111 protein-coding genes (2 of these 111 only partly in view) are annotated in these 115,343 nt (G+C 42.9%); 9 read left to right on the forward strand and 102 right to left on the reverse strand.

The window, feature by feature from the left end:
- The 3 genes from QYB97_RS02500 to QYB97_RS02510 form a co-directional block, all read right to left on the reverse strand.
- Positions 1-186: the beginning of a response regulator transcription factor gene (locus QYB97_RS02500; RefSeq protein WP_301164369.1), read on the reverse strand. The gene continues 498 nt to the left of window position 1, outside the view; only the first 186 of its 684 coding nucleotides appear in the window; the start codon lies at positions 184-186; its stop codon lies off the left edge, out of view.
- 9 nt (positions 187-195) lie between these two features.
- The gene (locus QYB97_RS02505) at positions 196-753 is read right to left on the reverse strand and encodes a class I SAM-dependent methyltransferase (RefSeq protein WP_301164370.1); all 558 of its coding nucleotides are present in this window, start codon (positions 751-753) and stop codon (positions 196-198) included.
- A gap of 113 nt (positions 754-866) precedes the next feature.
- Entirely contained in the window at positions 867-1,517 is a 651-nt protein-coding gene (locus QYB97_RS02510; protein ID WP_301164371.1) for a TVP38/TMEM64 family protein, read from the reverse strand.
- A gap of 489 nt (positions 1,518-2,006) precedes the next feature.
- On the opposite strand from QYB97_RS02510, the gene QYB97_RS02515 reads away from it, so the two are divergent.
- Complete coding sequence (locus tag QYB97_RS02515; protein ID WP_301164372.1) at positions 2,007-3,245, forward strand: cation:proton antiporter; 1,239 nt, start codon at positions 2,007-2,009, stop codon at positions 3,243-3,245.
- A 37-nt stretch (positions 3,246-3,282) separates the two neighbouring features.
- On the opposite strand, the gene QYB97_RS02520 is transcribed toward QYB97_RS02515, so the two are convergent.
- From QYB97_RS02520 to QYB97_RS02535, 4 genes are all read right to left on the reverse strand, one after another.
- Entirely contained in the window at positions 3,283-4,632 is a 1,350-nt protein-coding gene (locus QYB97_RS02520; protein WP_356948157.1) for a TrkH family potassium uptake protein, read from the reverse strand.
- Positions 4,633-5,681: 1,049 nt separating this feature from the next.
- Complete coding sequence (locus tag QYB97_RS02525) at positions 5,682-6,995, reverse strand: sensor histidine kinase (RefSeq protein WP_301164373.1); 1,314 nt, start codon at positions 6,993-6,995, stop codon at positions 5,682-5,684.
- Positions 6,982-7,668, reverse strand: coding sequence for a response regulator transcription factor (locus tag QYB97_RS02530; protein WP_301164374.1), 687 nt, complete (start codon positions 7,666-7,668; stop codon positions 6,982-6,984). The genes QYB97_RS02525 and QYB97_RS02530 overlap by 14 nt, the downstream gene beginning before the upstream one ends.
- 81 nt (positions 7,669-7,749) lie before the next feature.
- Positions 7,750-8,271 carry a hypothetical protein gene (locus QYB97_RS02535; RefSeq protein ID WP_301164375.1) on the reverse strand — a complete coding sequence of 174 codons (522 nt, stop codon included), beginning with the start codon at positions 8,269-8,271 and terminating at the stop codon, positions 7,750-7,752.
- Between the two features lie 163 nt (positions 8,272-8,434).
- Here QYB97_RS02535 and lgt (QYB97_RS02540) point away from each other — a divergent pair, with 163 nt between their 5' ends.
- From lgt (QYB97_RS02540) to QYB97_RS02555, 4 genes are all read left to right on the forward strand, one after another.
- Positions 8,435-9,247 carry a prolipoprotein diacylglyceryl transferase gene (lgt, locus tag QYB97_RS02540; RefSeq protein WP_301164376.1) on the forward strand — a complete coding sequence of 271 codons (813 nt, stop codon included), beginning with the start codon at positions 8,435-8,437 and terminating at the stop codon, positions 9,245-9,247.
- A 9-nt stretch (positions 9,248-9,256) separates the two neighbouring features.
- Entirely contained in the window at positions 9,257-9,637 is a 381-nt protein-coding gene (locus tag QYB97_RS02545) for a YidH family protein (RefSeq protein ID WP_301164377.1), read from the forward strand.
- A gap of 76 nt (positions 9,638-9,713) precedes the next feature.
- Positions 9,714-10,523 (forward strand): prolipoprotein diacylglyceryl transferase, encoded by an 810-nt coding sequence (gene lgt / locus QYB97_RS02550; protein WP_301164378.1) that lies wholly within the window; start codon positions 9,714-9,716, stop codon positions 10,521-10,523.
- A gap of 86 nt (positions 10,524-10,609) precedes the next feature.
- Complete coding sequence (locus QYB97_RS02555) at positions 10,610-11,074, forward strand: hypothetical protein (RefSeq protein ID WP_301164379.1); 465 nt, start codon at positions 10,610-10,612, stop codon at positions 11,072-11,074.
- Between the two features lie 62 nt (positions 11,075-11,136).
- On the opposite strand, the gene QYB97_RS02560 is transcribed toward QYB97_RS02555, so the two are convergent.
- The 18 genes from QYB97_RS02560 to QYB97_RS02645 form a co-directional block, all read right to left on the reverse strand.
- The gene (locus QYB97_RS02560) at positions 11,137-11,934 is read right to left on the reverse strand and encodes a c-type cytochrome (RefSeq protein WP_301164380.1); all 798 of its coding nucleotides are present in this window, start codon (positions 11,932-11,934) and stop codon (positions 11,137-11,139) included.
- A 93-nt stretch (positions 11,935-12,027) separates the two neighbouring features.
- Complete coding sequence (locus QYB97_RS02565) at positions 12,028-13,425, reverse strand: rhodanese-like domain-containing protein (RefSeq protein WP_301164381.1); 1,398 nt, start codon at positions 13,423-13,425, stop codon at positions 12,028-12,030.
- A gap of 32 nt (positions 13,426-13,457) precedes the next feature.
- Positions 13,458-14,654 (reverse strand): FAD/NAD(P)-binding oxidoreductase, encoded by a 1,197-nt coding sequence (locus QYB97_RS02570; protein WP_301164903.1) that lies wholly within the window; start codon positions 14,652-14,654, stop codon positions 13,458-13,460.
- 72 nt (positions 14,655-14,726) lie between these two features.
- On the reverse strand, positions 14,727-15,110 hold the full coding sequence (locus QYB97_RS02575; RefSeq protein ID WP_301164382.1) for a DUF302 domain-containing protein: 384 nt from the start codon (positions 15,108-15,110) through the stop codon (positions 14,727-14,729).
- A gap of 38 nt (positions 15,111-15,148) precedes the next feature.
- Entirely contained in the window at positions 15,149-16,186 is a 1,038-nt protein-coding gene (locus QYB97_RS02580) for a sensor histidine kinase (protein ID WP_301164383.1), read from the reverse strand.
- Between the two features lie 40 nt (positions 16,187-16,226).
- Entirely contained in the window at positions 16,227-16,913 is a 687-nt protein-coding gene (locus QYB97_RS02585) for a response regulator transcription factor (RefSeq protein ID WP_301164384.1), read from the reverse strand.
- 18 nt (positions 16,914-16,931) lie between these two features.
- Positions 16,932-17,531, reverse strand: a complete 600-nt coding sequence (locus QYB97_RS02590) for a redoxin domain-containing protein (RefSeq protein ID WP_301164385.1) — start codon at positions 17,529-17,531, stop codon at positions 16,932-16,934.
- Between the two features lie 21 nt (positions 17,532-17,552).
- Entirely contained in the window at positions 17,553-18,272 is a 720-nt protein-coding gene (locus tag QYB97_RS02595; protein ID WP_356948158.1) for a cytochrome c biogenesis CcdA family protein, read from the reverse strand.
- A gap of 31 nt (positions 18,273-18,303) precedes the next feature.
- Positions 18,304-18,951, reverse strand: coding sequence for a hypothetical protein (locus QYB97_RS02600; protein ID WP_301164386.1), 648 nt, complete (start codon positions 18,949-18,951; stop codon positions 18,304-18,306).
- An 84-nt stretch (positions 18,952-19,035) separates the two neighbouring features.
- Entirely contained in the window at positions 19,036-19,392 is a 357-nt protein-coding gene (locus QYB97_RS02605; RefSeq protein ID WP_301164387.1) for a rhodanese-like domain-containing protein, read from the reverse strand.
- A 21-nt stretch (positions 19,393-19,413) separates the two neighbouring features.
- Positions 19,414-19,818, reverse strand: coding sequence for an OsmC family protein (locus QYB97_RS02610; protein WP_301164388.1), 405 nt, complete (start codon positions 19,816-19,818; stop codon positions 19,414-19,416).
- Between the two features lie 63 nt (positions 19,819-19,881).
- A complete protein-coding gene (locus QYB97_RS02615; protein WP_301164389.1) occupies positions 19,882-20,661 on the reverse strand; it encodes a sulfite exporter TauE/SafE family protein in 780 nt (259 codons plus the stop codon).
- 97 nt (positions 20,662-20,758) lie between these two features.
- The gene (locus QYB97_RS02620) at positions 20,759-20,986 is read right to left on the reverse strand and encodes a sulfurtransferase TusA family protein (RefSeq protein WP_301164390.1); all 228 of its coding nucleotides are present in this window, start codon (positions 20,984-20,986) and stop codon (positions 20,759-20,761) included.
- Positions 20,987-21,006: 20 nt separating this feature from the next.
- On the reverse strand, positions 21,007-22,134 hold the full coding sequence (locus QYB97_RS02625; RefSeq protein WP_301164391.1) for an MBL fold metallo-hydrolase: 1,128 nt from the start codon (positions 22,132-22,134) through the stop codon (positions 21,007-21,009).
- An 18-nt stretch (positions 22,135-22,152) separates the two neighbouring features.
- Entirely contained in the window at positions 22,153-22,548 is a 396-nt protein-coding gene (locus QYB97_RS02630; protein ID WP_301164392.1) for a DsrE/DsrF/DrsH-like family protein, read from the reverse strand.
- Entirely contained in the window at positions 22,548-23,129 is a 582-nt protein-coding gene (locus tag QYB97_RS02635) for a sulfurtransferase TusA family protein (protein WP_301164393.1), read from the reverse strand. Before QYB97_RS02635 ends, QYB97_RS02630 begins: the two co-directional genes overlap by 1 nt.
- A gap of 12 nt (positions 23,130-23,141) precedes the next feature.
- A complete protein-coding gene (locus QYB97_RS02640; RefSeq protein WP_301164394.1) occupies positions 23,142-23,441 on the reverse strand; it encodes a rhodanese-like domain-containing protein in 300 nt (99 codons plus the stop codon).
- Positions 23,442-23,689: 248 nt separating this feature from the next.
- The gene (locus tag QYB97_RS02645; RefSeq protein ID WP_301164395.1) at positions 23,690-23,953 is read right to left on the reverse strand and encodes a metal-sensitive transcriptional regulator; all 264 of its coding nucleotides are present in this window, start codon (positions 23,951-23,953) and stop codon (positions 23,690-23,692) included.
- Positions 23,954-24,412: 459 nt separating this feature from the next.
- Here QYB97_RS02645 and QYB97_RS02650 point away from each other — a divergent pair, with 459 nt between their 5' ends.
- Positions 24,413-25,162: a sulfite exporter TauE/SafE family protein gene (locus tag QYB97_RS02650; protein WP_301164396.1), complete on the forward strand. Its 750-nt coding sequence runs from the start codon at positions 24,413-24,415 to the stop codon at positions 25,160-25,162.
- A gap of 1,232 nt (positions 25,163-26,394) precedes the next feature.
- On the opposite strand, the gene QYB97_RS02655 is transcribed toward QYB97_RS02650, so the two are convergent.
- The 16 genes from QYB97_RS02655 to spoVK form a co-directional block, all read right to left on the reverse strand.
- Complete coding sequence (locus QYB97_RS02655; protein ID WP_301164397.1) at positions 26,395-27,102, reverse strand: ABC transporter ATP-binding protein; 708 nt, start codon at positions 27,100-27,102, stop codon at positions 26,395-26,397.
- Positions 27,083-27,640: a hypothetical protein gene (locus QYB97_RS02660; protein WP_301164398.1), complete on the reverse strand. Its 558-nt coding sequence runs from the start codon at positions 27,638-27,640 to the stop codon at positions 27,083-27,085. Before QYB97_RS02660 ends, QYB97_RS02655 begins: the two co-directional genes overlap by 20 nt.
- Positions 27,641-27,655: 15 nt before the next feature.
- Positions 27,656-28,915, reverse strand: coding sequence for an ABC transporter permease (locus QYB97_RS02665; RefSeq protein ID WP_301164399.1), 1,260 nt, complete (start codon positions 28,913-28,915; stop codon positions 27,656-27,658).
- On the reverse strand, positions 28,912-30,045 hold the full coding sequence (locus QYB97_RS02670; protein WP_301164400.1) for an efflux RND transporter periplasmic adaptor subunit: 1,134 nt from the start codon (positions 30,043-30,045) through the stop codon (positions 28,912-28,914). Before QYB97_RS02670 ends, QYB97_RS02665 begins: the two co-directional genes overlap by 4 nt.
- Positions 30,046-30,180: 135 nt before the next feature.
- Positions 30,181-31,635, reverse strand: coding sequence for a sensor histidine kinase (locus QYB97_RS02675; RefSeq protein WP_301164401.1), 1,455 nt, complete (start codon positions 31,633-31,635; stop codon positions 30,181-30,183).
- Positions 31,636-31,658: 23 nt separating this feature from the next.
- Positions 31,659-32,339 carry a response regulator transcription factor gene (locus QYB97_RS02680; protein ID WP_301164402.1) on the reverse strand — a complete coding sequence of 227 codons (681 nt, stop codon included), beginning with the start codon at positions 32,337-32,339 and terminating at the stop codon, positions 31,659-31,661.
- Between the two features lie 22 nt (positions 32,340-32,361).
- Positions 32,362-32,577, reverse strand: coding sequence for a hypothetical protein (locus QYB97_RS25165; RefSeq protein ID WP_356948164.1), 216 nt, complete (start codon positions 32,575-32,577; stop codon positions 32,362-32,364).
- A 189-nt stretch (positions 32,578-32,766) separates the two neighbouring features.
- Entirely contained in the window at positions 32,767-32,958 is a 192-nt protein-coding gene (locus QYB97_RS02685; RefSeq protein ID WP_301164403.1) for a PTS glucose transporter subunit IIA, read from the reverse strand.
- A gap of 359 nt (positions 32,959-33,317) precedes the next feature.
- On the reverse strand, positions 33,318-34,775 hold the full coding sequence (locus QYB97_RS02690; protein ID WP_301164404.1) for a YfcC family protein: 1,458 nt from the start codon (positions 34,773-34,775) through the stop codon (positions 33,318-33,320).
- A gap of 136 nt (positions 34,776-34,911) precedes the next feature.
- Positions 34,912-35,991 carry an NAD/NADP-dependent octopine/nopaline dehydrogenase family protein gene (locus tag QYB97_RS02695; RefSeq protein WP_301164405.1) on the reverse strand — a complete coding sequence of 360 codons (1,080 nt, stop codon included), beginning with the start codon at positions 35,989-35,991 and terminating at the stop codon, positions 34,912-34,914.
- A gap of 256 nt (positions 35,992-36,247) precedes the next feature.
- Positions 36,248-36,967, reverse strand: a complete 720-nt coding sequence (locus QYB97_RS02700) for a FadR/GntR family transcriptional regulator (RefSeq protein ID WP_301164406.1) — start codon at positions 36,965-36,967, stop codon at positions 36,248-36,250.
- A 636-nt stretch (positions 36,968-37,603) separates the two neighbouring features.
- Entirely contained in the window at positions 37,604-38,938 is a 1,335-nt protein-coding gene (gene glnA, locus QYB97_RS02705; RefSeq protein ID WP_301164407.1) for a type I glutamate--ammonia ligase, read from the reverse strand.
- Between the two features lie 45 nt (positions 38,939-38,983).
- Entirely contained in the window at positions 38,984-39,376 is a 393-nt protein-coding gene (locus tag QYB97_RS02710; RefSeq protein WP_301164905.1) for a MerR family transcriptional regulator, read from the reverse strand.
- Between the two features lie 110 nt (positions 39,377-39,486).
- Complete coding sequence (locus QYB97_RS02715) at positions 39,487-40,752, reverse strand: methionine gamma-lyase family protein (RefSeq protein ID WP_301164408.1); 1,266 nt, start codon at positions 40,750-40,752, stop codon at positions 39,487-39,489.
- 12 nt (positions 40,753-40,764) lie between these two features.
- A complete protein-coding gene (gene hflX, locus QYB97_RS02720) occupies positions 40,765-41,997 on the reverse strand; it encodes a GTPase HflX (RefSeq protein ID WP_425589763.1) in 1,233 nt (410 codons plus the stop codon).
- Positions 41,998-42,047: 50 nt separating this feature from the next.
- The gene (gene spoVK, locus QYB97_RS02725) at positions 42,048-43,001 is read right to left on the reverse strand and encodes a stage V sporulation protein K (protein ID WP_301164410.1); all 954 of its coding nucleotides are present in this window, start codon (positions 42,999-43,001) and stop codon (positions 42,048-42,050) included.
- A gap of 313 nt (positions 43,002-43,314) precedes the next feature.
- On the opposite strand from spoVK, the gene QYB97_RS02730 reads away from it, so the two are divergent.
- The gene (locus QYB97_RS02730; RefSeq protein WP_301164411.1) at positions 43,315-43,926 is read left to right on the forward strand and encodes a YitT family protein; all 612 of its coding nucleotides are present in this window, start codon (positions 43,315-43,317) and stop codon (positions 43,924-43,926) included.
- A gap of 82 nt (positions 43,927-44,008) precedes the next feature.
- Here QYB97_RS02730 and QYB97_RS02735 read toward each other — a convergent pair whose 3' ends face one another.
- Positions 44,009-44,584 carry a YhcN/YlaJ family sporulation lipoprotein gene (locus QYB97_RS02735; RefSeq protein ID WP_301164412.1) on the reverse strand — a complete coding sequence of 192 codons (576 nt, stop codon included), beginning with the start codon at positions 44,582-44,584 and terminating at the stop codon, positions 44,009-44,011.
- A gap of 129 nt (positions 44,585-44,713) precedes the next feature.
- Between QYB97_RS02735 and QYB97_RS02740 the strand changes: the two genes are divergently transcribed.
- Positions 44,714-45,691 carry a tyrosine-type recombinase/integrase gene (locus tag QYB97_RS02740; RefSeq protein WP_301164413.1) on the forward strand — a complete coding sequence of 326 codons (978 nt, stop codon included), beginning with the start codon at positions 44,714-44,716 and terminating at the stop codon, positions 45,689-45,691.
- A gap of 57 nt (positions 45,692-45,748) precedes the next feature.
- Here the strand turns inward: QYB97_RS02740 and hfq are convergent, their stop codons facing one another.
- From hfq to miaB, 7 genes are all read right to left on the reverse strand, one after another.
- Entirely contained in the window at positions 45,749-45,976 is a 228-nt protein-coding gene (hfq, locus tag QYB97_RS02745) for an RNA chaperone Hfq (RefSeq protein WP_061969616.1), read from the reverse strand.
- A 14-nt stretch (positions 45,977-45,990) separates the two neighbouring features.
- Entirely contained in the window at positions 45,991-46,968 is a 978-nt protein-coding gene (miaA, locus tag QYB97_RS02750) for a tRNA (adenosine(37)-N6)-dimethylallyltransferase MiaA (RefSeq protein ID WP_301164906.1), read from the reverse strand.
- Positions 46,969-47,080: 112 nt separating this feature from the next.
- Positions 47,081-48,970: a DNA mismatch repair endonuclease MutL gene (gene mutL / locus QYB97_RS02755; protein ID WP_301164414.1), complete on the reverse strand. Its 1,890-nt coding sequence runs from the start codon at positions 48,968-48,970 to the stop codon at positions 47,081-47,083.
- Between the two features lie 13 nt (positions 48,971-48,983).
- A complete protein-coding gene (gene mutS, locus QYB97_RS02760; protein ID WP_301164415.1) occupies positions 48,984-51,563 on the reverse strand; it encodes a DNA mismatch repair protein MutS in 2,580 nt (859 codons plus the stop codon).
- A 129-nt stretch (positions 51,564-51,692) separates the two neighbouring features.
- Positions 51,693-52,265 carry an outer spore coat protein CotE gene (gene cotE / locus QYB97_RS02765; RefSeq protein ID WP_301164416.1) on the reverse strand — a complete coding sequence of 191 codons (573 nt, stop codon included), beginning with the start codon at positions 52,263-52,265 and terminating at the stop codon, positions 51,693-51,695.
- Positions 52,266-52,482: 217 nt separating this feature from the next.
- Complete coding sequence (locus tag QYB97_RS02770) at positions 52,483-52,914, reverse strand: YlbF/YmcA family competence regulator (protein ID WP_301164417.1); 432 nt, start codon at positions 52,912-52,914, stop codon at positions 52,483-52,485.
- A 2-nt stretch (positions 52,915-52,916) separates the two neighbouring features.
- A complete protein-coding gene (miaB, locus tag QYB97_RS02775; RefSeq protein WP_301164418.1) occupies positions 52,917-54,434 on the reverse strand; it encodes a tRNA (N6-isopentenyl adenosine(37)-C2)-methylthiotransferase MiaB in 1,518 nt (505 codons plus the stop codon).
- A gap of 184 nt (positions 54,435-54,618) precedes the next feature.
- Here miaB and QYB97_RS02780 point away from each other — a divergent pair, with 184 nt between their 5' ends.
- Positions 54,619-55,812, forward strand: a complete 1,194-nt coding sequence (locus QYB97_RS02780) for an MFS transporter (RefSeq protein WP_301164419.1) — start codon at positions 54,619-54,621, stop codon at positions 55,810-55,812.
- Between the two features lie 27 nt (positions 55,813-55,839).
- Here QYB97_RS02780 and QYB97_RS02785 read toward each other — a convergent pair whose 3' ends face one another.
- The 53 genes from QYB97_RS02785 to codY form a co-directional block, all read right to left on the reverse strand.
- Entirely contained in the window at positions 55,840-56,706 is an 867-nt protein-coding gene (locus QYB97_RS02785; RefSeq protein ID WP_301164420.1) for a 2-oxoacid:ferredoxin oxidoreductase subunit beta, read from the reverse strand.
- On the reverse strand, positions 56,707-58,443 hold the full coding sequence (locus tag QYB97_RS02790) for a 2-oxoacid:acceptor oxidoreductase subunit alpha (protein WP_301164421.1): 1,737 nt from the start codon (positions 58,441-58,443) through the stop codon (positions 56,707-56,709). It abuts the gene before it with no gap.
- 305 nt (positions 58,444-58,748) lie between these two features.
- The gene (gene spoVS / locus QYB97_RS02795) at positions 58,749-59,009 is read right to left on the reverse strand and encodes a stage V sporulation protein SpoVS (protein ID WP_010193268.1); all 261 of its coding nucleotides are present in this window, start codon (positions 59,007-59,009) and stop codon (positions 58,749-58,751) included.
- Positions 59,010-59,144: 135 nt separating this feature from the next.
- The gene (locus tag QYB97_RS02800) at positions 59,145-59,939 is read right to left on the reverse strand and encodes a TIGR00282 family metallophosphoesterase (RefSeq protein ID WP_301164422.1); all 795 of its coding nucleotides are present in this window, start codon (positions 59,937-59,939) and stop codon (positions 59,145-59,147) included.
- A gap of 60 nt (positions 59,940-59,999) precedes the next feature.
- Complete coding sequence (rny, locus tag QYB97_RS02805; RefSeq protein ID WP_301164423.1) at positions 60,000-61,568, reverse strand: ribonuclease Y; 1,569 nt, start codon at positions 61,566-61,568, stop codon at positions 60,000-60,002.
- Between the two features lie 308 nt (positions 61,569-61,876).
- Complete coding sequence (recA, locus tag QYB97_RS02810) at positions 61,877-62,926, reverse strand: recombinase RecA (protein WP_301164424.1); 1,050 nt, start codon at positions 62,924-62,926, stop codon at positions 61,877-61,879.
- Positions 62,927-63,050: 124 nt separating this feature from the next.
- Positions 63,051-64,292 (reverse strand): competence/damage-inducible protein A, encoded by a 1,242-nt coding sequence (locus QYB97_RS02815; protein ID WP_301164425.1) that lies wholly within the window; start codon positions 64,290-64,292, stop codon positions 63,051-63,053.
- A gap of 85 nt (positions 64,293-64,377) precedes the next feature.
- Positions 64,378-64,956: a CDP-diacylglycerol--glycerol-3-phosphate 3-phosphatidyltransferase gene (gene pgsA, locus QYB97_RS02820; protein ID WP_301164426.1), complete on the reverse strand. Its 579-nt coding sequence runs from the start codon at positions 64,954-64,956 to the stop codon at positions 64,378-64,380.
- A 48-nt stretch (positions 64,957-65,004) separates the two neighbouring features.
- Complete coding sequence (locus QYB97_RS02825; RefSeq protein WP_301164427.1) at positions 65,005-65,892, reverse strand: helix-turn-helix domain-containing protein; 888 nt, start codon at positions 65,890-65,892, stop codon at positions 65,005-65,007.
- Positions 65,893-65,917: 25 nt separating this feature from the next.
- Entirely contained in the window at positions 65,918-66,691 is a 774-nt protein-coding gene (locus QYB97_RS02830; RefSeq protein ID WP_301164428.1) for a DUF3388 domain-containing protein, read from the reverse strand.
- A gap of 124 nt (positions 66,692-66,815) precedes the next feature.
- Positions 66,816-67,067 (reverse strand): DUF3243 domain-containing protein, encoded by a 252-nt coding sequence (locus QYB97_RS02835; RefSeq protein ID WP_301164429.1) that lies wholly within the window; start codon positions 67,065-67,067, stop codon positions 66,816-66,818.
- A 78-nt stretch (positions 67,068-67,145) separates the two neighbouring features.
- Positions 67,146-67,874, reverse strand: coding sequence for an elongation factor P 5-aminopentanone reductase (gene ymfI, locus QYB97_RS02840; RefSeq protein WP_301164430.1), 729 nt, complete (start codon positions 67,872-67,874; stop codon positions 67,146-67,148).
- A 61-nt stretch (positions 67,875-67,935) separates the two neighbouring features.
- The gene (gene yfmH, locus QYB97_RS02845; RefSeq protein ID WP_301164907.1) at positions 67,936-69,225 is read right to left on the reverse strand and encodes an EF-P 5-aminopentanol modification-associated protein YfmH; all 1,290 of its coding nucleotides are present in this window, start codon (positions 69,223-69,225) and stop codon (positions 67,936-67,938) included.
- Positions 69,225-70,505, reverse strand: a complete 1,281-nt coding sequence (gene yfmF, locus QYB97_RS02850; RefSeq protein ID WP_301164431.1) for an EF-P 5-aminopentanol modification-associated protein YfmF — start codon at positions 70,503-70,505, stop codon at positions 69,225-69,227. The genes yfmH and yfmF overlap by 1 nt, the downstream gene beginning before the upstream one ends.
- 126 nt (positions 70,506-70,631) lie before the next feature.
- Positions 70,632-71,594: an ABC transporter permease gene (locus QYB97_RS02855; protein ID WP_301164432.1), complete on the reverse strand. Its 963-nt coding sequence runs from the start codon at positions 71,592-71,594 to the stop codon at positions 70,632-70,634.
- The gene (locus tag QYB97_RS02860; RefSeq protein ID WP_301164908.1) at positions 71,594-72,655 is read right to left on the reverse strand and encodes an ABC transporter permease; all 1,062 of its coding nucleotides are present in this window, start codon (positions 72,653-72,655) and stop codon (positions 71,594-71,596) included. The genes QYB97_RS02855 and QYB97_RS02860 overlap by 1 nt, the downstream gene beginning before the upstream one ends.
- Entirely contained in the window at positions 72,636-74,174 is a 1,539-nt protein-coding gene (locus tag QYB97_RS02865) for an ABC transporter ATP-binding protein (protein WP_301164433.1), read from the reverse strand. The genes QYB97_RS02860 and QYB97_RS02865 overlap by 20 nt, the downstream gene beginning before the upstream one ends.
- Positions 74,175-74,287: 113 nt before the next feature.
- Positions 74,288-75,358 carry a BMP family lipoprotein gene (locus tag QYB97_RS02870; RefSeq protein ID WP_301164434.1) on the reverse strand — a complete coding sequence of 357 codons (1,071 nt, stop codon included), beginning with the start codon at positions 75,356-75,358 and terminating at the stop codon, positions 74,288-74,290.
- A gap of 91 nt (positions 75,359-75,449) precedes the next feature.
- The gene (locus tag QYB97_RS02875) at positions 75,450-76,175 is read right to left on the reverse strand and encodes a GntR family transcriptional regulator (RefSeq protein ID WP_301164435.1); all 726 of its coding nucleotides are present in this window, start codon (positions 76,173-76,175) and stop codon (positions 75,450-75,452) included.
- A 220-nt stretch (positions 76,176-76,395) separates the two neighbouring features.
- Positions 76,396-78,750 (reverse strand): FtsK/SpoIIIE family DNA translocase, encoded by a 2,355-nt coding sequence (locus QYB97_RS02880; protein ID WP_301164436.1) that lies wholly within the window; start codon positions 78,748-78,750, stop codon positions 76,396-76,398.
- A gap of 91 nt (positions 78,751-78,841) precedes the next feature.
- Complete coding sequence (locus tag QYB97_RS02885; RefSeq protein ID WP_301164437.1) at positions 78,842-79,075, reverse strand: YlzJ-like family protein; 234 nt, start codon at positions 79,073-79,075, stop codon at positions 78,842-78,844.
- Positions 79,072-79,839: a ClpP family protease gene (locus QYB97_RS02890; protein WP_301164438.1), complete on the reverse strand. Its 768-nt coding sequence runs from the start codon at positions 79,837-79,839 to the stop codon at positions 79,072-79,074. The genes QYB97_RS02885 and QYB97_RS02890 overlap by 4 nt, the downstream gene beginning before the upstream one ends.
- Before the next feature lie 93 nt (positions 79,840-79,932).
- Positions 79,933-81,606, reverse strand: coding sequence for a ribonuclease J (locus QYB97_RS02895; RefSeq protein ID WP_301164439.1), 1,674 nt, complete (start codon positions 81,604-81,606; stop codon positions 79,933-79,935).
- A 147-nt stretch (positions 81,607-81,753) separates the two neighbouring features.
- The gene (dapA, locus tag QYB97_RS02900) at positions 81,754-82,623 is read right to left on the reverse strand and encodes a 4-hydroxy-tetrahydrodipicolinate synthase (RefSeq protein WP_301164440.1); all 870 of its coding nucleotides are present in this window, start codon (positions 82,621-82,623) and stop codon (positions 81,754-81,756) included.
- 46 nt (positions 82,624-82,669) lie between these two features.
- Positions 82,670-83,914 (reverse strand): aspartate kinase, encoded by a 1,245-nt coding sequence (dapG, locus tag QYB97_RS02905; RefSeq protein WP_301164441.1) that lies wholly within the window; start codon positions 83,912-83,914, stop codon positions 82,670-82,672.
- 20 nt (positions 83,915-83,934) lie between these two features.
- Positions 83,935-84,981 (reverse strand): aspartate-semialdehyde dehydrogenase, encoded by a 1,047-nt coding sequence (gene asd, locus QYB97_RS02910; protein WP_301164442.1) that lies wholly within the window; start codon positions 84,979-84,981, stop codon positions 83,935-83,937.
- A gap of 187 nt (positions 84,982-85,168) precedes the next feature.
- Complete coding sequence (gene dpaB / locus QYB97_RS02915; protein ID WP_301164443.1) at positions 85,169-85,762, reverse strand: dipicolinate synthase subunit B; 594 nt, start codon at positions 85,760-85,762, stop codon at positions 85,169-85,171.
- On the reverse strand, positions 85,762-86,661 hold the full coding sequence (gene dpaA, locus QYB97_RS02920) for a dipicolinic acid synthetase subunit A (protein WP_301164444.1): 900 nt from the start codon (positions 86,659-86,661) through the stop codon (positions 85,762-85,764). Before dpaA ends, dpaB begins: the two co-directional genes overlap by 1 nt.
- Positions 86,662-86,946: 285 nt before the next feature.
- Positions 86,947-88,185, reverse strand: coding sequence for a M16 family metallopeptidase (locus tag QYB97_RS02925; RefSeq protein ID WP_301164445.1), 1,239 nt, complete (start codon positions 88,183-88,185; stop codon positions 86,947-86,949).
- A 72-nt stretch (positions 88,186-88,257) separates the two neighbouring features.
- On the reverse strand, positions 88,258-89,247 hold the full coding sequence (locus QYB97_RS02930) for a polysaccharide deacetylase family protein (RefSeq protein WP_301164446.1): 990 nt from the start codon (positions 89,245-89,247) through the stop codon (positions 88,258-88,260).
- 167 nt (positions 89,248-89,414) lie between these two features.
- Entirely contained in the window at positions 89,415-91,538 is a 2,124-nt protein-coding gene (pnp, locus tag QYB97_RS02935) for a polyribonucleotide nucleotidyltransferase (protein ID WP_301164447.1), read from the reverse strand.
- A 445-nt stretch (positions 91,539-91,983) separates the two neighbouring features.
- Entirely contained in the window at positions 91,984-92,253 is a 270-nt protein-coding gene (rpsO, locus tag QYB97_RS02940) for a 30S ribosomal protein S15 (RefSeq protein ID WP_061969515.1), read from the reverse strand.
- A 137-nt stretch (positions 92,254-92,390) separates the two neighbouring features.
- Positions 92,391-93,329 (reverse strand): bifunctional riboflavin kinase/FAD synthetase, encoded by a 939-nt coding sequence (gene ribF, locus QYB97_RS02945; protein ID WP_301164448.1) that lies wholly within the window; start codon positions 93,327-93,329, stop codon positions 92,391-92,393.
- Between the two features lie 25 nt (positions 93,330-93,354).
- Positions 93,355-94,278: a tRNA pseudouridine(55) synthase TruB gene (gene truB, locus QYB97_RS02950; protein WP_301164449.1), complete on the reverse strand. Its 924-nt coding sequence runs from the start codon at positions 94,276-94,278 to the stop codon at positions 93,355-93,357.
- A gap of 59 nt (positions 94,279-94,337) precedes the next feature.
- Positions 94,338-94,709, reverse strand: coding sequence for a 30S ribosome-binding factor RbfA (rbfA, locus tag QYB97_RS02955; RefSeq protein ID WP_301164450.1), 372 nt, complete (start codon positions 94,707-94,709; stop codon positions 94,338-94,340).
- 27 nt (positions 94,710-94,736) lie between these two features.
- The gene (locus QYB97_RS02960) at positions 94,737-95,015 is read right to left on the reverse strand and encodes a DUF503 domain-containing protein (protein WP_301164451.1); all 279 of its coding nucleotides are present in this window, start codon (positions 95,013-95,015) and stop codon (positions 94,737-94,739) included.
- Positions 95,012-97,300 carry a translation initiation factor IF-2 gene (gene infB, locus QYB97_RS02965; protein WP_301164452.1) on the reverse strand — a complete coding sequence of 763 codons (2,289 nt, stop codon included), beginning with the start codon at positions 97,298-97,300 and terminating at the stop codon, positions 95,012-95,014. The genes QYB97_RS02960 and infB overlap by 4 nt, the downstream gene beginning before the upstream one ends.
- A gap of 19 nt (positions 97,301-97,319) precedes the next feature.
- Positions 97,320-97,622 (reverse strand): YlxQ family RNA-binding protein, encoded by a 303-nt coding sequence (locus tag QYB97_RS02970; protein WP_301164453.1) that lies wholly within the window; start codon positions 97,620-97,622, stop codon positions 97,320-97,322.
- Between the two features lie 4 nt (positions 97,623-97,626).
- Complete coding sequence (rnpM, locus tag QYB97_RS02975) at positions 97,627-97,884, reverse strand: RNase P modulator RnpM (protein WP_301164454.1); 258 nt, start codon at positions 97,882-97,884, stop codon at positions 97,627-97,629.
- 20 nt (positions 97,885-97,904) lie between these two features.
- Positions 97,905-99,002 carry a transcription termination factor NusA gene (gene nusA / locus QYB97_RS02980; RefSeq protein WP_301164455.1) on the reverse strand — a complete coding sequence of 366 codons (1,098 nt, stop codon included), beginning with the start codon at positions 99,000-99,002 and terminating at the stop codon, positions 97,905-97,907.
- Between the two features lie 17 nt (positions 99,003-99,019).
- Positions 99,020-99,493, reverse strand: a complete 474-nt coding sequence (gene rimP, locus QYB97_RS02985; protein ID WP_301164456.1) for a ribosome maturation factor RimP — start codon at positions 99,491-99,493, stop codon at positions 99,020-99,022.
- 163 nt (positions 99,494-99,656) lie between these two features.
- Positions 99,657-103,952, reverse strand: a complete 4,296-nt coding sequence (locus QYB97_RS02990) for a PolC-type DNA polymerase III (protein ID WP_301164457.1) — start codon at positions 103,950-103,952, stop codon at positions 99,657-99,659.
- Positions 103,953-104,049: 97 nt separating this feature from the next.
- Complete coding sequence (locus tag QYB97_RS02995; protein WP_301164458.1) at positions 104,050-105,762, reverse strand: proline--tRNA ligase; 1,713 nt, start codon at positions 105,760-105,762, stop codon at positions 104,050-104,052.
- 21 nt (positions 105,763-105,783) lie between these two features.
- Entirely contained in the window at positions 105,784-107,058 is a 1,275-nt protein-coding gene (gene rseP / locus QYB97_RS03000) for an RIP metalloprotease RseP (protein ID WP_301164459.1), read from the reverse strand.
- A gap of 16 nt (positions 107,059-107,074) precedes the next feature.
- Positions 107,075-108,223 (reverse strand): 1-deoxy-D-xylulose-5-phosphate reductoisomerase, encoded by a 1,149-nt coding sequence (locus tag QYB97_RS03005; RefSeq protein WP_301164460.1) that lies wholly within the window; start codon positions 108,221-108,223, stop codon positions 107,075-107,077.
- A 21-nt stretch (positions 108,224-108,244) separates the two neighbouring features.
- Complete coding sequence (locus QYB97_RS03010) at positions 108,245-109,039, reverse strand: phosphatidate cytidylyltransferase (RefSeq protein ID WP_301164461.1); 795 nt, start codon at positions 109,037-109,039, stop codon at positions 108,245-108,247.
- Positions 109,040-109,054: 15 nt separating this feature from the next.
- Entirely contained in the window at positions 109,055-109,813 is a 759-nt protein-coding gene (gene uppS / locus QYB97_RS03015; protein WP_301164909.1) for an undecaprenyl pyrophosphate synthase, read from the reverse strand.
- A gap of 87 nt (positions 109,814-109,900) precedes the next feature.
- A complete protein-coding gene (gene frr / locus QYB97_RS03020; protein WP_301164462.1) occupies positions 109,901-110,458 on the reverse strand; it encodes a ribosome recycling factor in 558 nt (185 codons plus the stop codon).
- Positions 110,458-111,183: a UMP kinase gene (pyrH, locus tag QYB97_RS03025; RefSeq protein WP_301164463.1), complete on the reverse strand. Its 726-nt coding sequence runs from the start codon at positions 111,181-111,183 to the stop codon at positions 110,458-110,460. Before pyrH ends, frr begins: the two co-directional genes overlap by 1 nt.
- A 100-nt stretch (positions 111,184-111,283) precedes the next feature.
- Positions 111,284-112,168, reverse strand: coding sequence for a translation elongation factor Ts (gene tsf / locus QYB97_RS03030; RefSeq protein WP_301164464.1), 885 nt, complete (start codon positions 112,166-112,168; stop codon positions 111,284-111,286).
- Between the two features lie 96 nt (positions 112,169-112,264).
- Positions 112,265-112,990: a 30S ribosomal protein S2 gene (gene rpsB / locus QYB97_RS03035; protein WP_301164465.1), complete on the reverse strand. Its 726-nt coding sequence runs from the start codon at positions 112,988-112,990 to the stop codon at positions 112,265-112,267.
- A 317-nt stretch (positions 112,991-113,307) separates the two neighbouring features.
- The gene (locus QYB97_RS03040) at positions 113,308-114,075 is read right to left on the reverse strand and encodes a FliA/WhiG family RNA polymerase sigma factor (protein ID WP_301164466.1); all 768 of its coding nucleotides are present in this window, start codon (positions 114,073-114,075) and stop codon (positions 113,308-113,310) included.
- An 810-nt stretch (positions 114,076-114,885) separates the two neighbouring features.
- Positions 114,886-115,343: the 3' portion of a GTP-sensing pleiotropic transcriptional regulator CodY gene (gene codY / locus QYB97_RS03045; protein WP_301164467.1), read on the reverse strand. It continues 322 nt past the right edge of the window; the window shows 458 of its 780 coding nt (coding positions 323-780); its start codon lies off the right edge, out of view; it ends in the stop codon at positions 114,886-114,888.

Here is a 115,343-nt window from a genome sequence, read left to right on the forward strand (position 1 = left end):
AATTCCATCCATTTCGGGCATCATTATGTCCAAAAGGATCAAGTCATAATGATTCTTTTTCAAAAGTTGAAGAGCTTCCTTAGCGCTTTCAGCTTTAATGGTGGTAAGCCCTTCATTATCCAAATATATAGAAATTAAATTTCTGATTTTCTCATCGTCATCTACGATCAGGATTTTTCCTTCCATATTTACACCTCATTTTTTCATACAGCAAAACACATAAGCTGGTGGGAGGTTTCGAAACTCCCTTGTTACTTTTACCTTTGGAAAAAAATCTTCAATCATTCTTTTTTTCATGTTTGTATATTGAAAAGTTATAAACTTCCCTTTGTCGCGCAGGGATTCTTGAACAACGGCTAAAATTTGAGTGGCCATTTCTTTTGGCAGACTTGCGAATGGTAAACCGGATACAACCGCATCAGCATACGGCAAATGATATTGTTCCATGTAAAAACTCAACTTCTCTGCAGATCCATGAACCACATAACAATGTTCAACATCTTGATACTTTTCTTTTAAATGCTTATAGAACGCCGCATTGTATTCGATGACTAGTAATACCGTTCCCTTCTTTCGCTTTTCAATTAACTGATCAGTAAATATGCCGGTTCCTGCACCTAACTCCACGATATACGAAGAGGCTGAGAAATCTATATCCTGAACCATTTTAGAAGCTAAATATTTCGAACTCGGGGAGATTGCTCCAACTGTCCGGGGCTTAACAAGATATTGTGAAACAAATGATAAATACACTTTACCACACTCCATAGGTTTGATTTGATAACATAACCATAAGGAGAGAATCTTAAAAATTCACTCTAGAAAAGATTAAGAATTATTAAGATTGAATTGAGTCTCTAGAATCTTCAGGTCATTTTCCCTTCAGTTTTTACGCTTAATTTCCGCCAATGGAACACCATAGCTGTAATTATAATTAAAGCTACAATCAAAGCTACGAGAGCCATGGGAGCAGAATTTACGACTGCCGTACCTGCAATGCTGTAAAGAATCACTAAAGGGACGGCCCCTGTTAAAACAGACAGCAAGAATATATTATATTTCATTCCTGTTGCCGCAGCTGTAAAACACGCTGCATCAGTTGGCATAAAGGGACAGACAACGGCAAATGCTAAAAACTTAGCACGATGTCGCTCTAACGACCTACACCACATGGGGTACTTTTTCTTAATTGTAATGTATAGGAACGAGCCTGAAAGCCACCTTCCCATTAAGTACACTATCGTTTCTCCCAATACAATCCCTAACAAGGATAATAAGATCGCTTGTAATGGTGAAAAAAGCAGACTGCCGATTAAAATACACAGGGATCCGGGAATGAACAGAACAAGTCTGGCCAAGAATAATCCAACAAAAACATATGGAGCCCAATTGTCATACACTTGAATAAAACCTTTGATATCCTCTATCCTCAAATGTGTAAACCCGACTTTCTTTCCTCCTGAAAATAGGATAATCCAAAGCAATACTATAACAATGACGGGGATGATTTTTTTCATTATTAACCTTCTTTCAGTCGATACTTCTTTGTTGATTTAAACTCATCAGTATTATCTAGTGGTTTGAAAACCATGGGATAGTGAATTTTAATCAAAAGTTGGCTATTCTCAATAGGCTTAGAATACACAGATAAACTTAAAAAACAGTGGGAGAAAACCTTAAGAATTCTTAAGATGAAACCTAAAAAGTATGCAAAAGAGTCCTTCTTCAGTTTAGTTACAACCCCACTTGATGACATACCTAAGCAGCGAGTGCTACGAGTTCTGAAATAAGCAAAAAAAAAAGAATGAGCGATGTTTACAATGCTCATTCTTTTTGTGTTTTTAAATACATCTTTTATCTAATAAAGGAAAAAGCAAACTTTCATATAGATTTATAATAAGATTGGATTATTGAATAAGGGGGAAAGTAAAAAAAGGCAATCCATATTTTAATGTTGTTGCTATGAGATGTACTAAACAATATCTAAGGAGGTGACTACTTAAAAGATGTTTAATGAAGTATTTATACAGATTTTAACGTTACTTGGAATTTCAATCACTGTAATTGGGATTGCAAAATTTGCAGGAAAACCCTATCCAATTGCCCTTGTCCTAACAGGGTTAATTCTTGGTTTGGCTGATATACGCTTTTTGGATGAAACAAAAACATTTATTACCCAATCGCACATTTTCCAGGCTATCATTATTTCTTTGTTTTTACCCATACTTCTTGGGGATGCGGCAATTAAACTTCCATACAAGGATTTAAAAGAAGAACGAAAACCAGTAGCGCTTCTTGCCATGGGTGGAACTTTCCTGACATTCCTCGTTGTGGGGTTTGCTTCTTATTGGTTACTTGATATGCCAGTGGTTGCTGCTTTTACATTTGGTGCGCTCATGAGTGCAACAGACCCTATCAGTGTCATTTCCATATTTAAAAGCCTCGGCGTATCAAAAAGAATGGTCACGATTATTGAAGGTGAATCCCTTTTCAATGATGGTGTAGCAGTTGTTTTTTTCCAGATTTCTTCCCTTTATTTGCTCTCTTTTATCGACAGTGGATGGATTGGGCTTGGACAAGGGATTATAATGTTTTTGAAATTTAGTATTGGCGGCTTGCTCCTTGGTATCATTTTGGGATATCTATTTTCTCAAATCATTCGTCTTTATGATGATTATCCTTTAGAGATCGCCTTTTCAACGATGTTATTCTTCGGAAGTTATTTTATCGCTGAACATCTTCACATATCCGGTGTTATTGCAGTGGTTGTTGGAGGCATTATTTTTGGTAATTATGGAGCAAGAATTGGAATGTCCGAAATCACGAAAACAAATATAAATTCGTTTTGGGATTCAATTACACTAATCGCGAACTCACTTATCTTCTTAATGATCGGACTTGAAATAAAAAATATAGACCTTACAGACATGTGGAAACCTATTATCGTGTCAATCATTATTGTAATAGTAAGCAGAACATTAGCTGTCTATGCAACTCTAGGTTTTATAAAAAACATCGATCAAAAGGCAAAATTATTGCTTAACTGGGGTGGATTAAGAGGGAGTCTTTCCATAGCCCTTGCTTTGAGCTTACCCTCCTCTTTTCCCGGAAAAGAGGAAATCCTGGCATTGACTTTTGGTGTGGTGCTGTTTTCATTATTAATACAAGGTCTATCTATTGAATCACTAATTAAGAAACTAAATAGGAGTTCAAAACAAGCGGTTTCCAAAGACAAAAGACTGTAAGATATCCCCCCTTCTTTAGACGGAAGGGGGTTTTATTTTATCCGGTAAATAAATCACCATCTGGATAACGAATATTTGTTTTTGAAGCTTTAGCCAAGGAGAAAGCCATGGTTAATGGACCAATTTTACCAAACAGCATCACTATAATAATAACAAGCTTTCCGATATGATTTAGTTCCGCAGTGATTCCCATGGACAATCCAACGGTTCCAAACGCAGAAACCACTTCAAAGAAAATCTTTATAAAAGAGATTTTTTGAGTAATTGTCAGGATAAAAAATGCAAAGAAAATAAACAAAATGGAGATGGTGGTAATGGCCAAGGCCCTCATGACGACTTCGTTTCTAACGGTTCTATTACCAATTACCATTTCATTGTTCCCTTTTAAAAATGCCGTTACGGCATAGATTATGACAATTAATGTGGTGAGTTTGATTCCTCCCGCGGTAGAACCGCTTCCTGCTCCAATAAACATCAACATGATGGTAAACAGGATAGAGGAATCCTTCATTTGACCAATATCTATTGTATTAAAACCAGCAGTCCTTGGCGAGATGCCTTGAAAATATGCGGCCCACAATTTATCTGACAGGGGTAAACCTCCCAATGTATGAGGATTATGAAATTCTAACGCAAGGATACAAAAAATGGCGATCAGGTTTATGAGCAAGGTACCTATAATCATAACCCTTGAATGAAGTGAAAGTTTCTTAAATCGCCGATGCAACCAAACATCTACCAGAACAGTAAATCCAATGCCGCCAGTTATAATCAAAAATGTAATCACTAGGTTGACTAAAGGATCACCAACATATCTAGACAAACTGTCGGGCCATAAAGCAAATCCCGCATTATTGTAGGCACTTATTGTGTGGTAAACACTGTAGTAGATCCCTTTATTCCAACCCATATCTGGGACAAAACGAAAGCATAAAAGGACCACTCCTATAAATTGTATACTTAAAGAAAATATTACAAGATTCCTTACAAGACGTATAACTCCTCCTATAGAAGGCTGGTTTAATGATTCTTGCATAAGTTTCCTTTGTTTAATGCTAACTTTTTTACCTAACATAATCACGACCAACGCTGCAAAAGACATCAAGCCTAATCCACCCATTTGAATAAGACAGAGGATTACAATTTCTCCAAAAATGGAAAAAGTAGTTCCAGGGTCCAACGGCACCAGCCCAGTAACTGTAGCTGCAGATGTCGCCAAAAAGACGGAATCTATCCATGAAATGGGTTTCACTGTGGAAAAAGGAAGCTTTAAAAGCAAAGCACCCGATAACATAAAAACTAAAAAAAACACAGCCAGAAACTGTGGCGGAGATAGCGGTACAGGCCTCAGCCACAGTGGTTTCTTCCTATATGTATGTAAAGCCAACTTCTATTCATCTCCTTATTGCTAAAACCAAAATGATAAAACAACACCATTGTCCTCTCTGTTATTTTAACTAAAATTATTATAGTGTAAACGAATTTTTGATTCATCAGTAAATTCGATCAGGTCAAATGGGTTAGCGAAGGATTTATTATCGTACAATTAGCAAATTTACTCCTTTAGAATATAGCGCATCATATTATTTGATTTAATACAAATAAATATTGATATACATATACTCTAATAAAGAGGCCTATCCAGTTGCCGACATTATTCTTTAGCTTTGTAATGTTATAATTGTTTTATTAAATTTTAATTAGAATCCTGTTACAATTAAAAGCCCTCACCCTTGTTTCGTGGATGGCTTTCCTCTGTTGTATTACTCAGTATCACGCTCGGCACGTATAAATGAGAATTGAATTAAGGAGAAACGGGTGTAGTATATCTTCAAAAGGCTGTAATCAAAGTCCGGGAGGGAAATAAAATGTATGGATTCGATATCCGGACCAGTTGGGAAACATACTTGCTTTTTATTGTCCCTGTTTTATTTTTGTTGTTTTTGATTCCCGTCAAAATGCACAAAAGAAAAAATGCCCCTAAACTATATAAAAAATGGTTAGTATATAGAGAGATATTAATATTTTTGGTAGTTTCATTATTGATTCTCATAATAGCAATTGATTTTTAAACCTTTTATCCATCCATTAAAGAGATACGGTAGAACATCCTTTTCAGAGGAGTCATCTGATGCATTATCATCAGTTGCTTTTAGCCCTGTGCAAATACAAATTGCAAAAATGCTGTTGTATTATTTTTTTGACTAAAGGATTCTTATTTCTGCCAGTAAAAAAGATTTAAATCGGTTCAAGATCGGCACGTTATGACTAACATGATAGTAGCAAGCAATACTGCAAGTAAGCGCATATTTAAATACATTAAAAATGAGACTCAGGTGGTCAAAAGGTTGGCAGTTTATCGGTCGTGGTTACAGCTCTTTCTCAATGGAAAGAAAACGGGTTTTTGTCATGATACTTGTTGTCATTAATTTACTATCAAATCATCGGAAGTGATAGGATAAAAACAGCACCTCTTGTGTTGGTGTTTTGGGCCGATACAGTCCCGCCATGTGCTTCAATGATCACCTTGGAAATCGCAAGCCCAATTCCTGTTCCTCCATTGTTTCCTTTATAAAACCGTTCAAATACCTCCTGTTCAGTGCCGTTTACCAGCCCTTTTCCATCGTCCTCCACAGATAGTATTAACCACCTGCTTTTCGTACTCCAACTGATTGTAATCTCGCTTTCTGCATAACGAAGCGCATTTCCCAAAATATTATGCAGCGCCTGCTTTATTCGGTCAGCATCAGCCATCATTTTTACATCTGGACCATCTTTAACAAAAATATGGATGCCTTTATTCTCGCCCACTGGCCGTAAACTCGTAACGACCTGTTCCAGTAAAGTTACCAGTCTGATTTCTTTAAAGTGGTAGATTTCTTCTACATTCTCCAGCATGAGAAGCAGGCTCAGTTCTTCCACGATCTTTTTTAGCCGCTGGCTTTCGGCGATAATCGTCTCCAGGCTTTGTTTGACTTCCTCCCCCTCAATTACCCCGTCCATGATCCCTTCTGCATTTCCTTGAATCCCCATTAGCGGTGTCTTTAACTCATGAGAAGCATTTTGTAGGAAATCCTTTTGCTGCCGGTCATACTGCTTTATTTTTTCAGCGAGTCCACTAAAGCTTTCGGCAAGATCAGCAATTTCGTCTTTGGATGTCAGGTTCAGTGGCCGATAGGTTCCCTTTATTTGAAATTGCTGCATATGCGAACGCAGCTTTTGAATGGGCAGCGTAATACTTCGTTCGAGATATAATCCCATTAAAATAGCCGCAATAGCCGCGATAACCCATCCGATCATTTGCGTTTTTCTCATAATTGTCTTGAGCGCCTGGATGTTTTCCACTTTTGTGATCAACGTTACATATCCCTTGATTACACTTTTTTTGTTGTAAATCGGCAGGGTTTCAGCAACATACTGATCCTGCTTTTGTTGAAAGGACGCGGCTTCTTTTTCGGTCAGGTTGGTGAAAATAACCTGTTTCTGTTTGTCCCGGACCAGTATTCTCGATCCAAGCAGTTGCCCCGCTGTTTCCATCCTTTTTTCAACTACCCGGAGACGTACTGCCTCCTTTTTGATTGGTACATTGGAGAGAACTTCACTGACCGAGGAGGCATCTGAACGCAAATCCTTTCTTGCCTGGTTTAAAAGATACCTTTCAGAAAAAATCTGAAATGACACGGCAATAACGGAAAAAACAATCACCAAAATGATCCAGTACGACCACCGTATCTTTCTACCAATCTTCATGTTGTTCTTCCATTCTGTACCCATAGCCCCAAACGGTTGAAATGGCTATGGAAACCTTTGTAACTGTCAATTTTTTTCGAAGCCTTTTGACCAGATCATCGATCAGGCGGCCATCACCGGCATAGGTATAGCCCCATATTTTTTCAATCAGCTGCTCTCGTGTAAAGGGCTGTCCGGGATGTGAGAAGAGAAAAGAAAACAAATCATATTCTTTTGCAGTTAACGAAATTTCCGTCTCCCCTGCCTTCACTTGCCGAAGATTGAGATCGACTTTTACATTCCCCCATTCAGTGGGTTTCTGAGCATGAATCTTTTCTATCCTTTTAAAAATATTCTTTATTCGGGCTACCAGCTCCCTCGGACTGAAGGGCTTGGTTAAATAGTCATCTCCGCCCAGCTCAAGTCCGAGAATACGGTCAAGTTCCGCATCACGTGCTGAAATAAAGATAATCGGAATTTCACTCTTCCGTCGAATTTCTCTGCATAGCTCAATTCCATCGATCCCCGGCATCATAATATCCAGAACCAATAAATCCGGACGCAGTCTCAACATTTCTGCCTCTACCCCAAATCCCTCAGAAAAAACGGTTACCTTATATCCTTCTTTCTGCAAATACTTTTGAAGGATGTCTCGTATGCTTTTCTCATCATCAATCACAAAAATGTGTTTCACGGTACCTCACCTCACGTTTCTAGCATACTACATCCGCTTTCCCACCAAAAGAAGGAGGCAGCACAAGCTACCTCCCCAACATTATGCTTTATTCATGATACTGATCACTTTGGCGAGCATTTCTTTTTTCTTCTCCAATTCTTTGTTCAATGTGCTTTGCTTCTTCAGCACCATGTTCAAGTGTTCCTGTACTTTCTCTTTATTTCCACTTTTTATAGCTACTTTGAGTTCTTTTCGTTCAAGGCGAAGATCTTTTTGCAGTGAACTTATTTCCTTATTTTCATCCTTCAATTGCTTTTTGATTTCTTTTACTTTTTTTTTCTTATCCTTATCCAACTCTTTCATCGCTGTCTGCTTCAGGTCAATGAGTTTATCTTTTTGAGTCACCAATGCACTGTTCAAGGCCAGACGGTCTTTTTTTAGTTTGTTTGACTGGTGAAGCTCTACATCAAACTGCTTGGCCAGTTTCACTTTCTCGGGCTGGTTTTTCGTCTGGATCTCGACCTTCGGGATATCACTACTGTCGGCAAAAACGTGGGTGGTCCCAGCAATGCCTCCTGCACCAATCACACTCGCCAAAACAAATGCTGCTATTTTTTTCATTTTTTCTGCCTCCTTTAATTCAGTATAGGAACAGTATAGCCGGCAAATTTGGAAGGATTGAGAGAAAAGTGTGTGAAAAGTGTATGAATGATTCCGTGATCTTACCCATTTGCTTTACAATGTTATAATTGTTTTATTAACTCAAAAAAGGAGAGATTTGAATTTGAATTCTGTTCCAAATCCAATTAATCCAATTGCTATAGAATTTGGGCCTATTAGTATCCATTGGTATGGAGTTATCATCGCATTAGGCGCTAGTCTAGGCTTATACCTTGCGATTCATGAAGGTAAGAAAAGAGGGATAGCTTCAGATACTCTTGTCGATTTAATTATGTATGCGTTACCTATTGCTATCATTTCAGCACGGGTTTATTATGTTGTGTTTGAATGGCCATATTTTAAAAACCACCTTAATCAAATACCTGCGATTTGGAATGGAGGTATCGCGATTCACGGGGGCCTCATTGGGGCAATAGTTACTGCAATAATTTTCACGCGTAAAAGAAACATTAGTTTTTGGAAAGTAGCTGATATTACTGCTCCAGGAATATTATTAGCGCAAGCCATCGGACGTTGGGGGAATTTTATCAACCAAGAGGCGCATGGAGGGCCGGTTTCAAGAACTTTCCTTGAGCACTTACATCTTCCGGCATTTATAATTAATCAGATGTATATTGACGGCTTGTACTTCCACCCTACGTTCCTGTATGAATCTATTTGGAGTTTCACTGGAGTTATTATTCTTCTTACGATAAGAAAGAAATTCGCACTACAACTTGGTGAGTTGTTTTTATGCTATCTCGTTTGGTATTCAACGGGGCGCTTTTTCATTGAAGGAATGAGAACAGATAGCCTGATGCTCACACCGCATCTTAGAATGGCACAGGTCATTTCAATCCTCATTATAAGTTTCTGTATCACATTTGGCATTTTTAGGAAGTACAAATATCTATCTAAAGAAAGGTTTGCAAAATAAAACAATAAAATGAAGAAAAATGAAACCAACACCCCTGATTCTAAATACATACAACAGCACCTAGCAAATGAACGAACTTACCTTGCATGGGTGAGAACAAGTATAACCATCATTGGTGTAGGATTTTTAATAACAAATCTTCACTTTTCGATGGTATCAGAAAATAGACTATTTGAGGATTGGTTAGCGCAATTTATTGGGTTGGCATCGATTTTTATAGGAATTATTGCTTTAGTGATGTCTACCATTACCTTTTTTACGAAAGGAAAAAGTATTAACGAGCAAAAATTTAGGTTTCCAAGAAAATCGATACTCACCATTTCTATTGTACTTCTGCTTATCTTTATTATTTTTGGCATGTACTATTTGATTGCCTGGGAACTTCTATAGCTTTTAGATGGCGGTGCTTACCTAAAGCATCGCTTTGTTCATTCTTAAATGGATAGACAACAGAAAGGAACAAATCATGCACTCTCTATATTTATTCTATAGCAATCCGGTGGCTTTCAGCTTCTTTGGTTTTACGATCCATTGGAAGGGTATTATTACGATGACTGCAGTATTTGCAGGGATATTATACTGTATCCATGCCGGAAAAAAGAACTGGATTGGCAAGAAACAAATCTTTGAGCTATTCTTCATTGGCTTACCTCTTTCAATAGTAACTGCAAGAATTTATTATATAATTTTCAATTGGGGTTATTACAAATATAATCTTATTGAAATACCGATGTTATGGGAAGGGGGCATAGCTATTCATGGCGGGTTGATTGGTGCTTTTCTATTCTTATTCATGTATGCGCATAACATGGGCTTTTCTTTTTGGAGACTTGCAGACACAATTGCCCCAGGCCTGTTATTAGGACAATCTTTAGGACGATGGGCAAATTTAATTACACAGGAAGCGTATGGAGAAGCTGTAAACTTATCCTTCTTATATTCACTAAGATTACCGGATTTTATTATTGATCGACTTTTTATCTATGGCTCTTACCGTCACCCAACGTTCTTATATTCTTCCCTCTGGAACTTCATTGGTTTTCTCTTACTCCTTTTACTTAATGATAAGTATTTGAAAAAAGGGGAAGTGTTTTTAGTTTATTTATTGTGGAATTCTTTGGGCCGGTTCTGGATTGAAATATATAGGGCCGATAGCTTAATGATGGAAGATTTAAAAATAGCCCAAGCTTTTACTTTTCTTGTAACTTGTATATGCTTAATCACATTTCCCTATCGCAGAATCAAAGGAACAGCAGATCGTCATCCTTTATCATAATTGGGTCCGCAAATCATTTGTATACTATTTTCAAATTTGTTAACTTCAAGTAAAGATGAAAGGAATGAACTGCTATCAAAAAAAGTATGATAACTCTTCTTTCCGGCCCTTTATTGGTTTTAGGCTTAATCTATGCCTTTTATGAATCAGTAGACTCTACATGGAATACCAGTCAGCCAAAGAAAGAACAAGCTTATTTCTCTGGGATTTTATTACAAAAACAGATTGAGAGAACCTATTATAAATTTGATTATATTTCTTCTGCTCACCAAATCAAAAACATTCCGGTATTTTGGAATTACCTGGATGATATACATTTTAATAATCTCTCGGTACTATCCAACAATATCCCTGATGAATCTTTAACCAAAGATATTTCAAATATTGAAGAACTTGAGCAATTGATAAAAAAAGATAAGGACCCCAAAGCGGTAGTTTATCTTCATCGAATACTCAGTGATCTCACCCATAAAGAATCCCGCTATGGATTAACCTATACATTTGAAGGAGATAGGATCGATAAAGTTAATAATTTGATAGAAAAACAGTGATACAAAAATGACGTGCTGCCACATAGATTGGTCACACGTCATTTTATCTTGTCTTTCACTATTCATTCATTGAAGTGCGGCCGCTTCTGTTTATCAATATATTTAGCAATCGCCGCCGCTTCTGCTTTTGTTAGGCTCCCCGGTGAATCCATGGGCATATTCTCTAGAATAAATCCTGCAGCTTTGTTTGGATGAGACATGCCTGCTCCGTCATTGTAAGAATCCTCACCCCAGAGGGCAGGAGCAATATCTGAACCTTTCCCATCGGAGCCATGACATCTTAAACAATTTTGCTGGTAAAGTCTTTCCCCATCTTCATTCCCTGTATCAGGCATAGAATTCATCTCAATTGGCTGGAGCCACTCTGCGTTCTCAGGATCTTTTATATCCTTTGATAAAAATTCAATGTAGCTAACCATGTCCTTTAAATCAGAGCTGTACTCTGGCAGCTTTTCTCCATTCATACTTCTCACCATACATCCATTGATGCGGTCTGCTAAACTGATGACCTTTTTATCCCTTTCACTATAACTTGGATATTTTTTTGCAACACCAACAAACGACAAGCTTTGTGTAAGCCCTCCGTTTGTATGGCAGCTGACACAGCTCAAATGGTTTCCTGTGTAACCATTGAGTTCTTCCGCCGTGTTTACCATGATGTCTTTGCCGTGATTCACTTCCTCCTTTTTGAGCGGATCCTTAATTTGGTTAATATCCGGGTAGATAAACTGCTCTTGGTTGGTAATAGTCGCGATAACAGCTTCTGTTTTGCTTTTGAAGACGGTTTCACTAATTAACACAGCCATGATAAGCAAAAGAAACAACAACACGGAAAACGAAATAATAGCTTGTTTTTTCATAAAAATCCCACCTATTTACTTTTGTAAAAAGTATAGGTGGGATTTTTAAAGCTTTTATAAAGAACTGTCTTACAATTTCTAACTAAAGGATGATTATTTTTTTCTTCGCATCCAACCGGAATAACCGCCTTCCAGGTTTAAAACATTAGTTATTCCACTCGCTTGTAAAATACTAACACCAATTGCAGACCTCATCCCTGACCCGCATTGTGAAATGATAGTTTTGTCCTTCGGTACTTCATCTACTCTGTCCGGCAGCTCTCCAAGCATAATGTGCTGCGCTCCCTCAATATGGCCTGATTCCCATTCGGACTGGCTTCTAACATCAACCACCTGCGCATTTTGCTCGTTCATTAATTTCTCTGCCTCATCCGGAGAAATTTGCTTATAGGTTTCCAGATGATCCGCCTGGTTAACAATAGAATCTTGCGCGTAACCGGCCAGGTTGTCGACCCCAATGGAATATAAAGCGGTAATTGCCTCATCTGCTCTGCCTTCTTCAGCAATAAAATATACCTCACCCTGGTCTTTAACAAGCCAGCCAGCCCAATTGGAAAGTGTTTTGTTCAAGGGAATATTAATGGTTCCTGGAATGTGCCCTTCAGCAAAGATTGCAGAATCACGGGTATCAATAACTTGTTTCTCTTCTTCCAGCAACTTTCCCAGTTCCTCGAATGAAGAAATGGAAGAAAGCTCAGGTAAATCTTTTATCAAGGGTGCACCTGCTTTATTCACTCTTTTCATGCGTGCGAAATAGGTTGGTGGCTCAGGCTGATTTTCCAAAAGCTGATGAATAAAACTATTTTTATCTGTTTCCTTCAATGCCCAATTTACCTGTTTCTCATATCCTACCGTTGAAGTTGGCACCGCACCAAGCGATTTACCACAAGCACTCCCCGCACCATGGCCTGGCCAAATTTGCAAGTAATCAGGCAACTCTTTAAAGGCTTGAATCGAATCATACATATCTTTCGCTGCCTTCTCAGTTGAACCAGTCACCCCTGCTGCCTTTTCCAATAAATCCGGACGGCCCACGTCTCCAACAAATACAAAATCTCCAGTAAATATGCCCATTGGCTTTTTGATTTCCGTTGCCTCATCTGTAAGCAGGAATGAAAGACTTTCTGGTGTGTGCCCCGGGGTATGCAGAGTATGAAAGCTGACCTTTCCAATTTTAAAAGACTCTCCGTTCTTTAATAATTGGTGTTCCACACTGTCTAAATTTTCATATTTCCAATCTTGATCTCCTTCATCCGACAGGAACAATTTTGCTCCTGTTCTTGCAGCTAACTCCCGGGAACCACTGACAAAATCAGCGTGAATATGTGTTTCTATTGAACCCACAATTTTTAACCCTTCTTTTTTCGCTTCCTGCAAATAAGGATCAATATCCCTCATTGGATCAATAATTACTGCCTCACCTGTACCCTGGCATGCGACCAGATAGGAAGCCTGGGCCAGTTTGTCATCATAAAAGTATTTTAAAAGCACATTAACACCTCACGATAAAATTAAGTTCACACTTACATCTTTCCTTTGAGCATTCCGTGCCAATACATCAGCGGCAGAAAATTCTTCTTTAATAGATACATGCTGTATCTTTCTTTTGCCTGATTGAACGGCATTGTTTCAATAGGATTTTTATCATAATCAAATTCAGCCAGAATTAACTTGTTATAGCCTGTGACAAGCGGACAAGAAGTATAACCGTCATAATTTAAATCTGGCAGCTTCCCTTGCATAACAGAAATAAGATTCCGCGCTGCCAAAGGGGCCTGCTTTCGGATCGCGGCCCCCGTTTTTGAAGTGGGGAGACTGCTATTGTCACCTAATGCAAAGATATTTTTATATCGATTATGCTGCAGGGTGTATTTGTCCACATCCACCCAACCCTTTTCATCTGCCAATTTACTCTTTCGAATAAATGCGGGGGCTTGCATGGGAGGAGTAACATGCAGCAGCTCGTACCTGATTGACTCATCCTGGCCAGTATCAAGATTCTTAAACACTGCCTCTCTTTGATCCGGCCGGATTTCAATCAAATTTCTCCTGTAATTCACCTTTATGTTTCTTTTTTTCACCACTTCTTCTAATGCTGCTCTGTACTTGTCTACATCAAATATAGCCGGATTTGCTGTTCCAAAAATCACCTCTGACTCATTTCTAATGCCAGACCGATTAAGATAATCTTCAGCTAAATACATGATTTTTTGTGGTGCTCCACCACATTTCACTGGTGTGGCGGGATGAGTAAAAATTGCATTCCCACCCTTGAAATTCCTGATCAATTCCCACGTATAATTTACATGCTCAAAAGAATAGTTACTGCATACCCCTTTTTTACCCAAGGTTTCCTTTAAACCCTTTACGCCATCCCAGTTAATTTCAATGCCTGCAGCGACTACCAGGAATTCATATCCTATTTTTTTGCCGCTGTTGGTTGATACAGTATTCTCTTCCGGATCAAATGCTTCAACTGTTTCCCTCAGCCAATCGGCTCCCTTTGGAATGACTGTAGACATATCCTTTTCTGTGGCTTCCTTTTCCGTTACACCTGCCCCTACCAATGTCCATAGTGGCTGATAATAGTGTTTAAGAGCCGGATCAATAATGACAATATGATCCCGTAACTCTGGTTCCAGCCTTAAGAGCCTCGCAACAATTGAGATTCCACCCGATCCTGCTCCCACAATAACTACCTTGTAATGATTATGCACTATACTTCCTCCCCTCGTATTAAGCAAAGGAAAAAGGAACACATTTCAATTTCTTTTAATGTGTTCCTTCTTTTTTCACTGGCATTTTTCCATTACTGCTATCAGTCGGTCTTCGATTTGTTTCGCCTTATCCTGTAAAACTTGATCGTTAAGCATATTGATTAGAGCTGACGGTTTGGGCATTCCAATTTTAGTTTTTGATTCACTTTCATAAACGACCATCTTACAGGGCAAGAAATATCCCGCCATTTCGTTTTGCTCAAGAACTTCCTTGGCTTCTTTCGGATTGCAAACTTCCAGTACCTTGAAATTTTTACTTAATTCTAATCCTTTTTCTTCAAGTTTATCTTTTAAATTCAAAGACCATAAAACCCCGAATCCTTCTTCAGATAGAATGCGTTCCAGCTTCTCTGCATTTTGATCCACAGTGCCTTCAACTTCAATCGTGTAATCAAACATATTCAAACCTCCTTATTTTATCGACAATATACTATACCCTACACCGTATTTTTTATGCATCTTTCGCCAGGATTTAACGGGATTTCAAACCAGAACGTATGAATATTACCATCCGTTTGCAGACCTATTTTCCCGTTATGAAGTTCGACTATCTCACTAACGATTGAAAGTCCCAACCCCGCTCCGCCAGTTCTTTTTGTCCTGGAGGGATCTGGCCGATAAAATCGTTCAAAAAGATGTACCTGATCTTCTGGAGAAATTCTTTCTCCTTCATTGCTGACTTCGACCCGGTAGAAGTGGTTTGTTTGATATCCATTAATATGAATCCATCTTTCTAAGTTATAAAAATATGCATTATCAAAAAGATTTGACAATATTTGTTTGATTCCGTCCTGATGAAAATATACTGAGCTTTCCTCAAGGTCGGTTGTCACCGTAATACCCTTTTGATTGAATTTCCATCGAAATAGCTGAATAGCCTCCCTGATTTCTTCATGGATATCTCCCTTTTTGAATGCTTTTTCTTTCATCCCCTTTGTTTCTTCCCAATCATTTAGATCGGTTAATTGTTCGACAAGGCGGATCATCCGTTTTGATTCTTCCAGAAGCGAATGGTATACCGCTGGTTCCCCTGAAATAACCCCTGCAGATAAACCTTCCATATATCCATTTAAATTGGTTAAAGGCGTTCGGATTTCATGGGAAAAGTCACGAAGCATTTTATTTCTTCTCTGTTTGGATTCTTTAAGTACTTCTACCATTTGATTAAAAGAAATAGTGAGCTGGCCAATTTCATCAGCACCCCTGGTTGCCAATTCAACCGGAAACTCCCCTTGTTTAATCAGATGTGCTGATTTAGACAGCTGAACGAGCGGTTTTATCCATTTGTTCACAAAATAATAATTGATTAAAACAGCTGAGAGAAACAAAAGAAAACCCACAAATACTACATATTTTCCTAATTCAGAACTTAACTTTTGACCGGCCAGGTTTTGGTCGTTAACAAGCGTGCAGGCATAATGTTTTAAAGGGACCGCAGTAAAAAGCACCACTAAAGCAATAAGCCATATATTCATGAAAATCAACCTGGGAAGAACGTTTCTCGATTTATACTTGTTAATAAGCTGCAAATCGGTACCCCATTCCACGGATGGTTTCAATAAAATCAACCTCGGACTTCTCCCTCAGTTTTTCCCTCAGTTTGCCCACATGAACATCTATGGTCCTGTCGATCACATTTCTCTCCTGGTTGGGATAAAGTTCATCCAAAATTTGATCTCTGGACAAAATCCGGTTCGGATTTTTCATTAAATAATATAGAAGCTTAAATTCATGGGTAGTCAGGTTAATGGGAGTTCCTTCAAACTTTACTTCTTTCTTGATGGGTTTAATTGTTAATCCCCGATATGAAATTTTATTGCAGTGATTTTCTGTTCTCCTTAATACTGTCTCCACCCTGGCTACCAGTTCTCCAGGACTGAAGGGCTTTGTCACATAATCATCTGCTCCCATTTTTAAACCATTGATCCTGTCTGCCTCAGATGTCTTTGCTGTAACCATAATCAGGGGAATTTCGCTTTTCTGATCTGTTCTTACCCACGTACACAAATCTTCACCTTGGATAAAAGGAAGCATAAGATCAACAATCATAAAACAAGGATCCATTTTTAAAAATACTTCTTTTGCCTGTCTTCCATCCTCAGCTTCCCAGATTTCAAAACCGGCATTAACAAGATAAAGCTTCATTAGATTCCTGATTTTTTCATCATCTTCAACAATTAAAATGGATTTTCCTTTCAACATACCATCATTCACTCCATGCTAATCGATGGACTCCATCGTTTTCTGCAAAAACTCTTTACTCATTGGACCAACCACTTTTTTCATGATCACACCTTTTTTATTTATAATATAAGACGTTGGAATGGAAAAAGCTTGATACATTTCTCCTGCTTTTCCTTCATCATCCATTGCAATAGGAAAGGTAAGATCATTTTCTTTTACAAATTGTTTTGGGGCATTTACATCCTTTTCTAATTTCGTTAGATTAACCGCTATAATTTCCGTATCTTTACGTTCTTGCTCTTCATAAAAGGCCTGCATGTGTGGCATTTCAGCTTTACATGGGGGGCACCAGCTTGCCCACAAATTAATGACGACCTTTTTTCCTCTGTAATCCGTAAGCTTTATGGGTTTCCCACTTAAGCTGGATAATTGAAAATCAGGTGCGGTATCTCCTTCGTTGATTCCGGTTTTACCGCTTGATGTAACCGGCTGATCCTCCACTTGTTGGACCGATTCTGTCTCTGTTACGCTAGTTGATTCGGTCTTTTCATCATTCATCATCTTTTTTTCGTAATCATAAAAGCCCAATACCACTAGAAAGATTAAGGCAATAATAAACGGCAGTATCCTTTTCACTTTATCTTCTCCCTTTCATCCTTAACTTGTCGTAATATAGGTCAACCAGGATGTGATTTTCTGCATCTGCCCAGTAAAAAGCAGAATCCCCATAAACATTAAAATCCATCCACTGGCTAAGGAAATCCTGGGTATCCATTTATTGATGCGCTTCGTCACCTTTAAGGAATAGCCAACCGCTAATGAAAGCACTAAAAAGGGAACCCCCAGTCCTAATGAGTACACAAATAACATGAACATCCCTTTATAGACCGTATCAGAAGAACTGGCCATAAGAAGAATGGAAGAAAGAGCCAAGCCTACACACGGCGTCCATCCTGCGCCAAATGCAATCCCCATAATAAACGATGTAATCGCATTTTTTCGGTTCGTTTTTTGTGTTTTGTATGTAATTTTTCGTTCCATCATTAAAAACGATAACTTGAGATACCCAGCCATCTGCAGACCAAAAATAACCACTAATATGCCACTCAATTTCTCAATGACTATCCGGTATTCAGCAAAAAACTGCCCCAAAGCACTGGCTGAAGCACCCATTGCGACAAAAATAATACTGAACCCCGCAATAAACGCCACTGAGCGAATCACAATGACATTTTTACCGGCATTAACTCTCCCGTCTTTAATCGTACCTCCGGTGAGATGGGCTGTGTACGCCGGCAGGAGAGGAAAAATACAAGGCGAGAAGAACGAAATCATGCCTCCTGTAAACGCTAATAAAAGAGTAATATCCTTCATCATTCATTACCTCCTTGCCTGTATCTTTTCATTTCTATTTAAAGATTTGATAAAGTCGTACGTTCCTTTCCGTTAAAAACAAAGCAAACAGACCCATTCCATATATAACAAAAAAAGAAGAAGACGTATTCCACTGATTAAAGGTAAAGTAAGAAAACAGCACCTCTATAGCAGCCAGAAGAACAGCTTTTATCAGACTGGAAAATGTGGCTGCCTCCGATTTATCCACGTGGTTCCAAAGTAAAAAAACAATAAGAACAGCACTATTATAAAGAAGCAACAGCGAGAAATCATTGCCCACAATAACCGCTAGTTCATATGCCAACAGACCGACTATCCAAACACGTAAAAGCGAATGGAACCAGTCAATTTTTACACCTTTTGTCTTTATGATGAAATACGCAAAAAACATCGCCTCTCCCAGCAAGAATCCTTTTTCACCACCTGAAAAGTACAGAAGAGATAACAGACTTTTACTAAGAAGAGGAAAGTAAAAAATAATAACACTCAATTTCCAAACAAATAACCATAAAATTAATCCATTCGTATACCCCTCAAATACCTGTTTTCTATTTCCTCTTTCCAAGGTGAAAAACAAATATACATATGTAACGAAAACAGCTACTGCAATCTGAATAAAAATAAATGGTATGGTGTATAATCCAACAGTTATATCATCCATATCTTGCTCCTTCTTAAAAATAAAACAAGAGCCGTCTAGTGACTCTTGTTTAATGGTGTAGAAACGGTTTCGATCATGTACTCATTAGTACCAAGCATTCATTCCGCCTTTGACATTCACAACTGATTGAAATCCGGCTTTCTTGAGGATCTTACTTGCTTTCATGCTTCTCATGCCGCTCTGGCAAATGACAATTACCTCTTTGTCTTTCGATAAAGCATCCATCTTTTTAGATAAATCAAACAGCGGTATATTTTTAAACTGACGAATATGATTTCCTCTGTATTCTCCAGGTGTTCTTACATCAATAAACTGTGTACCTTTTTGATGGATTCTCTCTTTTAACTCCGCTGCTGAAATATTATGGACTCCTTCTACCGGCATTAGTTTCCAAACAAAAAAGAGAACAATGACAGCGATTAGGATAACGTTGATCAACATATTTCTTCACTCCTATGACCTTTAATCCTCAATAAAAGTATCATCTTTCCCTTCTATTGATTCTGTAATTCGAATACTTCCCATTAGAGATTGGGCCATTGAACAATTTTTAATGGCCGTCTTTAAAGATTTCTCCAGTGTTTCCTGAACAAGTGCTTCACCATTGATCAGAAAATGGAGATGAATTTCACGTATTTTTTTTGGACCTTCTTCGTCCCTCACGATAGAGGCATCTATTTCAATAGTAGAAAATGAGATTCGTTTCTTTTCAAGCACTTTCCGAAGCACCCCGCCACTGCACCCAGCTACAGCGTTGACTAATAATTCAACCGGACGAAAGCCATAATTTGCATCCCCCGATATATTCAATACTCCATAATCTAATTCTGTTTTAAACCCAGAGATTTGTTTCATTTTAAGTTTCATGTTTATCACTCCTCTTCACCATTTTCCTTATCAAATTTAAAGAAATGATAAATTAGGTAGAATTTAAAGAAGAACATCCCACCAAATTTTTAAGGAAGTAAGAACAATCAGGACAGCCAATAGTATTTTTAAGGTTTTTGAATTTAACTTTTGGCCCACCACTGCCCCTAAAGGTGAAGCTGCCAGACTTGCAATGACAATGATTACTGTTGGCCATAACAACACCTGATGAGTGATCAACTTACCTGCAGTTGCGCCAATCGATGAAATAAACGTAATGGCCAATGAAGTTGCTATCGTGATTCTGGTTGGGATTTTCAATACGACAAGCATAACCGGAACCAGGATAAACGCTCCTCCTGCTCCAACAATCCCTGCAGATATTCCTACCAGAAACGCAATGAGAACACCCAGCCATTTGTTATATTGGGTATCATCAAACCTTTCCTCACTGACTTCTTTTTTTGGAAGAAACATCATTACCGCAGCGATCGTAGCTAATAATGCATAGATGATATTGATTTGATTCTCGCTAAAGAGGTTGGATAGAAAACTACCGATTAAACTTCCTGCTAATACACCAGCACCCATATAAATAATGAGTGATTTATTAATGTAACCGCCTTTACGATAGGCCCAAACGCCTGTTATTGTTGCGAATAGAACTTGAACTGCAACCATTCCTGACACTTGATGTGCCGAGAAATTTGCCACACCTAAGATTGCAGGCAAATACAAAAGAATGGGATAATTAACAATGGCTCCGCCAATCCCGAGCATCCCTGAAATAAAAGATCCAATAAACCCCAGGATAAACAATACGATTACTACTTCGATACCCATCGTTTTGCCTCCTCATTTCCCCAGCCCAGCAAATTATATGCCCCTCGGGGTATTAAAACAACTTGTAAAAAAGGAGGTATTTCACCTCCTTTTTTTGTTATCCTTTTTTGATCCAAAATTTTAGGACATCATTTTCCGCCTGATGATCAAGAAGTTCGTGACCGGATGATTTTGCCCAGGCTGTTAAATCACTTAAAGCGCCTTTGTCCGTTGCGTGAATCTCAAGAATATCACCACTATTTAAGGTATCCATCATCTTTTTTGTACGTACAATAGGCATTGGACAAGCGAGTCCTTTTGCATCTAAAACTTGAGTTGATTCCATTCTAACATCTCCCACTTTTTTTATTCTGTTATCGCACAACGATTGGGGCCAATTTCCATTTCTCTTTGGCTTTCTTCATCAGGATTAATTTTCCCCATATTCGTTTGGCGAATTTCTTGGTATGCATTTGGCTGAGGAGGAAGATTTTCCGAAACGGCTTTTCTGAATTCTTCTTCATCCTGGATATTCAACCCTTCATTTTTTTCAAATAACACACTTAATTTTTCTTGAACTACACCGTTCTCATTCAATTCACTCATTTTCCCAAAATGGGCAGGGAGAACGATCAAGTCATCAGAGAGCTCTTTATATTTTGTATATAAAGTGGTTCTGAGATCACCTACCCAATCCTCAGCTTTCCCTGCCAAATCTGGTCGGCCTATTGAGTCAACAAACAAAATATCTCCAGATAGTAAATAGTTATCATCGATCATTAGAGACGTACTTCCGATTGTGTGGCCAGGTGAATATAAAGCTTGAATGGTAATGTTACTCTCACCGACTTTAATTTCCTGTCCGTCTTCTAACGGTTCATAACTAAACGTCACTTCTTCTGCATCTTTAGAAGGCAGCCAGTATTTACCCCCTGTTTTTTCAGCCAGCTTTCTACCGCCAGAAATATGATCGGCATGCAGGTGAGTATCAATCAGATGCGTAATTTTTAGATTTTTTTGTGCCGCAAACTCTTCATAGGCATCCGTCATTCTTGCTGAGTCGATAATGGCTGCTTCTCCTTGTGATGCAACAAAGTAAGATAAACAGCCTTTACCGATCCGGTTAAATTGATATAGTTCTCCCCCACTTTTTAAATCTCCAACTTTTACTGGTTGAAGATATTCACTCCATGCTTTCATTCCGCCTTCGAGATAAAAAACCTTCTCTCTTCCGGCTTCATCGAGCATGTCTGCTACCATTTTTGATGAACCTTCTTTGGCACAAACCACTAATATATCCTGGTCGCTTGGCAGATGGTCCAGTATTTCTTCTACACCATCGATTAAATCAAAATAAGGCTTATTGATTGAAGTAACATTTTTACCTTCAATTTTCCAGTTGTTAAAGTCACCTTCATTTCTTACATCAAGGATAAATAAGTTACCTTCCAAAACACGTTTTGCTACTTCTTTTGCAGTTAATGGATAAATCATTAATATAACCTCCGCCTATTAAAACGTTAAAGTGATATTGGCATCTTTGGCAAACTCAATAAAGGTCATTGCTCCACCGACATCAATACCCTCAATAAAATCTTCTTTCTTCAAATTCATGACGTCCATCGTCATTTGGCATGCAATAATTTTCACACCCATTTCGACGGCCATTTCTACCAGCTCAGGAATAGCCGGAACATTTGCCGATTTGAATCCTTCAGCAAACTGTTCTTTGCCAGCAGGAAGCGGCAAATTTTGATGCGCTTGTTTATGAATCAAATTCAACCCTTCAAATGTAAAAAATATGGTAACTTCCTGATCAGCAGAAGCCGCTGCCGTTGCGATATTAAACACTTTGTATGCATCGAAAAGTCCACCATTGCTTGAGATAATTGCTACTTTGTTTGACATTATTTGTCTCCTCCTTGGAATTTTTCAACTGGGCCCATCCATTCTGACATGCCTGGCACAACATTTTTAATTTTTGTAAAACCTTTGTCTGCTAAAATTTGTGATGCCCGGTCACTTCTATTACCTGTCCGGCACACAACATAAATATCTTTTTCTCGATCTAATTTTTCTATATTGTTCTCGAGTTCACCAAGCGGAATTGAGAGAGATCCCGGAATATGACTGAACATATATTCAGCTGGTTCTCGAACATCGAGAATTACTGTATTTTCTTGTTCAAGTACCTTTTCTAGCATCACGTTATCGACTGTGTGAGGAAATTTGGTGTCTTCCTTCACTTCATCGGGATTCGCCTTACGAAGGTAATGTCTCAATACTTCTCCTTCAGAAGTTGTTCCTAAATATTGATGACCTGTACTTTTAGCCCAACTTTGAATATCAGCGGTTGAGCCTTTATCAGTTGCTTGAATTTCAATGACCTTTCCTGATTCTAATTTTTCCATCGCTTTTTTTGTTTTTACAATTGGCATTGGACACGCTAGTCCTTTGCAATCCAACACTTCGTTTGCAGCAATAGCCATATTAATACCTCCTTATTTTCTTTCCTTCTCCCAAGCAAGCATGCCGCCCGTCATGTTCTTCACGTTCATTGATTTCTCAGAAAGAAACTCACATGCTTTTCCACTTCTTTTTCCAGAACGGCAAACCAAAATATATTCCTTATTGTTATCCAATCGGGTATATTGATTCGGCAAATCTCCCAATGGAATATGTGTAGCTCCTGGAATCATGCCTTGTTCCACTTCTTCCTTTTCCCGTACATCAATAACGTTTATTTCTTTACCACTTTCAATTCGTTTTGCTACTTCTTCGGGGGTAATTTTTTTATACATTGGTTTGTTCTCCCTTCTTTTATACCCAGCGGGGTATTTTTTTAGTTAAAAAGAAAAGCCAATTGGTCTTCTAGTCATTTTCCATCGGCTTGTAATACCTATGGGGGTATAATAACTTACATTTTTTTTGCTGTCAACTATAGAAATTATAAACGATTTGTTTTACTTTATTCTGTATAGCCGTACCCGTATGTGTATTTTTGAAACTTTAGAGAAATAAAAAAACCACCAAGTGATCCTTGGCAGTTTTAACGACTTTTCACCAGCATATTAACAGCTTCCTCGACCGCTTTTTGATGGGAAAGATCTCCTTCTTCCATTTGCTTTTTAATACATTCCTCTAAATTCTTCCCCACAATTAACCCAATGGTCCTGTCAATGGCAGTTCGGCAAGCACTTAATTGTGTAACCACATCCCTGCAATCCTTGCCTTCTTCAATCATCTTTAATATTCCTCGCAGTTGTCCCTCTAACCTTTTCAGACGATTTTTCATTGGATCGGTATATTCCATAGATACACCACCTTCTCAAGTTGATTTTTTTCATCTATTTACTTGGAATTATAACATGTGAAAATAAGAATAATAAATATATTAAAATGCGCATTCTATTCAGAGAAATTTGTACTGCACTTAATATTGCAAAAAATCCACAATAATCAGGTTTGAAGCAGATTGAATACCTTACTATTTATATAATCAGGTTCATTTTTTGCATAAGCCGTTAATTACATTAGGTTGCCTTCCGAGATTCTAATACCATAGTTCCTCTCTATAAGGTGTCAATATCTTCTCGATTTACAGCAGCAAGGGGAAGGGAAAAGACTAACTGCAAAAAACTCAAACGGACGGGTTAATTGGAATACATTCAGATTACATCAGGGGTTATTTTGTAAAAAATATGATAAAGTTAGAGGGAAGATAGCAAATGATTTTAGGATTAAATTAAGAACCCGGAGTTGTTGTGTTTTCATGTCTGTGACAGTTATTATACTGGTGGTTGCAGCCGTTTTTATTGGGGCGTTGTCACGTGCAACATTTGGATTTGGTGAAGCTGTTGTCAGTATGCCTTTACTTGCATTATTGCCTATCGATTTACATACATCAATTTCCTTAATCGGATTAGCAGGACTTACAGTAGCTTTATTAACTGCAATTTCAGGATGGCGTTATATTGATCGTCCTGCTCTAATTCGATTAGTTATTGGGGCTTTAGTAGGTATTCCAATAGGTCTGCTATTGGTCATAAAATTACCTGCAGGTATTGTAACGGTTGTACTGGGTATATTTTTAATATTATATGGCTTTTACTCTTTTATGAAAGTCACTTTTGCAAAACAAGCTTTTAATCCAAGGCTAAAGGCAAGTTTTTGGGCACTTCCAATAGGAATTATATCAGGTATCATGGGAAGTGCTTATAATACGCATGGCGTGCCAGTTGTTGTTTATGGTACTCTAAAACGCTGGGAACCGAATCGTTTCCGTGGCACTTTACAGGCTCACTTTTTAATTTCGGGTGTTTTTATAGTAGCTGGACAAGCGCTTGGAGGACTATGGACAAAGGATTTACTCCTTTTGTTTGGCTTTTCTTTACCAATGGTTGTTATTGCAACCTTTTTGGGTATTTTTATACACAATCGTATTCCTAAAGAAAAATTTGAACGGTATGTATTTCTCCTTCTCGTACTTCTGGGTGCTTTGCTGTTAGTCAATACAGCTTAGATGGCGGTCAAATTCGTATTTTTCTATTCACTATACTTTGTGAGCATGCAGTGTGAATGACTTAGATCCTCATTTTCCACACAACGGACCGCATATGTCGCAAGCTTCGTGCTTTCATCTGTATAAATAATTAAATTTAAATCTTTCCTACGCTGAATTCAGCGTAAAGGTCATACAAAAAGTAACCTACTCAGTGGATCTAGGTTACTTTTTGTTTTGTAGCCGTCCTTCTACCTATAACCTTTCACAAAGTCCGAACATTTTTATTTCATACATCTAGACAGTATACGTGCTCATTATTTTTTTAAAAAAAAGCTTGCATTTTCCCAATCAAAGGGTTGTGTTAATAACACATAGCATCCCTACAGTGAATTATGCTTGGGCTTGTTAATTAAATCCATTAAATTTTGGTGGTCAAAATGTGGTCAATGAGCATTTGACTAATAACACTGCCACCAAAAAAACAAATAAAAACCCCCTGACACCAATAGTGTCAAGGGGTCTGGGTTTTAATACATGCTCATGTATTGTTCGCGTTCCCACGGGTGAACCTGCGTACGGAAGATATACCCACCAGTTTTTTTACGTATGATTACTTTCTAAACTCGTATAATATCAGTGTGTAATAAATAAAAGTATTTAATAAAAAAATTAAAACCAAGGTTTTGATGGACAAAAAAAGGTCAACTTGATGGTCAGTTAAACTTAATTATTTGAACCAAGAAAAACAAAAAGACTCCGTTTAAAATGAATAATCCTTTTTTAACAAACAACATCGAAAACAATTTTTGAGTAAAACATAAACTTAAAACGCTCACTCGCAAAACGAGTGCCATTCATAAAATTACTCAACGCCTAATGCTTTAAAAACAGCATCTTCTGGACTTTTATAAAAAGATATTTTGAAATTCAGCAAAAAGTTCCGGTGGAACTGTTACTATATCTACTGCAGTTGATATAGTAACAGAATCTTCTTTGCACCTGACTCAAAGCTTACTTGTAAGACGTTCGCAAGCCTTTGTTTATAGTAACACTAATACTTATAGCCCCAAGAACCGCCAACTAACTTAGCACTGGCTTTTGCATAGACCCTGAACATAATGCTATGAATGCTCTAATGATAGCTCACTAGTTAATCCAGTACAGTGTATATCTTGTATGCATCAAATAATCTTTCAAGTTTTTACTAATTATGCCAACTGTTTATAAGTCCGGCCATGATGTAAGTAGAATTAATATGATAGTCCTTTGACCACTTGCATGTTCTTATCACTGATTAGTCCATCTTCTACCCGGATGACGCGTTTCGCTTTTGCTGCAATACTTTCATCGTGGGTAATCATGACGATGGTTTTCCCTTCATTGTTCAGCTCCTGAAAAAAAGACAGAACCTCTCCGCCTGTTTTCTGGTCTAGAGCACCTGTTGGTTCATCTGCAAGAATCAAAGGGCAATCCCCGACCAGGGCACGAGCAATGGCCACACGCTGCTGCTGACCACCTGAAAGCTGATTGGGGCGGTGGTTTATCCGATTCCCAAGTCCCACTCTATCAAGTGTTTTAGCTGCTTTTTCCCTAGCCTCCTTATAACTATCCCCTCTAAGAAGAAGGGGGAGGGCGACATTGTACAACGCGGTATATTTAGAAATAAGGTTGAACTTTTGAAAAACGAATCCGATTTTCACATTCCTGATTCTAGCGTACCTTTGTTCAGAATGCTCTGCGATATTCAGTCCATCAAGAAAATAATCGCCGCGATCGATCGTATCAATCAGGCCGATGAGGTTCATCAGGGTAGTTTTTCCCGAACCGGATGGTCCCAGAATGGCGACAAACTCTCCTGCATCAACAGAAACTGAAACACCCTTCAGTACATTGACTTGGTGCTCACCTATACCATAAGACTTATAGATATCCTTCATTTTAATTACCGCCTCTGCCACCTTTGCCACCTCCAGTCCTTGGTTTTTGGACTCTGATCTTTTCGATTGTTTTTCCGTTTTCCTGATAGTAAACAGATAAGATGCTGCCTGGTGTCACTTCATTCAGGCTTATTTCGCTTTCTTCCATGCCACCTTCCCCTCGTGTAACGGTCACCAATGAGACACCTACAGGGATAACGAAAGTTTTTTCCTCACCTGTATATTTCCTTTCCTTTGTTGCGCTGCCACCTCCGACGGCTCCGGCACCTTCCCCTCCTCGTCCACTTGCGCCACTTTTTCGGCCGCCGCCATTTCCGTCCTTTTCTCCATTCGCTGCAGATCTTTCAGGCTTTTCTATTAATCTCAATTCAACTTCATTTCCAATCATTTCAGATACTTCCCCATATAAACCTATTTCGTCCATATTACTTGCCGCAGCAGAACTCTCCTTTTCTCCGCCTGAAGCTAAAGAAGAATTACTTTCTTCTGAGTTAGAACACGCTGCGATCGTAAAAGTCAGCAAGAGTATTGAAAATGAACTAATCAATTTATTCTTCATAAAAAATCACTCCTATCAATCGTAGTTCAATGCTTCGATCGGTTTTAGCTTAGATGCCTTTGCGGCTGGGTAGTACCCAAAGAAAATACCTGTAATCACAGAGAAACCAAGGCCAATAAACACACCTTCTACTGAAGCCAGGTATTGTATATCCGTAAACGATAGAACCCAAGGAGCAAATACACTCAGTAAAACTCCAAGCATTCCTCCGCAAAAGCTGATAAAGGAGGCTTCGAGCAAGAACTCCATTAAAATGACACTCCTTGCTGCACCAATGCTTTTAAGGATTCCAATTTCACGTGTACGCTCCTTAACAGCTACCATCAACACGTTCATGATCCCAATTCCGCTTACGATCATAACGATGGCGGCAACAGCGATTAGCAGGGCAGACATGGTTTTGGATGTGTCCTGTGCAGAGGAAAGAGTGCTGCCCGCATCAACAACCGTATAAGCTTCCGAATCACCGATGGTTTCTCCAATATATTGCTTGATTTCATCAATTGCAGGCTGGACGCTGTCTATATTGTTTGCCTGCGCGATAAAGGTTATGGACGCTCCTCCTCCCCCTCCTCTTGCTCCGCTGCTGCCAGACGTATATTTCACGGCGACATCATAAGGAATGAACGCCATGTCATCAGCAGAAGTTGAATTGGCCATTCCTCCGCCGGTGCTCATTCCTCCAGAACCGCCGATCCGATCCAATACTCCTGTGACCGTATAAGAGGTCCCTTTTAACAGAACTTTCTGGCCAACAGCTGAATCGATATCTCCTTCAAATAAGAGATTCGCCATGTTATATCCCAAGACGACTACCTTGTTCCGCAGCAAACCATCTTCGTCCGTAAACAGTTCCCCAGCAACGGGAGTCAGGTTCGTAATATCGGCGTATGTTTCATTAATGCCTTGAATATTGACCGTCTCAGCTGTTGTGCCAAAGGCAATATCCGAAGAAGTCCTTGTACTAATTCCAACACTGCCGACATTCGTCAACAATTCAGGCATGAGAAGGGCATCTTCTTTAGTAAGCGATTTGGAAGTGGAAGATCCTCCTTTGCCGCCCCCAGATCCGCCACGTGCTTTTGAGATCGTAATACTTTCAACTGACAGCCTTTTATATTGATCTTCGACTGCCTTTTCACTTGCTTTTCCAATCCCAACCACCATGATAATCGTGAACGTACCGATAATGATTCCAAGTGATGTTAAAAATACCCTCACCTTATTGTGAGCCACGCTGAGCAGGATCGAACGCAATTGCTCAACTATCTTCATTTTTTCACACCGCCTATCTGGATGGTCTCTCCTTGTTTAAGCCCTTCTGTTACTTCTGTTTGAACGCCATTTGTCAGACCGCCCCTAATGGCCCTTTTTTCCGTTTTTTCTCCCGTCTTCACTGTGACATATTGCTTACCGTCTTCAACAAATATCGCCTTGTTTGGAACGAGCAGGACATCTTTTTTTTCTTTCTTGAGAAAGGTAACAAAAGCGGTCATCCCTTCTTTGATAGCAGCGTTCGGTTCAGCCAATTTGCCGGTAACCTCATACGTCACAATCCCAGAACTATCAATTTTCGGTGTGCTGTTAACCGAAACGACCTTACCTTGAAGATTCTCAAGCTTCAAGGAATCAATCGCGACTCTCATTTCCTGATCTTTTTCAATACCTGAGATATCACTTTCAGTCGCACTAGCCTTTATATAGATAACAGAAGGATCAACAATGGTCATAAAAGCGGTATCAGAGGCCGCGGAATTGGTGTCCGTTCCAGCTTTAACACCTGATACAACTTCGCCTACTTTATAATTAATGGTTGTAATTTCGCCATTGATTGGTGCTTTAAGGTAAATTTTGTTCATGTTATTTTTAGCTTCCTGCAATTTGTTTTTTGCATCTTCTATCTCTAAGCTGGTACTTTGAATGGCACCGTTGCTATTGAGTAATGTTTGGTATTTTTTATTTTCGATTTCATAAGCTGCCTTTAATGTAAGATCATCCGGCCTGGCGTCCCATTTAGCCTTTGCTTGATCAACCTTATATTTAGCATCCAATTTTTCAATTTCGTACTTGTTAGCCGCTTCAGAATACATCGCATTGGCTTTACTTAATGCGTTCTCTGCTTGGGTAACAGCAAGCTTTAAATCGGTATCCTCAAGCACCGCAAGAATTTCTCCCTTTTTTACTTTTTGGCCGGTTTGCGCCTTTATTTCTTTGACTGTCCCGCTCAATTCAAAACTCAAATTGACCAAAGGCAGACTGATTCGTCCATCCGCCCCCAAACCAACCTCTAGATTTCCTTTCTTCACTTTCTGCTCGGTTGTTTTTACAGGAGTCGATTCTGCCTTATCCGAACACCCCGCTAATAATCCCGCTCCCAATGAACAAGAAAGAAGGATTGCGATCATTTTTCTCCTCATAAGTACCAGTCCTTTCTTTTTTCCACAAGATTTATAGTAACAGGTATTTGTGATGCCTATGTGTGGAGCCCGGAGAAATTCATTTACAAAAAAAGACAGTACCTTTTTGTAAGGAGCTGCCTTTTATCGGGAAATATATTTATTGAGCAAAAACCAAAATTCTACACCATCTTCAAGATTTCTCACCCCATATTCGCCTTCATGAAGATGGATAATAGCTTTAACAATCGATAGTCCAAGACCGGAACCTCCGTATTCCCTTGTTCGGGCCTTGTCAATTTTATAAAAGCTGTCCCAAATCCGTTCCAGCTGGGCAGATTCAATCGGTTTTCCTGAATTAAAAATACCAACTCTTATTTGATTTTTTGTCTCCTCAATAGAAACGGAAATGATTCGATTATTATCAACATAATCCAGCGCATTGTTAAGGTAATTGGTAACCACTTGTTCGAGTCGTTCTTCGTCTGCCATTACCAACGCAGTACCTTGAAATGAATTGTGTAAATTGATTCCTTTTTCAGCAAAAACTAATTTATATTTATCAAGGATTCCTGCAACTAATTGAGTGATGTCGACCTTTTCCAAATTCATTTTCTTATAACCTGCCTCGACCTGAGCCAGATCAAGCAGACTTAATACAAGCTTGTCCATTTTTTTAGTTTCATCAATGATGACGTCACAATATAATTCTTTGTCATCCTTATTAATATTGAGTTTTAATCCTTCTGTATATCCGCCTATTAGTGAAATGGGCGTTTTTAATTCATGGGAAACATTCGAGAGCAATTCTTTTCGTGATTGCTCCACTTTTTCCTTTAACTGTATATCTTTTTTCAGCTGTTTATTGGCAATCGCCAGTTCATTGATTTTAAGATCTAATTGCTTTGAAAGAAAATTTATGTTATTGGCCAATTCACCAGTTTCATCTGATGAATCAACTGTAATTCTTTCTGAAAAATCCATTTTGGCCATTTTTGAAGTGATTCTGTTTATCTTGATAATTGGTTTCGAAATTTTGTCTGATACATAAAGCACGACTGCTGTTCCAATTAACCCAACGAAGAGTGAGGTATAAAGGATAAAGTCACTGGCAGCCTTCACACTGTCCTTCATGGCATCAATGGACGTACTAATAACGGCATAACCCCTTGTTCCGTCAGGCAGAGTGATGGCTGAATAAAGGCTTAAGAATTCGGTTTTTGTTCTTCTGTCCTTCCTTGTTAAAATAACAGGTCCACCTTTAAATTTATCTAAGTAGCTGCTGATCAATTCCTCATCATGCCTCATGGGAGACCTCGATTGTTGATTTTGATATTTAGCCGGACGTTTTAATAAAGCTAATCTAAAAAAAGGTTCATACTCACTGTCAAGGATTATAATCGTCACATTTTTATTATCCTGAAGAGCGGATAACTTTTCTTCAAAGTCCTTTTCCTTCGTTATAATTTGTTCTGTTAGATTAAAACTCTCTTTCAATGTTTTTTTCTTATTGGACTGATAAAAATTTTCAAGGAATAATACACTGAAAAGTTGGATGATCGCAATAAACAGGAGGATGATAGCTAGCAGAATTGCCATTAATTTGGTCCTTATTGTAATTCTCATGTTTGTTCCCTCAATTTGTAACCTACGCCTCTTACTGTCTCAATATAAGCCCCATATATTCCAAGCTTGGCCCTTAACTGCTTGATATGGGTGTCAACTGTCCTTAAATCTCCATTATAGTCATAACTCCAGACTCCATTCAGGATTCTGTCTCTTGATAAGGCTAAACCTTCATTTTTAAATAAATACAATAGCAAATCAAATTCTTTTGGTGTTAAATCAATGCTTTTTTCATCGACAGATACACTATGCTGATTATTGTCAATTGCAATACTACCAATTTGAAGCCTGTCCGGTTCCTTTTTCCCCAATTGTTTTAACAGGTTTTCCACCCTCGCGACCAAAATGCTTGGAGAGAACGGCTTACAGACATAATCATTTGCGCCAAGTCGAAATCCGGTAAGTTGATCACTTTCCTCACCTTTGGCTGTCAGCATGATAACCGGTACTTTTGATATGCTTTTTATTTCACTCAATACCTCCCATCCATCCATGATCGGCATCATCACATCGAGAATGACGAGATCAATCGATTCACTCATTTTCAAAAATGTGTCAAATGCATTCTTACCGTTTTCAACACAAATCACTTCAAAACCAGCATTTAAAAGAAAATCAGAAACGAGCTTTCTAAGTCTTAATTCATCATCTGCAAGCAATACAAGTGGTTTTTTCAATAAGTAACACTCCCAATTACATCTATTTAAAAAGTATTATCAGATTTCTGTGATGATTGTGTGATGGTAGCCTTACCCCTTTACAGTGTATGATTAAGACCTTATTTATATTGAATGACCTTTTCATCAAATTGTAAGCGTGGAATATAGGGTCTCCTTCGTAGGTATAGCTCATAACTCGTATAATATAATATCCTTGTTTGTTAAATAAAAACATTAAGAACTTTTCAAACCTTATTAAATTTAATAAATACCATTCTGATTCATTTTGTTAAATCTAAAACACAAAAAAGCAAGCTCTCAAATTTAAAAAGCTCACTTTACTTTTTACCCGCTCTCTTTAATCACTTTGAATCGTAATATTTAAAATCTCCACCTCTATTTGCACTACAACCCCTGGCTTTCTCACACTCTCTATTATTCTACCTTAATTTATAACAATTGGGGTAATACTATCTGCCGCGTACTCTTCGATAGAATTTAAATCAAAGCTAACCAATGGGTCACAAACTTTTATGATATCTCCTTGTTTAACATGTGCCTCAAATCCTTCTCCATTCAAAGCAATCGTTTCTAAACCAACATGAATGAGAATTTCTACACCTGATTTGCATTTCAATCCGATTGCATTAAGTTGGCAATCCTACTCCTTTTCCGTTTGCCATAACATAAACTAGCAACCATATTGTAGGCCAACTACATTATTCTCAATTAAGCATTCTGGCACAGATTCATTTGTAAATCTATTTCCATTTAGCAAGCTTAACAAAAGGATTAAATTCCATTAATAAAACACTTGATTTTAATGCGGATAACCATTCGGAATTATTTGGTGTTTCTAAGACTTATAGTTCAAAACGAACAGGAAAGTCTCCATATTTTTTGGCGGAAAACTTTCCAAGTTTGAATCTTAAAGTGATCAAACTCCAAGCATAAAAAATGAGGAGGAAGCACGCAGCGCCTCTCCTCTACTAATATTTAGAAAGGTCCTACTTTTATCCACTCAGCTATAGTAGCCAATATAATTACGGCAATAGTAAGTATTGCTGCAAGTGGTACTGCAAATCTAAACCATTTTCCAAAAGGAACACGAGCAAGTCCAAGAGCCCCTATCAATACCGAATAACTTGGCAAAATTAGATTAGTTATTCCATCACCAAATTGATAAGCTAAAGTTGCGGTTTGTCTTTGAATTTCTAACAAATCAGCCAAAGGGGCCATAATAGGCATGGAAACAACAGCCATTGCAGAGGAACTTGGAATTATTAAGTTAATCATACTTTGCACAAAAACCATCATTCCAGGAACGAGAAGTGTTGGCATGTAAGACAAAGGTTGAACCACATAATTAATTAATGAATCTAAAATTACTCCACTCTCCATAATGGTTTGAACCCCTCGTGCAAATCCTACTAATAATGCCGGATAAAGCAAAGATTTCGCACCATCAACAAATCTGTCTGCTATTTCGCCAGCTTTCATCCTGGAAACTATACCTATAAGAACACCAACTAACATAAAATAAGAAGTAAGCTCAGGCATACCAAAATTTAGCCTTAGCATAGCATAAATCATAAATACTACCGATGTACCAAATAAGATTAAAACCCTCTTGTGTAATCCCGTCATAACTACTTTTTCTGGGTCCTCATCCATTTCAAGTTTGCTAAAATCTAAATGAGAAACTAAACTTTTTAAGGGATCTTTCTTAACCTTAGTTGCATATTTTAGCAAATACCAAGCTGATATACCAAAAATCACAACCGCACTTACTGCCCTAAACCAAAGTCCGGAATAAAGTGGAAGCCCAGCAACTTGTTGGGCTATACTCACATTAAACGGTCCTGTCAGAGAACCTGCGTATCCTAAAGATGTAGCAAAAACAACAGTAGCTACAGCAACTATAGGATCATATCCCATAGAAACTGCCATCATTGCAATAAATGGTACAAATATAATACCTTGTTCAGCAAATCCAAAAGTCATGGAAAAAGAGAAAAGAACGGCGAAGATAAAAATAAACGACCATTTTTCGTATGGCTTTCCCTTAAAAAAACAGACCACTTTTGCAATTAAAGATTTAATAGAACCTGTTTGAGTCAAAAGACCAAAACTTCCGCCAACCACTAGAATAAAAAGAATAATTACATTGGCGTCCATAAAACCCTTTTGAATTAGCTTCCATGTTTCCCAAAAGCCCACAGGACTCTTTTGTACTAAATGAAATGACCCGGCTTGAACAATTTCTCGGCTTGTCGTTTTATCCATCACTCTGTCGTATTGACCAGCAGGAACTAACCATGTCGCAATCACAGCTAATAGTATTAGAATAGCAATTATTACATACGCATTTACTTCTCCAGATAATTTTTCTTTTAATTTCCGCTTTCTTGTTTTAGGATTTTTCTCGATACTCGTATCAATTTTAGGAAGCATACTTATAAACCCCTTTTCATTATTAAGCTCAGCTAGGTTTCCACTTTATCTAACTCCTACTTCATTTGGTGGCGCTTTCAATTTTGAGTATCACTCCATGTTTTATTTGTAAAATAACCTATGTATTAACAAACAATTATGAAGATAAAAGTTCTAAAATTTGGGTAGAACTTTTCCCTTCCAATCCCAGCCTTTTTAATGATCTTCCTTCTTCCCAAAAATTTCTTTTTAATAATGTGTTTCCTAATTCAACAATGGCATTAATAGTAGGAGTCTCTATGCCTACTGCTTTTCCTAATTCAGAAAGAGGAACAAGCCCGGTTGGAATATCTTCAAAAAGATATCTGTTATTCAGAGATGTAGATCCTTGAATTCCTTCGTACGCAGTAACGCCCTGTATTTTATCATAAAGACTTTCTCCTTGGACACCATAGCTATATCCATACCAATCAGACACCGATGGCAAATTGGCACCCAGGGCTTTTCCGACTTCCAGACGTTCATTGTCCATCTGCTCTATGAGGGCAGCAATTGATGGGGTCACTCCATCAAAATAGTATCGAAACACTTCCTGTGATTCAATTCGTCCTGCGTTAAGTATAGTTGGTGCAGGATGTAGCATAGCGTTTACATTTTCTAAACTGGTCATCATGATACTTGATACAGGTTGAAATTGTGGGAATGCCTGATTCAATAAATTGGCTACTTGTGTCGCTTTTCTAGATGGCAGGGCAGCAACACAGACTTTCTCTTTAAGTCCACTAATTAGGACTTCCCCTGACCTAGGACTTCTACAGGCATAAAGCAAAGTATTAGTTTCTGCTACAACTGGAATCGATGAACATTCTTCTTCCTTAAGTATGTTCATTACTTCCAAGGCACCTCCAGTTGCACCCGGATTAAGTACAATAATTTGATCTCCTGAAACATATGGAGCCATAGCTTTAGCAATACTTGCATGATAAACCGAAGGAATAACCACCATAATAATATCCGTATTTACTATAGCTTCGTTAATTTTATTAGTGATTAAATTAATTGAAACCTCTCCTTTTAAAGCTCCCTCCGCCCTGATTTTCCCTGTTATTTTTAATTCTTGTACTCTTTCAGGATCAACATCATAAAGATTAACTTTAAATCCTAATAAAGTGAGATGGACTGCAAAAGCATGCCCTCCATTACCTGCTCCAATAATCGAAAAAATCAGTTTTTTCAATACAATCATCCCTTTACATATTTTTTTAAACCAAAAAATATATTAAATAATAATTAATTACTAACCATATATTATTTTCCCCCTGCCACAATCACATTTAAAATTTGTTCAATTGTCCTACATTTAAACAACCTTTAAATATATATAAACACAATGAGGTTTCCTTCGTCAATTAATTTTTTGATAATTACAAATGATATTTAATAAAATAAAAAAGATGTGCTTTTGGTTCTAGCACATCTTTTCTAAATTATATCTAACTGGTAATCATTTTATCGGAATCTGCTCGTTTTAGGATTCCTTTTGCCACAATAATATGTTTTCTCATTTTTTCTTCAGCTTTTCTCGGACTACGACTTTTAATAAGATCCTTAATTTCTTCATGTTCTTTAATTTCCCGAATCAAATCTTGCTCAGTAAGATGTTTGATTAGCAAAAGTTTCCTCTGTGCATTTAACTCCTCATTTATAGATTCAAGAAATTTAATCAGAAGTGTATTATTAGATATTTCTGCGATGGCCATGTGAAATTCATAGCCAATAATCGTATCATAAGATCCACTACTAATTGTTTCTTTTGACTTTTTAATTATATTTTCAAGTTTTTTAATATCAGCTTCATTTGCTTTCTCAGCAGCTATATAGGTCAATTGAGGTTCAATAATAAGCCGTGTTTCTAATAATTCACTAAGTGTATTCCCTTGTCTTAATAATCCTGCTAGTTCCATGGCATATATGTTTTGGTGAGCATTGGCGGTTACGAATGTTCCATGTCCTGCTTTAGAAAAAATAATTTTTGAATGTTCTAATGCTTTTAAAGCTTCTCTTATACAATTACGGCTCACTTCAAAACGTTTAGATAATTCTATTTCACCAGGAATTTTGTCCTCAGGTTTCCATTGTTTATTTTTTATAAGTTCAATTATTTCTTCGATCACAGCCTCATAAAGTGTTCTACGATTTAAAGGTTTTATCATGACATCCCCTCAGAATAAGAATAATTAGCTTGTTCTTCCATTAAATCAAATTCTAACATAATTGTTGTAATATAAAGCATACCAGAAAAAATATCTATCGCAATATGAATTGATTTATTGATTTTCTAATTTAAAACCTACTAAATGCCTTATAAACTCCTCAACTGCTTACAATATTTCTCTTTTTAAAACATTAAAGCATATTAGCTCTTTTAAACATTAAGACACTTCATTTTTGATATGTAAGTTAAACTTCTGGCTCTAAAAAGTCAAAGAACGTAACAAGACAATACTCCTTAGGGTTTGTTATTTTACATTCAGTAAATAGAATTTTAAAGGGCATACAAAAAGCAACCCAATCAGTGCGCACACTGATCGAGGTTACTTTTTTGTTTTTAGAGTTTGTTATTTGTTCTAAAGCCGGTCCTTCAACCTATTGCTTTCATGAGTAACTGACGTAACACAGACTTTACAGGGGTATGTCCAAAACTTGTATTGAAAGCATGTTAAATAAATCAATCCATTAAATTTTGGTGGTTAAAATGTGGTCACTATGCGCATTTTGGCTAATAAAACTGGCCACCAAAAAAACAAATAAAAACCCCCTAACACCAATAGTGTCAAGGGGTCTTGGTTTTAATACATGCTCATGTATTGTTCGCGTTCCCAAGGGTGAACTTGTGTACGGAACATATCCCACTCAATTTCTTTTGCTTCCACAAAGTGTTCAGCCGCATGCTCGCCAAGTGCTTTGATCAGCACTTCGCTCTTCTTCAAGCGGTCGATCGCTTCTTTAAGCGTTGCAGGAAGATCTTTGATTCCTTCTGCTTCACGCTCATCTTTATCCATAACATAAATGTTGCGGTCAATTGGTTCTGGAGTTTGCAATTGGTTCTTGATTCCATCAAGACCGGATGCAAGCAATACCGCCATAGCAAGGTAAGGATTTGCTGTAGGGTCAACACTGCGTACTTCTACACGAGTGCTCAGTCCGCGGGAAGCCGGGATACGGATCAGCGGGCTTCGGTTTTGCATGGACCATGCAACATAACAAGGAGCTTCATAGCCAGGAACCAGGCGCTTGTAAGAGTTTACAGTCGGGTTGGTTACTGCCGTAAAGTCTTGAGCATGCTTCAGGATTCCAGCAAGGAACTGCATCGCTGTTTCGCTGAGTCCGGTTTCAGTAGACGCGTTGTAGAATGAGTTTTCGCCATCTTTAAATAAAGACATGTTGGCGTGCATTCCGGAACCGTTCACACCAAACAGCGGCTTCGCCATAAAGGTTGCGTGAAGTCCATGCTTGCGGGCAATGGTCTTAACAACAAGCTTAAATGTTTGGATGTTATCACAAGTTGTTACAGCATCCGCATATTTAAAATCAATTTCGTGCTGTCCAGGAGCTACTTCATGGTGAGATGCTTCGATTTCAAAGCCCATGTCTTCAAGCTCAAGAACGATATCGCGGCGGCAGTTTTCGCCAAGGTCTGTAGGAGCAAGGTCAAAGTATCCGCCTTTGTCGTTAAGCTCAAGTGTCGGCTCGCCTTTTTCATCATTTTTAAAGAGGAAGAATTCTGGTTCTGGTCCAATGTTGAAGTCCGTGAAGCCCAAATCTTCCATTTCTTTCAGTACGCGTTTTAAAATTCCGCGAGGGTCGCCGGCAAATGGCGTTTCATCGGGATTGTAGATATCACAGATCAGACGCGCTACTTTTCCTTTTTCAGATGTCCAAGGGAATACAACCCAAGTATCTAAATCCGGGTAAAGAAGCATATCGGATTCCTCGATGCGCACAAATCCTTCGATAGAAGATCCGTCAAACATCATCTTATTATCCAATGCCTTTTCCAATTGTCCGATAGGAATTTCCACGTTTTTGATTACGCCCAAAAGATCGGTAAACTGAAGGCGAATGAAACGTACATTTTCATCTTTTGCGATTTGCATGATGTCTTCTCTTGTAAATTTAGCCAATTGTTATTCCTCCTTAGAAATTGAATACAGCATTCGTTGGTAAGATTAGTGGAAAAAGCGGGATAGTTCCCCCTGGATCAAGGACGTCTTTCCCAGTCTGCCGGCATGCATCAAGTCACGCTTTAATCGGCGGTGAATAGCAGCTTCAGACATTTTTTCGGTCTTAACCTCATTTTTCAAAAGGCTGACTGCCTGCTGGTTAAGCTCAAAAACCCGCTTAATTCCTGCAAGGTTGACGCCTTGTTCAATCAGAGACTTGATTTCCAGCAATTTATCCACATCGTTGAAAGAGAACATTCTCCGGTTGCCCTCCGTCCGGGCCGGGTTAATCAGTTCATGTTCTTCATAATATCGAATTTGCCGGGCAGATAATTCAGTTAGCTTCATAACAATACTGATCGGAAACAAAGGTTGATTCCTTCTTGTATCATCATTCATCATCGTAAGCCCTCCTTCCAACTACTTTTATCTTATGTTACATAACCTAACATGTCAATACAATGTGAGAAGAAATAACATAAAATTATCAAAAAATATTTTATATTCGTTTAATGAAGCAGATTTTGTTCCAATAATTGGTCAATGGCCGTCAAAATAGCGATTTTTACATGTTCATACGTAAGGCCGCCCTGTACATATGCGATGTATGGCGGTCGGATCGGTCCGTCGGCTGTGAGTTCAATGCTGGCTCCTTGGATAAACGTCCCGGCTGCCATAATTACATCGTGTTCATATCCCGGCATATACCCGGGATATGGAACGGCGTGCGCATTGACGGGTGAAACAAGCTGAATCGCCTGGCAAAACGCCACCATTCGCTTTTCATCGTTAAATTTAACAGACTGAATCAAATCGGTACGCTTTGCGTTCCATGCCGGAGTCGTCTCCATTCCGAGACTCTCAAGCAGAGCTGCTGTAAAAACAGCTCCCTTCAAGGCCTGTGCGGTAACATGCGGCGCCAAAAAGAACCCCTGGTACATTTCAAGAAGACTATAAAGAGAAGCCCCTGCTTCCGCACCGATTCCTGGTGACGTAAGGCGGTATGAACACCGTTCCACCAGTTCTTTCTTTCCTGCTATGTATCCACCGGTCTTGGCTAGCCCGCCGCCGGGGTTCTTGATCAGTGAACCGGCAATGAGATCCGCCCCTGCTTGGCACGGCTCCATTTCTTCGACAAACTCTCCATAGCAATTATCAACAAACACCACTACATCGGGTTTGATTTCCTTAACGAACGAAATCATCTCCCTGATTTCTTCAATCGTAAAAGATGGCCGGTCCGCATATCCCTTGGACCGCTGTATGCCGATCATACGTGTTTTATCGTGAATGGCACTTCGGATACCATCAAAATCAGGCCGTCCGGAAGGAGTCAGTTCGGTATGCTGATAGGTTATGTCGTACTCTTTTAACGAACCGGTTCCTTTTCCGCGAATTCCCACAATTTCTTCAAGCGTGTCGTATGGCTTTCCGGTGATATAGAGGAGCTCGTCCCCCGGCAGCAAAACACCGAACAATGAAAGCGAAATGGCGTGGGTTCCTGAAATGATCTGCGGGCGGACGAGCGCTGCTTCGCCTCCGAATACCTGGGCATATACCTTTTCAAGCGTATCGCGGCCCGCATCATCATAGCCATACCCGGTGGAGGGAGTGAAATGAAAATCACTCACCCTTTGTTCTCTGAAGCTTTTTAACACTTTTAATTGATTAAATTCAGCGGTCTGCTGGATCCGCTCGTGCTGCTCTCGGATTTTTTCTTCTGTGGCTCTTGATAAGGTTTGTAATCTTTCTCCGTTTTGAAACTGTGAAAACATGTGGTGCTCCTTTTATTGTAGTTTCGTTGATGGCAGCGCATAGCCTTTGCATTCATAGCTTTGAGTTTCTTCTTCAAACTTTTGCTCCATTAATACGGTTGCCGTTTTCAGCGTGGACAGTGTTTTTCCTTCTGAAGCCGGTACAAAGATATGATAGTATTCCATCTGCTTTTTCACTTCTGCTTCAATGACTTCTTTTAAGCGCTGCAAATCATCCGTCTCAAAGGCAGAGATGGAAATGGATGTAGAAGCTGCCGGAATGAAACCTTCATTAAATTGATCTTTCTTATTAAATACGGTCACCATGGGGATGGACGCAGCACCCAGTTCCTTTAGGATGGAAAGCACAGTTTCTTCATGCTGTCCGCGGTCTTCACTTGACCCGTCGATCACATGGATGAGTACATCCGCTTCTTTCACTTCTTCAAGCGTTGAGCGAAACGCTGCAATCAGCGATGTGGGCAAATCCTGAATAAACCCTACAGTGTCAGTGACAAGCACCTGCATTCCCGTAGGAAGACGCATCTTTCTCGTTAATGGATCAAGGGTCGCAAACAGCAGGTTTTCTTCATAGCTGTCTGCCTTTGTCATTCCGTTGAACAATGTCGATTTCCCTGCGTTAGTGTAACCGACAAGTGCTGCTTGTATGGCCTGGTTTTCCTTTCGCCTTTCCCTGTACCGTTCGCGGTGGTGAACGATATCCTCCAGCTGGCGTTTAATATCGGTAATCTTCGTGCGGATATGCCGCCTGTCCTGTTCGAGCTTTGTTTCCCCGGGACCTCTGGTTCCAATACCGCCTCCAAGACGCGACAAAGACGTACCAATACCGGCAAGCCTTGGAAGAATGTATTGCAGCTGGGCCAGTTCCACCTGCAGCTTACCTTCCCGCGATCGTGCACGGGTAGCGAAAATATCCAGGATCAGCTGTGTCCGGTCAATGATCCGCGCTTCAAAGTACCGGGACAAATTCCTGTTTTGCGCTGGTGTAAGCTCATCATTAAAAATGATGATATCGGCTTCCAGTTCCTCTTCAAGTGCCACAATCTCTTCAATCTTGCCTTTTCCAATAAAAGTGGATGCATCGTATCGATCCCTTTTTTGGGTAACTGTGGCCACAGCTTGTCCCTGAGCCGTTTTTGTCAACGACTCCAGTTCTTCTAGCGAATAAAAAAATCGCTCGTCGGTTAGCCCTGGCAGCTGACAGCCCACGAGGATGGCTTTCTCTGATTGAGAATGCGTAGTGATATCTTCCAAAAAATCGACCTGCTTTCATTTTTTATCATACGTTCATCATATCAAATTCCTTGTTTCTCTTCCAGATGCAGGTCGTCTTGCGTAAGAGTCATCAATGATTTTTTGTCAGTACGTTCTTCTTTTAATAACCGGACAGATTGTTTTCTCACTGCTTTTTCAATAATGTTGCGGATATATCTTCCGTTCGAGAAGGATTTCTCACTGGCTGCACACACGCGCTGCAGGTGCTGCCTGAGCTTCCACTCCGAATCTTTAGCCATGATATACTGCCGTTCGGCCACCATTTTCCGGCTGATTTCCATGAGTTCATCAACCGTATAATCGGGGAAAGTGACCATGATGGGGAAACGTGATGGCAAACCGGGGTTCAATTTTAAGAAACGGTCCATCTCTCCTGAATAGCCGGCAAGAATCAGGATGAAATCATGCTGCTGGTCTTCCATCGCTTTAACAAGGGTATCAATCGCTTCTTTCCCAAAATCCTTTTCACCGCCGCGGGCGAGCGAATAGGCTTCATCAATAAATAATATTCCGCCCATCGCCTTTTTTAACAGTTCTCTTGTCTTCTGGGCGGTATGGCCGATATATTCCCCGACCAGATCGGCACGCTCCACTTCAATCAGGTGCCCCTTTGAAAGAACATTCATTTCATGAAACAGGTTTCCAAGCAATCGGGCAACTGTTGTCTTACCTGTTCCCGGATTTCCTTTGAACATCATATGAAGCACTTGCTTTTCAACCTTCAGCCCTTGATTTTCCCTGCATTTATTCACATAAAGCCATGCATAGATTTCCTTAATGAAATTCTTCAATTCCTCCATGCCAACCAGTGACGACATTTCCTGTTCCATTTTCTTTAAGGGGAGATGTTTTTCTAGCTGCCGCCCTTCCTTCGGTGCGGATACTGGCACTTCCTCCACCTTTTCTCTTTCGGTGTTCTGGTTCAGGATAATGTTGATTTGCGTCTTCTTTTTAAATGTCATGGAATCATGCAAGAGATTCACCTCTCTTTAGCTGTCTAGAATTAATATACGCATGACATTGTTTAGGTGTGACAAATGCCTATCTTTTCCTGCCCTCATTCTAATGTATTCTTAAGAACAGCAATTATACGGGCTTGGGGAGCAACACAAGATTCTTAATCTTTATAATTATTTTTGTATATTTATACATATTTATCCCTATAAATGTTCTGATAAACAGTATTTTCAGAAATTTCAATGTATATTTAACCGAAAAATTGTATTGACTAATATTTCTAGCTGCCTTATTGTTGAAGTTAGTTGCATATAAAGGAACGATGAAAAAATGTATTTTATTAAAAAGGCTCTGCTGGTTATTACCGGATTGTTTTTAACCGCTTTCGGAACAAAGCTGCTGACCATTTCCCATCTCACATTTGGGGGCACAGCGGGCATCTCCACCTTGTTAACGTTTTCAACGGGGATTTCCTGGGGCGTTTGGTTTTTTGTCATTAACCTTCCCTTCTTTATCTTATCGGTAAAAAGATTGGGAATGCTGTTTTCTGTTTATACACTGCTTTGCATCTCTTTGATTTCCATCATTAACGGCTTTTTGAACATTCCTCCGACAAGTGGCGTCCATCCGATATTTATTGCCGTAGCCGCAGGATTGATTATTGGAAGCGGAGTGGTGCTCGTCCTCAATAACGGAGCATCTCTTGGAGGCATTCATATTTTGGCCGTGTATATGGATCAGCATCTTTCCATCAACCGCGGAAAGACACTGTTCATTACGGATCTTCTTATTGTTTTGTCCGCCTCATTGATGGTTGGTATCGTGAACGCACTCTATTCGGTAATCACCATTACCATTGCAAGCTTCCTTGCCGGCAAGTTCAAGCCCCAGCAGGGAGCCAAAGCAGATAAGAATGATATTCCAATCGAAGCTTCTCTTTAAGTAAAAAAACCCTTAGATTTTTCTTCATTTCAGAAAAATTTAAGGGTTTTTGTCTTTTTCTGCGCTTCTCCGGGAAATAGTTTTATTCGTACACTTGCTTTCCCTGATTATTGTGCTTCATCCGGTCCATGTCTTTTTGTTCATTTTTCTTTGCCTGATTGGACGGCGGAACAATCCTGCCAATTAATATCCCCAGCTTATTATAGGCATCATCCGTATTCAGCGTATCACCCTCATCAATTTTGCGCTGGATTCCCCTCATTTCCTTAATGATTGCCGGATCTGCTGTTATGGCAGCATTCTTTCCGTGTTCATTTCCCTTGATGCTCTGGTAGACCTTCAGCCGCAGCCGGTCCTTTTGTTCCCGGGAAAGCGGTTTGTCGGGATTAATTCCCACGAGCGTATAAATGCCGCTGACAATGACATCTGCCTGTTTAACCCCTGGCACGGTTACTGCAAGATCATGAATTTCCTTCGCATTTTTCGCTTCGTAATTTTTTTCATTCACATTCGGAGCATCATTTTGTGAGTTCGGCAAATTCTTTTGGTTGACCTTCGTGGGAGCCTTGTAATTTTTATCCTGATCAAGGTCCAGTTCCCTATTGGAACAGCCGGCAATCAAGATTACAGCACCAATGACTAGCAAAAAGTTTCGCATGGAATAACCCTCTCTTTTTTCTTGTTACGGTTAGTGTTTAATCTTCCAGAGGCAAATATTCATTTTGTTAATATGTGCTCATAGAGGTACATATTGGTATAATGAAAAAAACGCCATACGGAGGTTGCTATGTTTCCGCTAATCGATTCCTTGCCACGCTATTCGGCTGTTTATTTAGAAGCATTGGAGAAGAAAGGCAGACAGGAAAGTACCATCAGGCGATATTTTTATGATGTAAATGACTTTTTGGCCTGGATGCGCGTCGTTAAAAAAGAGGACAGCTTTTCAGTCTTTCAATCACTGCAAACCAAGGACTTTCAATCTTACTTTGATTTTTTGATGAACGAGAGGCACTATTCGCTTCGCACCCTTCGGCGTGTGCTGACGGTGCTCAAGCAGCTCGTCCAGTTTCAGATCGCATTAGGGAGCCTTTCGTTCAATCCGGTAGACGGGGTGGAAATCGGTCCTGAGAATGATACAACATTTACAGAAGAAAACTTTATCACAAGTGATGAGCTGGAACAGCTGTTTGAAACCGTCCGTTCATTTGACGGATTGACTGAAAACCAGCAAAAGTACCGCCACTTGCTGATCGACCGCAATCAGTCGATCATTACATTGTTAGCGTATTATGGGTTAACACTGCAAGAGCTCACTTCACTCCGGATGAAACATATTAACTTTACAAAAGGTTACATGCATGTTCCCTCGGAAACCAGCCTTACCCGTGAAATACCATTAAAGAAAAATGATCAAAAGGTACTGTATTCATATTACGAAACCATTCCGCAGGCTGTTCGTCCTGCATGGTATTCCAACGACCATTTTCTGGCTGCATTTGATTATCAGCGGGGAACCTACCGCTGGGTATATAGAACACACTCCCCAAAACCGCTCACTGAGATTGCGGTACAAAAAATGATCCGGATGGAAATCCAGCGGTCCGGTTTGCGCAAGGGAATTTCGGCCCAGCATCTGAGGAGAACGTGCATCCTCAATGATGTAAAGGCGGGACTTGATTTTGAAACGATGAAAACCAAATACGGATTCAAATCTCCCTTAAGTTTGCGCCGGTACTATGATTACCTGCAAGTCATACCAACATAAAAAAACCTTGCTGAACACTCAGCAAGGTTTCTTTTCATTTCCCAACGTACCTATGTATTAATTTTCAGCCGGCAGCTCGACCGGACGATGAGGCGTAAAAGTTGAGATGGCATGTTTGTATATTAAGTGTTGTTTTCCTTCTGATTCCAGGATGACCGTAAAGTTATCGAACCCTTTCACCAGCCCTTTTAGTTGAAAACCATTTAGTAAATATACAGTGACATAGATGTTTTCTCGTCGTAATTGATTCAGATACTGATCCTGGATATTGATCGCTTGCTTCATGTATACAGTCCTCCTCATTTGCCATTAGAATAGTCATTCGACAAGTTCTTTTCTTTTCCTTCTACAAATAATCTGATTTCATTAAATTTCTCGTAAAAGTTTAAAGCGGACATATCAAACCATTGAATATCCATTTGGTTCCGAAACCAGGTATACTGGCGCTTGGCATATCGTCTTGAGTTCCGCTTCAGCAGTTCAACCGCTTCTTCAAGCGTTAAACGGCCCTCCAAATATTCATAGATCTCTTTATAGCCGATCGCCTGGACCGACTGGCAGTCCCGGACCCCCTCGTGGTATAAACGCTTCGCTTCCTCCAAAAGTCCCTGGGACATCATTTGATCCACCCGTTCATCGATGCGTTCATACAGCAGGCCGCGGTCCATGGAGAGTCCGATCATGGTCAAATCGTATGGTGAATCTTGAGATTGTTCCTGCTCCTTGAGAGTCTCTGTCATCGTCTTCCCGGTCACATGATAAATTTCCAGTGCACGGATGACCCTTCTCACATTGTTGGGATGAATCCGCTCAGCGCTCTCCGGATCTTTTTCCTGGAGCAGGGCGAACAGCCAGTCCGCCCCTTTTTCTGAAAGAATATTCTCCAGTTGCTGACGGTATTGTTCATCGCCGGAAGCCGTTGAAAACATGTATTGATGGGTAACTGAGCGGATATAAAGGCCGGTGCCTCCTACAATAATGGGCACTTTACCGCGCCTGTTAATCTCCGTAATGCATGCTTTGGCCCGTTCCTGAAATTCTGCCGCAGAAAAGGAATCACACGGATCTTTAATATCAATCAAGTGATGCGGAATGCCTTCCATTTCTTCGTTTGAAATTTTGGCAGTCCCAATGTCCATACCCCTGTAGATCTGCATGGAATCCCCGCTGATCACCTCGCCGTTCAGAGCTTTAGCCAGTTCTATTCCGGTTTTTGTTTTTCCGACCGCTGTGGGACCTACAATTACAATCAATCGTTCTTTCATAAAAACTCCTATCAATCGTTCATTAGATTTAACGCTGTTTCTTCCTATCATATACGAAAACGCTTAAAAAACCAAAAAAGAAAAAACCGGTGCCATCACCTTTTCTGAGCACCGGTTTTAATGATTACATCACACGCTTGAACATTTTTTCCATTTCATAGGTTGAAAAGTGCACGATAATCGGCCTGCCATGCGGACAGGTATAAGGATCTTCGCTCTTCCGCAAGGTTTCGAGCAGCGAGAATATTTCATCATTGCGCAAATGATGGTTAGCTTTGATGGACCCTTTGCAGGACATCATTATGGCTGCTTTTTCACGCAATTTTTTAATATCCGCCTTTTTGTCTTTTAATACCTGGCCGACAAGATCCTCAATGCTTTCCTGTTCATATCCCGATGGAAACCATTGGGGATGGGCTTTTACAATATAGGTGCCGGATCCGAAGGGTTCAAGAAACACTCCGACCTGTTGGAGAGCTTCAAGGTTATCATTGATCGTCAGTGCTTCCTTGCTCGTAAACTGGAAAGTGAGCGGGATCATAAGCTCTTGCAGCTCTGAAGCTACCTGACCGACTTTTTCTCTGAAAAATTCATACTTGATCCGTTCCTGGGCCGCATGCTGATCAATCAGATACATGCCTTCTTCATTCTGAGCAATAATATAGGTTCCGTGCATTTGCCCGATCGGATACATGACCGGTACTTTTTCATTTTCTTCTTCTCGTTGAACCTGTGGCATTACTACAGGTTCCGGCTTAAATGATGGTGCTTCTTCCAGGATGAATGGTTCCTCCCGGCTGTCTGCACCGTGATCTGTTTCCTCTGGCTCAAGAGAAGCGGTTGCCGGGCTGAAAGCAGCAGGTTCTTCCTGAAGCTGTGCAGGCGCCTCCCATTCGGAAGCTCTTTTAGGAGCTTCCGTTATGGTCGTCTCAGATGGGGAAGTTAACCGGTGTTCAAATGAAAACGCCCCTTGCTCCGAGTAGTCCTTTTGCGGTTTTCGTTCGACCCTTACCGGTTCTGGAATGAGTCTCAGGGACCGGAGAACATTTCTTACTTCTTCTTCAATCAGGCCGGTGAGCTCCGGCTCCTTGCTCAGCCTTGCTTCAAGCTTGGAAGGATGAACATTCACATCAATAATGGATGGATCCATCGTGATGGACAAAGCAACGACAGGGTGCCTTCCAATCGGCAGCAGTGTATGATACGCCTGCTGGACCGCCCGCTGCACATTGTAATTTTTGATATATCTGCCGTTCATGAACAAGGAAACATAATTTCTTGACGCCCTTGTAATTTCGGGCTTCGCAATATAACCGTTGATTTCGTAGTCCAGGGATTTCGCTGAAATTGGCACCATATTTTTGGCCACGTTCATTCCGTAAACGGCAGCGATAACGTTCAGCACATTACCGCTGCCATTTGTATTTAACATATCCCGGCCATTATGCCGCAGCCGGAATGAAATTTCCGGATGACCCATCGCCAGCCGGTTGATGACATCCGAAATGTTTCCAAGCTCTGTATTGATCGTCTTCATGTGCTTCAGCCTGGCCGGTGTATTATAAAATAAATGACGGACCGTAATGTCTGTTCCTTTTCTTGCGTTCGTGGAAGATAGGGATTGCACCTGTCCTTTCACAAGCGCAAGTGACGTCCCCGGACCGTTTCCTGTCCCTGTACTCATTTCCATGTGGGATACAGAAGCGATGGAGGGCAGCGCTTCTCCGCGAAAGCCCATCGTACGGATCTGAAACAGGTCCTGTTCTTCTTTTATTTTACTCGTGGCATGCCGGCTGAAAGCAAGCTCGCAGTCCCCGGCTTCAATCCCGTCTCCATTGTCAATAATCCGGATTAGGGAAAGCCCTCCCTCTTCCAGTTCGATTTCAATGCGGGTAGAGTGCGCATCGATCGAATTCTCTACTAGTTCCTTCACGACAGATGCGGGTCGTTCAACAACTTCACCTGCAGCAATTTTATTGGATAGGTGATCGTCCAGTTGGATAATTTTCCCCACTTGATCGTCTCCTTTATTTCACTTTCTTTTGCAGTTTAAACAACGCATTGATTGCATCGAGCGGTGTCATCTCGAGTAGGTTCAAGGATTTCAGTTCCTGCTCCACCGCAGAAGCTTCCCTTTTTTTGCTTGAGCGGGTTTCTTCGGCAAACAAGCTGAGCTGTGTGTCCTCTTCTGCGGCCTTTTCAGCCTCTTTCACTGCTTTTTTAGGAGAATTGTCGTTGGATTCAAAATCCAGCAAAATTTCCTTCGCCCGTTCAATTACGCCTGTTGGCAGTTCTGCCAGCTGTGCCACATGAATCCCAAAGCTTTTATCAGCTTGTCCATCAATGACTTTATGAAGAAACACCAGCTTGCCCTGTTCTTCAATTGCCGATACATACACGTTTTTCAGTGACTTCAGTTCGGATTCCAGTACGGTCAGTTCATGATAATGGGTGGAAAACAGCGTCATGGCTCCGATATGGTGGTGAATATATTCAACGATGGATTGGGCCAGAGCCATGCCGTCATAGGTGGATGTACCTCTTCCGATTTCATCCAGCAGAATGAGGCTTTCGCTCGTAGCCTTTTTCAAGGCATACCTCGTTTCAAGCATTTCCACCATAAATGTACTTTGCCCTCCGACGAGGTCATCGGCCGCACCAATCCGGGTGAAAATTTGGTCAAAAAGAGGAAGCTCTGCCTGATCGGCCGGTACGAAGCAGCCGATCTGCATCATGATCGCCGTAAGAGCAAGTTGTCTCATGTACGTGCTTTTACCGGCCATGTTCGGCCCTGTAATCAGCAGCATGGAACGCTCAGAGTTTAAACTGATGTCATTTGGCACATATTCCTGCGCATCCATTACCTTTTCCACCACCGGATGGCGGCCATTGATGATTTCAACACGGTTGGAACCGGAAAGAACCGGCTTCACATAGCGCTGTTCCTCGCTGACGGTGGCAAATGCCTGAAGCACATCAATTCCACTCAGCTGTTTGGCCAGCTCCTGAAGAGACTGGATGTAGCCTTTGACGTGTTCTCTTATCTGTAAAAACAAATCATACTCAAGCGCGACCATCTTTTCCTCGGCTTCAAGAATAAGACGCTCCTTTTCTTTGAGATCAGGAGTAACATACCGCTCGGCATTGGCAAGTGTCTGTTTCCGTTCATAACGGCCCTCCGGAATCTGTGAAAGGTTGGAACGGGTGACTTCTATAAAATAACCAAAGATCCGGTTGTATCCGATCTTTAAAGATTTAATCCCTGTTTCATTTCGTTCTCTTTGCTCAAGGGAAGCGATCCATGCTTTCCCGTTCACACTGGCATCACGGTATGTATCCAGTTCTTCATGGTAACCATCTTTAATGATTCCGCCTTCTTTAATGGAAAGAGGAGGATCGTCATGCAGCGACCGTTCAAGATAGTCAAATAAATTTTCATGCAAATCCATCTTCTCCGATATTTCGAGGCTGTATGGATTTTTCAGCTGTGAAAGACTCTGCTTGATTCCAGGTACACTTCCAAGGGTGTGCTTTAATTGAATCAGGTCACGCGCTGTAATATTCCCGAACGAAACTTTCCCTGCCAGCCGTTCCAGGTCGTATACCTTTTTCAACTGATCGCGCAGCTCCTGGCGGACGAAAAATTCCTGCATCAGCTCTTCCACTACACCAAGCCGCTGTGTGATTTGTTCCGGCATAAGAAGGGGCTGTTCAATCCACTGCTTGAGCCTTCTGCTTCCCATTCCCGTTACCGTACGGTCAAGGAGCCATAACAGTGAACCTTTTTTGCCTTTTGCCCTGTTCGTTTCCACCAGCTCAAGATTTCGTTTCGAAAAGCTGTCGAGCTTCATGTATTCATTGAGATGCTGGACACTGACCGGCTGTATATGTTCCAATGCCCGCTTTTGTGTGTGCAGCAAATAGTGAAACAGCCGGCCGCACGCTTCCTTCAGCAGGGGACTTTCATTTCCCCCGAGCAAATGGGCAAAGGGGCCGGGCACTTCCGACTCATCCTGAATGGAGCTTGTGATCTGGAAGCGCAGCCGGAGCGGTTCCGCGATTTCTTCATAAACCCGGGAAGACAATATTACTTCCCTTGCATGAAGGGCTTGTACCTCCTGCATCAGCATGGAGGCATCTCCCCGGAACTGATATCCTTTCAGTTCACCGGTGGAAAGGTCATTTAGCACAATACTGTATTCTTCCTCCCCAAAGGCAACGGATGCTATAAAATTATTTTCCGTTTCTTTGAGAAGGTTGTGATCCATAACCGTTCCCGGTGTAATGATTTGGATCACTTCGCGTTTTACGACTCCTTTTGCGACTTTCGGGTCTTCCACCTGTTCACAGATGGCCACTTTATTTCCGGCTTCTACAAGCTGTTTAATATAGTTGGCGGCAGAATGATGGGGCACGCCGCACATTGGTATGCGCTCTTTTGTTCCGCCATCTCTGCTTGTCAATGTAATTTCAAGGAATTGAGATGCCTTAACCGCATCTTCAAAAAACATTTCATAAAAATCACCGAGCCTGAAAAATAAAAAAGCGTCCCGGTGCGACGATTTAATTTTTAAATACTGCTGGATCATGGGAGTATATTGGGCCATGCTTTCACCTAACTTCTAAGTACTTTTTTCAATAGTTCATTATAGCATAGTACGATTGTGAAGACTTAAGAAAACCAACCCTTTCCTACATAAAAAAGCAAGGAAGAAGTGTCCTTCTTCCTTGTGCTCTTATTCCTCCAGTTCGCCCATGAAGAACTGGTCGATATCTTCAACATCCTCATCGTCAAGTCCGTAATCCCAATCCTTATCTTCCCACTCATCCGGCTTGGCATCGGAATTGACATAAACACAAACCTTCGTTTCGCCGATCACATCACAAACAAATTCCCGTTCACACTGAATGACCATACGGCTGCCGTTCGGTGAAATGGTGCATTCGAGCGTGTTCGGAGCTTGGATGCATCGTGCTGACACTTCAAGGTCCTTGCCTGTGGCATGTTCATCTCTTGTACTCAGAATGATTTCATCTTTATAGCCTACCGTTTCCGTGCATACTTCCGTTTTCGTATTATTGTTGTATGAATACCAAATGTTTACATCATATCTGCCTTCCACTGTTACACTGTCATCACCCGACCTGGCAGCTTTATAGGTATGATTAATAATCCAGCTTCCCAGGATACTCGTTGGTTTATGACTCGGAGTGATCGTATGTGTCGACTGAGAGAATTTTCGTCCCTTGCCGCATACCGCCTTGCAGATTATCTCTCTGTAATTCAGATCTTGATCTATGTTGGCCATAGACTTAACCCCTCCTCTTCCAATCTTCATTTCATCCTATGCAGGGCGAATGACTAGTGTGCTAACTATTTTTTTATGAATCCGTTAATACAGTTTATGTAAAAGGCCCAGATGGTGACCTGTTTTTAATAAATTTAATATTTTCATACGGTATGTGAAATTAAAAATTACAATAAAAAAAGACCAGGAGAATGTTAGATTCTCCTGGTCTTTCGTCTTAATGGCAGCCGCAGTTTCCGCTTGCACAGCTTTCAGCTGATCCTGTGGTTCCTTTTAACTGATCTCCGCCGGTCGATTCAATGATCTCATCGGTAACGGTGTTGGAAATCGTATGTGACACCATCTGTAAAATGTCGTTAACGTCTGCTTGTGATTGCTTGAATTCCTGTACAACCGGAATGCCATCCATTTCCGCCATAAGAGCATCGATCTTGGCTTCCATTTCTTTATGGGCTTCGTGCTTGCCATAATGCTGAAGGTTGACTGCTTGCTTTTGCAGCTGCTTGATTTGGGCAACCAGTGTGGATACATTGTTATTTTCATTGATTTGCTGTTCTGCTTTTTTGAAAAAATCAACTTCTTCAGTTTGAGCAATCATTTCGGCCAATTCTTTTGCTTTGTCTAAAATATCACTTTTTGTAAAGCTCATCCTTAAACCACTCCCGCCTTTTCGTCTGCTAAGTCACCGCTTAATGTCCAGGTTTTTGCATCTTTAATATGGACTTTGACAATCTTGCCAATCAAATACTTCGGCCCTCTGAAGTTTACTACTTTATTGGAGGCTGTATGACCGGACAGTACATCCGGATTCTTCTTGCTTTCCCCTTCCACGAGCACCTCGACCACCGTATCAAGGTAGGCCTGGTTCTTGCGGAGAGAAATTTCATTCAGAAGGGCATTCAAACGCTGAAGCCTTTCCTTTTTCACTTCAAGTGGAACATTATCCTGCATTTTAGCCGCCGGAGTTCCTTCCCTTGGCGAGTAGATGAATGAATAAGCTGCGTCAAATTCCACTTCTTTTACAAGGGATAAGGTGTCCTGAAACTGTTCTTCGGTCTCATTTGGAAACCCGACAATGATGTCTGTTGTAAATGAAGCATTCGGAATCGCTCTCTTGATTTTGCCGGCGAGCTCAAGAAAATGTTCCCGGGTATATTTTCGGGCCATAAGCTTCAAAATGTCGCTGTTCCCGTGCTGGACCGGCAGATGGATATGCTCCACAAGGTTTCCTCCCTTGGCAAGCACTTCGATCAGATGGTCATCAAAATCACGTGGATGGCTTGTTGTAAAACGGACTCTCGGGATATCGATTTTACGGATTTCATCCATAAGATCGCCTAGCCCGTACTCCATATCCTCAAAGTCTTTGCCATATGCGTTGACGTTTTGCCCAAGCAATGTGACTTCCTGATAGCCGTTGCGGGCAAGGTGTCTTACTTCCTCAATAATATCTTCAGGACGGCGGCTTCGTTCCTTTCCACGGGTATACGGAACGATGCAATACGTACAGAACTTGTCACAGCCGTACATGATGTTGACCCAGCCCTGGATGTTGCCCTTGCGCACACGGGGAAGATTCTCTACGATATCTCCCTCTTTGGACCAAACCTCAACCACCCGCTCTTTGGAAAAGTAGGCTTCTTTAACAATTTGAGGCAATCTGTGTATGTTGTGGGTGCCAAAGATCATGTCAACCTGGTCGTAAGTTTTCAGCAGCTTGTTTACAACTGATTCTTCCTGGGACATGCAGCCGCACACACCGATTAAAAGATCAGGATTTTCAACTTTCATGGGTTTTAAGTGACCGAGTTCACCGAACACTTTATTTTCCGCGTTTTCCCGGATGGCGCATGTGTTCAGCAAAATCAGGTCTGCTTCCTTCATGTCAGTTGTTGCTTCATAGCTCATATCCGAAAGGATTCCGGCCATTACCTCTGTGTCATGCTCGTTCATCTGGCAGCCGTACGTTCTGATATAAAATTTCTTGCCGTCACCGATGTTTCTTAAGCTTTCATCGACGGCAAAATCTTTTACGATATTAATTTGTTCTTTTCCGCGTTTTTTTGCGTCCTTCAATGACGGAGGCTGGTAGGTTGTCTGAAAATAACCAGCATAGTCCTTCGTCGTTTTTTCTTTATCTTTCGCAGGTGTTGATCCTGTTTGATTCACTGCAATTCCTCCCTAAAGTTCTGGGGCCGTTTCTTTCATAACTTCAATATTATAACAGACTTCCAGCGCAAAAGGAATGTTTGACAAGGTAACAACTATGTAATTAACAATACTTATATTTCACTTTATTAATAAAAAAGAGTAAAATAGAATCAGATACTTTGCGAACGAAAGAGATGGTTTTATGTACTGGAAACGCTCCTTATGGATTCTCTGGCCGGCCAATTTTCTGATTGCTGCCGGCATGAGTCTGATTATCCCCTTTTTACCCTTATATATTGAAAAGCTTGGCGTCCATAATATCCATCAGGTGGAGCATTGGACCGGCTGGATATTTTCCGCTCAGTTTATTACCTCCTTTTTGTTTCAGCCTCTCTGGGGCTCGCTTGCCGACCGCTACGGACGAAAAGTGATGCTCATCCGCTCCGCCATTGGAATGGGAGCCATTACCGCATTGATGGGCTTAGTCACCGGTCCGGGCCAGCTGCTGGTCCTCCGGCTGATCAATGGATTGTTTTCAGGCTTTATTTCCATGAGCATCTCCCTTCAGGCGTCGGTTACTCCTGATGAGCATGCCGGAAGATCACTGGGTACCCTGCAAACGGGCCAGATTGTCGGAACACTGGTAGGTCCATTGATCGGCGGCTTTTTATCTGAAGTGTTCGGCTTTGAAGGGGTCTTTTTTGTAACAGGCGGTCTGATATTAATCGCCGGGCTGGTCGTTTTGTTTCTTATCCATGAAGATGTAACCGTGAAAACGAAAAAGGCGCAAAAGAAGAAAAAAGAATACAAAGCATTGCGGCCGCTTTTTCCTATTTTCATAGCAGCTGCCATCACCCAGCTAGCCATGATGAGCATTCAGCCGATCATCACGCTTTATACGCGAACCATTTATCATGGGCAGCATTTAACCCTGATCGTCGGTTTGATCAGCGCAGTGACAGGGGTCGCCAATCTTATCGGTTCACCTATCCTTGGGAGAATCGGTGATAAAATCGGACAGCGGAAAGTGCTCCTGTTCTCTCTGATCATGGCTGCCCTGGCTTTTATTCCACAAGTACTGGCCACCGACATCAGGCTCCTGCTTGCGGGTCGCTTTCTCCTCGGCCTCTTTATCGGCGGAATGATTCCTTCGTTAAATGTGCTTGTAAAAAAACTTGCTCCGGCTCATCTTCAGGCGACCGCTTTCGGCCTCAGTTCTTCTGCCCGGTTTCTCGGAAATCTGCTGGGCCCGCTGCTCGGCACATTTGTTGCGGCCTCCTATAATATTAAAGACATCTTTTACATTACTATGATTTTTCTCTTGATCAATATGTTCTCCATCGCACGAAACAAGAAGCTCCGCTTGGCGCTTTCACAACAAAAAAAGGCATCCTGAACAAGGTTCAGGATGCCTTTTCTATTTTTACATAAATTCGGCTACAAGGTCATTGAATTTCTGCTCATCCATATTGAGGTCGGCATGTGCGAGTGCGTCTTTGCTGTAACCATGAGCTAAATCCTGGTAGGATTGCTTCTGTGTGTTTTGATAGATAATTCCTTTGACCAGTCCGTCATGCTCCATTAAGGTTTGCATGGCCTGCATGCGGTTGGAGGAATCGTAGCCTTCAATCGTATCAAGACTCGTTAAGTGCTCTTTAAACCAGTCATACGTGTTCACTTTGTTATACGTCACGCAAGGAGAGAACACATTAATCAGAGAAAAGCCTTTATGCTCGATCCCTTTTTGAATGATCGAAGTTAATTCTTTTAAATCACTGGAAAAACTCTGTGCCACAAATGTGGCGCCTGCAGTAAGAGCAAGCTCCATGATCCCGATGGCAGACTCTACAGAACCTTCCGGCGTACTTTTCGTCTTAAAGCCTTCAGCGGACCGCGGGGACGTTTGCCCTTTGGTTAACCCGTAGATCTGATTGTCCATGACAATGTACGTAACATCGATGTTTCTGCGGATCGCATGAACGGTATGTCCCATTCCGATGGCAAATCCATCACCGTCACCGCCAGAAGCAATTACCGTCATATCCCGGTTTGCCATTTTAACTCCCTGGGCAATCGGAAGCACACGTCCATGGATACCATGAAAGCCATAGGATTTGATATAACCGGAAATCCGTCCGGAACAGCCGATGCCGGAAATGACGGCGAGATCATCCGGTTCAAGACCCACGTTGGCTGCTGCCCGCTGGATGGATGCCTGAACGGAAAAATCACCGCATCCAGGACACCAGTTGGGTTTTACTGAGTTTCTGAATTCTTTAAACGTCGCCACTTAAACCAGCTCCTTGCATTTATTGAAAACTTCCGATGGAAGGAAAGGATTACCATCATATTTCAAGATGCTTTCAATCTTTTCGTGTGACCCAAGGTTCATCTTGAGAATGTTGGCAAGCTGACCCGTTGCATTATTTTCGATAACCACAACTTTTTTCCCTGCATCCACCAATTCTTTCATTTCTTTAAGCGGGAACGGATGAATCAGGCGAAGGTGCGCATGATTCACTTTAATTCCTTCTGCTTCAAGACGGGGAATGACTTCTTCAATCACGCCACGGGTGGAATTAAACCCGACGAGCAGCAGTTCTGCTTCCTCGTTCGGTGTGTATTTCACGACGGGTGTATTGAATTTTAAATTCTTGAGCTTTCTCAAGCGTTTATCCATTTGTTTCAAACGGTTGGACGCCACTTCAGAAGGCTTGCCCGTTTCATCGTGCTCAACCCCGGTTACGTGATGAATACCGTTTTTCATGCCTGGAATTACACGCGGTGAGACGCCTGATTCTGTTAATTCATACCGTTTGAAATAACCGCCTTCCACTTCGGGAAGCTCAGCATTCAAGTCTAATGCGCCGCGGCGGATCTCCACTTTTTTGAAATCAAGCGGTTCAACAGACTGTTTTCCGAGGGAAAGCTGAAGATCGGTCAAAAGAATAACAGGACACTGGTATTCTTCAGCAATATTCAACGCCTCCACTGCATCATAAAAGGCTTCCTCTGCGGTGCTTGGCGCCATGACGACCTTTGGAATTTCACCGTGTGTGCCATAAATCATGGCCATCAAGTCGGACTGTTCCTGTTTGGTAGGAAGTCCTGTACTCGGGCCTCCGCGCTGCGTATCGACGATAACAAGCGGCGTTTCTGTCATGCCGGCAAGGCCGATTGATTCCATCATCAGTGAAAGTCCCGGTCCTGCTGAAGAAGTAACCGTACGGACACCGGCATAGTTTGCACCGATTGCCATCGTGGCCGCAGCAATTTCATCCTCTGTCTGAATAACGGTTCCGCCAAACTGTGGAAGTTTTTTGATCAGGTATTCCATAATTTCAGACGCCGGTGTAATCGGATAAGCCGACATGAAACGGACGCCGCCTGCCACAAAACCAAGAGCGATCGCATCATTGCCGATCATAAACATCCGTTTTTGACCATCCGCCTTGTTCAGCTGGAAGCCTTCAAGAGGTCCGCCTGCTGCGTCTGTAAAATATGCTGCACCCTTTCTGATCGCTTCCATGTTCTTTTCAACGACTTTAGCGCCTTTTCTTAAAAAGATTTCTTCCACTACTTCGATATACGCTTCAGCTGGAAGGTCGAGAACTGCACTCGTTGCTCCGATGGCTACCATGTTCTTCATGAGTGATGTTCCAAGTTCATTGGCAATCTCTGTAAACGGTACAGAGAAAAGCCTCACTTTTGATCCTTCAGGAACGGCCGGATTGAATTTGGCATCACCGATGACAACACCGCCGTCACGCATTTCATGTATATTAACATCAATCGTTTCCTGGTCAAATGCGACAAGAATATCCAGATCATCAGAAATCGATCTGGTTTGCTTTGTACTTACGCGGATTTTATTATTCGTGTGGCCGCCTTTTATTCGAGAGGAAAAGTGCCGGTAGCTGTAGAGATAGTATCCAAGCCTGTTTAAAGCCATGGCAAAAATTTCACCGGTACTGTCGATTCCTTCCCCTTGCTGTCCGCCAACTTTCCAGGAAAGTTGATCAATCATGAACTCCACCCCTTCTATTCGTTTCATCTGTATACTCATCCACAGCTTCATTGAAAAATAAAAATGAATCTCAATGTATAAAAATACGCTCTTTTCCTGTCGAAAATAAGCGCGCTGATTCTTGAGATGGGTATAAGCTTGTGTGTTTAAATATGTACTAAACGCTTACAATTCTAGCCCTATCTACGTAAAAAAGCAAGTATTCTTGGAAATAAATCCATAAAGCTTTCCTTCTTATCCCCGTTCCGTGAAAATGGCCTGTTCACATGTATTCATGCAAACAGGCCATTTCTTGGCTTTTTCAATTAACGAGGTTCAACGATCAGCTTGATCGCAGTACGTTCTTCTCCATCGATCAGAATATCCGTAAAAGCAGGAATACAAATGAGGTCGACTCCACTGGGCGCTACAAATCCTCGTGCAATAGCAACTGCCTTAACGGCTTGGTTTAATGCACCTGCCCCTATTGCCTGTATTTCAGCCCCTCCTCGTTCTCGAAGGACTCCGGCAAGCGCACCAGCTACAGAATTAGGGTTGGATTTTGCTGAAACTTTTAATATTTCCATTAATTTGTACCTCCTTAGAGATCTGATACCAATTCTACTATATTCATTGGTAAGAGCCCGTATTCCTGCAGTTGGAAAAGTTTCATTCAGATCAATGAGCCTTAAGCGAGTAGATACGGCATACCGATTCGCCTCTTATTCAAAAAACGGGTGGTCATCGTTAATAAGAATGGTCTTGATACTTTTGGCTTTTCCAGTTGCAGGATCACACTCTATTAATACGCCACTTAACTGTTCCCGCCCGGAAGATACTTCAAACCTTACCGGTAAACTGGTAATAAACTTTTTTATCACCGCTTCCCGGTCCATTCCAAGGATTCCGTCATACGGTCCTGTCATGCCTGCATCAGTCAAATAGGCGGTTCCTCCGGGCAAGATCCGCTGATCGGCAGTTTGAACGTGTGTATGGGTACCAACGACCGCTGTCACCCTGCCATCCAAAAACCATCCCATCGCCTGTTTTTCGCTGGTCGCCTCTGCATGGAAATCCACCAAGATGATTGGCGTCCGTTTACGCATCTCACGGATCAGCTCTTCAGCTTTTTCAAACGGGCAATCAAGAGGCGGGAGGAATGTTCTTCCCTGTAAATTGATGATGCCCACCTCCAGCTGGTTCATCTTCAAAATGGCGGAACCGCTGCCTGGTGTCCCTTTTGGAAAATTGGCTGGACGGACAAGCTGAGGAGTCGTATCAATAATTTCAAAAATCTCCTTATTGTCCCACGCATGGTTGCCCAGTGTAATGGCCTGTGCCCCCGCTTCAAATATGCCTTTGACGATTTTGCCGGTGATCCCCCTGCCGTGAGCCGCGTTTTCGCCGTTTACGATGGTGACAAGCGGCTGGTACTTTCGTTTCAGCTTTGGCAGGTACGTGTCAATCATCTTTCTTCCCGGGGACCCTACAACATCCCCTACAAATAAAATCTTCATCAAGCTCTCCTTTTTGTTTCAAACTCTGCATAAAAACAAAATAAAGTGGTTTTCACCACTTTATTTTGCGTACTCAACTGCTCTTGTTTCCCGAATGACTGTAACTTTAATATGTCCCGGATAATCCAGTTCGTTTTCAATTTTCTTTGTAATATCGCGTGCCAGGCGGTAAGAAGCCACATCATCGATCAAATCAGGTTTAACCATGATTCTGATTTCTCGTCCAGCCTGAATGGCGAATGATTTTTCAACGCCATCGAAGGATTCTGAGATCTCTTCGAGCTTTTCCAAGCGGCGAATGTACGTTTCAAGCGTTTCACGGCGTGCTCCCGGCCTTGCTGCCGATAATGCATCAGCTGCGGCCACAAGCGTCGCAATGATGGACGTTGGTTCTGTATCTCCATGATGGGATGCAATAGAATTGATCACCACTGGATGTTCTTTGTACTTTGTCGCTAATTCCACGCCGATATCTACGTGGCTGCCTTCCACTTCATGGTCAATCGCTTTTCCGATGTCATGAAGCAAGCCTGCACGGCGTGCCAAATGTACATCTTCTCCAATTTCTGCAGCCATCAGCCCGGTAAGATAGGCAACTTCCGTTGAATGCTTCAGCACGTTCTGACCATAGCTTGTACGATACTTCAATCGGCCTAAAATCTTTATCAAGTCAGGGTGAAGACCGTGAACACCTATTTCGAATGTAGTCTGTTCACCAACTTCTCGGATGTATTCATCCACTTCACGGCGGGATTTCTCGACCATTTCCTCAATGCGTGCAGGGTGAATCCTTCCATCCTGGACCAGCTTATCAAGCGCCATACGGGCAATTTCCCGACGTATCGGATCGAATCCTGAAAGAATGACCGCTTCAGGTGTATCATCGATAATCAAATCAATACCTGTCAGCGTTTCCAATGTCCGGATGTTTCGCCCTTCACGCCCGATGATCCGTCCCTTCATCTCATCGTTTGGCAGGTTAACGACGGAAACCGTCGTTTCAGCAACGTGGTCAGCCGCACAGCGTTGGATTGCCAGAGAAAGAATTTCTTTCGCCTTCTTGTCTCCTTCTTCCTTCGCACGGTTTTCCATATCCTTCACCATGATAGCCATTTCGTGGGAAACTTCGTTTTCCACTTCTCCCATGATGATCAGCTTTGCTTCTTCACGTGTAAAGCCGGATATACGTTCCAATTCTTTTTGCTGCTCTCTGAGCAGCTCCTCCACTTTGCTTTCAATCTCTTCAATTTGTCGTTGTTTTTTGGTGAGAGACTCCTCGCGTTTTTCCAATGATTCCTCTTTTTTATCAAGAGTCTCACTTTTTCTGTCCAGAATCTCTTCTTTTTGAACCAATCGTTGTTCTTGTCTTTGAAGCTCATTTCTGCGATCTCGAATTTCGCGCTCTGCTTCTGTTCTGAGCTTATGGATTTCATCTTTTGCTTCAAGCAGCGCTTCCTTCTTGCTCGCTTCACCGTCTCGTTTTGCTTCTTCAACGATTTGAGCTGCAGCATTTTCAGCGCTCGAAATTTTCGCTTCGGCGATCTTTTTCCTAACAAGATATCCGACAACTGCACCGACACCTGCTGAGACAAGCAAACTGGAGATGAAGACAATAAATGTTGTTTCCATGTTTCCACCTCCTCTTGCTATCTACTTTTTGTACTGCGTCATAAGCATCATTCGTGTAACAAAGTGTTGTGCACTAGTCATGCCATTTTCAATTTAAGCTCATATCATTTAATTTCGGGTGAAATCAAAGTATATCTCCATTTTATAAATTACAAGCCATTATGTCAAGACATGTCAAATCACCTATAATAAATCTTCCTCATGAAATTGGCAAGCTTAAATTCTTTCCAATCTCAGAATTCGGTGCACAGCCATTTTTAACAGACTTAAAAAAAGACCGTACATGCAGGATGTACGGCCTTTTTGTGCTATTCGGTTAACTCAAATTCCTCTTCTTCTTCCGGTTTGGGAGCATCAACACTGTTGACTTCCCCGCCAAGTTGATAATAGCTTCTGATCTGAGTAGAGATTTCTTCAGCCACTTCTTCGTTTTCCTTCAAGAATTGCTTGGAGTTCTCCCTGCCCTGGCCGAGTCGGTCTCCATCAAAAGAATACCAGGCTCCGCTTTTTTGGACCACATCAATATCAGAGCCGATATCAAGAATTTCTCCTTCTCTTGAAATCCCTTCGCCGTACATAATATCCACCTCTGCCTGCTTAAACGGAGGTGCAACCTTATTTTTAACTACTTTAATTCTTGTTTTGTTCCCTACCATATCGGTTCCCTGCTTGAGAGTTTCCGCACGGCGGACTTCAAGACGGACAGAAGAGTAGAATTTAAGGGCACGGCCACCCGGAGTCGTTTCAGGATTTCCGAACATAACGCCGACTTTTTCCCGGATCTGGTTGATAAACACCGCAATGGTTTTGGACTTGCTGATCGCTCCGGAAAGCTTTCGTAATGCCTGGGACATCAATCTGGCCTGAAGACCCACATGGGAATCTCCCATTTCGCCTTCAATCTCCGCTTTTGGAACAAGAGCCGCAACAGAGTCAATAACCAAAATGTCCACTGCTCCGCTTCGTACAAGGGCTTCTGCAATCTCAAGCGCCTGTTCACCTGTATCAGGCTGTGACAGCAAAAGCTCGTCAATGTTTACGCCAAGCTTTTGGGCATACACAGGATCAAGGGCATGCTCCGCATCAATAAAAGCAGCTTGTCCGCCGTTTCTCTGAACTTCGGCTATCGCATGGAGTGCAACAGTTGTTTTACCGGAAGACTCCGGGCCGTAAACTTCGATGATTCTTCCCCGTGGATATCCGCCTACGCCAAGCGCGATATCAAGCGCCAAAGATCCGCTGGAGATGGTGGAGACTCTCTGTTCAGCCTGCTCGCCAAGTTTCATGATGGAACCTTTTCCGAATTGCTTTTCGATCTGGCGCAATGCCATGTCAAGTGCCGCTTTGCGGTCGCTCATGTAATCACTCCTCAAATTTATATCATTGCACATGTAAGTACAAAATGATGTCGTTTCCTATAGTTCTATTTTACTTCTTTTTTGGTCATTTGCCAATCTTTTTGCGAACATTTATTCGATTTTTTTATTGTCCTTTTTTGACCTTTGACAATAAAAAGAACAATCCATGCTTAACCGACCGCTCCCTGATGCTTGCACGAGATCCCGAAAGGCTGAGTGAAAATACATCTGTGCCGTTCCTGTCAGACAATCCGATAAAAACAGTTCCCGGCTCTTTGCCCTCACTTTTGTCCGGTCCGGCCACCCCGGTAAAGCTGATGCCAATATCAGACCCCGTCATCCCCCGGACATTTTCAGCCATTTGCCTGGCCGTGTCCGGACTGACGGCGCCGCTTGAAGCGAGGACGTCCCCGCTGACACCGAGCAGCTTTTCTTTCATCTCATTGCTGTAGCAAACAACAGAGCCTTTGAAGAAGGCTGAACTGCCGGGCAGTTCGGTCATCTGCTGCCCAAACCATCCGCCGGTGAGGCTCTCGGCAGAAGAGATGGTCAGCTTACTGCTTTTTAAAAATTCTGCTGCCGTTTCTGTCAGACTTGTTTCGCCATATCCGTACAAAAATTCACCGACCCGCTCTTTGATGCGCTCTTCAAGCAGGTCCAATTGAAGCTGTGCCGTATGCTTATCCTTGAATTTGGCAGACAGCCTGAGTGTAACTTCATGGCTGCCGGCAAGCGGCGCTACCGTCGGGTTGGTCTGTTCGTCGATAATGTCCTGCAATGTGGCTTCAAGGAGCGATTCTCCAATGCCAAAAAAACGAAGGACTCTCGACACAATCGGTTCCACTCCGGGAAGCTTGGCGGTGAGATAGGCAATACCGAAATTCCTGAACATCGGGCGCATTTCCTTCGGCGGTCCCGGAAGCAGCATATACGTAATTCCACCCGCTTCAAGGGCCATTCCCGGCGCCATGCCGTTTTTGTTAGGCAACACGGCTGATCCTTCAAGCACCAGCGCCTGTTTTCGGTTGTTTTCGGTCATGGTTCTTCCTGTTCTCTTGTAATAAAGCTCGATTCCTTCCATTGCGTCCTCATCATACACCAGTTGTTTTCCCAGTACTCCGGCAATTGTTTCTTTCGTTAAATCGTCTTTTGTCGGCCCGAGACCCCCGGTGAAAATGATCAGGTCAGACCTATTCCGTGCGTTCTCAATAACCGATTCAAAACGCCCCGGATTGTCGCCGACCACAGAATGGTAAAAAACATTAATTCCGGCTTCAGCCAGCTCCGATGAGATAAACTGGGCATTAGTGTTTGCGATCTGCCCTAAAAGAAGCTCGCTTCCGACCGCAATAATTTCTGCATTCATTGGCGTATTCCCCCGTATTGATGTGTCATAAACTCGCGATCGAATAAAAAAACAGGAGAATGGTATGATTCTCCTGTTCATGCTGTTATTTAGATTTTAGCATAACTTCTTTATTTTGAATAAGATATTCCCATCCTGAATAAAGAGTAATCAGTGTAGCCGCCCACATGCTGATCTGGGCAAAAGGTATGCCGATCCATGCAAACGGAATGTTGTGCAGAAGCAAGGCTGAAATGGCAATAATCTGAATCCATGTTTTCAGTTTTCCCATCTGGCTTGCTGCGATGACTGCACCTTCTGCCGCTGCCACCAGGCGTATACCAGTAACGGCGAATTCGCGGCTGAGGATAATGATGACCATCCATGCCGGTGCGTAACCAAGCTGCACAAGGGCTACAAACGCAGCCGTTACGAGCAATTTATCCGCCAGCGGATCCAAAAACTTCCCGAAATTTGTCACAAGACCAAGTTTGCGGGCATAGTAGCCGTCCACCCAGTCTGTACAGGATGCCACAATAAAGATCAGGGCAGCCACCAGATGCGTGACCGGAAGATCCACCCCGATCCAGTTGACGGTTCCCCATTCAAAGCCGGCAAGCAGCACAATCATGAAGACAGGGATTAAAAAAATACGTGAAATAGTAATTTTGTTTGGTAAATTCATTTTCTTTCCTCCAATTTTGACAGCGCGTACACGGCGGTTACCTGTGGATTATTGTTTGCTGAAAGCCGTGTTTTTAATGACAATTCTCTGATGGATCCCTTGTTTTACCGCCGGAATCGGGTAGGAGAACGGTTTACCATTAATCGTTAGCTTCGCAAAATTGGTTTTTCCGATATTCAGTTCAACCTCTTTTTTGCCGGTTAAATCATAATTAGCGGTTTCGCCTTTCTTAAATATCTTGTCTGCCAGCATTTTTGATTCGGATTTAACACCCATATATACAGGTCCGTCCATTTTTAAGGCAATCTTGAATTCATCTGCTTCCTTGAGCTCATATGTAGTCGTGATTCCCTGGGTACCTTTTTTCACTAAAACCGCTTCTTTCTTTGGCGGTTTCTTTTCTTCTTTCGGTTTTTCCGGTGTTTTGTTTACCGGCTCCTTCTTTTTTTCCTTTTTTGGGGTGGCTTTTTCTGCGTTTTTGCTTTTATCGATTTCTACAGACGTTTGCTTCGAACCATTAGAGCTGCCGTCTGCTCCCGTGTCCCGGTTGGCAAGATACGCCCATACACCGACAAGAACTGCGAGAATCACAACAGAAACCAGCACGATCGGGAGCCAGTTTTTAAGAGACGAACCTCTGCCCTCAAGCGACTGTTTGTTTCGTTCCGAACGGGGAATAAACTCGGTCGGTTCCTTTTCGGCTATCGGGATTTCTGAATCAAAACGCTCGAAAACCTCTTCATAATCCAGACCGACTGTTTCACTGTAATTTTTTATGAACGCCCTGGCATAAAAGGAACCTGGCAGGACTTCATACCGTCCTTCTTCAATCGCCTGAAGGTAACGTTTTTGAATTTTCGTTTCCGTTTGAAGCTGCTCAAGGGAAAATCCTTTTTCCTCCCTTTTCTCTCGTAAAAAATCTCCTAGTTCAGTCAAGTTTACCACCTTCCACTAAGTGAAGTCATTCAAATGCGGAAAATCCTACATCTGTTTCGATTACTTCGTATGTGATTGCTTCGTTCGGGTCATTTCTCAATTCGATAATGTAATCAAAATCATCCATGGTGTATTCGGTCTGCTGGACAAACACATCAGGATGCTCAATCACTTTCGCTGTAGGCATGCGCATGATTTCGCGGATAAGCTGCCAGTGCCGCTCATTGGAACGGCGTGATGATACAATGCCATCGATGATATAAATATTGTTCGTACTGTATTCATCATCGGCCAGCTGAACACGCATGGTTTGTTTAAGAAGCGTAGAAGATATAAATACCCATTTTTTGCTCGCACAAACACTCGACGCAACAATTGACTCGGTTTTGCCTACGCGCGGCATCCCCCTGATCCCAATCAGCTTGTGGCCTTCCACTTTATACAGCTCGGCCAGAAAGTCAACAAGCAGGCCCAATTCATCCCTGACAAACCGGAATGTTTTTTTATCGTCTGCATCACGTTGTATGTATCGTCCATGCCGCACTGCCAAAATGTCGCGCAGCTTCGGCTTCCGGAATTTAGTAACCGTAATATTATCCATAGACTGAAGGATGGACCGAAGCCGTTCCACCTTCTCCTGCTTGTCCACCAAGAGAAGAAGCCCGCGTCTTCCGTTGTCCACGCCATTGATCGTCACGATATTGATTCCAAGCATCCCCATAAGAGATGATATATCACCAAGGAGCCCAGGACGATTCTTATTGATTTCGTATTCAAGGTACCATTCCTGTTCGCCCATACCTCAACTCCCTTTCGTTTTCCAGTATTGATTTGCACTTCATTATTTAATAATATCTGATTTCAAATTATTATGAAAGAAAAAATAAAAGGATGTTAAGAAAAATTCTTAACATCCCATAAAGTCAGCTTTCCTTTTGAACCATTTTCACCATCATGTTGGCGATTGCATGTTTTTCCTCGTCGCTTGCCACATTCCAAAGGTCAGCAAGAACTTTTTCCTCGGCATTTTTCGGATCAACGTGGGATGCAAGGTATCCGCCGATCTCTGTAGCAAGGTTGGAAACTGTAGATTGGTCCATCCCTTCCCCTTGAGCATGTTCAAGGCGGTCAGAGAGAAAACTCTTCCATTGTCCAAAGTTATCTAATACAGACATGTTTGTTCCTCCTTAAAATATGGTACATCACTTAATATTTCAAGAAGAAACGTGAATTATGCACGCCGCGGATAAATTTTAAGTATGCCATCCTCCGCTTGCTGTAATGACATGCCCATTAATATAAGAGGATTTATCAGAAAGCAGAAACATGGCGATTTCGGCGATTTCTTCCGGTTTTCCAAGCCGTCCCGCCGGAATTTCATCATTCAGTTCCTGAAGCTCCTGTGCAGAAAAGCCGCTCATCATTCTCGTTTCCACGGCTCCCGGCGCAATGCCGTTCACCCTGATCCCGCTCGGGGCCGCTTCTTTCGCCAGCGCCTTCACAAATGTATTCAATCCGCCTTTCAAGGTGGAATAAAGCACTTCGCAGGAAGCACCGGCTGATCCCCAGACCGATGAAACAGCAATAATGTTCCCTTTCCCTCTTCTGACCATCTGGGGCAGCAAATGCCTTGTGATCATAATAGGGCTGGTCAAATTAAGCTGTATCATCTTTTCCATCGTTTCCTCACCCATGTCAGTCAGCAGTCCATAATAGGAGGAGGCGCTGTTATGAATTACAGCATCTACAGGTACAAATAAAGATGAAAGCAGTTTTTTTGTACCTTCCCTGAGTGACAGATCAGCCTGTATGAGCAGCACTTCCGTCTCATATTTATCAATAAACTCTTTTTGCAGCTGTTTTGCCTGCTCTTCCCCCTGGTTGTAATGCAGAATGAGGGAGCAGCCTGCTGCTGCCAGGACACGGGAAATGCTGGAGCCGATTCCACCGCTTGCCCCTGTTACAAGAACCCATTTCGACATCTTTCGTTCACCTGCTTAAAAAACATCCCTGCATATACAGGGATGCTTCTTTTTTCTTTTATTATGACTGTTTCTTCTTTACCTGGCAAACGGTCAGCTGGCTATCCTGAAAGTGATCGTTCAATGCGTCCTGAAGCTGCTTGACGGTCAGTTCTTCGAAGGTGGGTATCACATCAAAAAGGTTCATATCATTGAATTCATACCGGGTAAACTGGTTGGCGATAAATTCAGGAGAATTCAGCGCTCTCAGGAATGAACCGATTTTCTTTTTCCTGGCCCGCTCCAGATCTTCTTCATTCAGCGCCTGTTGCTTGAATTCGTTCACCATTTCCGAAATACGCTCTGCAAACGTATCGGGATCTGTTGTATCCCCGCCGATCATGGAAAAGCCAAATCCCATCTCTTCGGTATAGTCGAATGAAAACGAAGGATCAATCAGACCTTCTTCGTACAGCTTCTCGTAGTTTTTTGTGCTTTTGCCAAACATCATCTCCAAAAGAAGGTTGATGGACAATTCACGGACAAGAAGATCCCTGCCGCTCCGCTGCGGCCGCTTTTCCTTATATCCCATATAGCATTTTGGCGTTTGCACGGGCATGTGGAGCACTTCTTTTTTATTGGCCGGTTCCTGTGGTTCCTCGTCAAAGAATCGCTCAATCGGCGGCTGATCGCTATAATCCTTGCCAGCCTGGTTTTTTTCCACAAGGTCCATGATTTTTTCTGCGTCCACCGGACCCACGATAAAGAGAAGCATGTTGCTCGGATGATAAAACGTATTATAGCATTCGTAAAGATCATCCTTTGTAATTTTCGCGATGGATTCTACCGTTCCTGCGATATCGATGGCCACAGGATGTTTTTTGTACATGTTGGCAATCAGACCAAAGTATACCCGCCAGTCCGGATTATCATCATACATTCTAATTTCCTGGCCGATAATGCCTTTTTCCTTTTCCACCGTTTTTTCTGTAAAATAGGGAGCCTGCACAAAATCAATAAGGGTCGTCAGGTTTTTTTCCACATCTCCTGTCGTTGAAAAAAGGTAAGCAGTGCGGTTAAACGTGGTAAATGCGTTCGCGGATGCTCCCTGCTTGCTGAAATCCTGAAAAACATCGCCATGCTCCTTCTCGAAAAGCTTGTGCTCCAGAAAATGGGCAATACCATCCGGGACTTTAACCTTATCATCCTTTCCAAGCGGGACAAAGTGGTTGTCCACTGAACCATAGTGAGTAGTAAAGGTGGCATATGTTTTGTTAAAATCCTTCTTCTCAAGGATATACACTTTCAATCCGTTCGGAAGAGTTTTGTGGTTCAGTGTCTCTTTGAGCTGGTTAAAATGGATTTGTTCCATCATTCTCCCCTCCCTTTTAAGAAATAAATGGTATCAAGCTGAATCTTTTTGGAAACGTCTCTGATTTGTTCCTTCGTTACATTTTGGATGCCCTCGAGCCATTCCTCAATTGTCCGTTTATGGCGGGAGACCACTTCATGATACAAAACCTCCACCAGGCCGGTTGAATCATCGACAGTTTCAAGGATTTGGTTCCTGATCATAGCTTTTGTCTGCTCAAGTTCTCCGTCGGTAATGTTGCCGTTTCGAATCTCCTCAAGCTGTTCATTAATGATCTTTACGGTTTTTTCATAATTATTGGTCTCAATGCCTGACATCACAAAAATGATGCCTTTATGACTTTCAAAGCGAGAAGCTGCATAATAGGCAAGACTTTCTTTTTCACGCACGTTCATAAACAGCTTGGAATGCGAAAATCCACCGAACACCCCGTTGAATACCTGCAGAGCAAGATATTCCGGATCACTGTAAGTAATGTATGTTCTGTAGCCCATATGAAGCTTACCTTGCTGCACTTCCTGTTCCTCAAAAACTTCCTTGACTTCGTCCACCCTTTGTTTGCCTGCTGAAGAGGTTCGCTTCGGCTCCATTCTGTCTGCAGGAAACACAAAGTGTTTTTTTGCCAGTTCCTGCAGCGCATCCTTCGATACATCACCGACGGCATAGAGATGGATTTCATCTTCTTTTATGACTTTTTGATAATAGTCATACAGCGTTTCGGGTGTGATCTGATCGACTTCCTGCTCATTGCCGTATACATTGAAGCGGTACGGTTCCTCTTCAAACATTTCTTCAATCAGGCGCTTGTTCGCATACCTCATTTTATCGTCATAAATGGATTCAATCTGCTGTTTCAGCGACCGCTTTTCCTTTTGAACAATCCGGGGCAGAAACGCTTCATTCTCTTTTGCCGGCTTTAAAAACACCTGGGAAAGCAGTTCGAACGCCCGGTCGAGTAATGGTGTGTTGTCGCTCAAAAACTTTTCGTTCGCCACATCCATTCTCAGCGTGATGATTTGGTATTCTCCTTTTTTGGAAAGATCTACCCCAAGAGTCGCACCATAAAGGCCATCCAGCGCCCCGCGAAGCTCTTTGCTGCTTGAATAGCGTTCCGTTCCGCTTTGGAGAACATAAGGAAGCAGAGCCCTCTTTGTTACTTCTTCTTCTGCAATCGGGCTTTTGATCTGCAAGATTAGAGAAGTGGTTTTATATTTGGTTGTTTCGATCGTATGTAAGGTCATACCGGGCAAATCCGCCACGTGATGGTCTACAAGTGTCATTTCGGTTCCTCCCTTTTTGAATATGAATCACACTTTCTAGTGTACCCATTTTCCATAGCAAACATGACTTTTCCTGCCTGAAGCAGAAATAAAGAGCCTGCTCCACAAGGGAGCAGGCTCTGAATCCTAACGTTTTCCTTTTTCGTAAGGCTGTCCGGATGCTTTTGGCGCATCGGCTCTGCCGACAAATCCGGCAAGGGCCAGAATGGTCAGTACATAAGGCAAAATAAGAAGATATACATCAGGAATATCCTTAAGCAGCGGGATTTGTTCTCCCGTTATGCTCAAACTCTGTGCCAGCCCGAAAAAGAGAGCAGCACCCATGGCGCCCAGCGGATGCCATTTTCCGAAGATCATCGCAGCAAGAGCCATGAAACCCTGGCCGGAAATAGTTGATCCCGTAAAGTTACCCGCTATGGAAGCCACGTAAATGGCTCCTCCGAGCCCGGCAAACGCCCCGCCCATAATTACAGAAATATAGCGTGTTTTAATAACATTGATCCCCATGGTATCTGCTGCCATCGGGTGTTCTCCCACAGACCGGAGACGAAGGCCGAAAGGCGTTTTATAAATGATATACCACACTACGAATGCAAGGAACACCGCAACAAACGAGGTTGAATAGGCATTGGAGAAAAACAGATCTCCAATCACAGGGATTTTGGACAGCAACGGAACATCGCCTTTTCCGATCCGCTCCTGAATGTCCGGCGTTTGACCTGCTCCAAACAGCTTTTTTGTCAAGAAGATGGAAAGCCCTGCTGCCAAAAAGTTTAGCGCAACACCGCTGACCACCTGGTCGGCTTTAAACGAAATGCTGGCAACCGCGTGCGGAACCGCAAACAGGGCTCCGGCTACAATGGCCACCACAAAACTCATCCAGGGAGAACCGGCTCCCAGCCCCCACTGCTCGCCATAATGGGTAAATATGGCTCCGACAAAAGCACCGAACATCATCAGACCCTCAAGTCCGATGTTAACTACGCCTGATCGTTCGCTTAGCACACCGCCAAGCCCTGTAAGAATAAGTGGTGCTGCCGATACAATCGCTGCCGGAACGATAAGGGCAAGAATTTGAAAGAAGTCCATCAGATTTTACCCCCTTTTGTAAATCGGTTGGTCAGCCATCGAATCAAGTAGCTTGACGCCACAAAGAAAATGATGAGTGCTATGACAATTCCTACGAGTTCGGTTGGCACGCCCGCGGCGGATTGCATGGTAAGCGATCCAATCTTGAGCCCCCCAAACAGCAAGGCAGCAATGATAATGCCGACAGAGCCATTGGCACCAAGCAGCGAGACAGCGATACCGTCGAAACCTACTCCGGTAAAGGCGTTATTAATCGTCATGTATTGGTAGGTGCCAAGACCTTCCATCGTTCCTGCCGCGCCTGCAAATGCACCGGAAATGGCCATGGCAAGCACGATATTCTTAGAAACATTGATTCCTGCATATTGCGAAGCGTGCTGGTTAAAGCCTACAGCTCTTAACTCATATCCGGTCGTGGTCTTCCATAAAATGAACCACATGATTACAGCAGCCAGAATGGCCACCACAATCCCGTAATGAAGCCGTGAAAATTCGGTAATCTGCTGCAGCCAAGGAGAAGCAAGGGATGCGGATTCTTTAATATCCTTTGTCCGCTCGCCGGGCGCAAGCATGTAGGCGCGAATAATACCGTTGGTCGCGTACAACGCAATATAGTTCATCATAATCGTCGTGATTACTTCATGTACTTTAAACTTCGCTTTCAAAATACCTGGAATGACTCCCCAGAGTGCCCCTGCAGCTGCACCTGCCAAAATGGCAAACGGAAGATGAATCACCTTGGGAAGATCAAAATGAATACCTACATAAACAGAGGCCAGCCAGCCGACAAGCAGCTGCCCTTCGACCCCGATGTTAAACAGACCGGTTCTGAAAGCAAACGCAACGGCAAGCCCGGATAAAATAAGCGGCGAGGCCGCACGGATGGTCTCTCCAAGATTATAGCCATTTCCGAATATGCCGTCGATGAGCGCCGCATAAGCTGAAACCGGGTTATAATTGCTGACAAGCATTATGATGCCGCCGATCAAAAGTCCCAGTAAAACGGACACAACGGGCACTAGAATATGAAATAAACGGCCTTTAACGAGATTCACTGCGATCACCTGCTTTTTGTTTCTTCCCGCCTGCCATAAGCAGTCCGAGCTCTTGTTCCGTTGTTTCCTTCGGGTCCACAATGGCCACGATTTTTCCTTCATAAATAACTGCGATCCGGTCACTGACATTCATTACTTCGTCGAGTTCAAAGGAAAGCAGTAGCACAGCTTTTCCTTTATCCCGCTCCTGTATGAGCTTTGAATGGATAAATTCGATCGCCCCGACGTCAAGACCCCGGGTCGGCTGGGCAGCAATCAAGAAGTCAGGACTTCTGTCCACTTCCCTTGCAATGATTGCTTTTTGCTGGTTGCCTCCCGACAGGGCTCTGGCCAGTGTATGTTCACTCGGTGTGCGGACGTCAAATTCCTTGATAAGTTGATTGGCCTTGTCATAAATAGCCGGAAATTTAAGAATTTTATGTTTAGAATAAGGCTGTTGGTAATACGTTTGCAAAACCATATTTGTCCCTATGGAAAAATCAAGAACCAGACCGTGTTTATGCCGGTCCTGAGGGATATGCCCGAGTCCTGCTTCAGTAACCCTTCTTGGTTTATGGTTAGTAATGTTCTTTCCATTGAGCTCAACGGTTCCCTTAACCGCTTTCCTTAAGCCCGTAATAGCTTCCAGAAGCTCAGTCTGACCGTTGCCGTCAACCCCTGCAATCCCGAGGATTTCTCCTGCTTTAATCTCCAGATTAAGTCCATCAACTGCAGGTACTTTTCTCGCATCTTCCACGACCAGGCCTTCAATTTTAAGGACGGTTTGCTTTGGTGAAGCTTTGGTTTTATCCACCTTGAAATTTACTTCACGGCCTACCATCATGGCTGCGAGCTTATCGGGATTTGTTTCCGCCACATCGACAGTGCCGATGCCGCGCCCCCTTCTTATAACCGTGCATCTGTCGCACGCTTCCATAATTTCCTTAAGCTTATGCGTAATAAGGATAATGGATTTCCCCTCTGCCACGAGCTTTTTCATGATTTCCATTAATTCATGGATTTCCTGTGGTGTTAAAACCGCTGTCGGCTCGTCAAAGATCAGAATCTCAGCACCCCGATAGAGCGTTTTCAAAATTTCCACTCGCTGCTGCATCCCCACGGAGATATTCTCAATCTTTGCATTTGGATCTACCGATAAGCCATAACGGTCTGATAGCGCTTTGACTTCTTTGGCGGCTTTTTTCAAGTCCACGCGCCCGCCAGTAGTAATTTCTTTGCCCAGTATAATGTTTTCGGTAACGGTAAAGTTTTCAACCAGCATAAAATGCTGATGCACCATGCCGATTCCAAGGCGGTTGGCAACGTTTGGGTCGGTAATGGAAATCGGCTTTCCTTTTACATAAATTTCGCCCTGCTCTGGCTGATATAAGCCGAACAGCACGTTCATCAGGGTTGATTTACCTGCTCCATTTTCGCCCAGAAGCGCATGGATCTCACCCTTTTTCACCTGCAATGTGACATTGTCGTTGGCAACAATACCAGGAAACTCTTTACGTATGTTTCTCATTTCGATGACATATTCCACCAAGTTCACCCCTCAATGACTTTTATTCTTGGTATCTCTAGGAGTCAGAAGTCTAACCTTTCATGGCGTAAATAAAGGCCAGTAAACGAATACCAGCCTTTACTTTTTAGCATTTACTTTTTCATGTTTGATTCAAATGTTTTATACTCTTTGTCTGTCTTAGGAACTGTGATGTCACCATTCTGAATTTTCTTTTTGTACTCATCAACTTTAGCAAGAGCGTCCTTTGAAACATTATCTTTATGAGGAGCGATTCCCACTCCGTCTTCATCAAGTCCGAATTCTACTGTTTTTCCGCCAGGGAACTTTCCGTCCATTGTCTGCTTGGATACTTCTTCAACTGCCTTATCCACACGCTTGACCATGGAAGTCAAAGTTACATCTTCAGGCATTCCTTCTTCGTGCTGATCACGGTCAACTCCGATAACCCAAACCTTTTCTCCATTCTTGGAGCGGTTCTTCGCTTCTGTAAATACGCCTTTGCCTGTTCCGCCGGCAGCATGATAAATAATATCTGCGCCTTTTCCATAGAAGGTGTTAGCAATGGCTTGTCCTTTTTCAGCTTTGTTAAAATCACCTGCATACTGTACAAAAATCTCAGCTTTAGGATTTGCTGTTTTTACACCAGCTTTAAATCCGTTTTCAAACTTTTTGATCAATTCACTGTCCACGCCGCCAACAAATCCGACTTTGTTGCTTTTGGTCTGCATGCCGGCAATCAGCCCGACAAGGAATGACCCTTCATGCTCTTTGAATGTGATGCTGGCCACGTTCTTCTCAGGAACAACAGAGTCAACAAGCGCCAGTTGGGCTTTTGGCTGCTGCTTGGCTACTTTTTGAATGTCCTGCTGCATCAGGAACCCAATTCCGTATACAAGTTTGTAGTTTTCCCGAACTAAAGAGTTGAGGTTTGGAGCGTAATCACTCGCAGACGTGGATTGAAGATATTTAAATCCTGTCCCTTTTTTCAAATCGTTGTCTTTACCGAACTTTTGAAGTCCTTCCCATGCGGACTGGTTAAAGGACTTATCGTCTACACCGCCTGTGTCGGTGACCATGGCCACCTTAAATGCATCCTTCTTACCATCGGCATTTGATCCTCCGCCGTCATCTTTCCCACAGGCAGAAAGCAGTGTACCAGCTGCTAAAGCAATACTTAGTAAAACCCCGGTTCTCTTTTTCAATTGTTTTTCCCCCTAATTTTTTATACGGATAACACTTATAACACATCAAGCAAACGGTGTAGCACATCACCCCCTATATAGGATAAACCTACTATAATCGTTTTCTGACAACTGTGAAATTAAATTTATCGGCTCTAAAATAATTACAGGAATATAAAACCGGCTCATCATTCTGGTCGTAGTGCATTTGCTTCAACACAAGAAGAGAGGCTTCTTCGGGACAATTGAGGATTTCTGAAATTCGTTCATGAAATCCGAGAGGTTCAATCGTTGTAACGGCATACATAACACGTTTCCCAACTTCCCTTTCCAGCATTTCGAGCATGGAAAGGTATTTATGCTGCGATTCCGCAGGCATGAACGTTGCCGGCATTTGGTCAATACAGTACACAACTGGCTCGCTGTCAGCGGTTCTTACCCGCTCCACCACATTAATTTCGCCGTTTGGCGGAAGTTTAAATTGATGTTTGAGTTCATCCGCAGCCGGAACCACCACTGACGAAATAAAAACGGTGTCAGCCTTTTTGCCTGCACGTTCAATCATTTCAGTCACACTGAAGAGTTCTTCAATTCCGGAAGAAAATAGGGCTCTGGTCCTGACAAAGGTTCCTACTCCGTGTTTTCTGATCAGCACGTTTTCGTCCTCAAGGATGCGCAGCGCTTCGCGTAATGTCGCCCTGCTGATGCCCAACTGTTTTGACAGCTCAAATTCCGACGGGAGTTTTTCTCCCTCTTCATATGTGCCATTTTCGATGTCGGTTTTTAATTTCTCAATGACTTTTAGATACAGCAGACGATGATCCGTCTTTATGGACACGTTTTCACTCACCTCGATAGACAATCAAAACCATTAGTAAAGTACTATTTTTTTAAGTGTAAAAGTTTTTTGACAAATAAATAAAATAATCGACATTAATATATCATTTTTATCATGAGAAATAAATACTATTTTTTGAGATTTTTCTAAAAGGGGAATATACACATTATTCAGAAAAAAGAGGCTAAAAATGGAACCCCGGATCCGGGGGGTTCCGTTTTTAGCTTGATGCCTGGTTTTGTTCGGGAAGAGAAGTGATCAGCACTTCCCTTGGCTTGCTGCCCTCATATGGTCCGATGACTCCCTTTGCCTCCATGGCATCCACAAGCCTTGCTGCGCGGGAGTACCCAATCCGGAAGCGCCGCTGAAGCATGGAAACCGAAGCCGTCTGCATGTCCACCACAAGCTTGACCGCATCTGGGAACAAATCATCCTCCACTTCCATTGACACCTGCGCTTCCTCGGTTGGAATCATGTCCTTCTGGTATTGCGCTTTTTGCTGTCCGATTACAAATTCCACTATTTTTTCTACTTCCTGATCCGACAGAAAAGCTCCCTGGACCCTTGTAGGCTTGGATGTGCCCGAAGGGAAAAAGAGCATATCACCGCGGCCGAGCAGCTTTTCTGCGCCGCCCATATCAAGAATGGTGCGCGAGTCAGTCTGGGAAGAAACACTGAACGCAATCCTGGACGGGATATTGGCCTTGATGATGCCTGTAATTACATCCACCGATGGCCGCTGAGTGGCGATAATCAAATGAATTCCGGCTGCGCGTGCCATTTGGGCCAGACGAATAATGGCGTCTTCCACATCTCCTGATGCCACCATCATTAAATCTGCCAGCTCGTCCACAATTACGACAATGTAAGGAAGAGTCGGCTGTTTCGCATCACTTTCGTTGTTTGCTCTGCGTATGCCTTCATTGTACCCTTCAATATTACGGGTCCCCGTGTGCGAGAACAATTCATAACGGCGTTCCATTTCGCTTACTACACGTTTTAGGGCCTGTGCTGCTTTTTTCGGTTCGGTTACGACCGGAGCCAGGAGATGGGGAACACCGTTATATACATTCAATTCAACCATTTTCGGGTCAATCATCATCATTTTCACTTCATGTGGTTTGGCCCTCATCAGAATACTCGTAATGATGCCGTTGATACATACACTTTTCCCGCTTCCTGTTGCCCCGGCAACCAGAAGATGAGGCATCCTGGAAAGCTCGGCAAAAATGGGTTCCCCCGAGATATCCCTCCCCAGCCCGATAGCGAGTTTGGAGGTTTGTTTCTGATACTGACTTGACTCAAGGACTTCACGCAGTGTAACTGTCGCTACTTCCTGGTTGGGAACTTCAATGCCGACCGCCGATTTGCCGGGAATCGGCGCCTCAATCCGGATGTCTTTGGCGGCAAGAGCCAACGCTATATCGTCTGCGAGATTGACGATCTTGCTTACCTTTACTCCAACATCAGGATAGACTTCATATTTTGTTACAGCAGGTCCGAGATGGACCTTCAGCACCCTTGCTTTCACCCCAAAGCTTTCAAAGGTTTTCTCCAGTTTTTTTGCATTGCTTTTGCTCGCAGAATATTGCCGTTCCTTATGCTGTCCATTGGAGGTTGGCCTCACGAGTAAATCCATAGTAGGAAGCAAGTAGTTTTCGTTATGTTCTTCCTCAGTCTGTTCAAAGCTTGCAGGAAGTTCGTCTTGCCTGTCTTCTGCTGGAGCTTTATTCGTTTCTGTTTTTGGCTCTGCTTCTTCATCGAAGCCTTTGGCACCAAATTTAAGCTGTACTGCCGGGCTTTCATCACCCTGCACATTCCTCGTGAAGTCTTCAATAATCGGTTCGTACTCTTCATCCATTGCCTGAGGTTCATGCTGGAGATGAACCGGCTCCTGTGATCTTTGCGCACTTGGCTTCTGCACCGTCTTTCGGTTTTCTTTCAGCTCCTGCCGTTTATTTTGAAACGATTCATAGGCAGTGGAAGAAAGGCTGCCCGCTGTTTCCGCCAATTTTGCGATCACACCTGACAGTGACTTTCCGGTAATTAAGATAATGGCAATAATCATGACAAAAACGAGAATCACCGCAGAACCTTGTACACCGAACAAAAAATGAAACATGGCAAAGCCCACGGCTCCAATCATGCCTCCGCCCAGGTCTCCCAGCGGAATGCTTCCGGACAGCTGTGACCAATAAATCTCCCATGTATTCCGGATGACGGAAGGATCCGACCACTTTCCCTGCTTGGAAAGAAGAGAAAACAATTTCAGATGACTAAGTATCAGCATGGATATGTAAAATAAATAAAAACCTGCCAGGCGTTTTCCCCAAACCGGCGGGGATTTTCGTTTCCAAATCAAATAAATGGCAATGACAAGAGTCCCTATCAGCAGTACTCCGTACCATTCTCCGCTGAAAAATTTTAAAAACTGCACAAACGCCTGCCCGACTTTCCCCATTTTGGCAAAGGCAAGCAGTGTTAAAGCAAGCAAAAGAAGGCCAGCTAGCTCAAAGCTCAACTGTTCTTTCCAGGCTGATGTCTTTTTTGATGTTTTTTTATTTCGTTTTGCCATTCTTTCACCTCTTTTTCCTTAAACCAACTAAAGCAGCCGCTAAAGGGCTGCTTCTTTGTTCATTATTATATCACAGGGGCACACTTGTTTTCTATTGGTTTACAAATGAGTTCATCGACAGAATTTGCCCTGGTCCGCATGAATCATCCATAAAATGAGCCGGATCGGTACTGATGACGCGGACCACCTTATATTCCATGGGTGAGACCTGCTCCACAAGAAGCGGAATATTATTGTACAGGACGGTCACCGGCTGGCCTTGGTCCTCTGCAGTTGCTTCCTGCGGAAACATCAGTTCCAACGGCATGATGGTATACCATATCATTGGATCACCTCCAGCCCGTCATCCGTTTTGGGCTTCCGGTTCTGGTCCATCAGTTCATTCAGTTTCGCGATCGCCTGTCCCACTCCGCCCACTTCGTTAATCAGTCCGTCGTTGACAGCATCTTTTCCAATCACGTTTGTTCCTATATCGCGGGTTAAATTCCCCTTGGAAAACATCAGTTCTTTAAACTTTTCCTCAGTTATATCTGAATGTGAGGTTACAAAATTGATGACCCTGTCCTGCATTTTATCCATATATTCAAATGTCTGTGGAACACCGATTACCAGTCCTGTCAGCCGGACGGGATGAATCGTCATGGTCGCCGTTTCAGCAATGTAGGAATAATCCGCACTCACCGCTATTGGCACTCCAATGGAATGGCCTCCGCCAAGCACAAGAGATACGGAAGGTTTTGAAAGAGAAGCAATCATTTCTGAAATGGCAAGCCCTGCTTCCACATCCCCTCCAACTGTATTCAAAATAATGAGAAGGCCTTCGATTTTGGGATTTTGTTCAATGGCCACCAGCTGCGGAATGAGGTGTTCATATTTGGTTGTCTTGTTGTTGGGAGGAAGCTGGACGTGTCCTTCAATCTGGCCGACAATCGTCAGGCAATGAATGCTTGATCCTTCCATTTGCGGAATGTTGGTTTGGCCAAGAGACTGCAGTTTGGTGACCAGACTGTTTTGGTCGGGATTGCTTTCTGGTGTGCCCGGCTGTTTGGGCTCCTGCTCATCGTTTATATCATTTGAAAAGCGGTTCATATAATAACCCCCTGCGATTATATCAATTTTCTTTTAGTATGAACGCTCGGGTTATTTTCATTCCGAAGAAAAAAAGCCTGCGGGATCGCAGGCTTAAATTTCCATAATAATAGGCATGATCATTGGACGGCGACGCGTTTTATCAAACAGATAGTGACTTAATGAATCACGCATGTTGGATTTTAAGGAAGACCAATCTTTAACTTTTTCCTGTATGCAACGGTCGAGAACTTCCGTTACAAGTGAATTCGCTTCCTGAAGAAGCTCTTCGCTTTCGCGGACATACACAAAGCCGCGGGAGATAATTTCCGGTCCTGAAATGATCTGATTGGAAGCTTTGCTGATCGTAACGACCACAACAAGTATTCCATCCTGGGAAAGCAATTTCCGGTCGCGGAGAACAATGTTGCCGATATCTCCTACTCCCAGACCATCAACCAGTACATTGCCGGCTGGTACTTTGCCTGTTCGCTTGGCGGTTTCATCCGTGAATTCAACCACTTCGCCTTTTTCGAGAATAAATATATTTTCCGGAACCACACCTACCTGCAGTGCAAGGTTCTGGTGGGCTTTTTGCATTTTATATTCACCGTGAACGGGGATGAAATATTTAGGCTTCATTACGCTTAGCATTAATTTTAAATCTTCCTGGCTTCCGTGACCGGAAACGTGAACTTTGCGTTGTCCGAAAACCACGTCTGCTCCAGTTCGCATCAGAAGATCCACAATACGTGCCACGGACCGTTCGTTACCCGGAATCGGAGTTGCGGCGATGACAACGGTATCGGTATGCCTTATCGCTATTTGTTTGTGGGCTTTATGGGCCATTCGCGAAAGAGCGGCCATTTGCTCTCCCTGGCTGCCTGTTGTCAGAATAACAATCCGGTCTTCGGCATAGTTATTAATCTGATCAATGGAAATGACGCTGTCTTTCTCGATGTTCAAGTAACCGAGCTCCGACGCAATATCTACAACCTTAACCATGCTTCGGCCGGTAATAATGACCTTTCGGTTGGTCTTCGCTGCTGCGTTAAAAATCTGCTGGATCCGATGAACATTGGAAGCAAATGATGCAATAATGACGCGGCCTTTCGCTTCCTCAAACACATTGTCAATCTCATGGCCCACAGATTTTTCCGACCCTGTCATCCCTGGCCGTTCAGCATTCGTGCTGTCGGAGAGAAGACAAAGCACCCCTTTTTGGCTCAGCTCTGAGATTTTGGCAAAGTCCGTATGCTTACCATCGATCGGGGACTGGTCAATCTTGAAATCCCCCGTATTCACGATGATTCCCTGCGGTGTGTGAACGGCAATACCGACGGAATCAGGAATACTGTGATTGGTACCAAAAAAAGTGACTTTATGTTCGCCAAAGTCGAGGACAGAATCAGAACTAACCAAAAAGGTCTTCGTGCTGCGCTGAAGCCCAGCTTCCTTAAGCTTTGCGTCTACAAGCCCGAGTGTCAGCTTCGTTCCATAAACCGGAACCGGAAGCTGCTTTAATATAAAGGGAAGGCCGCCGATATGGTCCTCGTGGGCGTGAGTCAGAAAGATCCCCTTTACTCTGTCCTTGTTTTGCACAAGGTAAGTAATGTCAGGAATCACAATATCAATGCCCAGCATTTCTTCCTGCGGAAACATGAGTCCCGCATCCAGGACAAAGATATCTTCCCCCGCTTCGACCACATACATGTTTTTGCCAATTTCCCCTATACCGCCCAGGGCAAAAACTCTTACTTTATCGCTATTTTGTTGTTTTGTTGTCAATGTAATAATCCTCCTAGTTGTGTGTTATGTATTTCTCCGTTCACGTCACTTGCACTTATTATAGCTTATGTTCGAAAGCGAATACAAGGAGAACTGTTTTTTCTTTTGCCAGTTAAATAAAAAAAAAGCGGCCAGGCGGCCGCTTTTTTATACTGAGATATTCATGACTTGGGATAGTGATTCCCGCTGCTGGTGGTTAAGGGGCAGTAAAGGAAGCCTCACACTGCCTACATCGAGCCCTTTAAACTGAAGGGCTGTTTTTACCGGAGCAGGGCTCGGCGCCTTGAACAGTTCATCCATAACAGGCAGAAGCTTTCGGTGAAGGCTGGCAGCTTCTGTCACGTTTCCTTGTTTATAGGCCGTAACCATTCTTTGCATCTCGTTTCCGATAATATGGGAGGCAACCGATACAATGCCAGTGCCGCCGATAGACAATACAGGCAGTGTCATGCCATCGTCTCCGCTGTACAGCTGAAAGTTTTCTGTCTCTTCGATGATCCGGCTCATATCTCCCAGGTTGCCGCCCGCATCTTTAACCGCAATTACATTCGGTATTTTTGACAGCTCGATCACAGTATCAGCCGTAAAATGTACAACCGTACGGCCGGGTACATTATACGCCATGATGGGCAGGCTGGTGACTTCTGCAATCGCCTTGAAATGGGCGATTATTCCTTCCTGGCTTGGTTTATTATAATACGGAGCGACGATCATAATAGCATCGACTCCCGTTTCTTCCGCTTTTTTTGTCAAATCAATGGAAGCTCTTGTGTTGTTGCTGCCTGTGCCGGCGATTACCGGTACTCTCTTGTCTACTACTTTTACAACATGGCGGAACAACGCAAGTTTTTCTTCCGTTGATAATGTTGGGGATTCACCCGTCGTCCCTGCAACGACAAGGCTGTCACTTCCGTTTTCAATTAAATAATTAACCAGTTTGGTCGTTTTCGTAAAATCAATATTCCCCTTACTGTCAAAGGGAGTAACCATTGCTGTACTAACGTTTCCAAAATGCATGAATTTCAGCTCCTTAAATCTTGCAATCAACTGCCGCTCTTCGTACTTATTCCGACAGCTGCCGGCCCTTTGAATGGATATTGTGCAGTTCAAAAGCTCTGTGCAGAGCATTCACTGCTTTAACCATATCATCCTGTCGGACAAGCACCCAAATGGTAGTATGAGAATCTGCAGATTGCAGTATTTGTATGTTTTCATTAACCAGTGCTTCTACGATCCTCGCGGTTACACCGGGTACGCCGGACATTCCCGCGCCCACTGCTGATACTTTGGCACAGTTTCTGGTGATTTCCGGTGAATAACCATGTTCGCGCAACACCTTTTCTGCATGCTCGGCCATATTTTCCATTACCGTGTATACGACGCCTTTTGGACTGATATTAAAAAAGTCCACAGAAATCTGCTCTTTCGCCATTGCCTTAAAGACATTCGTGTGCAGATCATATTGAGCATCCCTGGCGAACACCTTGATCTGAGTGACCTTTGGAACATGGGCGATGCCTGTAATGACATGATCCTGTACGTCTCTTCCTGCGCCCTTCGACGTTGCTGAAGTGACCAGTGTACCTGGAAGCTCAGAATAGGTTGACCGGATTCTGAGCGGAACCTTCGCCTGCATGGCAATCTCTACCGCCCGGGGATGTATCACCTTTGCTCCCTGATAGGCCATGTTGCAAATTTCGTTATATGTGACAACGGAAAGCGGCTGTGCATCTTCTACAATCCGTGGATCCGCCGTCATCACACCTTCTACATCTGTAAATATATCAATATATTCAGCGCCAAGAGCAGCACCCAAAGCCGAGGCAGAGGTGTCGCTGCCGCCACGGCCCAGCGTGGTGACATCACCGTTGGCAGCTTCCCCCTGAAATCCTGCGACTACCACTGCATCATGTGTTTCAAGCATGGATTGCAGGCGTTCGCACTGCATATCGGTAATCCGCGCATTTTTATGCTCATCATTGGTCCGGAATCCCGCCTGTGAACCGGTAATGGCAGAGGCCGAAATCTCTTTTGATTTCAAAAGGTTGGAAAACACGACAGAGGAAATAATCTCTCCACAGGAAAGAAGCAGATCATATTCTCTGCTTTCCACATATTGATCATTATTCCCCAGCAGCCGAAGCAATGTGTCGGTGGCATATGGATCGCCCGAACGTCCCATGGCCGATACTACACAGACTACCTTGTAGCCTTCACTAATCGCCCGTCTCACATGCTGTGCCGCCAGTTCCCTTCCTTTTTCATCTTTTAAAGATGTGCCGCCAAATTTTTGTACGATTATTTTCATGAAGTTAGCACCTTCTTTAATTAGTTCAGCAAACCAAGTTTAATGAGGCTTTCTGCAATTTGAACCGAATTCCAGGCAGCACCTTTTAACAGGTTGTCAGATACAATCCACATATGGTAACCATTGTCCCGGTCCAGGTCTTTTCGGATCCGTCCTACGAAGACATCGTTTTTGCCAACACAATTTGCCGGCATTGGATAGATTTGGTTTTGTGGATCATCCTGAAGAGTGATGCCTTCAGATGCAGACAAAAGCTCTTTAATTTCATGGACGGAAGAAACATCTTCTCCAAGCTCTACATAAACGGATTCGGAATGGCCCGTCTCTACCGGAAGCCTGACACAGGTTGCCGCCACTTCAAGTGCTGGCATATGCATGATTTTCTTGGTCTCGTTAATCATTTTCATTTCTTCAAACGTGTAGCCATTGTCCTGGAATTTATCAATTTGCGGCACCGCATTAAAGGCAATCTGATAATGCTTCTTGTCACCTGCACAAGGCAGGATTTCAGGGGTAAATTCTTTTCCGTCCAAAATATCCTGAGACTGGGATTTAAGCTCCTGAATGGCTTTTGCACCCGCACCTGAAACCGCCTGGTAAGTGGATACAATCACTTTATTTAATCCGTACTTCTCCTGCAGGGGCTTTAGTGCGACAACCATCTGAATGGTTGAGCAGTTCGGATTGGCGATAATCCCCTTGTGTTTGGCAATATCTTCTTCATTCACTTCAGGTACCACCAAAGGGACATTTTCATCCATGCGGTACGCACTGGTATTGTCAATAACCACCGCTCCGCGTTTTACGGCTTCCGGTGCCAGGTCCTTTGAAATGGACCCGCCTGCAGAGAACAAAGCAATGTCCACTCCTTCAAATGCGTCGGGAGTCGCTTCCTCAATAACGACTTCCTCCCCTTTATACTCTACACTTCTCCCGGCAGACCGGCTGCTCGCAAGAAGAGACAGCTTTGCAATTGGAAAATTTCTTTCTTCAAGTGTTTTAAGCATTTGTTGTCCGACTGCGCCTGTTGCTCCGACTACAGCTACATGAAATCCTTTTTGAGTCATTTAACACTATCTCCTTTGTTCTCCATACTTGAATTTAAAACATAAAGAGAGAAACACGAATGTTTCTCCCTTTATGAAACATCATTGTTTCCTTCACTGCTTCAAAATGAGAGTTACTTGCTTTCCAATAAACATTTTATTTCACATTTTATCATAATTCGCGCCATTGGTAAGCTATTTTTCACATTTAATACGATTGAGACATCCGGAGCACAGGCTGAAGCTGTTTTCCTTCCAGCGCAGCCTCAACGGTTTCAAGGAGATATTCCATGTGCGCGACCAGCGAATTTTGCTTATTTACCGGATCATCCTGGCCGTAGGGTATAAAATAAATGTTTTTGGCAGCCATTAGCTTCATGATGTTTACGCCGTTTAATCCAAGTCCGTCATTTGTAGATATTCCCAGGACAACCGGCGACTGGTTCCTCATGGTGGCTTTTGCAGCCATCAAAACGGGAGAATCTGTCATGGCGTTGGCAAACTTGCTGATGGAATTGCCGGTAAGCGGTGCGATAACCATGCAGTCCAGAGGAGTCTTCGGTCCGAACGGCTCGGCTTTGACTATCGAATTAACGGCTTCATTACCTGTAAGTTTTGTTATTTTTTCAAGCCATTCTTCTCCTTCACCGAATCGGGTATTTGTGTTCTGCACGGTATGCGTTACAAAAGGGGTTACCTTCGCTCCCCCATCCACCAGCCGCTTGATTTGGGGGTATACAGCATCATATGTGCAGTGTGAACCTGTCAAACCAAATCCTATATGTTTACCATGAACCTTCATTACACTTTCCCCTTTCGAGTACTCATTTGTTCACCTATTAATTGGGAAAGAACATTGCCAAGAATCTGGCCAGCTGTCTTTGGTGCAACGATGCCAGGCAATCCGGGCGCCAGCAAAGCCTTGATGCCTCTTTTTTCAGCATACTTGAAATCCGTGCCGCCCGGCTTGGAAGCCAGGTCTATAATCAATGTCTGTGTCGGCATTTTAGAAATCACATCAGATGTTACAATTTGGAACGGAATCGTATTGATGCATACATCCGTGTTGGTCACTTCTTTCTGCAGATGATCAAGATGAAAAGGTATAAAGCCCATTTCGCTGATTCTTGCTAAATGCTCGGGTTTTCTTGCTCCAACTTTTACATGTGCGCCAAGCGCATCAAACGCTCTTGCCACACTCATACCCACCCGGCCGAAACCAAGGACAACGGTGTTGGAATTATGAATGGTCGTGTCCGTATTCTGAATCACCATCATTAAAGTCCCTTCAACCGTCGGAATGCTGTTATAGATCGCTACGTCATCCCGGTCAAAGAGCTGGGTGTGACCTTTGCCGTTTTGTGAAATAATTTTGTTCAAGTAAGCATTCGTAATACCGGAATACACATGACAGTGTTCCGGGGTTCTTTTTAAATGCTCAGAAGTAAGTATGATGCGTTTATTCGAGAAAATGGTATCAATTTCTCCGCTCGGTCCCGTTCCGTTCACTGGAAGTATGATCACATCCAGTTTGGAAAAGTCGACTTCACCAATATCCATTTTCGAAGCTCCTGTAAATCCATGGTCGAGCTGGTCAAACCCCACAAGCACAAGATTCGCCCCTTGTTCGGCCAACTTACGAATCACTTCCAGCTGTCTGGCATCACCGCCAAATATAGCAACCTGCAAGTCAGTTAACATGCTTCCTCCCCTTTCTCTGTCACTCCGTTATAAACAGGGGAAATCCTTGTTCATGTTCGCAACACCATCATATGAACCTTTTGCCTAGATGGTTACTGTGCCTATCCGGATGCAACAGGAATATAGTCGTTTTAATCGTTCTCATTTGCTCTATCATTATATTCAGGATTAAGTTTGGGGATTGAGTAGACAACCTAGGTCCAAGCCTGAATTAAAAAGAAAAAAACCTCCAGCATCTAAAAACTGCACCCCTGAAAGTAGGGATGCAGTTCTCGTGCTGCAGGTTTATTGCAATCCTTTTGGAAGTTCACCGGTCGGACTGACAAGGGAAGCGGAACATTCCTGGCTGAATATCTTTTCAATCAGAGAATCTACACTTTCTGTTGTCACCCCGTCGATCAATTGAACCATTTCGTCAAGTGAACGATGGTAATTCAGGATGAGCTCATTCTTGCCGTTTCTGCTCATTCTGCTGTTGGTGCTTTCCAGACTGAGCATGAGGCTGCCTTTAATTTGTTCTTTGGAGTTGGTAAGCTCTTTATCAGTAATTCCATTCTCCTGAAGATCGTTTACGATCATTTTCACGGTATCATACAGCTCATCAAGCTGGTTGGGAGCAGTTCCTCCGTAAATGGTGAACAATCCATTGTCCCGATAAGCCGAGTGGTAGGAGAACACGGAGTAGGCCAGACCGCGCTGCTCACGGACTTCCTGAAACAAACGGCTGCTCATGCTGGATCCAAAAATATTATTGAGCACAATCAGTGAAAATGTATCCGGATCTTTCAGCGACAACCCGGGGAATCCGAGACAAAGGTGTGCTTGCTCTGTTTCCTTCTTGCGGGCAATCTTTTGACTGTGAAAGACAGGTGTCTGCAGGTTTGAAGCCGTCTGGCTGCCTGAATAGCTTCCAAACAGATCTTCAATCTCTTTGACAAAACTCTCTTCTACATTTCCGGCCACCGAAATGACCACATTTTCAGGTGTATAGTAGTCTTCCATGTAATTGCGGAGGGTTTGCCCTGTAAACGTATTCAGGGTGTTTTCCGTGCCAAGGATCGGATAGCCGAGAGAATGCTGATGAAAGCTGGCCCTGCTGAGAAGATCATGAACAATATCATCCGGTGTATCTTCATACATTTTGATCTCTTCGAGCACAACATTCTTTTCTTTTAACAGCTCCTGCTCATCAAACGCCGAGTTAAAAAACATATCAGACAGTACGTTCAGCGCTCTCGGTGCATGCGTATCGAGCACCTTCGCATAATAGCATGTATATTCTTTGGAAGTAAACGCATTGACCTGGCCGCCAATGCTGTCAAATGATTCAGCGATTTCCCTGGCACTGCGGGTTGCTGTTCCCTTAAAGAACATATGCTCTAAAAAGTGAGAAACTCCATTATTTTCGGGAACCTCAAAACGTGAACCAGTGCCGATCCATACCCCGATCGCTACGGAACGGACGGTTGGAATCTTTTCCAGAACGACCCTCACGCCGTTAGGACATGTATGTCTAGTAATCAAACCTGTTTCCCCCTAGCTGTAATTCCATCTCTAGGAACAATATATCATTAACGTACTTATCACACAACAATGTTATTCAGCAGAAGAGTTGAAGTGCAGGCGTTTTTCATCAACCAGTTCGCTCACCGTTCCAATGGAATACCCTTTTGCTTTAATGCCGTCGATGATTTGCTTTAGTCCATCAGCGGTTGATGCTGTTGGATGCATAAGGATCATGGCTCCCGGATGCAGTTTCCTGATGACGGACTGGGCCATTACTGCCGGATCCGGCTTTCTCCAATCCACCGTATCTACGGACCACATGATGGTCCTCATGTTCTCTTCCGCAGCAATTTTAACGACATCATCACGATAGGAGCCGCTTGGAGGCGCAAACCATTTAACTGGAACTTGCTTCTTTTCTCCAAGTGTCGCCTGAATTACTTGATTGGTATTCACAAGTTCTTTCCTGATTCGTTCGTTCGTTAATTTCTTCATATCCGGATGGGTGTATGCGTGATTTCCGATTTCATGCCCTTCATCCAATATCATTTTTGCGAGACTCGGATTCTTTTTGACCCATGAACCGTCGAGGAAAAAAGTCGTATGAACATGAGCATTTTTCATTACCTTTAAAAGTTTTGGCAGGTATTCATTTCCCCACGCCACATTCACCAGGAGCGTTACCATGGGTTTTTCCGGATTCCCTTTATAAATGGGCGAAGGCGGCAGATCCTGCAGCTTCACTTTTGGCGGTATTTGTTTAAACACCAGTTTTCTCTCATCCATCACTTTGCTGCCCTTTAACTTTTTGTACGATGCATCAATATCCAGTTCCATGCCGTTATAACCGGGGATGGCCTTCCAAACCCTGTCTATTTTGGCATCGACCGGTGATTTATGGTAGGATGGCGCTTTTTTCTGAAGCTGTTCGTACAGGCTGTTTTCCTGCATATTGGACACCGCCGCCGTCTGGTCCTTCATCTTTTCGATGTATGTGGAGGTAAACGGGTTTTGCACCATACCGACAGCAAACGCAAGAATCAGGGCCGCCATGCTCATATGCAGCAGATTTCTCTTCATCTCACTTCCCTCCCCTTAAAAAGGTATGTCCATTCCGGGAGGGTTAGAACAAAGGAGCAACGCTCTGGTGAAGGTGCTTTCAAGCTCTGGACAAATAAAAAAAACCGATGTAATGAACGGCACCCCTATCATCAAAATAGGGGTCACAGTCCAAAACCGGTTTTTTATTATTGCTGCTCGCTATTCTTTTCTTCTTGTTCTTTCTTTTGCTCTTTCAAAACAACTTTCCTTGAAAGATTTACACGGCCCTGGTTATCAATCTCGGTAACCTTGACACGAATGATATCTCCGAGCTTGAGTACATCCTCTACTTTACCGATGCGTTCTTCAGCAATTTCGGAAATGTGTACAAGACCGTCTTTGCCGGCAAAGAGTTCCACGAAAGCTCCAAATTTCTCAATTCGTTTGACTTTACCATCATAGTACTCGCCTACTTGCACTTCTCGGACAAGGTCAGCAATAATTTTTTGCGCCTTTTCGTTCATCGTTTGGTCGGCAGATGCGATAAATACAGTGCCGTCTTGCTCGATGTCGATTTTCACGCCTGTTTCTTCAATAATTTTATTAATGATTTTTCCGCTTGGCCCGATTACGTCTCTGATCTTATCAGGATTAATTTTCATCGTGATAATTTTAGGAGCATAGGTAGATAGCTGCTTTCTAGGTTCAGGCAGCGTTTCAAGCATTGAGGAAAGAATGTGCATTCGTCCTTCTTTCGCCTGAGTCAAAGCCTGCTCCAGGATTTCACGGTTAATTCCTGAAATTTTGATATCCATCTGCAATGCGGTAACACCTTTTTCAGTACCGGCTACCTTAAAGTCCATATCCCCAAGATGGTCTTCCATCCCCTGGATATCAGTAAGAACCGTTACATCCTGGCCATCGCTCACCAAGCCCATCGCAATACCGGCCACTGGTGCTTTGATTGGAACACCTGCATCCATCATAGCAAGTGTACTTGCGCAAATGCTCGCCTGTGAAGTTGAACCATTGGATTCAAGCACTTCAGACACAAGACGAATCGTGTAAGGAAAGCTCTCTTCAGATGGGATAACCGCTTCAAGAGCACGTTCTCCAAGAGCACCATGTCCGATTTCGCGGCGTCCCGGTCCTCTCATAAAGCCTGTTTCACCAACGCTGAATGGAGGGAAGTTATATTGATGCATAAAACGCTTGGATTCTTCCACACCCAAACCGTCAAGAACCTGTACATCTCCCAGTGCACCCAGTGTACAAACACTCAATGCCTGAGTTTGGCCGCGTGTAAACAGCCCGGATCCGTGCGTACGGGCGAGCAGAGTGACATCAGAGGAAAGGGGACGGATTTCATTGATCTTTCTTCCATCCGGACGAATCTTTTCTTTCAGGATAAGTCGTCTGACTTCGCCTTTAATCAGCAGCTGAAGCACTTCTTTTGCTTCATCCACTTTTTCTTCATCCGTTTCTTCGTAATGAGAAACCACCCGGTTCTTTAACTCATCAAGCGCAGTTTGTCTTTCCTGCTTATCAAAAACAGAAACAGCTGCTGCCAAGTCAGAATCCAAAAAGCTGCGCACTTCTTCCACAAGCTGCTGGTCAACTTCATGCAGTACAACTTCCATTTTTTCTTTTCCAAGCTCTTCAACAATCTTATCCTGGAAGGCAATCAATTTCTTGATTTCCTCATGAGCGAACATGATCGCTTCCAGCATAACTTCTTCAGGAACTTCCTTGGCTCCCGCCTCTACCATATTGATGGCATCCTTGGTCCCTGCTACCACAAGATTAATGTCACTTTTCTCGTTTTGTTCAACGGTTGGATTGACGATGAATTCACCATCAATACGGCCAATGGTAACACCCGCAATCGGCCCTTCAAACGGAATATTTGAAATTGATAATGAAAGAGATGACCCGATCATCGCTGCCATTTCGGAAGAACAATCCTGATCCACACTCATGACCGTGCTGACAACCTGTACTTCATTTCGAAATCCGTCGGCAAAAAGCGGGCGGATCGGACGGTCAATCAGGCGGCTGGCGAGAATGGCTTTCTCACTCGGACGGCCTTCCCTCTTGATAAATCCGCCAGGGATTTTACCAACCGCATAAAGACGCTCTTCATAGTTTACTGTAAGCGGAAAAAAGCTTAAGTTTTTTGGCTCTTTTGAAGCCACAGCTGTTGAAAGAACGGCAGTATCACCATATCTGACAAACACCGCTCCATTTGCTTGCTTTGCAAAATTCCCAATTTCAAAAGACAGTTCTCTGCCTGCCCAGTCCATAGAAAAAATACGTTTCTCTTGTTCCATTTCTATTGGTACTCCTCTCGACAATAAACGAAAATATTTATGTCACTATTATATCCTAAACTGAACGTTCCTAAAAAGAAAAACTAAGCCAGCCTTTTTAAGTATACAGTTAATCTGCTATGTACGCTTTTTTTATTTATAAAGCATTGCTGTCCTTGAGAACCGTTGATTTTCGTTTCAGGATGCTCGCTTTCCGTGGGCGGGCGCTGAGCCTTACCGGCGTAAACGCCTACTTCCTCGTCGCAAGCTCCTGCGGGAACGGTGCATGCACCTCATTGGTCTCATCTATCCCGCTTTTCCCACTGGAGTCTCGCACCTTACACTATAATCAACCATGCACTGAAGGTACTTTGCAGGATGAAATATTTTTAAAAAACAAACTTTGGTTAAAAATCATAAAGATTTTTTTACAGAAAAAAAGCGGGAATGATTCCCGCTTTTCCGATTAACGACGCAATCCAAGCTTTTTGATAAGCTCACGATAACGTGTAACATCTTTGTTACGTAGATACGTTAGCAAGTTACGACGTTTACCTACCATTTTCAAAAGGCCACGACGTGAGTGGTGATCCTTTTTATGAGTACGCAAATGGTCATTAAGAGTGTTAATCTGCTCTGTAAGGATAGCGATCTGAACTTCTGGAGACCCAGTATCAAGATCATGAGTTTTGTACTCGCTGATCAGTTCATTTTTACGTTCTTGAGAAATTGCCATCCTGTTCACCTCCTTTAAAATATAAACCCCGACTACCGAGCAAACGTCGGTGAAATCGTCCTGCCAAGCAGCGGTTGTTTGTACTTGACGTACAGATAATAGATTACCTCTTTTTTGAGAATAATGCAAGAGCAAGCCTATTTTTCATAAAAATAATTTAATCCGGCCTGTTTATCTGCGCCAATTTGTTTGACAAGGGCATCCACAGATTCAAACTTCTTCTCGTCCCGGATTCTGGAAAGCCAGTGAACCTCTACATCCTTGCCGTAGATGTTTGAAGAAAAATCGAAAAGATGTACCTCGATCGACGCTTCCCGTTCTTCATGGAAGGTTGGTTTGGTTCCGATATTCGCTACTCCGTTCAATCGCTGCCCGTCCACTTCAGCCTGCACAATGTATACCCCGTTGGCCGGTATCAAATACTCGGGAGCAGGTTCAACATTGGCTGTTGGGAATCCGATGGACGTTCCCCGGCTCTCTCCATGCACCACCTTGCCTGAAATGCTGTATGGCCTGCCCAAATATTCGGGAATTGCGTCGACGTTTCCGTCCTTCAGCAGGTTGCGAATAAGCGTAGAACTGATTTTCTGTCCATTTCGCTCCAATTTTTCAATCACTGTCTGTGAAAATGCACCGCCGGCACTTTCCTCCATCACCGCCATGTTTCCTTTGCCATATTTACCATACGTATAGTCAAATCCAGCAACCACATGCTTTACATGGAGACCAATGAGATATTCCTGAATAAAACTCATCGGTGAGAGAGAGGCAAACTCTTCATTGAACTCTACAAGATAGAAAATATCAATCCCAAGTTCACGCAGAAGCTCCTCTTTTTTCTCAATCGGCGTCAAATAAGAGACGTGGGCTTCCTTTTTTCCAAGCACAACGGAGGGGTGAGGATGAAAGGACATGACCGCTGATGTCAGCTTTTCCTGACGGGCAATAGCGGATGCTGTCCCGATTACCTTCTGGTGCCCAAGGTGCAGACCGTCGAAATACCCCAGGGCCATGACCGTTGGGGGAAGGTCATTCTTATTGAACTGATGCGGATGTGTGAGCGTTATTGTTTTCAAAAATTTCACCTTCTAACTCTGTGCGTTACTCAACGGCTAAAATTTTTTCCGGTTTCATCATACCGGGCTTGTCCGGATGTTGTTTATAAAGAGCGATACACGCTCCATTTTTATTATAAACGGCAAACGGGCTGTTTTGCACCCCGGACACCATGGGAAGAACGGCACCATGCTTCATGCGCATCTCCATTTCATCATCACAAATGATGGAATCAAAATGAGCGATAGCCTTCTCAATGGGAAGGAAAAGTCCGTTCATATTGCCCTCTTGAACAGCCTGTTCGATCTGTTCAAAGGTAAAGCACTCTTCCATCGTAAAAGGGCCGGAGCTGGTGCGGACCAGGTGGGACATGTGAGCGGGGTACCCCAATTTTTTCCCGATATCCACCGCTAATGTTCTAACATAGGTTCCTTTGCTGCAGCTGACAAAGAAAGGGAAAACCGGATATGGGCCAAAAAAGTGTGTTTCCTCAGATAGCAAGTTCAACTCGTAAATCGTCGTTTCCCTTGCCGGCCTTTCCACTTCAATGCCTTCCCGCGCATATTGATACAGCTTTTTCCCATTCACTTTTACAGCAGAAAACATGGGCGGAACCTGCATGATCCGGCCTGTAAGTGCGGCCAGTGCATCTTTAACTGCCTGCGCGGACAAACCCTCGGGTACCGGCTTGTCTTCCACCACGTCGCCATGGGCGTCCTCAGTGGCTGTCGCTTTTCCAATCATAGCTTCCGCCTGATAGGACTTTGGATAGTCGGACATATACTGGGCAATTTTTGTCGCTCTTCCGACACAGACGGGAAGCACTCCCGTTACTTCGGGATCGAGCGTGCCTGTATGCCCCACTTTTTTTGTTCTCAGTATTTTTCTAAGCTTTGCCACGCAGTCATGAGATGTCATTCCCGCTGGCTTTAATAAGGGTAAAATGCCTTCTGGCTGTATTTCTGCCATTTGTTGATAACCCACCTTTTTCACATCAAAAAAGAAGAGACAGACAAACCAAGGGCTGCCTATCTCTTATTGTAATCACTATCATCATCTGAACTTTTGATATCGGTCAGCAATGTCTCGATACGGCTTCCATATTCAATGGACTCATCAAATTTGAAAGAAATTTCCGGTGTTTTGCGCAGCCGGATCCTCTTGCCGATTTCAGTCCGGATAAAACCGGAAGCTTTGGCCAGACCCCTTAGCGTCTGTTCCTTTTGTTCATCATCACCAAAAACAGAAATAAATACTGTCGCTTGCTGCAGGTCGCCCGTTACCTCAACTCCTGTAACGGTCACAAAACCGATGCGGGGATCCTTCAGCTTTCGGCCAATGATATCTCCCAGTTCCTTTTTCATCTGTTCTCCGATGCGGTTGGATCGGATTTCACTCATTTCTTACACCCCGTTTCTATCCAGCCATTATAACCATTCGATAACCGAAGACGTTACTTCGAGCTCAGGAATGCTGCTGATCAGCTTGATTGCCCTTTGAAGTTCCTGTTCCACGATTAGTTTGTCCTTTGAAATGGTTACAATTCCAAGTTCAGCTCTCTGCCATAAATCATGAAAGTCGGTCTCGGAGACAGCAAGATTAAATTGCTGTCTTAACCGGGTAACGACCTTTTTCACAACGGAGCGTTTATCCTTCAGGGAATGGGACTCATAAATGAAGCATTCCACAGTCAGGAAACCAATCATGCCCGTTTAATTTCTTCCATGACGTATGCTTCGATGACATCTCCTTCTTTAATGTCATTGAACTTTTCTAATGTTATACCACATTCATATCCTGCACTAACTTCTTTTGCATCATCTTTAAAACGTTTAAGGGCGTCAATTTTCCCTTCATAGATAACAACGCCATCACGGATCAGGCGCACAGTGGAATCACGGGTAACCTTACCATCCGTAACATAACATCCGGCAATTGTTCCCACTTTTGACACTTTAAATGTAGTACGGATTTCCACCTGTCCAATAACCTTCTCTTCGAACTCTGGGTCAAGCATACCTTTCATTGCCGACTCAATCTCTTCGATAACGTTATAAATGATTCTGTGCAGGCGCACATCTACTTTTTCAGCATCTGCGGTACGTTTCGCATTGTTGTCCGGGCGCACGTTAAATCCGATAATAATCGCATTGGATGCAGAAGCAAGGATAATATCCGATTCAGTGATCGCTCCTACTCCTGTATGAAGAATCTTCACCTTGACGCCTTCCACATCAATTTTTTGAAGGGAACCGGCAAGCGCCTCGGCAGAGCCTTGTACGTCCGCTTTAATAATCACATTGATTTCTTTAATATCTCCCTCTTTGATCTGATTGAACAAATCTTCAAGGTTGAGTTTGGAAGATTCCTTACGCTGGGCTTCCATTTGTTTTTTAGAGCGTGCTTCACCAATCTGGCGTGCTTTCTTTTCATCGGTAAACACCATGAATTGATCGCCTGCCTGAGGCACATCATTGAGCCCGGTAATTTCAACCGGTGTAGAAGGACCGGCTACTTTCACACGGCGTCCGAGGTCATTGACCATGGCGCGCACGCGGCCGAACGTATTTCCGACTACAATCGGATCCCCAATGTTCAGTGTTCCGTTTTGTACGAGAAGAGTCGCAACAGATCCGCGGCCTTTATCAAGCTGCGCCTCAATAACAGTACCCTGTGCAGAACGGTTCGGATTCGCCTTAAGTTCTTCAACTTCAGCCACAAGCTGGATCATCTCGATCAAGTCGTCGATTCCTTCTCCTTTAATGGCGGACACATTAACGAAAATTGTATCTCCACCCCAGTCTTCAGGAATAAGGGCGTGCTCGGTAAGTTCCTGCATTACGCGGTCAGGATTGGCTGCTTCCTTATCCATTTTGTTTACTGCCACAATGATCGGCACTTCTGCAGCCTTTGCATGGTTGATGGCTTCAACAGTTTGCGGCATAACACCGTCATCAGCGGCGACCACAAGAATTGTGATATCCGTTACTTGGGCTCCTCTGGCACGCATTGTTGTAAACGCAGCATGTCCCGGTGTATCAAGGAACGTAATTTTCTTCCCTTTGTCTTCGATCTGGTACGCACCGATATGCTGAGTAATTCCGCCTGCTTCACTGGCGGTTACTTTTGTGTTTCGGATCGAATCAAGCAAGGTGGTTTTACCGTGGTCAACGTGACCCATGATGGTAACAACCGGAGGACGTACGGAAAGATCCTCTTCTTTATCGTTATTTTCATAGTTTTCGAATTCGGTTACATCAATGATGATTTCCTCTTCTACTTCCACGTTGTAATCTGACGCAATAAGCTCAATGGTTTCTTTATCAAGCTCCTGATTGATCGTTGCCATAACTCCCAGAGCCATCAATTTTTTAATGATTTCAGATGGTTCTTTCGCCAGCTTCTTCGCAAGCTCACTGACTGTAAGTGATTCAGAAAAAGTAATCTTATCCGGTGTTACCGGAGTCGGCTTCGGCTGTGGAGCTGGAGCTGCTTTCCCTCGGTTGTTATTGTTGTTATTTTTGTTGTTTCGGTTTTTATTATTAAAATTGCTGTTGTTTCTGTTCCCCTGCGGTCTGTTTCCGCCCTTTTGGCCTGGTTTCGCATTTTGCTGCTGACCGCTGTTGCTTTTTTGAGCGGGTTTAGCGTTTTGCTGATTGCTCTTTTGAGCCGGTTTTGTGTTATTGCTGCTGCCATTATTCTTCTTGGGTGCTTCGTCTTTTTTAATTTTCATAGTGTTTTCTTTTTTACTCTCATTTCTATTTTCGACTTTGTTCACATTGGATGGATTCTTTTTATGTTCTATTTTATGTTTCTCCTCTGTTTTCGAATTTTTGGGTTGATAGGCATCATTTAATTTACGGATCGCTTCTTCATCGATCATCGACATATGGTTGGATACATCCACATTCATGTTTTTTAGTTTATCAATGATATCCTTGCTTTGAACATTTTGTTTTTTCGCATATTCATATACACGCATCTTACTCATATGTTCACCCCCGAATGGTTTAATCAAGTAAAGTTTTTAACTTTTTTGCAAATCCTTGATCGGTTACGGCAACAACCACGCGCTGGTCCTTGCCAATCGCATTGCCGAGAGAATAGCGGTTTTCTATCCATTTTATCTCTACCCGGTAAAACGAACATTTATCGGTTATTTTTTTCTTTGTATTGTCCGAAGCATCCCGGGAAAGCAGAACACATTTTGCCTGTTGCTTCTGCACCGCTTTCACGACAAGTTCTTCCCCTGAAATGCATTTTCCTGCCCTGGTGGCCAATCCAAGCAATGAGGCCCATGGTGATGTATTCAATGGGTTATACTCCCTTTTCCAGTTCAGCGAATACTTCATCCGGAACCTGGGCCTTCAGTTGATTGCTGAGGCTGCCCTTTTTCTTCGCAAGGTTAAAACAAGACGCCTGATTGCATAAATACGCGCCTCTCCCTGATTTCTTTCCCGTCGGGTCAACGAAGACTTCGCCTTCAGGAGAACGGACAATCCTGATCAAATCTTTTTTTTCTTTCATTTCCTGGCAGGCTACACATTTCCTCATCGGAATTTTCCGTGTTTTCATCCTGCTCACCCCCATGTATCTTACAGTTCTTCTTCAGCAGATTCAAATTCTTCCTGTGCAGCTTCACCGTTATAAAGTCCGGATTCTTCTGCATCGGACTGGCTTTTAATATCAATCTTCCAGCCGGTCAATTTGGCTGCGAGTCTTGCATTCTGTCCCCGTTTCCCGATGGCAAGTGAAAGCTGATAATCAGGTACAATAACGGTCGTCATTTTTTCCTCTTCATTCACAAGAACTTCAAGCACCTTGGCAGGGCTGAGAGCGTTTGCTACATACACAACCGGATCCTCTGACCATCTCACAATATCAATTTTCTCGCCATTGAGCTCATTGACAATCGTTTGAACACGGCCGCCTTTTTGACCGACACATGAGCCTACCGGATCAACTTCAGGATCTGCTGCATGTACAGCAATCTTGGAACGGTCTCCCGCTTCCCTGGCTATTGATTTCACTTCAACTGTTCCATCATAAATTTCCGGCACTTCAAGCTCGAAAAGTCTCTTTAATAGACCAGGATGTGTTCTTGATACAAGAATTTGCGGGCCTTTTGTGGTTTTTTCAACCTTCGTAATGAACACCTTTATACGGTCGTTGGTTGTATACTTCTCACCAGGCATTTGTTCAGCGGCTGGAAGCAATGCTTCAACACGCCCAAGGTTTACGTATATATAACGATGGTCCTGGCGCTGTACGACACCGGTAATGATATCTTCCTCGCGGTCAATAAACTCTGAGAAAATAATGCCGCGTTCCGCTTCCCTTACCCTTTGTGTTACAACCTGCTTTGCAGTTTGGGCAGCAATCCGGCCGAAATCGCGTGGAGTTACCTCCAATTCAACAACATCTTCCAGTTCATATTGCGGGTTAATCTTATGCGCCTCATCAACCGAAAGCTCCTGCCGCGGATCGGTTACTTCTTCCACCACATTTTTACGGGCAAAGACTTTAATGCTTCCTGTTGTTGTATTAAAATCCACTCTCACATTTTGTGCCTGGTGGAAATTTCGTTTGTACGCCGAGATCAAAGCGGCTTCAATCGCTTCAATTAGAATATCTTTGCTGATTCCCTTTTCTTTCTCCAAAAAAGTAAGTGCATCTAATAGCTCGCTACTCATCCATTTTCTCCCCTTTGTTAATTGAACACAACTGCAAGTCTGGCACTTGCTATCTTGTTGTATGGCAGTTCCACTTCCGTACTGCGCGTTTTTACTTTAACTTGCAGCTTGACCGTTTCACCATCGAATTCCAGCAGTTTGCCTTCAAATTCTTTTGAACCATCAATCTGTTCATACATTTTGATGTGGACGTTTTTGCCCACAGCCTTTGCTATGTCTTCCGGTTTTTTTAATGGGCGTTCAACACCGGGTGATGATACTTCCAGAAAGTATGCCTGTTCAATCGGATCGATTGTATCCAGTTTTTCACTGAGGCGTTCACTGACCGTTCCGCACTCTTCAATGTCTACACCTTTTTCATTATCAATAAATACGCGAAGGAACCAGTTTTTTCCTTCTTTTACAAACTCGATATCTACGAGCTCAAGGTTTAATTCTTCCAAAATCGGGGTTACGAGCTCCTCGGTAGTTTCCGTGATTTTCTTACTCATAAACATCCTCCCTTCAACCAAAAAATCCTTTTCCAAAACGAAACGAAAGAGTGGGTTTCCCCACTCTTCTCCCGAAAGGTATTCACAGTATTTCCAAAATTACTATATCATAATCTCTGCGTTTATGCAACTTGCCATCCGTCCTGTTTACCTTCTTTCGCTCCTAGAAAAGGGAGAGCTGATTGGCTTCAGGCATACCTGCAAGGCAGCCTTGCTCATCGAGATAATCGATGATGGTCTTTGACAGCCGTGCACGCTGCTGAAGGTCCTCTTTTGAAAGGAACTCCCCTTCTTCACGTGCCTTTACAATATTAATGGCAGCATTCGTACCAAGCCCCGCAATAGAATTGAATGGCGGAATCAGATGGTTGCCTTCGACCAAAAATTCAGAGGCACTTGAACGGTAAAGGTCGACCTTGCCAAATGAAAAACCTCTTTCGCACATTTCAAGAGCAAGCTCGAGCACAGTTTGCAGGTTCTTCTCTTTGGTGGAGGCATCCAGCCCTTTGCCCGAGATTTCTTCAATCTTGGAACGAATGGCGGCAGAACCCTTCACCATGGCTGATATATCAAAATCATCAGCACGGACCGTAAAGTAGGCCGCGTAAAAAATAATAGGATAATGCACCTTAAAGTAGGCAATGCGGACTGCCATCAATACATAGGCAGCAGCATGGGCCTTCGGGAACATATACTTGATCTTCAGGCAAGAACCGATATACCAGTCCGGAACATCGTTCTTTTTCATTTCTTCTACCCATTCAGGAATCAGCCCTTTTCCTTTACGGACACTTTCCATGATTTTAAAAGCAAGTGATGGCTCAAGCCCTTTATAAATCAGGTACACCATAATATCATCACGGCAGCCGATCACGTCTTTCAACTCGCAGGTTCCATCTGCGATCAGTTCATTGGCATTATTCAGCCACACATCGGTTCCGTGGGAAAGACCTGAAATCTGAACAAGCTCGGAGAATGTACTTGGTTTGGTTTCTTCAAGCATCTGCCGGACAAATTTCGTTCCAAATTCCGGAATGCCGAGTGTACCCGTTTTACACATCACCTGATCCTCTGTTACCCCGAGCACTTCCGGACCGGAGAAAATTTTCATAACCTCCTGGTCGGAGGCAGGGATGGTCTTAGGATCGATGCCGGTCAAATCCTGCAGCATACGGATGACGGTCGGATCGTCGTGACCGAGTATATCGAGTTTCAGCAGGTTATCATGAATGGAATGGAAATCAAAATGCGTCGTTTTCCATTCGGAGTTCTTATCATCGGCGGGAAACTGGATCGGACAAAAGTCGTAAATATCCATGTAGTCCGGAACAACGATAATACCGCCCGGATGCTGTCCTGTAGTCCGTTTTACTCCGGTACAGCCCGAAACAAGCCGGTCAACCTCAGCAGACCGGAGGGTCATGTTATGGTCTGAGGCGTATCCTTTTACATAGCCGTACGCCGTTTTCTCGGCTACTGTTCCTATTGTGCCTGCACGGTAGACATACTCTTCGCCGAACAGTTCCTTCGTATAGTTATGGGCACGCGGCTGATATTCACCTGAGAAGTTAAGGTCAATATCGGGTACCTTGTCCCCTTTAAAGCCAAGGAATGTTTCAAACGGAATATCCTGGCCGTCTTTTTTGTAAAGCACGTGACAATTCGGACACTCTTTATCCGGGAGGTCAAACCCTGAACCGACTGATCCATCATCAAAAAAGGTGGATTCCTTGCACTCTGGACACACATAGTGCGGGGGAAGCGGGTTTACTTCGGTAATCTCTGTCATGGTGGCAACAAAAGATGATCCAACCGACCCCCGGGAACCTACCAGGTAGCCATCCACCAAAGATTTTTTAACAAGTTTATGCGAAATAAGGTAGATCACGGCAAATCCATGACCGATAATGCTGTTCAGTTCCTTCTCCAGCCGCTTTTCAACGATATCGGGAAGATCTTCCCCATAAATGCTGCGGGCCATGGAATAACTCATATTCCGGATATCCTCTTCTGCACCCGGAATTTTAGGAGTAAACAGGTCGTCCGGAATCGGTTTGATCTCATCGATCATCTCCGCTACCTTTTGGGTATTATCGACTACCACTTCCCTTGCCTTTTCTTCACCCAGGAATGAAAAGCATTCCAGCATTTCGTCGGTGGTACGGAAATATACTTCGGGAAGTGTTTGGCGGTTCAAAGGATTTGCTCCGCCCTGGCTCGAAATCAGGATTTTGCGGTAAATGCCGTCATTTGGATCCAGATAATGCACGTTCCCCGTTGCAACAACCGGCTTGCCGAGTTTCTCACCGAGTTTCACGATGTTGGCAATGATTTCACGCAAGGCCATTTCATCTTGTATCAGTTCTCTTTCAATCAGGTGATAGTAGTTTGATGGCGGCTGAATTTCAAGATAATCATAGAATTTCGCGATTTCTTCCACTTCCGCAGGCGCCTTCTGCATCATTCCCTCAAAGACTTCACCTTTATCACATCCGGAGCCGATCAGCAAACCTTCGCGGTGCTTCGAAAGCCTTGAACGCGGAATTCTCGGAGTCCGGTAAAAATAGTTCATTTGTGATTCAGAAACCAATTTATACAGATTCTTCAAGCCCTGTTGTGTTTGGGCGAACAGTATACAATGGGATGGACGGCTCCTCATATATCCACCCTGGCCCATGTTTTCGTTCAGCTCGTCATGATATTCAATTTCCTTCTCGAACGCCTGTTTTAATAGTTTCCAAAGCAGGTAGCCTGTCGCTTCAGCATCATAGATCGCCCTGTGATGCTGGGTCAGCTCAATATCAAACTTTTTACAGAGCGTGTTCAATCTGTGGTTTTTTAATTCCGGAAGCAGAAAGCGGGCAAGTTCGAGTGTGTCAACCACGGGATTAGCGGCTGCGCCAATCCCGATTTTGCGGAATCCTTCATTCAAGAATCCCATATCAAAGCTCGCATTATGGGCAACAAGAATATCGTCTCCCATAAATTTCTCGAAATCACGCAATACGTCCTCTATTTCAGGAGCATTTTGTACCATATCATCGGTGATGCCCGTCAGATTGACTGTTGTATCTGAAAGAGGCTCATGCGGATTTGCAAACCGTTCAAATGTATCGATGATTTCACCGTTATGAATCTTTACGGCTGCAAGTTCGATAATTTTGTTGTATACAGCGGACAATCCCGTCGTTTCCACGTCAAATACAATGTAGGTGCCGTCCGACAGCTTCCTGTGCTGTTCGTTATAGGCGATTGGAACTCCGTCATCCACCAGGTTGGCTTCTACGCCGTACAATACTTTGATCCCATTCTTTTTCCCGGCTGAATATGCCTCTGGAAAGGATTGGACGGCAGCGTGGTCGGTTACCGCAACAGCTGTATGGCCCCATTTGGCAGCCTGTCCGATCAGTTTGGATGCAGAAGTAACGGCGTCCATCTGGCTCATCGGAGTATGCAGATGGAGTTCCACCCTTTTCTTCCCTTCTTCCGCAAGGTCGTTTCTTGTTTCAGGGGTAATTTGATTAATATCATTCGCAATCATTACAAGATCACGGACAAAGGTGTCGTTCTGTATTCCACCGCGTACTTTAACCCAGATGCCTTTTTTAACAGCATTCAAAATGGGCACATCTTCCTTATCGCGGGAGAAAATTTTCACCATGATAGAATCCGTATAATCGGTAATTTTAAACGTCAGCAGCGTTCTTCCGCTCCTGAGCTCTCTGGTTTCAGCGTCAAATACGAATCCCTGAAGCGTTACCCTGCGTTCCTCATCCTGAATGGTTTCAATCGGAACGGGTTCATCTGGAATCCTGTAGCCTATTGTTATTTCAGAAGGCACAGAGGCGGCCTCGCGTTTATCCGCTTTTTCTTTTTCGATCAATGCAGCAAGTACTTTATCCGCATCTTCCTGCTTTTTCTGGTCCACAAATTTCTGGAACTCTTCCTCACTGTGCTTGACTTCTATCTCGAGTGAAACAGAATCCATTCCGAACGAACGGTAGACCTCCGTCATAGCCGAAGATATTTTTCGTTTGATTAAAAGTCCTTCCGCTTCATTCCGTACAGTCACTTTAATCTTGTTCCCGCTTATGACAGGAACCTGTCCCATCAATCCGGCTACAAGTGAGCTTGCCGTTCCTTTCAGCTTTTCACAGCAGATGCTCCAATACTCGCTGAGCAGCTCTTCCCCGCATTCTTTGCTCTCACAATGAACGGAAAACGTCACCTTTGCTATATGTTCAAATGCCTGTTTAATTCTAGCCTGAAAAAAGGTATACACATTGGCAGGCATTGGTTTTGGCAGGGAAAAATAAAAATGCCAGCTCCTGTTATTTTTATCGATCGCCAGTTTCTGAACACGGCCGTCACCCAGGTGCGGGCGCAGTTCATCAGGTATTCCGATCTGGTCAAGCAATAAGAGAAACCGTTCTTTTCTTACCTGGTCGTCACTGTTCATGATGCCCTCCTTCCATAAATAAAGGGATGACTTGGGTTCGTGAGCCTGATTCCTGAAAAAATATCAGCTGTCAGACTCATAAGTCATCCCCTGGATGCTAGCGAGTTAGTAATTCTCGTTGGCTTTTAATCGCCTCAATTAATTCTTTAACATGGACTTCGTTCATTTCACCGGTTTTTCTGACCTTCATTTCCACTATTCCGTCTGCGGCTTTCTTTCCAACCGTCACACGAACAGGAATTCCGAACAGGTCTGCATCGGCGAATTTCACACCGGCACGTTCTTTGCGGTCATCGTACAAACAATCGTATCCTGCATCCTTAAGTTCATCATACAGCTTTTCACTTAAGTCTGTCTGTATTTCGTCTTTGCTGTTGGCTGCAAGAATGTGTACATCAAAAGGTGCCAGGGATAACGGCCAGATCAAGCCCCTATCATCGTTGTTCTCTTCCGCAACCGCGGCAAGCGTGCGCGAAACCCCTATTCCGTAGCAGCCCATTGTCATGGTCTGGCTTTTTCCATTCTCATCAAGAAATGAAGCGTTCAATGGGTTGCTGTAAACTTGTCCAAGCTTAAACACATGCCCGACTTCAATTCCTTTGGCGAAACGGATAACCCCTTTACCGTCAGGAGATGCATCTCCTTCCTGGATAAATCGGAGATCGGCAAACCTTGTGACCTCAAAATCGATGCCAGGATTAACATGCTGGAAATGATGATTCGCTTCATTTGCACCAGCAACGGCGTTTACCATGTATTCCACCGCATGGTCGGCAATGAGCTTCACGTTTTGCGGGACAGAAACAGGACCGATGTTACCAGGTTTACAGGAGAACACTTTTTCCGTTTCCTCAGGTGTTGCCAGCTCCGCAGCGGCTGCTCCAAGGACGTTCTTCACTTTAATGTCATTTACATCATGATCACCGCGGACAAGCACCAGAACCGGCTCCTCGTCAGCCATAAAGAGAACCGATTTAATAATTTTAGAGGAATCTATGGTAAGAATAGCAGAAACCTCTTCAATCGTTTTCGCTTCTCCGGTATGGATTTTCTCCATCTCCTTTTTGGATTCGGAGGAAGCTTCATAAGTTACATTCACCGGTGCCATCTCAATGTTAGCAGCAAAATCCGATTCAGAAGAATAGGCAATTAAATCTTCACCAATCTCGGAAAGAACCATAAACTCATGGTTGTCCTTCCCGCCGATTGCCCCTGAATCAGCCAGAACCGCTCTGAAATTAAGGCCGCAGCGTGAAAAGATATTATTGTATGCTTCTTTCATATCTTCATAGGTAGCATCAAGGCTCTCCTGTGAGGAGTGGAACGAATACGCATCTTTCATGATGAATTCCCTGCCTCTTAAAAGTCCAAAGCGAGGTCTCTTCTCATCCCTGAACTTTGTTTGAATTTGAAATAGATTAAGAGGCAGTTTTTTATAGGACTTTACTTCATCACGAATGAGACTTGTGATTACTTCCTCATGGGTTGGCCCGAGAGCAAACTCACGTCCGTTACGGTCTTTCAAACGCATAAGTTCCGGTCCGTAGGAATACCATCTTCCGGATTCCTGCCACAGCTCAGCAAGCTGCAGGGACGGCATGGTCATTTCGTTGGATCCTGCGTTCTCCATCTCTTCACGAATAATCGCTTCTACTTTGTGAAGAACCTTTTTCCCAAGCGGCAAAAACGAATAAATACCAGCGGCATTCTGCCTTATGAATCCTGCTCTGAGCAGAAGCTGGTGGCTGACGACATCTGCGTCAGCCGGAACTTCTCTTAATGTTGGTGCAAACAACCTGCTTTGCTTCATTTCTCCACCTCAGTTAATCACTTATTGGTCTATTTTGTCTAAAAAGAATTTATGGATGTCATTCCATGTTACAACGAGCATCAAGAGCATCAGAAAAGCAAACCCGATAAAATGAACAATACCTTCTTTTTGCGGATCGATCGGTTTGCCCCGAAGCGCCTCAATCAGTAAAAACAACAGCCTTCCGCCGTCAAGTGCGGGAAGCGGCAGCAGGTTAAAGATGGCAAGGTTGATGCTCAGCACAGCGGCCCATTGCATCAGCATTGGTATACCGCCTTCTGTCGCTTTGTCTGTGTATTCGTAAATTCCAACAGGTCCTGAAAGCTGATCGAATCCGTGCTTCCCGGTAACGAGCTCACCAAGTCCCACAAAAATCATCTTGGTCATGAACCATGTTTGCTTTGCACCGTAGGACACAGAGCCCAGCAGGGAAAACTCAGTGGAAGGATAGGCTCCAATGAACCCTTCTTTGTTGCCTTTACTAATCTCCCGTTCACCCGGAGTTACTTCCTTGTTCATAACTTTGCCGTTACGGTCAATTTCAAACACAAGTTTTTCTCCCGGGTTTTGCTGTATAAAGGAAACAAGTTCTTCCCAGTTGCTGACCTTATCGCCATTTACAGAGACAATTTTGTCCCCTTTTTGAAGCCCCGATTTCACCGCGGCTTCACCAGGTGCCAGATTACCAAGCCGTGCTTCCTTAGTCGGAATGCCCTGGAACAACGAAAAACTCATTAAAACGATGAACGCCAGCAGCACATTCATGAAAGGGCCCGCAAAAATGGCCAGTGTCCGCTGCATTAGGGTTTTAGAGCCAAACTGCCTGTTATAAGGAGCAATCTGCATTTCCTGATGATCGGCAACATGCATGGCCTGCGGATCTACTCTGTAACTCTGGCGCTCTCCCTCTTCGTTTTCATATCCGGTAATCACCAAACGGTGCTCCAGGTCAGCGTTTTCCACAGTAATGACTTTTTGGATGTCATATTTTTCCTTATGGTTGACAATAATCTTTTGAACGCTGCCTTCCGGGTTAAAAATCAGTCCTACCCTGTAACCTGGTTTGAGTTCGATGCCTTCCGGGTCCTCTCCGGCCATCCTTACAAACCCGCCCAGCGGCAGAAGGCGTACAGTATACGTGGTCTCACTCTTTTTGAACGCAAAGAGCTTTGGACCAAAGCCGATGGCAAATTCCCGGCACAAAATACCGGCTCGTTTGGCGAGCATTAAATGGCCAAGTTCATGAAAGAACACAAGGGCACCCAAAATAATTACGATGGAAATGACTGTATTCATAACCTTTTACCCACCTTTAATTTAATAATGACTGAACGTATTGCCGAGTGTGCATATCGATGGCCTGTATTTCTTCCAGGGTCGGCTGTTCAATAAATTCATGGTGCTCCAGTGCGTTTTCAATGTATTCTTCGATCGCCAGGAACGATATTTTACGTTCAAGGAACAAACCGACTGCTGCTTCGTTCGCTGCGTTTAGAGCAGTTGTCATTGTTCCGCCCTTCTCGCCTGCCAGATAAGCCAGTTTAAGGCAGCGGAACCGTTCCATATCCATTTTTTTAAAATGAAGTTTGCCTGTCTCCCATAAGTTTAACCTTTTGGAAGGCGTAAGTTCAAGCCGGTCAGGATAGGTCAGCGCGTACTGAATAGGGACGCGCATATCCGGGTTGCCCAGATGTGCCAGGGTGCTGCCGTCTTTATACTCTACCATAGAGTGTATGATGCTTTCTTTATGAAGAATGACGTCTATTTTTGAATAGGGTATATTAAAGAGCCAATGGGCTTCAATCACTTCAAGGCCTTTATTCATCATCGTTGCTGAATCGATGGTAATTTTGGCTCCCATGGACCAGTTTGGATGATTCAATGCCTCGTCAACGGTAACATCCGCCAGCTGTTCCCGTGTATAGTCCCGGAAACTCCCCCCAGATGCGGTGAGAATCAGGCGGTCGACCTGCTCGATATTCTCCCCGTTAAGACATTGGAAGATCGCTGAGTGCTCACTGTCCACCGGCAGGAGGCTGACATTATGCTTTTGGGCCAGTTCCATGATAATATGCCCGGCAGTGACCAATGTTTCTTTATTCGCGATGGCAATATCCTTGCCGGCTTTAATCGCATGGATGGTAGGCACCAAGCCCACACTTCCCATTACCGCATTCACCAGAATATGTGCTTCCTGGGCGACAGCGGCCTCAATCAGGCCTTCCTGTCCATAAAAGACAAGCGACTGCCCTCCCAGACGCAAACGCAGGTCCTCTGCATCTTTTTTTTCTTGAACCGCAATGATCCTCGGCTTAAATTTCTCTATAATCTCCAACCCTTTTTCAACATTCTTTCCAAAAGAGATGGCAGTTAATCGAAATTGCTCAGGGTGTTGTGCGATTACATCAAGCGTTTGTATGCCGATGGAACCTGTCGCACCCAACAAACTGATATTTTTCATAGAGCACTCCTTGTTTTTTCGCTACGACAGTAAATTCAGGATATGGAGGAGCGGAAGCACGAAGAGCCAGCTGTCTGTACGATCCAGTATTCCGCCATGCCCCGGCAGCAAATTGCCGGAATCTTTCACCCCATAATGCCGCTTAAAGGCGGATTGTGCAAGATCGCCAATTTGTCCAAAGATCCCCGCAATTAATGCCATGAACAGCACCTGGTTAAGAGTAAAAGGAACAAAATCTGTGAAGTAGCAGATTAGGCCAACGACAATGCTCGTAACGATGCCTCCGATGGCTCCTTCAATGGTTTTATTCGGACTGATCACCGGCCACAGCTTTGTTTTCCCAATGGATTTCCCCGTGAAATAAGCGCCAGAATCCGCTCCCCAAATCATGAAAAGGATAAAGAATAAAATCGGAAGACCTTGTTCAAGCATTCTCGTTTCATAAATATAGTGAAATCCATAACCCACATACAGAGAAGAGAGGATAACGAATCCTGCATCATCAAATGTAAAGCGGTTCTTTGTGATAACGGTAACCACCAGGATCAGGAGCATGGCGAGCACGATGGGCTGCGAGCCTGTGAAACTTCCAAGGTACTGTTCTTTCCAATCCTGCGGGATGACTGTTGCCAGTGTCAGTAAAAGTGCAATGACGCCTTCTGCTGACATTAGCGGAATATGCTTCATCTTCAATAATTCATGAAGCCCGATCACTGCCAAAGCGATGATAACGAGGGTAAAGGGCAAATGGCCGTACACCGTTACTCCTAAAAATAAGAGAGCGGCTATTACTCCCGTAATGATGCGTTCCTTCATAAATCCTCCTTCTTATTATACACCGCCATAACGGCGACCGCGATTCTGATAGTCGTAAATGGCTTTTTTTAAGTGTTCATCTTTAAAATCGGGCCAGTTCACATCAGTAAACCAAAATTCACTGTAGGCAAGCTGCCACAGCATAAAGTTGCTTAACCGCACTTCACCGCTCGTCCGGATCAGCAAATCGGGATCCGGAAGGCTGGATGTCATTAAATACTGGCTTACCAAATCTTCATTAACCGCATCACGCCCGATGGTTCCGGCTTCAATATCACGGATAATGTCAGTTAATGCTGTTGTAATCTCGTTCCGGCTGCCGTAATTCAGGGCAAAATTCAAAATAAGGCCCGTATTGTTTTTTGTTTTTTCGATTGCCTCGTCAACAGCCTGAATGGTATGTATCGGCAATACTTCCTTATGACCCATAATGGTCACACGCACATTCTGTTCAATTAATTCAGGCAGGAAACTGTTCAAAAATTCCCCGGGCAGCCTCATCAAAAAATCCACTTCTTCACGGGGACGCTTCCAGTTTTCCGTAGAAAAAGCATAGAGTGTCAGCACTTTAATTCCCAGGCTGTTGGCATATTTGACCACTTTTTTTACTACCTTCATGCCTTCATGGTGCCCTGCGACCCTCGGAAGCCCGCGCCTTTTTGCCCAGCGTCCGTTCCCGTCCATGATGATGGCAACATGAGCCGGTATTGTATCATGTCTTATGTTCAGCTCTGTTTTTTCTTCTTTTTTCCAGAATGAAATTCTGTCAAGCATGGCAAAGCCCCCATTATCGTCCAGACTTAACAAAAAAACCCCCTGTATAAAGAGGGCTTTTCTTATTTTATTTTACATGGAAATCAATTATACTTCCATGATTTCTTTCTCTTTACTTGAAGCGATCGTATCCACTTCGCCAATATATTTGTCTGTAAGCTTCTGAACATCTTCATTGTAACGGCGGAGTTCGTCTTCAGTGACCTCTCCATCCTTCTCAGCTTTCTTCAGCTCATCATTGGCATCACGGCGAACATTGCGAAGAGCAACCTTGGCTTCCTCACCATATTTCTTAACAAGTTTAACAAGCTCCTTACGTCTTTCTTCGGTCAGAGCAGGAATTGCAATGCGGATGACTTGTCCGTCATTGGAAGTGGTTAAACCAAGATCGGATTTTTGAATAGCTCTCTCCACATCATTAAGAGCAGACTTATCATATGGCTGGATGACCAAAAGGCGTGCTTCGGGCACGGAAATCCCCGCAAGCTGATTAATCGGTGTTTGAGCTCCGTAATAATCCACTTGAACACGATCTAGAAGTGCAGGGTTTGCGCGGCCTGCGCGGATGGTCGAAAGCTCACGCTGAAAAGATGAAATGCCTTTTTTCATTCGGTCTTCTGCGTTTGTTAAAATTACCTTTGCCATTAATTATTCCCCCTAATCGTAGTTCCAATTTCCTCACCAAGAACTGCACGCTTAATATTGCCTTCTTCCATAATGGAGAACACAATAAGCGGAATATCATTGTCCATACATAATGAAGATGCGGTAGTATCCATTACAGCAAGGCCTTCTTTAAGCAGGTCAAGGTAGGACAAGGTGTTGTATTTCACAGCATTCTCATCGATTGTCGGATCGGCAGAATATACTCCGTCCACATTATTTTTCGCCATTAGGATTACTTCGGCTTCAATTTCAGCCGCACGAAGAGCAGCTGTTGTATCCGTTGAAAAGTAAGGATTTCCTGTTCCTGCAGCAAAAATAACAACACGTTTCTTTTCAAGGTGACGAATAGCTTTTCTGCGAATGTACGGTTCAGCAACCTGGCGCATTTCGATTGACGTTTGTACCCTGGTCTGAACACCGATATTTTCCAGGCTGTCCTGCAAAGCCAGGGAATTCATGACAGTCGCCAGCATTCCCATGTAATCGGCGGACGCACGGTCCATTCCCATCTCGCTTCCCGCCTTGCCTCTCCAGAGATTTCCGCCGCCAACGACAACAGCCACTTCCACTCCCAGTTCGACAATGTCTTTTACCTGATGGGCAATCGATTTAATGACTCCTGGATCGATTCCGCTTCCTTTACCGGCAGCAAGTGCTTCACCGCTTAGTTTAAGAACTACCCGTTTATATTTTGAAGTGCTCATAATTCCCTCCGTATCCATCACCTGTGATTGCTTTTTCCAATCCTAGCTCTTTTAAAAAAAGGGAACACATTGTGCTCCCTGATTTTTTGCTTTTACACCATTACTTTTTAACTTGAGACATTACTTCTTCAGCAAAATTATCTTCGCGCTTTTCCATTCCTTCGCCGACTTCGTAACGTACAAACGCGATAACTTTACCGCCTTTGGAAGCTACATATTTGCCAACTTTTTGGTCTGGATCTTTAACGAAAGACTGGTCGTTCAGGCAGATTTCTTCAAAGAATTTACCCAGGCGTCCTTCTACCATTTTAGCAACGATGTTTTCAGGTTTTCCTTCGTTAAGCGCTTGTTGAGTTAGAACTTCACGCTCATGAGCCACTTCTTCTTCGCTTACAGCGTCACGTGAAATGTAACGAGGGTTTACAGCTGCAACGTGCATTGCTACATCTTTCGCAACGGCTTCGTCTGTTGTGCCTTCAACTACTGAAAGCACTCCAATGCGTCCGCCCATGTGAAGGTAAGCACCAAACGCTGCATTTTCGCCTTTTTCAACAATTTGGAAACGGCGAAGGGAGATTTTTTCTCCGATTTTCGCGATCGCATTGTTCAAGTACTCAGCAACTGAGGTATTTTCACCTTTAATAGTAGAAGCAAGTGCTTCGTCTACAGTAGTAACGTCTGCTTCAAGAAGGTGTTTACCCAGTACAGAAATAAGCGCTGTAAAGCTTTCGTTCTTTGCAACGAAGTCAGTTTCAGAGTTCACTTCAAGGATTACAGCTTTGTTGCCTTCAACAACTACAGAAGTAAGACCTTCTGCTGCAATACGGTCAGCCTTTTTAGCTGCTTTGGCAATACCTTTTTCACGAAGAAAATCGATTGCTTTGTCCATGTCCCCGTTTGTTTCTGTTAATGCTTTTTTACAGTCCATCATTCCTGCGCCTGTTTTTTCACGCAATTCTTTTACCATTTGAGCTGTTACTGCCATAATGAAATTCCTCCTTTGGTTTATGTAAAGCTAGGTTGGCATTAAAAAAGGGTGTGAAAGGGCATATCCCCTCCATCACCCTTCTGTTTATATTACTTATGCAGATGTTTCTTCTTCGTTTTGAGCTTCTTGCTCTTCTCCACCCTGGTTGGCTTCGATGATCGCATCAGCCATTTTTCCAGTAAGAAGTTTAACCGCACGGATCGCATCATCATTACCTGGGATAACGTGGTCAACTTCATCAGGATCACAGTTTGTATCCACGATAGCGATAATTGGAATGTTAAGCTTGCGTGCTTCAGCAACCGCGATGCGTTCTTTGCGTGGGTCTACGATGAATAGCGCATCTGGAAGGCCGTTCATGTCTTTAATTCCGCCCAAGAACTTTTCAAGACGATCCATTTCCTTTTTAAGAAGGATAACTTCTTTTTTAGGAAGAACATCAAAAGTTCCGTCTTCTTGCATTCTTTCAAGCTCTTTCAAACGGTTAATACGCTTGCGGATTGTTCCAAAGTTAGTAAGCGTACCGCCCAACCAACGTTGGTTGATGAAGTACATGCCGGAACGAGCTGCTTCATCTCTCACAGAGTCTTGAGCTTGTTTCTTAGTACCAACGAAAAGGATTTTACCGCCGTTTCCTGCGATTTCTTTCATTACGTTGTAGCACTCTTCAACTTTCTTAACTGTCTTTTGAAGATCGATGATGTAAATGCCGTTACGCTCAGTGAAGATGTAACGGGACATTTTCGGATTCCAGCGACGCGTTTGATGTCCAAAGTGAACGCCGGCTTCCAATAGTTGTTTCATTGAAATTACTGCCATGATGGCACCTCCTGGTTTGTTTTCCTCCGCCTGCTTCGACTTTAATCATAACTGCAAATGCAGCACCAATGATTAAATCCACAAACGTGTGTGATTAACACCGAAAGTAACTATACCATACTTCGTCAGAATGTAGCAAGAAAAATGTTGCGGTTTTGAATAATTCTCTTTCAAGATTATCCATTCTTAAAAATCAGCGCTGCATCCTTCCTTGCCATTATTGAGTTATCGGCAATTCTTCAGCAGTATAACCATTTTTCGCATAAGTTCATACATCAGATGAAAAATGTTTTCAACTGGCTATTGATGTCCATCGGTTACACATATCGTGCAAGAACCAGCCTTAAGCGCTGCAGGGCTTTGGAGTGTATCTGCGAAATTCTTGATGTGGAAAGCTCCAGCACATGGCCAATTTCAGTAAATGTCAGTTCCTCATAATAAAACAGCGAAATTACCAGCTGTTCTTTTTCACTCAGCCCTCTGATTACCTGGGCTAGTTCTTTAAGCAGCTCGGACTTGACCAATTTCTCCTCTGGAGACAATCCATTTTTATCTTCTATAGTATAACCGATCTTTTCTTTACTTTCGCTGTCTCTTTGGTCTTCATCGATGGAAACAACATTCGCAAAAAAGCTTTCTGACAGGGCGGACACCACTTCTGCCTCCGGCACACCCAGCTCTTCTCCTATTTCATGGGTGGTTACACGCCGGAGCTTTTCCTGCTCGAGTTTTTCAATTGTACTTTCAATCTTTTTGGTTTTATCACGTAATGACCGCGGCAGCCAATCCATTTTACGCAGTCCATCGAGAATTGCTCCCCGGATCCGGAATGTGGCATATGTATCAAATTTAAGGTCCCGTTCGGGCTCGAATTTTTCAAGTGCGTCAAACAGGCCCAGCATTCCCAGACTGATCAATTCGTCACGATTAACGTTTTTCGGCAAGCCTGCCGAAATCCGCTGCACATGGTACTGAACAAGTGGCATATATTGTTTGAGCAGAGAATCACCTGCCTCATTGTCACGGCATTCATGCCACCTCTTCCAAATATCCAGTTCATCTGCTGCTGTAGATGAAGATGTCATGCTACTCCTCCTGAAATCATTATTAAATCCCCGACTTTACCTGACCTGCTATTATTAATTGAAGTTCACATAAGGAATTTTTGATTTTAAAAATTTATCCAACCCCTACAAACAGGAGAATAACCTCGAAAAGTTACTAACGAATACTATTTTTCTGTCCACAATACATATGATTGGCTTCTATTGCCTTTTTTTCAGATTTCAAGGCGTTTCTTGCATTTACAGTTTTTCTGCGATATATTTTCCACCAGCCATTTTCCACAGCCCGCGACGAATAAGCGTCAGCAATACAGGAAGAGGACGCATCTACACATAAAACCAATCTTAAACATCCCCATCTTATACTTTTGCCCGTTTACCATTTGAATTGAATGAATTAAATTTACAAGCACTGGGGTTTTCACCAGCCATTCAGCCTTCATCAAACTCTATTGTATGAAATAAAATTCGACATTTTTCGCTCTGCAGTCGGATGTACTGTTACAGGTCATTCGAATTTTTTTTTATTCTCCTCTTTTTAATTGCTATTATTTTAAAAGAGTGCCAAATCTTACCGCTATTACATATTTTAAGTGATAAAACCAAAAAGTGTCTATGTATTTTTTCCTAAATCGACTTTTTTCGATAAAAAGACCTAAGCAAATAATAGGTCTATACTCCCGTTGTTTTTCTACTAAAACCTTTCTTTAGAGAACATGTTGCGCACCTTTTCTCCTATTATCATTCTTCAAATTTCGACAAAATCCTTTATTCTTCACAAAAAAAGGTCATTCTGCCTATTAGACAGAATGACCTTTTTATTTAAGCACATCAGCTTGTTTTCAATTTGGATAGTTCAAGCAGGAATTTATCGTTGAGTACTTTAATATACGTACCCTTCATTCCAAGTGAACGTGATTCGATGACACCGGCACTTTCGAGCTTACGAAGCGCATTGACGATGACCGAACGAGTGATCCCAACTCTGTCCGCAATTTTACTTGCTACCAGCAGTCCTTCATTTCCTTCGAGCTCTTCAAAAATATGCTCGATTGCTTCAAGCTCACTGTAAGAAAGAGAGCTGATCGCCATTTGCACAACTGCTTTATTTCTGGCTTCCTCTTCAATTTCTTCAGCTTTTTCACGCAGGATTTCCATTCCTACAACAGTGGCTCCGTATTCAGCCAATAAAAGATCATCATCGTTGAACGAGTCGGAGAGACGGGAAAGGATCAATGTCCCAAGGCGCTCTCCTCCACCGATAATCGGAACGATAGTTGTCAAGCCAG

It is taken from the genome of Fictibacillus fluitans (assembly GCF_030418125.1).
Taxonomy (GTDB): Bacteria; Bacillota; Bacilli; order Bacillales; family Fictibacillaceae; genus Fictibacillus_C; species Fictibacillus_C fluitans.

Excerpts from the sequence above, each read along its gene's own strand:
- QYB97_RS02545 (WP_301164377.1), top strand. The coding sequence starts at position 9,257 with ATGAAGAAAAATGAAACCAACACCCCTGATTCTAAATACATACAACAG.
- lgt (WP_301164378.1), top strand. The coding sequence starts at position 9,714 with ATGCACTCTCTATATTTATTCTATAGCAATCCGGTGGCTTTCAGCTTC.
- infB (WP_301164452.1), bottom strand. The coding sequence starts at position 97,300 with ATGAGTAAGATGCGTGTATATGAATATGCGAAAAAACAAAATGTTCAA.
- QYB97_RS02930 (WP_301164446.1), bottom strand. The coding sequence starts at position 89,247 with ATGAAGAGAAATCTGCTGCATATGAGCATGGCGGCCCTGATTCTTGCG.
- QYB97_RS03040 (WP_301164466.1), bottom strand. The coding sequence starts at position 114,075 with ATGACATCTTCATCTACAGCAGCAGATGAACTGGATATTTGGAAGAGG.
- QYB97_RS02710 (WP_301164905.1), bottom strand. The coding sequence starts at position 39,376 with ATGAATGATGATACAAGAAGGAATCAACCTTTGTTTCCGATCAGTATT.
- QYB97_RS02635 (WP_301164393.1), bottom strand. The coding sequence starts at position 23,129 with ATGGCTATTGCTGCAAACGAAGTGTTGGATTGCAAAGGACTAGCGTGT.
- QYB97_RS02830 (WP_301164428.1), bottom strand. The coding sequence starts at position 66,691 with ATGGGCGAACAGGAATGGTACCTTGAATACGAAATCAATAAGAATCGT.
- rseP (WP_301164459.1), bottom strand. The coding sequence starts at position 107,058 with ATGAATACAGTCATTTCCATCGTAATTATTTTGGGTGCCCTTGTGTTC.
- QYB97_RS02555 (WP_301164379.1), top strand. The coding sequence starts at position 10,610 with ATGATAACTCTTCTTTCCGGCCCTTTATTGGTTTTAGGCTTAATCTAT.
- frr (WP_301164462.1), bottom strand. The coding sequence starts at position 110,458 with ATGGCAAAGGTAATTTTAACAAACGCAGAAGACCGAATGAAAAAAGGC.
- dpaA (WP_301164444.1), bottom strand. The coding sequence starts at position 86,661 with ATGTTAACTGACTTGCAGGTTGCTATATTTGGCGGTGATGCCAGACAG.
- rbfA (WP_301164450.1), bottom strand. The coding sequence starts at position 94,709 with ATGAGTGAAATCCGATCCAACCGCATCGGAGAACAGATGAAAAAGGAA.
- QYB97_RS02855 (WP_301164432.1), bottom strand. The coding sequence starts at position 71,594 with ATGGACTTCTTTCAAATTCTTGCCCTTATCGTTCCGGCAGCGATTGTA.
- pnp (WP_301164447.1), bottom strand. The coding sequence starts at position 91,538 with ATGGAACAAGAGAAACGTATTTTTTCTATGGACTGGGCAGGCAGAGAA.
- QYB97_RS02960 (WP_301164451.1), bottom strand. The coding sequence starts at position 95,015 with ATGATTGGTTTCCTGACTGTGGAATGCTTCATTTATGAGTCCCATTCC.
- QYB97_RS02990 (WP_301164457.1), bottom strand. The coding sequence starts at position 103,952 with ATGAACAGTGACGACCAGGTAAGAAAAGAACGGTTTCTCTTATTGCTT.
- QYB97_RS02600 (WP_301164386.1), bottom strand. The coding sequence starts at position 18,951 with ATGGATGATATAACTGTTGGATTATACACCATACCATTTATTTTTATT.
- QYB97_RS02525 (WP_301164373.1), bottom strand. The coding sequence starts at position 6,995 with ATGAAGATTGGTAGAAAGATACGGTGGTCGTACTGGATCATTTTGGTG.
- spoVS (WP_010193268.1), bottom strand. The coding sequence starts at position 59,009 with ATGGAAATATTAAAAGTTTCAGCAAAATCCAACCCTAATTCTGTAGCT.
- QYB97_RS03005 (WP_301164460.1), bottom strand. The coding sequence starts at position 108,223 with ATGAAAAATATCAGTTTGTTGGGTGCGACAGGTTCCATCGGCATACAA.
- dpaB (WP_301164443.1), bottom strand. The coding sequence starts at position 85,762 with ATGAAGGTTCATGGTAAACATATAGGATTTGGTTTGACAGGTTCACAC.
- truB (WP_301164449.1), bottom strand. The coding sequence starts at position 94,278 with ATGGCAGAAATACAGCCAGAAGGCATTTTACCCTTATTAAAGCCAGCG.
- rpsO (WP_061969515.1), bottom strand. The coding sequence starts at position 92,253 with ATGGCAATTTCTCAAGAACGTAAAAATGAACTGATCAGCGAGTACAAA.
- QYB97_RS02670 (WP_301164400.1), bottom strand. The coding sequence starts at position 30,045 with ATGATCGCAATCCTTCTTTCTTGTTCATTGGGAGCGGGATTATTAGCG.
- QYB97_RS02535 (WP_301164375.1), bottom strand. The coding sequence starts at position 8,271 with ATGAAAAAAATAGCAGCATTTGTTTTGGCGAGTGTGATTGGTGCAGGA.
- QYB97_RS02610 (WP_301164388.1), bottom strand. The coding sequence starts at position 19,818 with ATGAAACTTAAAATGAAACAAATCTCTGGGTTTAAAACAGAATTAGAT.
- QYB97_RS02630 (WP_301164392.1), bottom strand. The coding sequence starts at position 22,548 with ATGTCAAACAAAGTAGCAATTATCTCAAGCAATGGTGGACTTTTCGAT.
- QYB97_RS02650 (WP_301164396.1), top strand. The coding sequence starts at position 24,413 with ATGTCTGTGACAGTTATTATACTGGTGGTTGCAGCCGTTTTTATTGGG.
- tsf (WP_301164464.1), bottom strand. The coding sequence starts at position 112,168 with ATGGCAGTAACAGCTCAAATGGTAAAAGAATTGCGTGAAAAAACAGGC.
- dapG (WP_301164441.1), bottom strand. The coding sequence starts at position 83,914 with ATGAAAATAATCGTACAAAAATTTGGCGGCACATCTTTAAAAGATGAA.
- QYB97_RS02995 (WP_301164458.1), bottom strand. The coding sequence starts at position 105,762 with ATGAAGCAAAGCAGGTTGTTTGCACCAACATTAAGAGAAGTTCCGGCT.
- QYB97_RS02735 (WP_301164412.1), bottom strand. The coding sequence starts at position 44,584 with ATGCGAAACTTTTTGCTAGTCATTGGTGCTGTAATCTTGATTGCCGGC.
- QYB97_RS02740 (WP_301164413.1), top strand. The coding sequence starts at position 44,714 with ATGTTTCCGCTAATCGATTCCTTGCCACGCTATTCGGCTGTTTATTTA.
- QYB97_RS02510 (WP_301164371.1), bottom strand. The coding sequence starts at position 1,517 with ATGAAAAAAATCATCCCCGTCATTGTTATAGTATTGCTTTGGATTATC.
- QYB97_RS02640 (WP_301164394.1), bottom strand. The coding sequence starts at position 23,441 with ATGTATAAAAAAATTACCCCCGAAGAAGTAGCAAAACGAATTGAAAGT.
- pyrH (WP_301164463.1), bottom strand. The coding sequence starts at position 111,183 with ATGAGCACTTCAAAATATAAACGGGTAGTTCTTAAACTAAGCGGTGAA.
- QYB97_RS02835 (WP_301164429.1), bottom strand. The coding sequence starts at position 67,067 with ATGTCTGTATTAGATAACTTTGGACAATGGAAGAGTTTTCTCTCTGAC.
- QYB97_RS02890 (WP_301164438.1), bottom strand. The coding sequence starts at position 79,839 with ATGAACCGCTTTTCAAATGATATAAACGATGAGCAGGAGCCCAAACAG.
- QYB97_RS02585 (WP_301164384.1), bottom strand. The coding sequence starts at position 16,913 with ATGTTGAAAGGAAAATCCATTTTAATTGTTGAAGATGATGAAAAAATC.
- QYB97_RS02620 (WP_301164390.1), bottom strand. The coding sequence starts at position 20,986 with ATGGAATCAACTCAAGTTTTAGATGCAAAAGGACTCGCTTGTCCAATG.
- asd (WP_301164442.1), bottom strand. The coding sequence starts at position 84,981 with ATGACTCAAAAAGGATTTCATGTAGCTGTAGTCGGAGCAACAGGCGCA.
- QYB97_RS02770 (WP_301164417.1), bottom strand. The coding sequence starts at position 52,914 with ATGAGCTTTACAAAAAGTGATATTTTAGACAAAGCAAAAGAATTGGCC.
- mutS (WP_301164415.1), bottom strand. The coding sequence starts at position 51,563 with ATGGCCCAATATACTCCCATGATCCAGCAGTATTTAAAAATTAAATCG.
- uppS (WP_301164909.1), bottom strand. The coding sequence starts at position 109,813 with ATGCTTGACAGAATTTCATTCTGGAAAAAAGAAGAAAAAACAGAGCTG.
- QYB97_RS02560 (WP_301164380.1), bottom strand. The coding sequence starts at position 11,934 with ATGAAAAAACAAGCTATTATTTCGTTTTCCGTGTTGTTGTTTCTTTTG.
- QYB97_RS03010 (WP_301164461.1), bottom strand. The coding sequence starts at position 109,039 with ATGAAGGAACGCATCATTACGGGAGTAATAGCCGCTCTCTTATTTTTA.
- recA (WP_301164424.1), bottom strand. The coding sequence starts at position 62,926 with ATGAGCGACCGCAAAGCGGCACTTGACATGGCATTGCGCCAGATCGAA.
- QYB97_RS02815 (WP_301164425.1), bottom strand. The coding sequence starts at position 64,292 with ATGAATGCAGAAATTATTGCGGTCGGAAGCGAGCTTCTTTTAGGGCAG.
- pgsA (WP_301164426.1), bottom strand. The coding sequence starts at position 64,956 with ATGAATTTACCAAACAAAATTACTATTTCACGTATTTTTTTAATCCCT.
- rpsB (WP_301164465.1), bottom strand. The coding sequence starts at position 112,990 with ATGGCAGTAATTTCAATGAAACAACTATTGGAAGCCGGCGTTCACTTT.
- yfmF (WP_301164431.1), bottom strand. The coding sequence starts at position 70,505 with ATGACACTTGTAGACCATCACGTGGCGGATTTGCCCGGTATGACCTTA.
- rny (WP_301164423.1), bottom strand. The coding sequence starts at position 61,568 with ATGGAAACAACATTTATTGTCTTCATCTCCAGTTTGCTTGTCTCAGCA.
- QYB97_RS02645 (WP_301164395.1), bottom strand. The coding sequence starts at position 23,953 with ATGGAATATACCGATCCAATGAAAAATCGTCTGAAAAGGTTAGAGGGA.
- ymfI (WP_301164430.1), bottom strand. The coding sequence starts at position 67,874 with ATGTCGAAATGGGTTCTTGTAACAGGGGCAAGCGGTGGAATCGGCTCC.
- nusA (WP_301164455.1), bottom strand. The coding sequence starts at position 99,002 with ATGAGTAGCGAGCTATTAGATGCACTTACTTTTTTGGAGAAAGAAAAG.
- QYB97_RS02730 (WP_301164411.1), top strand. The coding sequence starts at position 43,315 with ATGTATTTTATTAAAAAGGCTCTGCTGGTTATTACCGGATTGTTTTTA.
- QYB97_RS02580 (WP_301164383.1), bottom strand. The coding sequence starts at position 16,186 with ATGAATATATGGCTTATTGCTTTAGTGGTGCTTTTTACTGCGGTCCCT.
- QYB97_RS02690 (WP_301164404.1), bottom strand. The coding sequence starts at position 34,775 with ATGCTTCCTAAAATTGATACGAGTATCGAGAAAAATCCTAAAACAAGA.
- QYB97_RS02780 (WP_301164419.1), top strand. The coding sequence starts at position 54,619 with ATGTACTGGAAACGCTCCTTATGGATTCTCTGGCCGGCCAATTTTCTG.
- QYB97_RS02615 (WP_301164389.1), bottom strand. The coding sequence starts at position 20,661 with ATGGGTATCGAAGTAGTAATCGTATTGTTTATCCTGGGGTTTATTGGA.
- QYB97_RS02880 (WP_301164436.1), bottom strand. The coding sequence starts at position 78,750 with ATGGCAAAACGAAATAAAAAAACATCAAAAAAGACATCAGCCTGGAAA.
- QYB97_RS02575 (WP_301164382.1), bottom strand. The coding sequence starts at position 15,110 with ATGTTTGATTACACGATTGAAGTTGAAGGCACTGTGGATCAAAATGCA.
- QYB97_RS02660 (WP_301164398.1), bottom strand. The coding sequence starts at position 27,640 with ATGAAGAATAAATTGATTAGTTCATTTTCAATACTCTTGCTGACTTTT.
- hfq (WP_061969616.1), bottom strand. The coding sequence starts at position 45,976 with ATGAAGCAAGCGATCAATATCCAGGATCAGTATCTGAATCAATTACGA.
- dapA (WP_301164440.1), bottom strand. The coding sequence starts at position 82,623 with ATGCATTTTGGAAACGTTAGTACAGCAATGGTTACTCCCTTTGACAGT.
- QYB97_RS02885 (WP_301164437.1), bottom strand. The coding sequence starts at position 79,075 with ATGATATGGTATACCATCATGCCGTTGGAACTGATGTTTCCGCAGGAA.
- QYB97_RS02700 (WP_301164406.1), bottom strand. The coding sequence starts at position 36,967 with ATGATAAAACCTTTAAATCGTAGAACACTTTATGAGGCTGTGATCGAA.
- QYB97_RS02625 (WP_301164391.1), bottom strand. The coding sequence starts at position 22,134 with ATGATTTATCCATTAACTGCAAAAGAAGTAGCAAAACGTGTTTTGGAA.
- QYB97_RS02605 (WP_301164387.1), bottom strand. The coding sequence starts at position 19,392 with ATGTTGATCAACGTTATCCTAATCGCTGTCATTGTTCTCTTTTTTGTT.
- QYB97_RS02595 (WP_356948158.1), bottom strand. The coding sequence starts at position 18,272 with ATGATGAAGGATATTACTCTTTTATTAGCGTTTACAGGAGGCATGATT.
- QYB97_RS02800 (WP_301164422.1), bottom strand. The coding sequence starts at position 59,939 with ATGAAGATTTTATTTGTAGGGGATGTTGTAGGGTCCCCGGGAAGAAAG.
- QYB97_RS02790 (WP_301164421.1), bottom strand. The coding sequence starts at position 58,443 with ATGATTGATCAACTTTCCTGGAAAGTTGGCGGACAGCAAGGGGAAGGA.
- QYB97_RS02515 (WP_301164372.1), top strand. The coding sequence starts at position 2,007 with ATGTTTAATGAAGTATTTATACAGATTTTAACGTTACTTGGAATTTCA.
- yfmH (WP_301164907.1), bottom strand. The coding sequence starts at position 69,225 with ATGGAACAAATCCATTTTAACCAGCTCAAAGAGACACTGAACCACAAA.
- rimP (WP_301164456.1), bottom strand. The coding sequence starts at position 99,493 with ATGAGTAAGAAAATCACGGAAACTACCGAGGAGCTCGTAACCCCGATT.
- QYB97_RS02675 (WP_301164401.1), bottom strand. The coding sequence starts at position 31,635 with ATGGCAATTCTGCTAGCTATCATCCTCCTGTTTATTGCGATCATCCAA.
- QYB97_RS02665 (WP_301164399.1), bottom strand. The coding sequence starts at position 28,915 with ATGAAGATAGTTGAGCAATTGCGTTCGATCCTGCTCAGCGTGGCTCAC.
- rnpM (WP_301164454.1), bottom strand. The coding sequence starts at position 97,884 with ATGAAAACACGGAAAATTCCGATGAGGAAATGTGTAGCCTGCCAGGAA.
- QYB97_RS02715 (WP_301164408.1), bottom strand. The coding sequence starts at position 40,752 with ATGTTTTCACAGTTTCAAAACGGAGAAAGATTACAAACCTTATCAAGA.
- cotE (WP_301164416.1), bottom strand. The coding sequence starts at position 52,265 with ATGGCCAACATAGATCAAGATCTGAATTACAGAGAGATAATCTGCAAG.